The sequence below is a fragment of the Bacillus sp. FSL W8-0116 genome, assembly GCF_038003825.1.
GTDB lineage: Bacteria > Bacillota > Bacilli > Bacillales > DSM-4216 > Bacillus_O > Bacillus_O smithii.
The window spans coordinates 115,344-230,686 of record NZ_JBBOPY010000001.1 but is presented as its reverse complement, the minus strand read 5'-3'; the positions used below and the strand labels follow the sequence as shown (position 1 = coordinate 230,686).

Genomic DNA, 115,343 nt, shown 5'->3' with positions numbered 1-115,343 from the left:
ATGAAAACTACCTGTCCGTTTTTGATATTCAACTGCTTTTGTTAGAAGTAGGGTATTCCAGATACTGATGGCATTGATAATTATGTTTAAAGTACTGGCTCTTTGCAATTGATGCTGTATGGTTCGTTCCCTAAGCTCTCCTTGTTTATAGCTCTTGCAAGTCCATTCATGGCTTCTCCTTTATTTAATCCTTTTTGTATTTTTCTTCTTAAAGATTCATCCGAAATGTAATTAAGAATAAAGATTGTTTTTTCGATTCTTCCCATCTCACTTAAGGCTGTAGCTAAACTGTTTTGCCTTGAATAAGAGCCTAGTTTCCCCATAATAAGGGATGTTTAGACTGTTCCTTCTCTTATAGAGTGAGCGAGTCGCAAAACATCCTCATCATTTTTTTCATGACCTTTGTATTTATTTGTCCACGTAAAATAGCTTCTAGTTTTGTTGAGGATAAAGACTAAGATGAAGTGGTACCGATTTGTTTCGATATATAATATATGACTGAATCTGGATGCTTTTGATATGAGTGTATGGTCAACCGGGATACCGAAGAACGGCTAATTGAACGGCGAACCCTAAACGGTTTTCTTCTCTCCTTTGCTTATTTATAATTTCTAAATCTGGTTTGGAAAAAGTGTGGTAGGTTCCCAGCACCCACTCATCTTTATTAACAAGAGTGTACTCTATTGATACAAGTGTAGTAGACTGATAAAATCATAAGTTAAGAGTGTCTCATAAACTTGAGAAATTTCCAAACCAGGAGCCGCAAATCAAGTGGAATACGCCAATGTTTACCGATCACGGTACATACATCATTATGTTGGCCGCAGCAAAGAATCATTTGAGCATTTTACCCGAAGAAAAGACAATGGTGCATTTTTCCAATGAAATCGCCCAAGCTGGCTACAGTGCTACCAAAGGCTTGTTTCGAATTCCGTGGAATGAGCCGGTAAATTACGAATTGCTAGAGAAGATCATCGAATTTAATATCCAGGATAAAGCAGAATATACGAATTTTTGGCGGAAATAATACATCATGCCTTATCAAAAACGCATGGCACGAAAAAATGTCATGCGTTTTTGCAACATAAACGATATGAGAAAGTATCATATCCTTAATGATGAGATTACCGTTTTCTTCTAAATTCAAGATGAATAGTCTATCTAAAAGCAAGGAGATTTCCTTTTCTTTTAGATAGGCTTTTTTGGCATCGGTAAAAAATTGATTTGGTAATTGTGAAATAATTATGAGCAGGGGGGGATATGAAACGAAAGGGGATGAAAAATGTCCCAATTTTGAAGATTGAACAAATGAGAGTAAAAAATAAAAATGTTATAATACAATACTGAAATACAATATAGAGGAGAGCATGACCATGTTTAAAAAGATACTTGCGAGTTTTGGAAAAGGTTCAGCTACCGTTGACTTGCGTTTATATACGAATTCCTATCAAGTTGGCGAAAATGTGCAGGGTGACGTCGTCATATTTGGAGGAGAAGTAGATCAAAAAATCCGTTCCATTGATGTTGGGTTGTTTATGGAAATTCGAAATGAACATGGTATGGCCAAACATCATATTGCCACTGTCCCTGCCAGCGGGCCGTTTATTATTCATGCCCATGAAGAAAAATACATTCCATTTCACTATCAGCTCCCCTTTACATTGCCTGTCTCCTGCCCAACCGTTTCCTTTTACTTTGATACATACTTAGACATTGAAGGTGGAGCGGATAAAAAAGATGTGGATTATGTAGAAATTCGACCTATTCCGCCAATCATGAATGTTTTTGCAGCACTGGAACGGCTGGGATTTCGTCAAACATCAACATCAGGAAAATTGGATCGCTTTGGTCAAGAATTTTCATTTTTCCCAATGAGTCATTTTGCTCAAGATATACATGAAATAGAAATGCGTCTTGCATTGGAAGAACAAGGAATTCGCGTTTGGATGGAAGTAGAGGTTCGGCAAGGTTATCATGAAGTTGAAGTCAAAAGAGAATTCTTTTTGACACAAGAAGTTTTGAATGATATGCCGGCATTAGTAAACGTGTTGGAAAGATATATTGTGGAAGCCATTCAGCAGCCGGGTTTTTATCACCAACCGCATTCCTATCATACCTATTCTTATGAACCATATGATTATGACGAACACCCATTCCGTCAACTTGGAAACTCTGCGGCAGGAATGATTGGAGGATTTGTGGCAGGAGCACTAGGAGGCATGCTCTTAGATGAAGTGATGGAAGATTTAATCCATGAAGACCATGATCACGACTACGATCATGATCATGATGGATTTGGTTTTGATGATTTCTTTGGAGATGATGAGTAAAGATTTTCCTTTGATTGATGAAGAAAAGATGCTTTAGGTTCTGCCAGTTAGTATGCGGCAACAAGCAAAAGCAGAACACATTGGTTTTAATAAATTAATGTTTAAAGAAGAACCATCATTTTATGGTGCGAATGTAAAGCGCACATAAAATCACCGAAACATTCGCACCTGAATCCGACCCTTTTATTCGAAAATTATGGTATTCATTTAAAAAATTTCTTTGTTTTGTTAAAAGAAAATAGTGAGTTTTTGATCAAAAAGACGGGAATTTTCGGTTTTTTTGATCAAAAACCGCTGTCGCACTCTACATGAGTGCGTGGATTTAAATTTTATCCATATTCCGATAGTAAAGGACTGCTAATCGTCGCACTCTATATGAGTGCGTGGATTGAAATCCATATTTAGAAACAAATCGATTTCTTGGCAATAATATCAGCGCCACAACAAATATTTCAAGCTAGATGAAAAACAACTGTGATATGCTATTCTAATTAAAATTCACTAATTTATTTGCAAGGTAAGTTTAATAATAACACAGACAAAAATTAACCCTCTTTTGTTATTAAAGCCATCCCCGCTCAAGGGATGGCTTTGTTCATGGCAAAACTTAGCGTTGTCTCTTGATTTTCCCTCGTCATAAAGAAATTTTTTCAATAGAGGCTGCTGCCAAAATAGATTGTTCAAGAATTTCCAGCCCTTCTTGCAATTGTTCATCAGTAATGGTAATCGGCATCAGCAAACGTATAACATTGCCGAATATGCCTGCGCTTAAAAGAAGTAAACCACGCTTATTGGCTTCAGCGATGATTCGATTGGTTAAATCTTTGTTAGGCTCTTTTGTCTCTCTGTCTTTTACAAGCTCTATTGCACACATTGCTCCCAGCCCCCGAATATCGCCGATAAACTCGAATCGATCGTACCAATTTTTAAACTTGTTCATGACGGTTTTACCGATTTGTTCTCCGCGAGCGTTTAAATTCTCGGATTCAATGATGTCCAATACGGCTAATGCAGCCGCACAACCGAGTGGGCTTCCGCTATAAGTTCCGCCTAATTCACCTGGCGAAGCAGCATCCATAATGTCGCTTCTGCCAATCACGCCGCTTAACGGTACTCCCGCAGCAAGTGATTTAGAAACGGTGATCAAATCAGGAACAATGTCGAAATGCTCAATGGCAAAATAACGGCCAGTCCGGCAAAAACCTGTTTGGATTTCATCCGCCACGAATAAAATGCCGTATTCATGACAAATGTCATAAACCGCTTGAACAAATTTTTTACTGGGAACGATGAAACCACCTTCGCCTTGTACAGGTTCCATAACAACAGCCGCTACCATTTCTGGAGCAACGTCATTTTTGAAAAAGCTTTTAAATTCTTCAATGATGAAATTTTCATATTCTTCGTCTGAAATGTTGCCTGGTTTTCTATAAAAATATGGATAAGGTGCTTTATAGACCTCTGAAGCAAAGGGGCCGAATTCAAATTTATAAGGCTTTACTTTGCTTGTCATCGACATCGTCATTAATGTCCTTCCATGGAAACCTCGTGTAAAGCTAATGATGCCCGGTCTTTTTGTGTATTTTCTAGCAATTTTCACGGCGTTTTCAACTGCTTCTGCGCCGCTGTTGAGGAGAATCACTTTTTTATCCTCATTCCCCGGGGCGATGGCCGCTAGTTTTTCAGCCAACTCAATATACGGTTCATACATCATGACATTAAATCCTGTATGAATATATTGATCAATTTGAGCTTTTAAAGCATCTACCACTTTTGGATGGCGGTGTCCTACGTTGATCGTCCCTATGGCTCCTGCAAAATCTATAAACGTATTGCCATCCACGTCTGTTACGAGTGCACCAGCTGCTTCTTTGGCGAAAGTAGGTATTCCATAGCTAACTCCACGGGGGATCGCTTTTTCTCTTCTTTCCAACAAGCTTTTAGAGATGCTTCCTGGTAAACTGCTTTTAACATTTGCGTATTTCATTTGGATCCATCCTTTCCATTTTAAATAGATTTTTGATCAAGAGGCAATTCTGTCGGACTTTCAACGCTTTGAAAATCCATTTCGGGTGGTGCTATTTTAAAGCCTTTTGTTAAAAAGGCTAGATAAACGATTCCGATGAAGGTCCATATCGAACCGAGAATTTTTGCATTTTTATCCAAATTCAAAAATAGTCCAAAGTCTAAAACGGCTCCTACTAAAGGAATGAGAAAATAGAAAAAAATGTCCTTGCTTGAACGATTTTTTTGTTTTATATAGTAGTGAAAAATCACATCCACATTGACAAATATGAATGTCAAAAACGCTCCGAAATTAATAAAGGATGTGGATGTCGTAACGTCCATATTCACCGCTAGTAAAGAAATGGCTCCAATTATCACAATATTGAGAATGGGTGTTTTGGTTTTTGCATTTAAATAGCCAAATAATTTTGTCGGCAATACGTTGTCTCTGCCCATTGCATATAAAAGGCGTGCACCGCTTGCCTGGGCAGCGATTCCCGATGCAAATTGGGCAATGATCATACCGGCAAGGAAAATGGAGCTTAACAATGTTCCGCCAATTTGTTTAGCAATTTCAAATGCAGCTGAATCAAGATTTTGAAAATCAGTGTAGTTTGGATGAACAAGATATAGAAAACAAGAGGAAATGACAAAGATGATTCCACCGATGAAAGTAACAAGCAAAATAGCTCGCGGCAGCGTTTTTTCCGGCTGCAGCGTTTCTTCAGACATGGTTGTGACAGCGTCAAATCCTAAAAATGAATAACATGCGATGGAAGCTCCTGCAAGTATAGATGAAAGAGAGGAGTGACTGTTGAAAAACGGGTTGTGATCGAATGAGTTGCCTCCGGTATTCGAAGTTATGTTCATGATGGATAATATGAGAAAAAAAGCAATCACTAGCAGTTGAAAAACCATCATGAAAAAATTTACATTTGTCGTCATTTTAACGCTAATGACATTAATGATGGATGTGATGACAATAAAGGTGATGATCCATATCCATAGAGGAACGGACGGAAAGGCAGAATGAAGATATACGGATCCGATCAGCCAGATGACCATGGGAAGAAATAAATAATCTAACAATATAGCCCAGCCAATAATAAACCCCAAATGTGAACTGATCGACTTTCGAGTATAAGTATAGGCTGAACCTGAGGTGGGGAAGGCTTTTACCATTTTTCCATAGCTGTAGGCGGTAAATAGCATGGCGATCAACGCAACGACATAGGCGGTTGGAACAGAACCGTGGGTGGTCTCGGCTAAAATGCCATAGGTTCCGAAAACAATCATAGGTGCCATATAAGCAAGGCCAAAAATAATCACTTGCGGCAGCTTTAATGTTCGTTTCAGATGAAGCTGTTTCTTCATATCCATATCATCTCCTTTGTTCGGTTTTGTTTTCTGATTTATCAGTCAATTCATTAAATAGCTCTACGTATAAGTCGGTTCTCCGATCTGCCATATAATTTAAATGTTCATCTAATGGTTCATTTAGCGGAACATGAATGGTGATTAGTTGTTCTTCATCATTTAGTTTGACGATTACAGTGCCGTTTCCGTCGACGGCAGCGCTTTCACCAAAGAAAGTAGTATCATATTCTGTTCCGGTACGATTGCACAATACGATTGGAATTTGATTTTCCATGGCCCGGCTTTGTAAAAAAATGAATTGATGCTTTTCATAAGGCTTCATGTTTGCCAGCGGTACGAGTAGAAGCTCTGCTCCCTTAAGCCGGAATATTCTTGCGACTTCTGGGAATTCCAGATCATAGCAAATCATTAATGCTATTTTTCCAAGCTCGGTATCAAAAACAGGCAGCTCTGTTCCTTCTTTAAATACATTTCTTTCGTTAGCAAAGAGATGGGATTTTCGATAGATGCCTCTTATCGTACCTTTGTCGTCAATCAGAATGGCAGTGATAGAGAAGGTGGAGTCCTTATTTTTTTCCGGAAAAGAGATAACAGCAAAGATTTCATGTTCTCTACAAGCACTTTGGAAAATTTGAATGCTATTGCCTGAAAGCGGCTCGGCCAACTCACTTAAAGATTCCCAAACAAAATATCCAGTTAAACATAATTCCGGAAACAGAATGAGCTGTGATTGCTGCTTTTTTGCTGTTTTTATCATTTCGATCATTTTTTGAATGTTATCGCTTTTATTGCCCTGTTTTGGTGAAAATTGAGCGATTGTCACTCGAACCATTTGGATTGCCTCCCAGTATGGCGAATTTATCTTATGTATACAAAAATTGTATACAATTTATGCCGTGGCTTTATACGTAACGATGAATGACTTGTGTAATCGAGACGGGATCTGTAAATTCTTTTGAAAAATCAATATCATTTTGAATCGATTCGATATGTTTAAAAGCTAGTTCTTTTGCTGCTTTAGGCTGGTGATTTTTAATCGCCTCTAATAATTCATCATGCTCACAGATGGCATTTGCTTCTTTATGTTCAGATACATCATAGAAGCTTAATATGATATGGGATAAAGTAATAATTTTTTTAAGAAATTCGATTAAATACGAATTTCTGGATGCTTCAATGATACTCAAATGCAAATTCTTTGTTGCCACTAATGACTGGTGAAACAACTGATCTTTCATTAATTTTCGTTCTTCTTCTAAAAAATGATACATACGATCGATTTCTGCTGGTGTTGCATAGTGAGCCGCCAGTTCTGTCGCTTGGGGTTCTAACATTTTCCGGACGCTGAATATTTGTTCTGCTTCAGCTGGGGTGGGGCAGTACACAAAGGCACCTCTTTTTGGCTTTAATTCGATTAATGAATCGTATTTCAATCGCTGAAAAACCGTTCGAATAGGTGTACGGCTGACCCCGAAGGCTTCTGCTAATACATTTTCTTTTAATTGTTGCCCGGGAGGAAAATCTGCATTTACAATGGCGTCACGGAGAACACGATATATTTTCTCCTCAGTCATTTTAGGTGCAGTCTTCATTGCATCATTCCTTTCTAATGAATGGTTTCTTATAAAATAACACGAATTTTCAGAAATATCAAATTTATTGTCAGATTATCTCTCATACTTTTTGCTATTGAAATAGGCAAACAATTGATTGGGATGCAAATGACAGACTTATTTCATCCAACTATGTATACGACGAAAGAAAGCATATTCGTAATGCGTTCATCTATCAGTCAGCTATTGAATTTTTCTATAAATGATGATCAATAGGCTGCCAGTAATCGTCTGGAGAAATAGCAGCGAAAGTTGGGAGAGAGGGGATCGATACTGAAAAATGATTAATCAAGGAAGAAGTTTCCAAAAGGTATTTTTTAGTTCGAGCAAAGTGAAGTTCGTCATGATTTGGATCATTCATTTGCGAAAAAAGTACGTCATACAAAGTTAAAAACACCCTTTCATCCAGTCCATAAGCTAATTTTTTATGTTAATTTTTGATTTAACAACGAACTTTATTTCTTCATAATTTTTTAGGATTCATCGTCACTATATAAGTTGAATTAAAGATTTACAACTGAACACACAAACGATCGATCGTTTGTTCTGGTTTCTGGTTGATTCGCTGAATAAAGGCTTGGACATTCTTTCTAATTTCTTGCACACTCGAATAGAACACGTTGTAAATCACGTCTGATTTCAGCCATTTCCATAGCCCTTCAATCAAGTTCAATTGCGGACTGTATGGTGGCAAAAAGACGAGCTCTAACCGATCTTCGTGTTCTTTTAAAAATGGCTGAATGAGTTTGGCATGGTGAATTCGAGCGTTATCTAAAATCATCACTATTTTGCCTGTGGGATAGCGTTCTAACACAAGTTGAAGAAATCGAAGAAATGTTTCCGCGTCATAGCATTCTTCTTCGATGCAAAACACTTCCCCTGTTTCGTAGTTCAACGTGCCAATCAGCTTCAGCCCTTGATGTTTTCCAAACGTCGGAATGATTCGTTGTTTTCCTTTGACAAACCATGTTTTTTGAATCGCTTGGTAATCACGAATCATCGACTCATCTTGAAAGAGGACATGGGCGATGTTCCCATCTACCAGTTTTTTTTTACTTCAGGGAAGGTGATTTCGACGAATTCTTTTTGTTTCTCTTCATCGGCATTGGCTAGTGTATAGGTCGGTTTCGTATAGCTTAGCCCTAACCGATGCAGAATGTCACTTGTTCCGCGAAGCGTGTATGTTGGCCCATACCCGTCAAGTTAGCGGTATAAAATTTTTTAGGATGATACGCATGTTCGAAAAATCAATCAAAGGATGAAGAGAAAACCAAATGCTGGGCATGCCAAATAACCCTCAAGAAGAGGGTTATTTGGCAATTATATCCATGACCCACACTACCATATCCCCAATTTCTTTAAAAGATCCGATACCGTTTCCTCTCCTTTCCTTCGGTCTTTCCTCGCGTGTTTCCTTAACAGAGACAGGAGAGATGGAAGGGCGGTTTCCATCGCTTGGGGATGCAAAAGAAACCGATGCCAATACGATTGGAGGATATTAAGCGCTTTCCATTCACTGATCTCGATTCCCTCCCGTTGATGCCAATACCTTCGGGCTTGGAACAGAAGAGTCTGCGTGACTAAAATGGCAATCAATGTCCCATATAAGTGGCATTCGAATCGTTCCTTCTTCATCTTTTTGACACGGTCAAGATCAAATAAGGATTTCCAGCCCTTAAATAACAGCTCCACTTGCCAGCGCAGCGAATACAGCTCATAAACTTGTTGCGCATCAAACGATTCTTGTGGTAAATTGGTCAGTAAGATGTGATATTTCTTTTGTTCAAGGGTTTGGCGTGACAGCGCCTTCCCTTTCTTTTTTTCCTTTTTCCGCACGTACGCCAGCCGTTTTTCCCATTCTTCCGCCGTGAGACGGCGAAAAATCAGACGCGGAACATACAGGCGTTGGTGTCCGATATACACGTGTTCCACTTCCACGGCTTCCCCCTCGCCCAATCGATTTCCTATCGATTCCCAATCCCATTCGTGCCACTCCCCGTCCTGCTTGATATAGACTTTGATATCGGAACGCAACCGGGTAATATAATAAGCACCTCGAGCATCAATCTCCGCCAGCGTGGCGAGTGAAAAAAACCCCAGATCCCGAATGCAAAGGTCATTCGGTAAAATCGTGTGCTGGGTATGATAAGCAAAACGGGCATCGGAATCATTGGCCTGTTGGACGCACAGCTGAAGACAGGTTCCCGATAACAGCTCATACTCAAATTGGATTTTGGCGCCAGATGAAACCGAACCTTGATAGTCCTCACCATAGTCGGTCGGAAGTAAAAAACTGGTAGAGTCTAAGATCCGCAGACGGGTGAAACAAGCGCGATACGTTTCGGTGATGGAAGAGAGTGCCGGACGTTGATGCATCAGGAGAGTAAAAAAGACCTCTTTTAAAAACGCCACGGCACGAGGCGTAAACCGCTGATTCAGTCCTTCATTCGAGAGAGAGCAATCATGCCAGAGCGCCAAATCGGCACACAACCGCTGAAGCGACTGACAGGCGAGCGATCCGTCTCCCCAAGCACATAGCGTCAGAAAGGCTTCCGCTGTTAATGAACGCTGCCGCTGAATGAATCCGACTTTCCGTGCCAGACGAGTCAGTTCTTCATAGGAGAAGAGTTGACGAATCGTTTTTATCCATGCCTTCATCTTTTTTTCCATCAAAAAATAATCCTTTCCAACGATGATTTTCGTTAGAAAGGATACCATGTTTTTGGCGCTGAAAAAAGATCAAATTCTTAACTTGATGGCTATGGTATGTTGGCCCCCACTTTTGTTGAATGAGTTCAGCGATTATCGCAAGCGTCCAATTATATTTTGCTTCGAATCCCACATCTACGGGGAGCTGATGTTCAATGATCAAAGCCAGCTCTTTTTCCTGCTCAGGGGTCAATCGACGTGGGGCGCCAGGTGAGTATTTCATCTCCAGTCCATCAAGACCGCGCTGGGCGTAGGCATGAATATAGTTATAAATAGTTTTCTTGGATCGACCAATAATCGTTGCGATTTCTCCTTTGGTATATCCCTGCAAATGAAGATAAATCGCTTGGTAGCGTTCATATGCTCGTTTACTTTTTGCTTCTTTCATGGCAGTGGACAACTTTTCGATCTCGTCTTTGTGATTTGGCATCATATTTTCTCTCCGTTCCCCTATTTTCTCTTTGTATTTATTCGCCGTGGAACGGGAGAAAACCTTTATTTCAATTTATATATGAAGCTTGCTGGAATCATATAAATATGGGAAAATAAGATTGACTGAATACCAAAATTTTCAAAACAAAATGTAAGGGGTTACATATTATCTGAAGAAAAATATTTTTTTAGACGTGAACCATAGCATACCCAATCATTCATGCTGTTAGTCATTTGTTGAGCGGAATATCATTTTATTTTATAGGATATTCATAACTATAAAACCTCGAAAATACAATAGGGGGCTAAACGATGAAAAAGATATTAAATGATCCAAAAAATGTATTAGACGAAATGCTGAACGGTTTTGTTTATGCAAATGAAGGACTAGTAAAGAGGTTAGAAGGAACAGGTGTCATTTATCGAACTTTTAAAGACGAGGGAAAAGTGGGACTAGTCAGCGGAGGAGGGAGCGGTCATGAACCTAGCCATGCAGGTTTTGTCGGACAAGGCATACTGTCGGCTGCCGTCTGTGGCGAAGTCTTTACTTCTCCAACACCTGACCAAATAGTTGAAGCCATTAAGATAGCGGATCAAGGTGCGGGTGTTTTATTGATTGTGAAAAACTACACTGGTGATGTGATGAATTTTGAGATGGCTCAAGAGATGGCTGAAATGGAAAATATACAAGTCGAAAAATTAATTGTTGATGATGACATCGCCGTTGAAGATAGTACTTTTACAGCCGGAAGAAGGGGAATAGCGGGAACTGTTCTGGTACATAAAATTTTAGGTGCTGCGGCAGCGTCCGGTTTATCCCTTGAAGAGATAAAAACATTGGGGGATCAGTTAGTACCGAATATCAAAACGATAGGGGTATCTATTTCTCCGGCGACCGTTCCGGAAGTAGTCAAACCGGGATTTCAACTAGCAGAGGATGAAATGGAGTACGGTGTTGGAATTCATGGGGAACCGGGATACCGGCGTGAAAAAATAAAAACATCAAGAGAAATCGCAAAAGAACTAGTCAACCAATTGAAAAAAGCATTCAACTGGAAAAAAGGGGATCATTATGCCGTATTAGTAAATGGACTAGGTGCTACGCCGTTAATGGAACAATTTGTGTTCATGAATGATGTCCATGCTTTATTAAAGGAAGAAGAGTTGGTGATTGATTATAAAAAAGTTGGTTCCTTTATGACTTCTATTGATATGGCAGGGGTCTCTTTAACCCTTGTAAAACTGGCAGATGATACTTGGACCCGCTATTTGAAACTTCCAGTTAAGACACCTGCATGGGTATAGAAGGAGGAATGATGGATGTTAACGACTGAAAATACTGTCAAATGGCTCATTTTATTTGCTGGTAAAGTGAATGAAAAAAAGGTTTATTTAAGTGAATTAGACAGCGCTATAGGCGACGGCGATCATGGCACGAATATGGCGCGCGGAACAAAGGACATGGAAGAAAAATTAAAAGAGGAGGAATATGCGACGGTACAAGATGTTTTTAAAAAAGCTTCCATGTCGCTTCTGAGTAAAATCGGAGGCGCCTCCGGACCTCTTTATGGATCTGCCCTTATGGCGATGGCCAAACAAGCCGGCAAGGATGAAAAAGATATAGCGGCGATTCTAAAAGCAGGGCTTGAAGGGATTCAAAAGAGGGGAAAGGCAGTACCGGGCGAAAAAACCATGGTGGATGTTTGGGTCCCTGTGATTGAAGCGCTGGAATCCGGAAATTTAACAAAAGAAACGATACAGGAAGCTGTGAATCAAACAAAAGATATGAAAGCAACGAAGGGACGCGCCTCTTATCTTGGAGAACGTTCCATCGGGCATCTGGATCCTGGCGCCGTTTCAAGCGGATACTTTTTTGAAGCGATGTTAGAGGGAGGCATTCTGAATGAATAAAAAAGAATATGGGATTGTCATTGTCTCCCACATCGAAGAACTGGCGGAAGGTGTGGTGCGATTATTAAAAGAGGCAGCCCGAGACGTTTCAATCACTTGTGCGGGAGGAACAGATGAAGGGGAAGTAGGGACAAGTTTTGAGAAGATCAGTTCCGCTATCTCCGAGAATAGTGCTGATAAACTGTTGGCTTTTTATGATCTAGGCAGTGCGAAAATGAACTTAGAAATGGCGATGGAAATAACCGAAAAGCAAGTTCATCTTATGGATACCGCGTTAGTTGAGAGCGCTTATACTGCAGCCGCATTGATACAAGCCGATGCACCCTTCGAAGAAATTATAGATCAACTCAAACCATTGAAAATAAAATAAAAACAAGCTTCCAATTTGCAAGATAGTCTTGCAGATTGGAAGTTTTTTATTTGATCCAAAATTTTTATCTTACACCATATCGAAGTATGATAGATGGAATGAAGCCAAAATATCATGGATCGAATGGGGCTGATTCGTCTGTTGTCGATAGGTTGTTTAGAGCATATGAAAAAAGGCCAAAAACCTAACGAATCCAGGTTCTTGGCCTTTTTAACAAGTCTTTTATCTTTTTGATTTGACAGTAAAAGAAAGAAGAATAAGTACAGCGACAATGACCAGACAGACAATCGTTCCAATGATATTTTGTTTATTAAAAATAAAAGCTAAAAAGATGAAAGATAAACAAATGGCAGCGATAATCGTCGTATAAGGAAACCCTTTTACCTGAAAAACAGGTTTTTCCGAGTATTGAGGCCGGAGCTTTAATTGGGCTAAACATATCCCGATCCAAATTAATAAAACGGTAAATCCCGGAATGGTCATAAGATAGCTGATGACTTGATCAGGGGTCATATAAGCTAGAAATACACCCACTAATATACAAATGGTTGTTAATAATATTCCGTTTAATGGAACGCCTTGTTTGGACGTTTTCAAAAAGGCCTTAGGAGCTTCACCTGTTTGAGACATCGTAAACAATGTTCTGGATGTAGCGTATATTCCTGAATTAGCAGCTGACAGAACAGCCGTTAAAAGCACAAAATTCATTACATGAGCAGCGCCTGGAAGTCCTGAGAAGCCGAAAACTTGCACGAAAGTACTTTCTTTAGAGGATACTTGATCCCAAGGAACGATTCCGCAAATGATGAGAATGGGCAGGACGTAAAAAATAATGACTCTCCAAACGGTTCCTTTAATAATTTTCGGCAAAACACGCTGGCTGTCTTTTGTCTCCGTGACACTGACTCCAATTAACTCAGCTCCGCCGTATGAAAACATCACCACTAAAAAGGCACTGAACGTTCCACCTAAACCATGGGGGAAGAAACCGCCATGGGCCGTGTAATTTGATAAGGAGGACGTGGTACCGGGAAAAATCCCTAGCAAGATTAAAGAACCTAAAAGAATAAAAGCCATTAACGTAACAATTTTAATGCCGGCAATCCAATATTCAAGTTCGCCGTAGTATTTTACTTGAAATAAATTGATTCCCACGATAAAGGCAGCACAGATGAAACTTAACAACCATAATGGCATAGAAGGAAACCAGTATTGCAAAAAACTTCCGGCTGCCAGCAATTCAACGACAGTTACAATAATCCAATTAATCCAATAGAGCCATCCGACGATAAAGGATATCCGATTGCCAAAAGCTTTATTGATCAGATGCTGCACATTGAGTTTAGGATAAACAATCGCCATTTCTCCTAATGCGACCATGACAATAAAAAGAAATAGTCCTCCAATTAAATAGGCAAGCACAACACTGGGACCGGCCATATTGACAGTGTCCGAGCTTCCTTTAAATATCCCTGTTCCAATCATGCCTGCCAAAGCAATAAATTGGACATGTCTTGGCAACAGTCCCTTACGTAAACCTTGATTTTTTTCTTCCATGTTTTCTCATTCCTACTATTCTTATTTTTTTACTTTTGCACTAAAGCATTTTAATCATATAACGTTTTGATGTTTAAATGCTTTTAAGCACTAAAGTTTTTGATATTACTATATCATAATGAAGCACTGTGTCAATGTAAGTTTAAAAGATCGGGAAATTACGAATAAACTGATTTTTGAAGATGTAGGTATAATCCAAATTGAAAAAACAAATGGGGACTTATAAAAGAATGTCATATTTATCATTATCTGAACAGAAGGTTTCTATTATCGTAAAATAGTATAGGAAAGTGATTTAAGTCATAAAAATGGATGGAGGAAAAACGCTCAATCGATCTTAAGGGATTTACTATAAAAAATTTCGTTTTCCTTTTAAAAAAAGCGAACTTGACCTATTCACTCGTCACAGCAGATCGTAAGGGGATAGTGTATTTACAATCCTAATAAAATGTAGGACTAGTAAAGAAAGATAACGGTTAAACATCTCTTCATGAAGCGTTGATCAATAATGAGGGGGTTACTCTTTCGGATGGCAGGTACACAGAAAGTGTGTTTTGGAATCGTTGCCTAAACATCCTTTTATTTATATCCTAAAAAGCATATTGTTGTGAACGGACTGAAATTCAAAATTCATCGTAAATGATCTTCTTAAATGTATTTTTGTTTTTCCGGAGCGGTCCAAAGGAAGTAGCCGAAAACAAGAGCAATAATACAGCCGACAAAAGTGTACACCAGCCGACCGATCATTAAATCAAAAGAAATGTGTTTTCCTTTGCCAAGCAAAATAAAAAGCTACCATTGCCATTGAATAATATACATAATTTTGGGTCTTTAAATAACTGCGAATTCCACCGATGAACGCCACTATGACGACGATCCACAGAATGGACAACGGAAATATTAATATGGCGCCACCAATCAGAACGCCGAAAAAAGTTCCAAGAGCGCGTTGATAAATTCTAGAAGGACTGATAGACGTTTTTCTTTGGAGCACCAAAACAACAGTCAGACTGATCCAATAGGCATGTGGATTCTTTAAATATAATTGAATCACTTGTGCTACGCTCAAACACAAAACGACACGGATCGTATAGAGCCAAGCACGAAATGTTTTCAATCTGATTAGCCAGTATTTACATTGCGTAAAAAAATCAACATTGGAGGGATTGTTGGATAAGGATTTGCTAAACGGTTTCTTTTTTATAAAAAACCGATAAGAAACAGAAAAACAGAGAAATAGAAATACAGCCCATATTGAACCTAAAGAAAAAAACAAACCTATCAGCAATGGGCTGATCTGTGTGGGCGGGGATATACCTGCACCGATCATCGATAAAATAGTAAAACGCATGCTGTTCACAGCGAACGTACGATTCAGGCCGCCTACTAGAGAAACTAATCCGTTCACAAACACCAAAAAGATACTAGCTGATAGCGAATGATGATTTCCAATAAATTCTCCTAAACCAATGGCAATAAATCCTGCGACGATGGTCTGCTCATAGTTTAAAACTTCTTCCTTTAACGAATGATCCACATTTGGAGGGTTCATAAAAAGACTGCCTAGAGCAACGATGAATCCCGTTTCTACATGGCCGATTAACGCACCGACAATAATCGGCAAAGCCATTCCTAAAGCACTTGAAAAAATTTGCAATTTCGGGACAGGAATAGAAGGATCCCATTGCAAAAAGTATTTCAAAAAATTCAGCGGTTTATGATTCATTTCTTTCCTCCTGTTTCATTCTCTACCATTCATATTATGGAATAACCTAAGAATAATGAACAACCTTACCCCGATAAAAGTACCGGAATAAGGTTGCTGAAATAAATGATCTTTATTTAATGGACAAGTGGAACTTTAAGTAAAGAATCTGGCTTTGTATAGATTCTATTTGATACTTTGGTTCGTTCTATTTTGTTTCAGGAATGGCGCAGCTTCCATCAGCACAGCTTACATTATCTTCCGTTGAAAGGTCTTCAAAGGCAGGGGAAGCGGATTCTTCTTGCCATACTTTTTGCAGAGCACCAACAAAGGTTTCCAATGGTTGAGCACCAGAAATGGCATATTTTTGGTTGATGAGAAAGAATGGAACACCTCTAATGCCATATTGCTGCGCTATGGCTTCGTCTATGCGGACATCATTGGCATAAGCATTTTGATCGTGAAGAACGTCTAAAGCTTGCTTGCGATCTAGCCCGGCTGCTTCGGCGATATCGGCTAATGTTTCGTGATCCCCAATATGCTTGCCTTCCGTGAAGTAAGCCCGAAAGAGTTTTTCGGAAATGTCCGCTTCTTTCCCTTGAGTTTTTGCAAATTTTACTAAACGATGAGCGTCGAAAGTATTCGTCGGCTTCATTCGATCAAAATCGAAAGAAAGTCCAACGCTGGCGGCTTGTTGGCCTATACCTTGATTGGTTTGTTTCGCTTGTTCGATACTCATTCCATATTTTTCTGCAATGGCTTCATGTATGCTTTTTCCACTGTTTTTTGGTGCATTCGGATCCAACTCAAAGCTTTTGAATTCAATTTCTACTTGATCTTTATGCGGAAATTGCGATAAGGCCATTTCTAATCGATGTTTTCCTATATAGCAAAATGGACAAACGTAGTCAGACCATACTTCAATTTTCATATGGAACACCTCATATTATTGGATTCCACCATATAGTAACACAAAGCTGATTAAATCCCACGTATCTTGCTCAATGTGTTGTTATTCCTTATGCTCTATGTAAAAAGTGAAGAGGATTGGATGAAAAAGCCAAGCTTGCTAATTGCGGCTTTTTCCTGTCAAAACAAAATAATTTATGAAATAAGAAGAAATATAATATGATATAGGAGGAAATATCTTACAGACCGATAAGAATTAAACCCATACTTATCAATTTAGCGAAAATCTAAACTAACTAAATGGTTTGGAGGCATTATGGCACAAAATAAACCTAGAGTTTTTATTGGATCTGCAAGAGAGTCAATTGATTATGTAAATGCTGTACATGAAGCACTTAGTTATGTTGCAGAAGTTACTCCTTGGTCTGCTGGAGCTTTCAATCCTTTAAATTACACAATGGAAGATCTCGAAGCGCAATTATATAAGTTGAATTAAAGATTTACAACTGAACACACAAACGATCGATCGTTTGTTCTGGTTTCTGGTTGATTCGCTGAATAAAGGCTTGGACATTCTTTCTAATTTCTTGCACACTCGAATAGAACACGTTGTAAATCACGTCTGATTTCAGCCATTTCCATAGCCCTTCAATCAAGTTCAATTGCGGACTGTATGGTGGCAAAAAGACGAGCTCTAACCGATCTTCGTGTTCTTTTAAAAATGGCTGAATGAGTTTGGCATGGTGAATTCGAGCGTTATCTAAAATCATCACTATTTTGCCTGTGGGATAGCGTTCTAACACAAGTTGAAGAAATCGAAGAAATGTTTCCGCGTCATAGCATTCTTCTTCGATGCAAAACACTTCCCCTGTTTCGTAGTTCAACGTGCCAATCAGCTTCAGCCCTTGATGTTTTCCAAACGTCGGAATGATTCGTTGTTTTCCTTTGACAAACCATGTTTTTTGAATCGCTTGGTAATCACGAATCATCGACTCATCTTGAAAGAGGACATGGGCGATGTTCCCATCTACCAGTTTTTTTTTACTTCAGGGAAGGTGATTTCGACGAATTCTTTTTGTTTCTCTTCATCGGCATTGGCTAGTGTATAGGTCGGTTTCGTATAGCTTAGCCCTAACCGATGCAGAATGTCACTTGTTCCGCGAAGCGTGTATGTTGGCCCCCACTTTTGTTGAATGAGTTCAGCGATTATCGCAAGCGTCCAATTATATTTTGCTTCGAATCCCACATCTACGGGGAGCTGATGTTCAATGATCAAAGCCAGCTCTTTTTCCTGCTCAGGGGTCAATCGACGTGGGGCGCCAGGTGAGTATTTCATCTCCAGTCCATCAAGACCGCGCTGGGCGTAGGCATGAATATAGTTATAAATAGTTTTCTTGGATCGACCAATAATCGTTGCGATTTCTCCTTTGGTATATCCCTGCAAATGAAGATAAATCGCTTGGTAGCGTTCATATGCTCGTTTACTTTTTGCTTCTTTCATGGCAGTGGACAACTTTTCGATCTCGTCTTTGTGATTTGGCATCATATTTTCTCTCCGTTCCCCTATTTTCTCTTTGTATTTATTCGCCGTGGAACGGGAGAAAACCTTTATTTCAATTTATATAGATCAAAATGACTTTGCTGTTTTCATATTCTCCCCAGACGATATCGTAAATATACGGGGTACAACGTCTGTCATGACACGAGATAATACATTGTTTGAAATGGGTCTTTTTTGGGGAAGGTTAAGAAGAGGACGGGTTTTTTACTTGATTCCGAATACAGTACCTAAAGTTTTAAACGAAACAGAAATCGAAGGTTATCGCCTGCCTACAGATTTAATTGGAATTTCTCCTTTGAAATATGAAGTGCGAGAAAAACAAAATTTTGCTGCTGCAGTAAATGTAGCTTGCAGTCATATAAAACGAAAAATTCAAGAACAGGGACCTTATGAAGACCCGGCTATACTTTTAGAAGAAGCAAAATTAAGACAAAAAGAGCGGGACGCAGTGGCTCTTTTTACCCTTAAATTAACCAAAGAACTTATTCATTCTGATGAGACCAAAATCTACGATTACTTGTCTGATGCACTTCGAAGTGTATATGCTATTCATCCACTATTCAGTATAGACGGAGTAGGCGTGTGGAAAAAAGAAGGTAATGATGGATTAAGACATGTTGCAGGAAAAGTAGGACGAGTCGATTTTTATCCTTTTACAATAAACGATGGGAAAAAAGAAGAGGACGAAGATAGGATTCTGGTTATCGATAGCTTTTTAAAAGGGGAAGAATTGGTCCTCTTAACAAAAGATCACTTGTTTAAAACTTATTTAATATGCTATCCTATAGGTAATGAATTGGTTATAACTGTAACTATTTCCGGGTCAACCTTTTTAACTGATGATGAAATAGGATCCCAATTTCTTGCAAACTATGAATTGATGAAAACAATCCATTATCTTTTTGGAGGTGCTTCTGAATGACAAGGTTTATTAATCCGGCAGTGAAAAGAAAGGTTTCTGCCAAGGATTCATATAAACTTGGCGAGCCTGTTGTTGGAGTAAAGGCAGTGGCACCCGTTAAAGGTAAGGAACAAGTCGGAGCCGTAGTGTATAAACGCAAAGCAAAATACGGTGACCTTTTTGAAAATTGGGCATAAGAAACTTATTAAGTTTTTTTAAAACACTTCAATCTTTATGGTGAAGTGTTTTTACTTTTATGGAGGAATAGTTCTTTAGGCGTTTCTCGAAGATTCGTCATACCAATTCCATCGACATGACCTGAATCGATATACTGCTTGTTGCCTTCTCAACGATTTCCCCTTTTTGATGAAAAAATGACACCAGAAGTAGTAGCTTGGTGTGTCGTAATAACTTTTGATCAAAAATAATTCCTTCTTAAAGACGTTCTTCTCACTTGTTGTGAAAAAAACATCCTTATTCCATTTCAGCCATCCGTTACTAAAAAACAAAACCCTCCCTTCAAACCTATTTTTATATTTTTTTACAATTTAAGCAATCCTTTATTTAAATGGATAAAACCATATTTTTTTCACAAAAAATTGATCATGGAAGGATGATGGCTAGTCAAGAGGTAAGTGTAGTATTCAATCATTTGACAAGTAATTTTTTACTATAGATAACGATTTATTATACCTTAATTTGCTACTAAGAAAACCAGACAATCGATTTCCATTTTCATTCGTTTTTGTCATTTTGATACAATCATGGTAGGGAAAAAGGGGGGTTTTCATGTTTAAAATATTGATTGTAGAAGATGACATCCAACTGGTTCGTCTACTTGAAAAGCATCTACATAAATTCAACTTTGATACAAAATCAATAGAAAATTTTGAAACAGTCAAAGCTCAATTTGAACAATATGATCCACATCTTGTTCTTTTAGATGTGAACCTTCCTAAATTTGACGGGTATTATTGGTGCCGTCAAATTCGCACCATTTCCACTTGTCCCATCTTATTTATTTCTGCACGCGACAGCAAGATGGACCAAGTCATGGCACTGGAAAATGGAGCGGATGATTATATTACAAAGCCCTTTGATTATGAAATTGTGACGGCTAAAATCAATAGTCAATTAAGACGCGCCTATGGGCCGTATGCCCATTCTAACAATGAACGAATGGTGATTGTGTCGGGTTTAAAGCTGGATCTGGAACGTTTGTTGCTTTCTTTAGAGGATCAAACCATTGATCTAAGTCTCACGGAAGCCAAAATATTGGATGAATTGATGAAAAAAGCAGAGAAAGTCGTGAGCCGTGATCGACTATTAGAAAAAATTTGGGATGATCAAGCGTTTGTGGACGACAACACTTTAAATGTGTATGTCACACGGGTCCGGAAAAAATTAGCTTTATTACAGATTCATGATGCGATCGAAACCATTCGTGGCCAAGGATATCGATTCATGCCAAACTGGGAGACGAAAAAATGAAGCTTTTTATACGAGATCAACTGCCGCTCTTTTTTCTTTACTTCGTTCAATTGTTCGTGGTGACGTCCATTTACTGGCTGGATGGTTATCATCATTTGACGATTAGTTTATATGCGATCTTTCTCAGTACTTGTCTTTTGATCGCCTATCTTTGCTACAGATATTGGACGAATCGTTCTTTTTATCAACGATTAGAAAAGCCGTTGACTTCAATAGAAGATTTTACGAGCGAATGGCAGCGATCCCCTCTATCTGAAAGTTTACATCAACTTCTCATCAGTCAATTCGATCATTATAAAAGAGATTTACATAACTATAAATATAAGCTGGAAGATCATGTACAATTTATTCATCAATGGGTACATCAAATGAAGACTCCCATATCCGTTATTCATTTAATTATTCAAGATGAGGATGATGTTCGTTTTCGGGCCATTGGTGATGAGCTTGATCGTTTAAAAAAAGGATTAGAAATGGTTTTATATACGGCTCGTTTAGATTTATTTGAACACGATTTTTATGTAGAAACGATTCAATTGGAAAAAATGGTCCGTTCAGTTACATCCAGTCAAAAACGTCTTTTTATTCGAAAACACGTTTTTCCATCGATAGAAATCCCTGAAAACTTGACTATAGCCACTGATGAAAAATGGTTGTCTTTTGTTTTGACACAACTGATCACAAATGCTGTAAAATATACGATTCATGAAAACCGAAAAGTATATTTTCGCGGATTGAAACAGGGCCGTCATATCATTTTGGAAATACAAGATGAAGGGGTGGGAATACCCGAAAGCGATTTGCCCCGTGTTTTCGAACCATATTTCACTGGCGAAAATGGTCGTCATTTCCAAGAATCCACGGGAATGGGTCTACATTTAGCGAAACAAATTTGTGAAAAATTGGGCCACCGTATTGAAATAGAATCGAAAGTGGGTCAAGGTACGACGGTTCGAATTCTCTTCTAGCAATCAGAAACCTTACAAAATTGTAAGTCAACTGTAATCTTACGAAATGGTGAGGAAGCGGGTTTCTCGATAAAATGAAGATACCAATGATCAGGGAGTGAATTCGAAATGTCGATTTTAGAAGTGAAACATTTGGAAAAAATTTATGAGGGCAAAGTGGCCTATAAAGCGTTAAATAATATCCATTTTTCTGTTGAAAAAGGCGAATTTGTTGGCATTATGGGGCCATCTGGAAGCGGGAAAACCACTCTTTTAAATGTGATCGCCACCATTGATCGACCTACAGCGGGTGAAATTTTCATCAATGGGAAAAACCCCCACACTTTAAGTCGAAAGGAGACGGCGCTGTTTCGAAGACATGAGCTTGGTTTTGTGTTCCAACACTTTAACTTGCTCGATACTTTAACTGTGGAGGAAAACATAGTATTGCCGCTAACCCTTGACGGCGTCAGTGTACGTGAAATGAAAAAAAGACTTGAGGTCGTTAGTGAGAAACTAGGAATCCAATCTATTTTAAAGAAGAGAACGTATGAAATATCAGGTGGTCAACAACAGCGAACAGCGATTGCCCGTGCCATCATTCACAAACCTTCTTTGATTTTGGCTGATGAACCGACAGGAAACTTAGATTCGAAGTCTTCCCAAGATGTAATGGAAATGCTGACAAAGATCAATGAACAGGATGGCGCTACTTGTTTGATGGTGACGCATGATGCTGTGGCCGCCAGCTATTGTCATCGCGTGATTTTTATTAAAGATGGACAACTTTATAATGAAATTTACCGCGGCGATAACCGCCAAACTTTTTTCCAAAAAATTATCGATATGCTTTCTTTATTAGGGGGGGACAGTCGTGAACTTTCCACAGTTCGTCTATAGAAATGTCACCCGAAACAAAAGAACGTATGCCGCTTATTTTTTCAGCAGCGCCTTTTCTGTTTTGATCTTCTTTGTGTATGCTTTGTTTATTTTTCATCCTGGAATCAAAAAAGGCGTCACTGCCATTACGGCGGTGGAATTAATGAAAGCAGCGGAAATGATCATGTACGTATTTTCTTTCTTATTTGTACTTTATTCTGTCAGTACCTTTCTAAAATCCCGTAAAAAAGAATTTGGAATTTTGATGATGCACGGGATGACAAAGGGACAATTGGTTTCTATGGTTTTTCTGGAAAATATGCTGATTGGAATCGGCGCGATCATTACAGGAATTATTATTGGCCTCATTACTGGAAAATTGTTTTTAATGATTGGATCGAATATGTTTGGACTGGAATCTTTGCCGTTTTACGTTTCTCCAAAAGCATTGTTCTTGACGATTGGAGCCTTTTTCGTTTTATTTTTCTGCATTTCCTTATTCACTACCATACTCGTTCAAGTCAACAAACTGATTGATCTTTTCCAAGCAGGAGAAAAGCCGAAAAAAGAACCAAAAGTATCCAAACTTTTATCGCTATTCGCAGCTATTCTTTTAACGGTTAGTTATTACTTGGCCGCAACGACAACGATAGGAAACATGATGTCTCGAATATTGCCGGTCATTGGAATGACTATTGTCGGAACTTATTTTTTCTACACACAACTTTCTGTTTTTATTACAAAATTATTGCAAAAGAATCGATCTTTCTTTTGGAAAAAAACGAATATTATTACGATTTCAAGTTTAGCTTATCGTTTAAAAGACAATGCCCGCATGTTTTTTATGGTCACCATCGTTTCCACTGTGGCATTTTGCGCAATTGGGACACTCGCATCCATGAATGTAATGAATCGCCAATTTCAAAAAGATAATCCCGTTGCCGTCAGCTATCTTGCATTGGATCGATCACCAGTGCATCAACAGCATTTACAGCAGATCGAAAAGGATTTTCAAAAGAAGCATCTACACTACAAAAAATTTCAATTGCCAGTCAAAATCGTAAAAATGAAGACTTTTGATCAAACATCGTCTTCACGTTCAACGGAGCAGCTGTTACCGGTTCTTTCTTTTTCACAATATAAAAAATTGTCTAAGTTGGCAGGGCTGGATGTTCGAGAAAAACCGCTGGCTGGGAACAAAGCACGCTCTTTGTCATCATCAACTTCTTTTCGAATCAAGCCGAAAACGAAAACATATGCGATCCCGCAGCAAAATTTAACATGGAAAGATTTAACGTACACGAAAAATGCGGTTTTTCCTTTTCAGTTTTTTCATGAAGGCTTGGTTGTCAGCGATGAGTTATATCCTAAAATCAAACCTGTTAAGTGGGAAACTTTCACAGGCTATTACACAAAGCGGTTTGAAAAAACGGAAGGAATTGCCGATCGTTTAGTAAACAACGGTTTCGCCATTCCTGATGAAAAAGGGCCTTACTCCATGATGGTCAGCGGTACTATTTATGCCAACCAGATGAGTATGTACAAAACGATGCTATTTGTAGCTTTATTGATTGGAACAGTCTTTTTCGTCGCGGCAGGAAGCTTTTTATATTTCCGTTTGTACAGTGATTTGGACTATGACAGACGACAATATTTAACCATTAAAAAAGTCGGTTTGACCGACCAAGAATTGAATCAAATCGTCACTCGTCAAATGGCGCTGCTGTTCTTTGTCCCCATTGTCGTCGCCTGTATTCATAGCGCCTTCGCTTTTATGGCTTTGCAAAGTTTTTATATCTTATCCATTGCTAGAGAAATGATCATCGTATTAGCTTGTTTTTTCATCGCCCAAGTCATCTATTTCTTAATCATTCGCTCGCGTTATTTGCGAAACCTCAAAAAATCGCTGATTTAATCATAAGTGTGCGGAAGCCTCCATTTGAATGGGGGCTGTTTGTATGTCTATATGAAATATGCATTTCTTAAAGCAGTTAAGATTCCATTTATTTTGCCATCTAAATTCTTTATTTTTCTAGCCGATAAAAAGAATGTGGCGCCATACGGTTTAAAGGACAGCTTCGAATCTAATTTTAAATCTAAAACTCCCCTCTTTTTCATTCAAACCCTTTCTTAAAAAATTAAGGATTGGGCTATCTAAAAGCAAAAGGATAATGAAGAAAAGGGGAGATTAAAACCGGCTGTCAGCTCTTAGATTGAGACATATTCAGGCAAGCAGCTGGTAACAAGAGCGGGAGAGCGTTTTTGAATCGAGGTTATTCGCCATAGATCGCTGATACTAACATTATGAATGGACAATCGGAGGATTTGCAAATGACTAACATGAATCAACTGCAACAATTATTTCCTAGTGCTGATGGAAATGAGGAACAACGAAAAAAAATTTTAGAATATATCAATACTATTTTTACTAAAATCGATGAATTAAAAGATCCTTCCAAATTAACTTTAGGAGAAATGCCCAATTACACAAAAGATTATTATAATCGTGTGATCAAAGAGGCCAATGTACCGAAAAAAGGATTGCCAATGGAAGTAACGATTACGGAACTGATTGATCTGGCAAAAGGTCACCGTTTTGTGAATAGCAATTATGTAGCAAATGTATCACCACTGCCGAATATAGCCAGTATTTTAGGAAACTTAGTCATGGTTCTGTTAAATGGGAATGCCCTTTGGGATGTAGAGGGGTCAGGTGCAGCTAAAGCGGAAGTCATGGTGACGAGCATGCTGTCCAAAATGGTCGGGTATGACGAAAATACAAGTGCCGGATATGCAACGTGGGGAGGACAAGGAGCCGTCTTTCATTCATTACGAATCGCGATTTCTCGTCAATTCCCGGATTCGAATAAAGAGGGGGTTCCTAAAAACATATTTTGTTTCTGCTCCGAATTATCTCATTACAGTCTTTATAAAGCAGCAGAAGCAACAGGTATAGGTGTCAACAACATGATACGTGTGAAGGTTAATGATGACCATTCCATGAATTTAGAAGATCTGAAACTCAAAATGGAACAAGTGATCTCTGAAGGTGGAATACCGGTTTACGTCCTCGCGACTATGGGAACAACAGACACCTTTGGTATAGATGATATTGAAGGTATAAAGGCTATCACTAGCGAATTAGAGCAAAAATACAGCTTAAAACCCATTTATATCCATGCCGACTCTGCTATGGGGGCAATGTACACATTCTTTAATGAATATGATTTTGTGAAGAATCCATTAAAATTCGAAGATCGTGTTTCTTTAGTTTTAAAAAGATACCAACAAAAATTAAAAAGTATACATTTAGCGGACAGTATGGTCTTTGATTTTCATAAAATGGGCCAAACCCCTTACATATCAAGTTTATTTCTGTTAAAAAACAGGGAAGATTTAAGGTTTGTAGACTTAGATGCTTCTGAAACGCCTTATGTCGGCAATAGAGGGTATGGAAGTTATCATACAAGCTACACGCTGGAATGTTCTCGTATGGGTAGTGCCATTACTATATATGCTTCACTGTTATCGATGGGGATTGAAGGCTACCAGTCACTGTTGGCCAACTATATTCGTGTGAACATAGCTTTTAGAGAATCTTTGCTAAGAGAGTTTGCCAATGTAGCTGTGACAAACGAAATAGCGCCAGTGACAACTTTTAGATTTTATCCGAACGAAGTTCTTTGGAAAGAAGAACTAGGAGGGAAATTAACAAAAGACGAAGTAGTGGCCATTAATGAATATAATAGTGGATTTGCTGAATTAATCGGAGCCGACAGAGACAGGATCTATTTTGGCAATACATCCAAACAAAGATTAATTCCTGTTCGTGATAAGACCAAAAGGCTACCTGTTTATGCACACAAATTCTTCTCCATTTCACCATATACGACAATGGAAGAAGTAGACAAATATATAACCTTTTTGAAGGAACACATGAATATTTATCAGAAATCTCTATTTCTAGTATGATATTGTAGAGATAATGAATGGAAAAGAATCCAAATGAAGCGAAAAACCGATAGGGGATATGCCTATCGGTTTTTTATTATGCTTTAAATTTAGTAATCATGGATTGCAAATCGTGTGCTAACTCATTTAATTCTCTGGAAGCTTCGTATAATTGGTTGATGGATTCTAATTGTTGTCCAGTGCTTTCTTCTATTTCACGAGTGAAGTTTGAGTTATTTTGTGCAATTGCTTCAAGGTCTTTGACAGATGCCGTAACTTCTTCTGTTCCGGCAGAAATCTCTTGAGATGCGGCTGAAACACCTTCGATTTGACTAGAAATTTGGTCTGCAATCTCTTTAATTTTAAAGAAAAGTTCTCCGGTTGTTTGAGCAATTTTGGTTCCTTTTTCTGCTTCAGCTGTTCCATGCTCCATAGCGGAAACAGCGTTGTTGGTTTCATTTTGGATCTCTTCAATGATTTTGGCAATCTTCTCAGTAGAATGGTTAGACTCTTCCGCCAACTTTCTGACCTCTTCCGCTACGACCGCAAACCCTTTACCGTGTTCGCCTGCGCGAGCCGCTTCAATCGCAGCGTTAAGAGCTAATAAATTCGTTTGGCTTGAAATGTTGGTAATGACTTCGAGAATACCGGTAATTTCGTTTGAACGTTTTTGTAGCGAAGTGATCACATGACTGGATTGTTTTACAGTGTCATTAATGATTCTCATTTGTGAAATGACTTCATTGATTGCGTCTAGACCATTTATTGCGTAATCTTCCATACGTTTAGATACGGTAGAAACTTCTTGAGCTGATTGTGCGATCGTGTTGATTTCAGTCGCGATTTGTTCGATAGCTCCTGCTGATTCTGTCACTGATACTTCTTGTACTTGGATCCCATCGATCATTTGTTTAATGTTATTACTGATGATGACAGAGTGATCTTTCGATTGTTCCGTAACTTTTGATGCTAATTCGGATGATTGTAATAAGGTATCAGAGGTTTGTCTCATTTTCCCAATCATTGATTTTAATTCGGACGCCATTTCATTGAATGCTTCATTCATTTTCCCTAAATCATCTTCTCTGGTAGGAAGTTGAATATCAAGATTTCCGTTTCTCATTTCGTTAATCCCCGTTAATAACTGTTTTAAGGGTTTGAAGCTTCTGCGACTAACCCATACTTGAATAAGAATGATCACGATAATGGCAGGTATCAGAATCAACAATGAGTTAAGCAAAAATTTTTCCGTTCCATCCTTCACCATGCTCGCATCCACGTCTACTCCAAAGAACGCCCATACGTTGCCTGTACTGTCTTTAATGGGATAAAGCACGGTCACCCAAGTTCCGAATTGGTCTTCATACACATCCGAAACGGTCATTTTTTTTGTTTTATTTAATTCTTTAATCGATTTAGCGATCGTTTTCGGTTGTTCATATAAATCACCGACGTTGATTCCGTTTTTTTGTAAACCTTCTTTTATATTTGTGGGTGTCGCAATAATAGCGGATTGATTTTTTTGATTCAGTTTGGTTCCCATTATATATGCTTGGGCAACATTTGGATTGGCACTCGAAATTTTGTCAAAAAAAGCGGTTAATTTTCTTTGGGTTTTACCATTGAAATCTTTTTCGTATGCAGCTTTCTCAACTAGAGAGGGATTAATTTCTTTTCCCCAACGTTGTGCAATATTCGTCGCTTGCTTCTCCATTTCTTTTGTCAATACTTCGTTTTGAATGGATAAACTTGAAAGGATAAGTACGGTTCCGACTAATAGAATGAGTGCTGTGGTTGCAACGATGGATTTTGTTGCAAATGAAAGTTTTTTAAATTTGTTTAAAGATAACTTTCTAAAAATATTCATGTTGAAATCTCCTTTTCTTTTTCTATAGCTTATATCGGTCATTTCAATGAAAGTTATAGGGATAGAACAATAAAACGCGTTTTTCGTCTGCCAATGAGAATTTGAAAAAATAGGGGGAATAAAGAAATTCATAATCGTAAGAGATAATGCGAAGAATGCCGATAAGTTATTTTGCAGCCTACATTCGTTGTGATAAAGCTATTGTTCTAAAATAATCAATTGTAAGTGGGGATAATTGATAAATCTGAAGGCACCTACAATATGTACTGGACCTTCCTCAATCTTGTATCGATTAAAAGGAGATGCATGCAGAAAAACTAAAAACGTTCTTTGTATGCGACAGTTTTTTTATTATTAAGAAAGCGAAAGTGAAGAAATCGATAGTAAAATTGTAAAATATAAAAAATTCTGATAACATACTATCTAGCTAATTATCAAATCACTAGAAATGAGAATGAGGTGGCTATCATCATGTTATTTATCGAAAAAATTAGTTCTTTTGCAGGGAAAACCTTTACGTTTTGGGTTATTCTTTTTTCCATTATTGCTTATATTTTCCCAGATCATTTCAAATGGATCGGAGCCTATGTCGTTCCGTTGTTAGGAATTGTCATGTTCGGGATGGGACTCACATTATCCGCAGCCGATTTTAAAGAAGTATTTCGTCGGCCAAAATATGTAGCTCTAGGTGTTATGTGCCACTACATTATCATGCCGGGGTTGGCTTTCTTATTGGCCTGGGGATTAAATCTGCCGCCGGAAGTGGCTGTTGGCGTCATCTTGGTAGGATGCTGTCCAAGTGGAACGGCATCGAATGTGATGGTGTTTCTAGCAAGAGGGGATGTGGCCCTCGCTGTGTCGATCGCATCGGTTTCAACCATTCTAGCACCGATTGTTACTCCGTTACTTATTTTGCTACTGGCAAGCAAGTGGGTAGACATCAATATGTGGTCATTATTCGTCTCTATTATTCAAGTGGTGATTATTCCATTGGCACTCGGATTTGTCATTAGGAAATTCTTTGGCAAGCAGGCGGAAGCAAGTGCAAAGGCGCTGCCGCTAGTATCTACCATTGCGATCGTTATGATTGTAGCAGGTGTAGTGGCAGGCAGTCACGATAAGCTGGCTACCACAGGTCCGCTTATTTTTGCTGTCGTTATCTTGCATAATGTCCTCGGCTTTTTGCTGGGATTTTTGCTTGCTCGTCTATTCGGAATGGATTTAGCCAAACAAAAAGCAGTGGCAATGGAAGTAGGAATGCAAAATTCGGGATTGGGTGTCGCCATTGCAACCGTTAATTTTTCGCCAATAGCAGCTGTGCCTAGTGCGATTTTTAGCGTTTGGCATAACATCTCCGGTTCCATTCTCGCAACGATTTTCAGACGCATGGGAGAGAAAAAAGAACAAATATCAGAATTAACAATAAGTAAGTAAACATTTTTTCTATTCATTTGCGAATGAACGTCAACCCGGGAGATCTTATTGTAGGAGATGACGATGGTCTCATAGTGGTCCCAGCAGAGGAGGCAGCAGAGATTTTATATAAAGCCAAAAAAAGTCCCAAAAAGAGAAAGAGATTTTTCAATCCATAGAAGATGGAACCGTAGACAGAAGCTGGATTGATATTGCCTTAAAAGAAAAAGGCTGTGAAATTTACGACACTTCTTTATGAAATGATGGAGGTAGTCAATGAAACCAAAAGTTTATATCACGAGGAAAATTCCTGAACCATTCATAAACCGGTTAAGTCTTATTTGCGATGTGCGAATGTGGGAAAAAGAAGACACCCCTGTACCGTATGAGATTTTAAAAAATGAAATAGAAGATATTGACGGTTTATTGTGCATGTTAACAGACAATATAGATGATTCGCTCATAAGAAAAGCAAAAAGGCTTAAAATCATTGCTAATATGGCCGTCGGTTATAATAATATCGATATTAACAGCGCAACCAATCATGGTATTATGGTCACTAATACACCGGACGTTTTAACAGAGACGACGGCTGATTTAACGTTTGGACTATTGATCGCAGCAGCACGTCGTCTAATCGAAGCATCTGATTATTTAAAAAATGGAGATTGGAAATCATGGTCTCTCATGCAATTAACGGGGCAAGATGTATATGGATCCACTTTAGGCATCATCGGATTAGGACGGATTGGCGAAGCTTTAGCAAAAAGAGCAAAAGGTTTTGACATGGAAATTTATTATTTTAACAGAAGGCGTAAATACGAAAAAGAAGAGGAATTAGGGGTTCAATATGCTCCGCTTGAAGAGCTTCTGAAAATATCGGATTTCGTTTGTATTATGACCCCTTATACCCCGGAAACGAAAAATTTAATCGACTATGAACAACTTTCTTTGATGAAAAAGAATGCGATCCTCATCAATACGGCAAGGGGAGGCATTGTGAATGAAACAGCTTTGTACCACGTTTTAAAAAATGGGGGAATTGCGGGAGCAGGGTTAGATGTCTTTGAAGAGGAGCCCGTATCTTTAGATAATCCTCTATTAACTTTACCGAATGTCGTCGCCCTTCCGCATATAGGCAGCGCCAGTACTGCGACCAGAATGAAAATGGCTGATCTTGCCGTAACGAATTTAATAGCCGGTGTTCAAAACGAAAAACCTAAAAATCTGGTAAATTGTATACGGTAAAAAATGAATCGCCACTTACGATGAAAGTGGTGATTCATACATAATTTTATTCCTATTGTTTTTCCTGATTATTAAACGGAAACGTATTTCCAAATACAGGGTGAGTGAATTCCTGAAAACAAGGCAACTTCATTGTTAGCCAAGCTCGACAACTCTGAATAGTTTATAGAAGCATGAAAATAGTTTTAAGATGAAAGATCGGCGGCATCGATGGACGATCGAAAATAACCACTAAATACGGAGTAAGAAAATTTCTAAGTGAACGTGATGACGCTTCTTTTAAGTAAAATATATAGGCTTCCAATCGAACACAAACAATATTAATGTATATTGACTAAGAAACGATCATCCTATATGATCATGACAAATTTAGTAAATGCTATGAAAAGGACATGAGTTTTTCTTAACGGTTTACAGAGAGGGAAGGGTAGCTGAAAACTTCCTAACGCTGCAGTAAAACTTACCCCCTTGGAGCAGTATTGGTGAAATCATAGTAATCAATACCGTCGTTGCTACGTTACAGCAAAATGAGCCGTCACTTTTGAATGGTGATGGGAAGTTGGGTGGAACCACGGGTATAGAACGCACGCTCGTCCCTTCGGAAAATCTTGAGATTCAACGTGTAGAAATATCACGCGAAGAGGCTAAAAAAATTTTTGCTGACGATCCTTTAAAACTAGAACTGCTAGAAGATATTCCACTAGATGGCGTTGAGACAGTCTATCGTCAAGGGGAATTCGTTGATTTGTGCCGGGGACCACATTTGCCATCTACTCGATTCATTAAAGCATTTAAATTAACTCATGTATCAGGTGCTTATTGGCGTGGTGATAAAAACAATAAAATGATTCAACGTATTTATGGTGTAGCTTTTGCTTCAAAAAAAGAATTAGATGATTATTTTCATTTTGTCGATGAAGCACAAAAAAGAAATCATCGTAAATTAGGCAATGAATTGGAATTATTTATGTTTTCTGAGGAAGCACCTGGAATGCCATTTTATTTGCCAAATGGTCAAATCATTCGAAATGAATTAGAGTCCTTTTTAAGAGAGCTGCAACATTCATATGATTATAAGGAAGTCCGTACGCCCATTATGATGAATCGGCGATTATGGGAGCGCTCCGGACATTGGGATCACTATAAAGAAAATATGTATTTTTCCGAAGTAGACAATCAAAGTTTTGCTTTAAAACCAATGAATTGCCCCGGACATATGCTTATTTTTAAAGATAAGCTTCACTCCTATCGAGACCTGCCGATTCGAATGGCAGAGTTTGGGCAAGTCCATCGCCACGAATTCAGTGGTTCACTAAACGGCATGTTAAGGGTTCGCTCATTCTGCCAAGATGATGCCCACATATTTACCACACCGGAACAAATAGAGGAAGAAATGACATCTGTACTAAAATTAATTGATTATGTTTACAGCACTTTTGGTTTTGAATATGACATTGAGCTTTCTACAAGACCAGATGATTACATGGGCAGTGATGAATTATGGGATAAAGCAGAAGATGCTTTAAAGAATGTTTTGAAGAAACTTGATTATGAATATAAGATCAACGAAGGAGATGGCGCATTTTATGGGCCAAAAATTGATATTCATATTAAAGATGCCCTGAAAAGGAGTCATCAATGTGCCACAGTCCAGCTGGATTTTCAATTGCCTGAAAAATTTGATTTAACTTATGTAGATGAGCAGCAGAAAAAAATCCGCCCAGTTGTGATTCATCGTGCTGTCTTTGGATCCATCGACCGTTTCCTCGGTATTCTAATTGAACATTTTGGAGGTGCCTTCCCTACTTGGCTGGCACCAGTTCAAGTAAAAGTCATCACTGTATCCAACATTCATAAAGCGTATGCAGAAGAAATTACACTGCGATTAAAACAGGAAGGAATAAGAGTTGAACTTGATTTGCGTGATGAGAAACTCGGCTATAAAATGAGAAAAGCCCAAATGAAGAAAATTCCATATATTTTAGTCTTGGGCGATCATGAACGTAAAAATCAATCCGTTCATGTTAGAAAATATGGAAAAGAGGAATCAAAGGAAATGAAGCTGGAGGATTTTATCTCTCGTTTAAAAAATGCCATCGAAAATAGATGCCTTGATAATAGAAAGGGAAATAGTGAAATGTAAGTTCTATTGCAAGATTTTCGAATCATTGCTTATTATAAAATATTCTGTGATATTTTATGTAAACTTAAATAAGGATTTATTCCTGCGTTGTTCTTCATCCAAAATATCGGCTGACAAAGATGATTTCTGTAGTAAATGAATAACATTAGGGAGAAAGGGAAGCAAACGTATTTTTTTCCTTTCTCTCAAATTATAGGTTGCTATTGTGGAGGGGTTGAAAAAGGAATGGATGTTCTTTTGTAGAAAATAAAGGTGTGGAGAATAGTTTTTTTAGAAAGGAAGCAATTAAGATGCGACAAATCATTGCCCTTGGCGGCGGAGGCTTCTCAATAGAACCGGATAACCCATTATTAGATTTATACATATTGAAACAAGCCGAGAAAACTGCTCCAAAGATTTGTTTTATCCCCACTGCCAGTGGAGATTCAGATCATTATATCTCCAGGTTTTATAACTTTTTTAATAAACAAAAGTGCAAACCGTCTCATCTGTTTTTATTTAAACCGCCTACAAGAGATTTAGAAGCGTTTATTCTGGAAAAGGATATTATTTATGTCGGAGGGGGAAATACAAGAAACTTATTAGTTTTATGGAAAGAGTGGGGGGTGGATCATATTTTGAGAAAAGCTTGGAACGAGGGATCGTTTTAGCCGGCATAAGTGCTGGTTCAATATGTTGGTTCGAAGAAGGCGTCACAGATTCTTTTGGAGAGAAATTAGAACCAATCAAATGCTTAGATTTTCTCAAAGGTAGTCATTGTCCTCATTCTGATGGAGAGTTAGACAGAAGACTTTTGTGGTGAAACCTTTTTCACGGTGGCTAACGAGAGCATTACTTCAACAAACAAAGCAGGAAATCATTCTCTTTGTTGAAATGAAGAGGAGTTTAGCGAAATAATAAATATCAGAAAAATATAAATAATGCTATAATTAATAAAATCATTCAAAGTGCAGGAAAAATTGAGTAATAACTATTAATGAGCCAGCTCTATTGAGATGATGTATAAAATTTTGTGTCAAGCATTTAGTTAGACCAAAAGAAAAAGGTAGGGTATTCTCTGATTTGGCAAAAATCTTAGAGAAAGGAGTACCCTACCTATGTCTAAAAGTATATCGAATATAGATTGGATGAATCAACTGGAAAACGTTATTCGTGAGTTTGTAAAGGAAAAATTAGAGCTGATCATGAAGGAAGAAATCCAGACTTTCCTCGAAATGGAACAAGAGGGAACGTCGAATAGAAGAAACGGCTATTACCATCGAAACCTAGACACGCAGTATGGTCGTATCGAAGGACTTTCTGTTCCAAGAGACCGAAACGGGGAATTTCAAACGCAGCTGTTTGCCCCTTACCAACGCCATACGGGCTGGCTCGAGGAAGCCATCATCAGGATGTATCAAAGTGGCATGAGTACGCGTGAAATTGGCAAGTTTATTGAACGAATTTTAGGCAATGCCTATTCTCCTGCAACGATCAGCCGTATGACCGATGTAGTGAAGGAAGACATCGAGAAATGGCACCATCGTCCACTATCCAAACGTTATTCTGTCTTATATTTGGACGGCTTGTACGTGAAACTTCGCCGCGATACGGTAGAGAAAGAAGTCATTTATGTGGTGTTAGGAGTGAATGAAGAAGGGTATCGAGAAATTCTGGATTTCTTCGTGGGAGGACAAGAAAGCGCCTATGGATGGCGGGAGATTCTCCAACAGCTCTACAAAAGAGGCGTCAAGGAAGTGCTTCTGGGCGTATTCGATGGACTACCGGGGCTGGAGGAAGCCTTTAAGGCGGTGTATCCGAAAGCCGATGTGCAGCGCTGTGTCGTTCACAAAGTCCGCAACACCCTAAATCGTGTTCGGAAAAAAGACCAATTCGAAGTGGCCGAGGATCTCAAGCTGATTTATCGTGCGCCGAATAAGGAGATGGCGTTACAAATGTTTCAACAGTTTGAGTCGAAATGGTCCAGCAAATATCCAAGAGAAGTTCAATCTTGGGCCAATGAGTTGGATGTCCTCCTTACATTTATGGATTATCCAAGCAGTATTCGAAGTGTGATTTACACGACCAATGCCATTGAACGAACGATCAAAGAGATTCGGAAACGTCTAAAGCCGATGAACAGTTTGAGTAGTTTAGAAGCCGCTGAAAAAGTCGTGTATTTGACCATCCAAGATTTTAATGAGAAATGGGCAGGACGAAAATTACGAGGATTTGCTGAAGCCTATGAAACCCTTCAACAAATGTTTGAAAAACGTTATAACTAACCAAATATTGTAAACGAACAAAATAAAGGGATTCTCCCTTTCCACACAGGAGACTGAATATTCAGTCTCCTGTGTGGAGGAAATCGAACCCCTATCCATTCCAAATCCATTTCAGAGATATCCTATCTATCTTACATAACACAAAATTCTTGACGGTACCTCTATTGATGATCTTTGAAATAAGGTGATAATGATGAATATTGATTTTCTCCCTGATAACGCTTTTATTGATCCAAGCGGTCAAAATATAAACGAAGTTGCTAGCCTAATTAAGAAGTTTATAGATTTAGCTGTGGAGAATTCTGCTAGTGCGGATCAACGTTCACCTTTATCTCGAATGAAAAAATATACTTTTGGCGAGTTTTCCGTACAAGGGATGTCATCTGAAGGTATTTTTCTGCAATTACATGAGATTTTAAAAAATTCGCTGAATCCTCTAACTCCTAACTATATCGGTCATATGGACTCTATACCTACTCTCATTTCCTGCTTAGGTGAATTTATAACAACTACTCTAAATAACAATATGTTGAGCCTTGAAATGTCTCCTTTATTTTCTCAAATGGAAGTACAGGTGTTGCGGAACATTGCTCGAATGTTTGGTTACGATGAGAAGAGCGGGGGAGTAATGGTAAGCGGCGGAAGTCTTGCGAACTTACAAGCACTTGCAGTGGCGCGCAATCACTATTTTTCAGTTAAAGAGGAGGGGCTAATTGGGTTAAAAGAACAGCCAGTGATCTTGGCTTCAGAAGCCAGCCACACTTCCCTACATAAAGCGGCAATGTTGCTGGGGTTAGGAACATCTAGTGTAATCGCGGTTAAAACAAATCAAAATTCTCAAATGGATACCTTAGATTTAGAGAAAAAAATTCATAAAATGAGGGAAAAAGGTAAAAAACCGTTTGCAGTTGTGGCAACGGCCGGGACCACGGTGACGGGGAATATTGATCCTATCTTATCCATCGCTGAAATAACAAAGAAGTATGGACTATGGTTACATGTTGATGCTGCTTATGGCGGGGCATTGGTTTTTTCTGACAAACACCGCAAACGACTTTCTGGCATTGAAAAAGCTGATTCTATAACTTTTAATCCTCAAAAATGGATGTATGTAGCAAAGACATGTGCTATGGTCTTATTTAAGAACCGCGACTTGTTGGAAACAGATTTTCGTATTTCAGCACCATATATGAATCATACAGATTTTACAAATTTGGGTGAAATTTGTGTACAAGGTACCCGTCATGCTGATATTTTAAAATTATATTTGTCTCTTCAACATATTGGATTGAAGGGTTATGACCAGCTAATAAATGAAGGTTATTTAAGAGTCGATGAATTTGTCAAACAAGTGAAAAAACGTCCCTATTTGGAATTAGCAAGCGAACCTGATACCAATATATGTTGTTTTAGGTGGAGGCCCAAAAATCTCGATGCAAAGCAATGCGACCAATGGAACTTGGAGTTACAACAATGTCTATTACAAAAAGAAGGGGTGTTTTTCTCTTTGCCGACTTATAAGGGAAAACGTTGGTTAAGAGCTGTTTTATTAAATCCTTTTACCCCAATCTCCACTATCCAAAAAATTTTTAAAACGATAGATGATTTTTATATCCATTATCACAGTTACAAATCTTAATGGAGCTATTCCGTGAAAATTAGTGCTGGAACTATCTAACCATCACCTGTTGTGAAGCCAGCTTCAAAGTGAGCTAAACTTGATTTTTCATAATCTTTCATTGGTTGTCTGCGAACGTTTGTTTCTGTAAAGTCGTTAAACTTAACAGATTGACCATGTTGAACAATGTTTTGAAAAAGTGGTTTCATATAGACAAACACGAATTGAATTTATAAAAAGGCTTTTTATTACACTTGCCATTTGACAATTCTAAATGTATCGTTTAGATTGTAATCAAAATAAAAGATCGGAAGGGTGAACCAACTAAATGATTTTCTAATCCTATTCACGAAAGTCAACAATTAAAGGCTATATTGGCAGAAAAATCTCCGCTTCATTTTCATTTATGAGGCCTTTAATTGTCGTTTTTCAGAATAGGATTGGACTTTCATAGGTTGGATCTAAAGGATCGTTTCTTTTGGTGTGCCCTATGATTTGTGCCTCCTATTCTGAATGGATATAGGAGGCATTTTTTTGTCTCCTAAACTCGGGTACAAGGAGATGTTGATATGCTTTTATTAAAAGCTCATCATGTAAAGCACTATGTACAGGATCGTTTATTGATAGATGCGGATCCATTGCAAATTCATCAAAATGATCGAATTGGATTAGTTGGTCGAAATGGCAGCGGGAAAACGACGTTGCTTCAAATTCTGGCTAAAAAGATTTCTCCAGAAGAAGGGGTCGTTATTCAACATATTCGATGCGAACTTTTACCGCAGTTTAAACGAACAGATACAACCATGTAACCGATAAAATAGAATTAACAGTTTTAGATAAATAAGATTTTACACTTCTTATTTGGGGAAGGGAGATTGTTTCAACCCCTTGCCCTAGGGCAAGGGGTTGAAATTCCGCCCTTTAAAACCAACCAACTCTATTAAAAAACATCTCCATCACTGGTATATTTTTATACAGAACAACTAGTATAGCGGTGATGGAGGTTTAGGAAAGGTGGACAAGTTTGAAGTGTATATTCAGATTCGTCAATTGTTAGAACAAGGATTTACTAAAACTGCTATAGCAAAAAAATTAGGAATATCAAGACCTACTCTGTATCGCTATTTGGAAAAGAGTCCAAAAGAAATGGCTGAATGGATTGATTCTACTAAAACTAGAAAGAAAAAACTTGATCCTTATAAAAACCTAATACTTTCTTGGCTCCGGGAACATCCAGAAATGAAGGCATCTCAAGTTGAAGATTGGTTGAAAGAGAGATTTCCAGAATTAAAAGTGTCTGAAAGTACCGTTAGGTCCTATGTAAGAAATCTTCGTAAGGAATATAACATTCCAAAAGAGAGTAGTAACATGCGAGATTATGAGGCTATTCCTGATCCGGAGATGGGGAAACAAATTCAAGTTGATTTTGGTGAAACACGTCAAAAAACACCTGAAAATAAAACCGTTAAATTGTATTTCATCGCTTTCGTGCTATCTAATTCACGTTATAAATATGCAGAGTTTCTTGACCGACCATTCACGACACGGGATGTGATTCGTGCACATGAAAATGCATTTCGATGGTTTGAAGGTATTCCACATGAAATAGTATACGACCAAGATTCGCTTATTGTGGTAAGTGAAAATGGTGGAGATTTAATTTTAACAAAGGAGTTTGAACAATATCGTCAAGAGCGAAGATTCAATTTACATGTTTGCCGAAAAGGTGATCCCGAAAGTAAAGGACGAATTGAAAATGTCGTTGGCTATATCAAACGCAATTTTGCCGCACATCGAATATTTACAAATATCGATCGCTGGAATGAAAATGCCATAAAATGGTTAAATCGAACTGGAAATTATAAAATTATAAAATCCATAATACGACGAAAAAAAGACCGGTCGAAGTGTTTCAGGAAGAAAAGAAACATCTAAGACCGATCACCAAAGAATTAACTAACCAATATTCAATACCTGTCTCTAGTATAACAAGAAGAGTAAGACAGGACAACACCATTATATACAAATCAAATCGTTATTCAGTACCTCTCGGTACATATAACAAACAAAGGGATGTTTATATTTCTGAAAGAGATGGATACTTGTACATTTATGCATCTGAAAATGGCCTATTAATCGCAAAACATAAAATAAGTAATGGAAAAGGTCAATTAATTCAAGACACGCAGCATACTCGGGATCGTTCTAAAGGAATCGATGCTTTTTTAGAAACCGTAGCAAGTTATTTTGAGGATTATGAATTAGCCAAATTATATCTAGAAGAAATCCGAACAAAATACCCAAGGTATGTTAGAGATCAATTACATATGATATTCAGAACGATTAAGCGTGCTGAACAACAAGAAGTTATAGATAGATCATTAACAGCTTGTTTTCAGCGAAAGCTTTTTAGTGCAACAGATTTTGTCGATATGGTTAAGTATATTGAACAGCAACGGCAAGTTTACATTACAAAAAATGATAAGCAACGTAATGTGCCAATTAAACCATTGGATGTAGAAACTGAATCTATTTTCTATATAACAACGCCACAAAGGGATCTAAAAGAATACTTAACTGTATTGGAGGCTGAAACGAATGAGTGAGTTAGACTTAGCACAAGAGCGTTTAAAAACATTACGCATGTCAGAATCAGCACAATATTTACCTAAATTAATTACAGAAGCAGAAAAATATGACAAAACTTATCTTGGATTTTTAAATAGTCTTTTAGAATATGAACAAAAACGAAGAGAAGAAAAGCTACTCGAAAGAAGATTAAAATGGGCTGCTTTTCCAAGTCATAAAACATTAGATGAATTTAACTTAGATGAACAACAGTCTTTAAGTAGAAAGCAATTAAATCAATTACGAGAATTAACCTGGATAGAGCAACTTTACAATATAATTTTTTTGGGGCCGCCTGGAGTGGGGAAAACTCATTTGGCCGTAGGTTTAGGTTTAGAAGCAATTCATCAAGGCTATAAGGTTATGTTTATATCAATGGGTGAGTTGGTTCATACTCTAAAAACGGAAGAAATTTCAAGAAAATCGCAGACAAGAATGAAAAGAATACGTGATGCAAATTTGTTAATTATTGATGATTTAATGTTTATGGCGATGGATCAGCATGAGGCCAATCTGTTTTTCCATTTAATAAATGACTTATATAATAAATCTTCAATTATTTGTGCGCCCGGCATGTACATGAACTATAGGGTGTAAGTCCCGAACCCCGAAGACAGAAGTAGAGGTTAGCCAAGAGCAAGGGTGTCCGTGGTGACGCGGAATCTGAAGGAAGCTGGAGGCAAAACACCGGTCCGAGGAACACGAACCTCATATAAGGCTAGGTATGATTGAGTGAGTTTGCATAACAAAACAAAGCTCTTTCTGTCGAAGGTCATATCGAGTAAATGAGGCGGATAGATGGTGTGAAAGTGCATGTACTTACCCGGGGAGGTCTGGCGGATAGGTGAAGTACTCTTCATAACCTACTTAGTGATAAGTAGCTGAACCGTCAGAAGTCAGCAGAGGTCATAGTATTAGTTGGTCTAGAACAACTAAGAAGGACCGAACAATTAAGAGAGAATAGCCCTTGGCATTCAGTGAGTCATGATGAAAACAGAAAACGTAGTACCTCACTTGAGGAAGGAAACGGTGAATCCCGTGGGGGACCTCTTGGAGGGTGGAGTGACCACTGGCATAAAGAGAACAGCTATTCACGGAAGGAGAATAACGATGCTTTTGAATCAAATCCTGTCACGGGAGAACATGCTTCAAGCACTAAAACGTGTAGAACAGAATAAAGGAAGCCACGGAGTAGATATGATGCCCGTACAAAACCTACGACAGCACATAGTCGAAAACTGGCTATCTATTAAGGAGGCAATTCTCAAGGGAACTTATGAACCAATGCCAGTCCGCAGAGTCGAAATCCCGAAACCTGACGGCGGTGTTCGTTTACTAGGAATCCCTACCGTAACAGACCGTTTGATTTAACAAGCAATCGCCCAAGTACTTTCAAAAGTGTATGACCCTACATTCTCTGAAAACAGCTACGGATTTCGACCAAACCGAAGTGCCCATGATGCGGTGAGGAAAGCGAAAGAATATATAAGAGATGGACATCGATGGGTTGTAGATATGGACTTGGAGAAATTCTTTGATAAGGTCAACCATGACAGACTAATGGGTACACTCGCGAAGAGAATCCAAGATAAACCATTACTGAAATTGATTCGTAAGTATTTACAATCGGGCGTCATGATTAATGGTGTGGTGTCAAGCACATTAGAAGGAACTCCACAAGGAGGACCATTAAGTCCGCTACTATCTAACATTGTACTAGATGAACTAGATAAAGAATTATTGGAAAGAAGAGGACACAAATTCGTTCGATATGCGGATGACTGTAACATTTACGTGAAAAGTAAACGAGCAGGACTTCGCACAATGGCAAGTATCCAGCTATTCATTGAAGGAAAACTACGACTGAAAGTAAATGAAAAGAAATCAGCGGTCGACCGTCCATGGAAACGTAAGTTTCTAGGATTTAGCTTTACCTATCATAAAGAGCCAAAGGTTCGTATCGCAAAAGAAAGCCTTAAACGAATGAAGAATAAAGTTCGTGAAATCACATCACGCAAGATGCCCTACCCGATGGAATACCGCATTCAGAAACTGAATCAATATCTAATGGGATGGTGTGGATATTTTGCGTTAGCAGACACCAAATCTATATTCCTTGGATTAGATAAATGGACTCGTAGAAGACTTCGAATGTGCCTATGGAAGAACTGGAAGAAACCGAAAACAAAGATACGCAACCTTATTCAACTTGGCATACCACAAGGGCAAGCGTATGAATGGGGAAATACTCGGAAGAGTTATTGGCGTATTTCAAATAGTCCAATATTACACAGAACCCTTGGTAACTCCTATTGGAGAAACCAAGGGCTGAAAAGTCTTGAAGCTCGTTATGAAAACTTGCGTCAATTATCTTAATTGAACCGCCGTATACGGAACCGTACGTACGGTGGTGTGAGAGGACGGGAGTTAATCGCTCCCTCCTACTCGATTAACCTCCAATAAGGCTCCCAAAGATTGGGGAGAATTATTGGGGGACCCTGCGATAACAGCAGCAATATTGGATAGAATCGTTCATCGAGCAGAGATTATTCACATAAATGGTGACAGTTACCGGATGAAACATAGAGCTTCTATTTTCGAATCATCAAAAGTGTAAAAGATAATTTGGCTAGTTGTATAATCAAATGCAACAAGCATAAAAAATGAAAAACCATAGATAAACCACGTATGATTAAGTCGACTAAAACAATATCGATACGGAGGATTTATCTATGGCAATTACTAATTCTACCATAGGAGCTCGGCATTTCAAACACTTAACGGCTTATGACCGTGGGAAAATTGCGGCCTTACACGCTGCTGGTAAGACTCAACAGGAGATTGCAGATTATGTTGGTTGTCACAAAAGCACCATCTCCCGTGAGTTAAGAAGAGGTACAGTGCCACAAAGAAAAAGCAACGGGAAAATTGTTCATGTCTATTTTCCAGACACAGGTCAACTTCTCTATGAGAGAAACAGGAAAGCCTGTGGCCGCAAGCTAAAACTAGACGATGCCATCGAGTTTATTAAGTATGCCGAAACTCAGATCCTTGATAAGAAATGGTCTCCTGATGCGGTATGTGGGAGAGCCAAACGTGATGGGAAATTCAAAGACAAAATGGTTTGCACCAAGACCCTTTATAACTATATTGATCTAGGACTTATAGGCGTTAAAAACATTGACCTACCTATGAAAATTACCCTGAACACCAAGAAAAAACGTAACCGGAAGAATAAGAAGATCTTAGGACGCAGTATCGATGAGCGACCAATTGAAGTCAATGAACGCCAAGAGTTTGGTCACTGGGAAATTGATACGGTTATAGGCAAGAAGACTAAAGATCAGGCCTTATTGACTCTTACTGAGCGCAAAACCCGTAAAGAAATAATTTTGAGAGTGACAGCCAAGGATAGTCTATCCGTTTCAGAAGTCATATCTCAGTTGAAAGTGTCTTATGGTAATCGGTTCTCTAAAGTGTTTAAAACCATTACGGCTGATAACGGTTCTGAATTTGCTGACCTCGGCCTTAGTGTTGAAAAAGATCTAACAGAGGTTTATTTTACACACCCTTACACATCCTGTGAACGAGGAACCAACGAGCGTCATAATGGCCTTATTAGGCGCTTCATACCAAAGGGGAGACCCATTTCCTCTGTGGCAGACGAAACCATTACCTATGTTGAAAATTGGTGTAACCATCTTCCAAGGAAGATCCTCAATTATCGTACACCTGAGGAGTGTTTCCAAATAGAGTTAGCTGGCTTAGCTTCTTAACCTTAAGCCAGCTAACCCAAAGGGTTGGTTTTTAGCAACTTGACAAAGAGCCTCTGCGGGCATGGCTACCAGCCATGAAGCCAGGTATACGGTACTGGCTGGGCCAACCAGGCTACCATGCCCACCACTCCACGTCAAGTCGCGCAGAGTGTCCCGATTCTACTTAATCATGGGTTATCTGGTCTTTCAATACTTGTTGCATTTAATATTGCAATTTAAGTAAAAGATAATTTATCAAAAACTGTAACATTTCACTTGACGCTCACAAACCAAAAGTGGTGGTGAAGTGACGCAAGAATATATTCAAAAAGCTCTTGTTAAAGATCCGGGACTTTTACTTGCAGACGAACCAACAACAAATCTTGATACAAACCATATTGAATGGTTAGAAAAGAAGCTGAGAGAGTGGCAGGGGGCATTTATCATTGTTTCGCATGATCGTGAATTTTTGGATGATCTTTGTACAACCATATGGGAAATCAATGAAGGAAAGATAAAAGAGTATGCAGGCAACTACAGCGATTACGTAAAACAAAAAGAAGCAGAGAAACATCAAGAACAATTAGCTTATGAAAAATATGTGAAAAAGAAAAAGCAGTTGGAAGAAGCATTAAAATTAAAAGAGAAAAAAGCGGAAAGAGCAACGAAGACGCCAAAAAGAGTCAGTGAATCGGAAGTAAGAGGGACAAAGCCATACTTTGCCAAAAAGCAAAAAAAACTGCAAAAAACAGCGAAAGCCATTCAAACGAGATTAGAAAAACTTGAAAAGGCAGAAAAAGTGAAAGAACTCCCACCAATTAAGATGAACTTGCCGAATGAAGAAACGATTAAAAATCGGATTATCTTTCGTGTAGAAGATGTAACGGGTATGATTGGAGAACGTATGCTTTGGAGCCATGCAAATTTTCAGGTTCGAGGTGGTGACAAATTAGCGATTATCGGTCCAAATGGAAGCGGGAAAACGACGCTAGTAAAAAAGATCGTCAACCAAGAGCCAGGCATCATGGTTTCTCCGTCTGTTAAAATGGGCTATTTTATCCAAAATTTAAATATATTGGATGTGGAAAAATCTATTATAGAGAATGTCCAATCCTCTTCAAAGCAGGATGAAACGCTTATTCGGACGGTCCTTGCAAGAATGCATTTTTTCAATGAAGATGTTTATAAGCCTGTAAGGGTTTTGAGTGGCGGAGAGCGAGTAAAAGTGGCACTATATAAGTTGAATTAAAGATTTACAACTGAACACACAAACGATCGATCGTTTGTTCTGGTTTCTGGTTGATTCGCTGAATAAAGGCTTGGACATTCTTTCTAATTTCTTGCACACTCGAATAGAACACGTTGTAAATCACGTCTGATTTCAGCCATTTCCATAGCCCTTCAATCAAGTTCAATTGCGGACTGTATGGTGGCAAAAAGACGAGCTCTAACCGATCTTCGTGTTCTTTTAAAAATGGCTGAATGAGTTTGGCATGGTGAATTCGAGCGTTATCTAAAATCATCACTATTTTGCCTGTGGGATAGCGTTCTAACACAAGTTGAAGAAATCGAAGAAATGTTTCCGCGTCATAGCATTCTTCTTCGATGCAAAACACTTCCCCTGTTTCGTAGTTCAACGTGCCAATCAGCTTCAGCCCTTGATGTTTTCCAAACGTCGGAATGATTCGTTGTTTTCCTTTGACAAACCATGTTTTTTGAATCGCTTGGTAATCACGAATCATCGACTCATCTTGAAAGAGGACATGGGCGATGTTCCCATCTACCAGTTTTTTTTTACTTCAGGGAAGGTGATTTCGACGAATTCTTTTTGTTTCTCTTCATCGGCATTGGCTAGTGTATAGGTCGGTTTCGTATAGCTTAGCCCTAACCGATGCAGAATGTCACTTGTTCCGCGAAGCGTGTATGTTGGCCCCCACTTTTGTTGAATGAGTTCAGCGATTATCGCAAGCGTCCAATTATATTTTGCTTCGAATCCCACATCTACGGGGAGCTGATGTTCAATGATCAAAGCCAGCTCTTTTTCCTGCTCAGGGGTCAATCGACGTGGGGCGCCAGGTGAGTATTTCATCTCCAGTCCATCAAGACCGCGCTGGGCGTAGGCATGAATATAGTTATAAATAGTTTTCTTGGATCGACCAATAATCGTTGCGATTTCTCCTTTGGTATATCCCTGCAAATGAAGATAAATCGCTTGGTAGCGTTCATATGCTCGTTTACTTTTTGCTTCTTTCATGGCAGTGGACAACTTTTCGATCTCGTCTTTGTGATTTGGCATCATATTTTCTCTCCGTTCCCCTATTTTCTCTTTGTATTTATTCGCCGTGGAACGGGAGAAAACCTTTATTTCAATTTATATAGCAAAACTATTTTTAAGTGATATCAATACGTTGATTTTAGATGAACCGACGAATTTTCTTGATACAGAATCTGTTGAAGCATTAGAGTCACTTCTAAAAGAATATGAAGGAAGCGTGATCTTCGTCTCACACGATCGCCGATTCATTGAAAATATCGCAACACGAATATTGATCATTCGTAATCAAAAGATAGAATTATTTGAAGGAACCTTTCAGCAATATAAACATGTTCAACCACAAAAAACTCGAGACAGCAAAAAAGATCAACGTCTCTTACTCGAAACGAAAATTTCAGAAGTGCTAAGCCGCTTAAGTATTGAACCGTCTAAAGAATTAGAAATAGAATTTCAAAAACTTTTAAAAGAAAAAAGGGAATTGGACATAAATAAATAATTTTGAATATTGATTTTATAATAAAATTTTGTAATAGTTAAATTTACATCAACTGTTAAGCCCCCATAAGCTAATGAAGGGGGCTTTGTTTTTGATATAAAAAACATTTAGACCGTGCAGAAACGGTGATCTATTCCTGAGGTAAAAATGCGCTATTTAAGTTTGAAATGACGGTTTTAATCCATTATTCCAAAAACAAACCATCTTAGCTTTTATAATGCAAGAAATTCTCCAAATGTAATTAGATATTGAACGAAGCATCGAACATGTATTATGGTCATTCCCCTAAGCTTCATTTAAATACATTGAAAAGAAGGGTAGGAAAGAGGAAGTTGAAAAAAGCAATTATTTTTGATATGGATGGTACATTATTTCAGAATTCGTCATCCGATCTTGCACATAATAGAGCCTCTTAGATTATGTGTACAAGCAAAAAATCAAAATTCCAAAATCATATTCTTTCTTTAACAATCTATTAAAGTTCTTGGTTCTTCTTTTGGTCCGAAGAAGATTATTCATGCAAGAATAAGGTAAATAGCAACTTTCCTATTGCAGGATTTCGTGCAATGAGTGAGATCTGTCTCTTGATGTTGAAATCGGCAATCGGAAGAACCTTAATAACGGATCGATCAATATTATAGGTAAAAATTTCCGGTAGAATAGATATGCCTAAATTGGCTGAAATAAACCCGATAATACTTTGACCAAAGTCAATTTCAAAAGAAATATTCGGTTGAGAATGATGAAGTCTATAGGCTTCTTCTATTAACATACGAACATCGCATGAAGAAGGGAGAACAACAAGGGGTTCATCCTTGAAATCTTTAAAATAAATGACATCTTCATGCTTAGCCAGTGGATGAAGATGATTGACAAACAAATAAAAAGGTTCTTTAAAAAGAGGTTTAGACCAATATGAATGTTGAATTGCTCGATCATCTAACAGCGCTGCATCGATGTCCCCGGTATGTAGGTAATTGAAAATATCATAATAATGATAAAAAATTTTAATATTCACTTCCCGGTCGTTTTCTTTAGCAGTAGCTAATTTATATGGGAGATAAAAGCTGGAAATACTCGGCCACGTACCAATTTTAATTTCTGAAGTTTTTTGTGTTGATAGAATCTTTTTTTGTATAGAACGAATTTTATGTAAGACAGGTTCAATTTCTCCAAATAAAATATCTCCGGCTTCTGTTAGTTCTACTCCTTTGGCAGAACGTGTAAATAATGTTGCTCCTAAATCTTCTTCCAGTTTTCTTATTTGCTTGCTTAATGCTGGTTGTGTCATATGAAGTTGTTCACTAGCTTTTGTTAAACTTTTTGTCTTCGCTGTAACCAAGAAAGCCTCTAGCCACTCTGTTCTCATTTTGATCCCTCATAACTTTTTGTTATATCCCTAGTATATAAAGGAAGTACTCCTAATGCAAAAATCATGATAGTCTTTGGATGAGTTCAAAACAACATCTAAGGAGGACAATCCTATGTATCCAAACAAAATGTATATAGATGGACAGTGGGTGGATGCAAAAGAAACCATTGATGTCATCAATCCAGCTACAAAGGAGATCATCGGCACTATTCCCAACGGCGGTAAAAAAGAAGCAAAAATGGCAGTAGATGCGGCATACTCTGCCTTCAAGGAGTGGTCTAAAAAGACTGCCGAAGAGCGCAGTCAACTTTTATTAAAATGGCATTGCTTAATTGAAGAACATACGGACGAACTAGCGGAAATCATAACAACTGAACTAGGAAAACCTCTTTCCGAAGCAAAAGGAGAAATTTTTTATGCGAATAGCTATATCTCTTGGTTTGCTGAAGAAGCAAAACGAATTTATGGCGAAACGATTCCAGCATCTTCTCCCCATAAACGTATTATAGTCAAAAAACAGCCTGTAGGTGTTGTTGCAGCCATCACTCCATGGAATTTTCCGGCAGCCATGATTACACGAAAAATTGCACCAGCTCTTGCTGCTGGTTGTACAACCGTTTTGAAACCATCTGAAGAGACGCCTTTCACTGCTTTGAAATTGGCAGAACTCGCTGAGCAAGCCGGGATTCCAAAGGGTGTCATAAATATTGTAACAGGCGATGCAGAACCGATTGTGGATGTTTGGCAAAAAGATGAACGTGTACGCAAGCTCACTTTTACCGGTTCTACACGCGTAGGGAAAATTTTAATGCGCGGGGCCGCTGACACTGTGAAAAAAATATCTCTCGAATTAGGAGGGCATGCTCCGTTCATCGTAACAGCTAATGCAGATATAGAGAAAGCTTTAGAGGGGGTTATGGCGTCTAAATTTAGAAATGCCGGCCAAACCTGTGTATGTGCAAACCGTATTTTTGTTGAAGAAGGAATCGCTGAAGAATTTTCTAATAAACTAGCAGAAAAAGTGTCAAAATTGAAAGTGGGTAATGGATTTGAAGAGGGTGTAGATATAGGTCCACTCATTAATGAAGCAGCCATTCGGAAAGTAAAGGCACAAATTGAAGATGCAAAACAAAAAGGAGCTAAAATCCTTGTAGGAGGTAACTCCATAAAAGAAGAAGGCTTTTTTATGGAACCAACTGTTATTATGAATGCTACTGACGATATGTACTGCATGCATGAGGAAACATTCGGGCCGCTTGCTCCTATCACAACATTTAAAACAGTAGAAGAAGCTATTGAACGTGCTAATCATAGTCCTTATGGATTGGCTGCTTACGTATTTACAGAGAATATTCAAGAAGCAGTTTATATAACAGAGGCATTAGAATATGGAATTATTGGTTTAAATGATGGTTCTCCTTCGGCCGCCCAAGCACCATTCGGTGGATTTAAAGAGAGTGGGATCGGTCGTGAAGGAAGCCATTATGGAATTGAAGACTATCTAGAAATTAAGTATATTTCACTTGGATTGTAATTGTGCCTCATAATAACAAAAAGGATCATAACGGGGAAATATCGATGAACACCAAAGTGTTTATAAAGCATCTTAGCAGAGAACTAAATCGTGCAGGCATCACCTTACAGACTTTTAAAATATCACTAGCAGCAGGAATTTCATGGTGGCTGGCGACTTTCATTACTCCCCATTTCTATCCTTATATCGCTCCGTTAACAGCCGTTTTAATTACCAATACGACTTTTGAAAAGGCTGTAACCAAAGCGATTCATCGTTTCTTAGGGGTTGTAGGTGGAGTGGCATGCAGTCTGATTGTCTCTCAGTGGATCATGCCTTCAGGAATGGCCGCTTTTCTAAGTATTTTTATAGGGATGGCAATGGCAAAAACTCTTAAACTTCATCAAGACAGCATCTCACAAATAGGCGTAACTGTCGTAATGGTTTTGGCTTTTTTGCATTCGGGAGGTTATGAATGGGCCCGCATCATCGAGACAGTCATAGGATCAGTCGTTGCCATTTTTGTCACTATACTTTTACCTAACAGGAGAGCAGGTCATGATGATACCCTTGACCTCGGCAAAGCAACGTAATATGTTGTTTTTTATGTTTATTATGTCTGTATTTCATTCAATTACTCGAAAAAGTACGGTTGGTTCATTTTCCTAGAGTAAACATATTGATTAAGGTATGCCAATTCGGCATACCTTCAGACTGTTGACAAATAGGTTTTATACCCTAGAATACTAGCTCACTGTCTTAATATTCTTATTATACGTTGAATGTCTGTTTCTACAGCAATACACGTTTGTTTAAAGCATCGGTTTTATCGTTCACATATTCTTGTAAAATAGTATTGATCCAACCTTCATATTTTTAACTGAATTTGTTTTTAAATCAATACTGTACATTTGTATTTGATTAATAAGCCATTCGGCTGCTTGAAACTTCATTGAAGACGTTTGTGCAATTCCTCCTTGGTACATACTGCTGGGATTTACGCTATAGATCTGTATAAAAACTCCTTCATATAAGCAAAAAGACCCACCTTGAGACATGGTCAGTGGTAATCATAATCCTCATACAAAATTTTATCAATTCATCAATGTTTCCCCACATAGAATATATAATCTTTTCTATACCAATGTTCAAAATCAAAATAATTGTATAACTATATTCCTGCGCCAATCTCACTACAAAAAGAAGGATTTTAGCAAATTTTGGCGAAAAAAAGAAGAAGAACTTCTAAAACACTTGTTAAAACTGGGGTAGTTTTTATGAAGAATTTTGAAATCGGTACTTTTCTTAAAGAAATAAGTGAGGTAATAGAAGAACAAAAATCTGTTCACCACAATAAGGCAAAAAATCGAATTGATGATATTTATAAATTTAGATCTTCCCTCATTGATCGTATTATTCAATTATCTGAAGGGTATGGTTTACTCGTCATAAGAAATGAAATTGTTTATTATCATAACGAACAACATACGATTGATATCGCTCTTTATAATGATGACGACTGTGTACTTGCGATTGAAATTACATCTTCGAGGTTGAAAAGAGCCATTATGAATCTTCTTCATCATTGTTCATTGTACCGATTACTTATTACGTATTATCGAGAAGCAAGTTTTTGTAAAAATTTATTACTTCGATATGATGAGCAGCGGAAAATTACACTTTTACATATAAAGAATTTAAAGTACGATACACCAGAAATAAACAAAATTCCCTCTAAGCTTGGCATCAAGAATGTAAACTCACCTTTAGAAGTAAAGATTGAAAACGCGTTAAAAGAGTACGGAATCAAATTTGAAAGCCAATATGCAGTTTATCAAAAGATGGGCAGTAGAAACAGTTGGATCCCTAAATATATCATTGATTTTGTGATATATGGTGAACATTGCAAAATTGCCGTTGAATGCGATGGGCTCCGTTACCATTTAACCGATCAAGCAAAAGTGTACGATACAGAAAGAGATTTATGGCTGCTGAAAAACGGATTTGATGAGGTCATTCGGCTTCCAGGAGATAAAATAAAGGAAAATTTATCCGAATGCATGAATATGATTCGATCAAAAATATCTGCGTGGGATCAATTTTACGAAATGAGGAATCGAAAAGCGAAAATTCTTAACACAAATCTCGATGTTTCATGTATCGGTGATTATGTTCAAATCGTATTAAGAGAGTTACTTCCTGTCTTCCATAATATTACTCTTAAAAAGAAGGAAACGACAAAAGAAAAAATAAAACAGTTTGTAAACACCATTTTTATGGCAGGTTATTCTCCTAACATTCAGACCTTTTATTACCAACTACCCCAATTAAGTGAGTTAATCACAAAAGGAAACGTCCATTGTGCATTTGTCGGCTATAATATCCCGTTTGTTTTATATTATGTTGAATCGTTATCGCAATGCCAGATTCCCAGTTGGTTAAGAAATGAAAAGAGAGTCGTGAAATTAATTATATATAAAAGGAAGTACCAAAAACGCCTTGCCATTGGTCGAAATACTCGCTCTTATGTATTAATTAACGGAAGTAATGGGATTGTTGAGGATTCCGATATTGTTAATAACGTCATCCTAAAGCAAGGAACAAAGCCAATCAAAAAGGAAAATACGGAAACGTTACGGAGCGTTCATACAAAGGAGAGTCAGTTAACTCCTGAAGTTCAAGGAAGTGGAATGATGGAGAAAAAGAAAACAAAATATTACGTGGTCTGGATAGGTAAACAGACAGGTATTTTTTCTTCATGGGATGAATGCAAACAATATGTATTAGGGGTAGCCAGTGCAAAGTATAAGTCATTTTCATCCATCGAAGAGGCTAAACAAGCTTATCATGATGGTTGGACGAAATACTATAGGACTGCAGAGAAGGCCAAAACATCCCAACAGATATCCCTTAATTTAAATAAAGATATGACATATATAGAAGAGAGCATATGCGTAGATGCGGCATGTAGCGGCAATCCCGGACAAATGGAATACAAAGGAGTGTACACGAAAACTGGAAAAGTATTGTTTCACTTTGGCCCTATTCTTGGAACAAATAACGTCGGAGAATTTTTAGCTATCGTTCATGCTTTAGCCTTCCTAAAGCAGTATGGAAAAGATTATCCTATTTATTCAGACTCCCTAACCGCTATCAAATGGGTGAAAACTAAAAAGGTTAATACTGCGCTAATAAGAAATAAAGACACCGAACGAGTTTGGCGGCTCATTGAAAGAGCGAAGCAATGGCTCAAAAAAAACGATTACAATAACCCTATTCTCAAATGGGAAACAGACATATGGGGTGAGATTAAAGCAGATTTCGGACGGAAATAGCCGGTTGTCTACAATTTCTATGTAATATGAAGATGTCGATGAAGTTTATAGTTTTCGATTGTAGTAGTATTGTTTTGTTTTATTTGGACTCTAAAACAGATTTAACACAATTATTCTTTTATGTAAATGAAGCATCAAAGCTAATTTGCTGTATTCTCTCTGAGAAGCATGTCAGTCAATAGTATAATTTTTAAAAATACAAAATTTAGCTTTTATTGAATTGATGGGTGTAATTATTAGTGAAGAGGGGGTACCTCGATTTGGGGCTAAAAGTTTTTGCGCGTATAAAGTTACCTTATATTATCAGAGCAAAAGATACAGTAGATGAAGAAGGATTGGTTTATTTGGTTCGTATAGCCGGGGAGAACAAAGATAGTCCAGTGATATTGATGTGTTAGTGGAATTTATGGATGATGCCATGACATTCGATGATTATATGGATTTAAAATTCAATCTGGAAGATCATTTTCAAAAGCCGGTAGATTTAGACATTTTAGATGATATCAAACCAGCATTAAAGCCTAGTATTTTAAGGAGTGCTAATTATGCAGAGAGAGCCTAAAGTTTTTTTACAAGATATTCTCTGCAGAAAAATTGAGAAATACACCAAGGGCTTATCTTATGATGATTTTCTAGACAAAGACTTAGTGTCGGACGCGGTAATTAAAAATATATTAGTGATTGGCTAAGCAACGAAAAACATTCCAAATGAAATCCGACAAGCACACCCACATATCGAATAGAGAAAGATGGCTGGCATGAGAGATATGATGATTCACGGTTATTTCTCCATTAATTATCGAATTGTCTGGGATGTTGTTCAGAAATAAGATTCCTAAGTTAAAAAAACATGTTGAGTAGTTACTAAATGAAAATTAGAGTGGATATTTTTTTAAAGACCAAATCTTTTTGAGTTGGCATAGAAGATGATAATCGATAATAATTTACTGTCGTTAAAAATCCATACTATCTATTTTCAACCGGCGTTCTCTTAAAATCTCTAGTTTCTCATCAAATGTAGTTGGGCGTTTAACATTTGCTGTATTTTCTAACCCCATAAATAAATGAAAAAGCCCCACCTTGGTACACATTGTTAAGAGTCGAGGTGGGTTCTGCTAATTTAATCGTAATCTTGTGTAAGTGAAGTGAAATGAAACATATGCCCATTTCTATAACTAAGATTAAAACAACTTCATCTGTTCGTTGTACGAAGTGTTTTTTTCATCCATAACATATCCCATTGCGCGATACCCCTCTAATCTTTTTTCAAACATCTTTTGCATAATCGGGATTTTTTTATCCACGTAGTCATATACACGTACTTCTTGTTTATTTGCATGAATTCGATGCAAGCGTCCGACATATTGTTGCAGGGTGCCTTTCCATGAAATTGGCATTGCTAAGAATAGAGTATCTAATCGGGCATTGTCAAATCCTTCGCCGATATATTTTCCTGTTGCAATCACTAATCTTTCCATGTCATCAGGAATGGAAGCAAGTCGTTGCAATTGTTCCATTCGTTCTTTTTTCGTCATATTCCCGGAGAGTACAATAATATTTTTGGCAAATCCTTTAAATAATTGCTTCAAAATTTCAATATGCTCAATTCGTTCCGTTAAGATTAACGGACAGCGGCCTTCTTCAAGTGCAGACAACACATCATCAAATAATTGCTGATTTCGCCGTTCATTGAGTGCTATTTCTGTATAAAGTTGCTGAATATCTTTGTGTGAGGACGTAAAGTTCGTGTACCTTGGAATTAAACGATGAACAAATGGCCTTACTTTTGCTTGTATTTTCCCGTCAATTTTATAACGAATAGGACCACACTGCATGTGAATAATAGGATGTAAACCATCTTTACGAATCGGTGTAGCTGTTAGACCATACACATACTTGGCGCGAACTTGTTTTAACACTTGTTCAAAGCTAAAGGCGGAAATATGATGGCATTCATCGACAATGATTTGGCCATATTGAGTAATAAATGACTTCAACTGACCCTTGTAATTTAAGCTTTGAATGGTTGCTATATCGATATTTCCTGTTATTTTGTTTTTTCCGCCTCCAATTTGTCCGATTTCTTTTGATGAAATATTAAGAAACGTTGATAATTGCTCTAACCATTGTTGCATCAACTGTGTACGATGAACGATGACTAACGTATTGGTTTTTCGTTCCGCAATAAGAGCTGCCGCTATAACCGTTTTGCCAAAACCAGTGGTTGCTGAAAGAACACCAGTATTGTGTTTCAATAATTGTGATATTGCATCGTGTTGCTGGAAAGTTAACTCACCTTGAAATTCCACATCAATCGTCTTGCCATCGAATTGATCATCAATGATTCCAGTTTGAATGGATAATGACGATAAAAGGTTGATAACCTCCTCCAAACAGCCACGAGGTAAGACCAAATATCCTTCCTTATCCCATGAGCAATTAATCACTCGCGGTATTCCGTATGTAGACATGCGATTTTTCTGGGCTCTATAAAATTCAGGATTCGCTAACGTTGCTAGTTTCGTCAACTTAGTTAAAAGAGAAGAGGGGGCTCTATCTTTTAGAATGTATAGACCATTCTTTAATTCAATAGTAATTTCCTCTGGATACACTTCGTTTACAGTAATAGATTTATTTTCGTAAAGCTGTACCACATCTTGTACTTCTTTTTTTGTCATCGTTTGAACAGAAGATAAATACATCCATTGGTCTGGATAAGGAGTAAAGGATTCATCTACAAATACACTATTGCCGTTTGTCCTTGGCTTTCGCTGAAGCGGCAATGCAATTAAATTTCCGAATCCGCCTTTTGGAAGCGTATCTTGATTCGGGAATAATCGATCATAGGAGTCTAAACCTATTTCATATCTTTTTTCCATTGTTTTAGCGAGCAATGTCATTCCCATTTTGCGAGCTAATGAAGCAGGAATCGCTTCGGAGAAGAAAATCCATAAGTGTGCACCATTCCCAGATCTTGAGCGTTCAATACTATACGGTACGGAAAACTCTTTACATACACGAACAAACGCCAACACATCCTCTTGCCAATTCTTTTTGTCAAAATCAATCGCCAAAAAGAAACACGTTTCATCTTTTTGCATTGGATAAATTCCAACCGTATGCTTCCCGCTTAAATGATCGTAAAGCACTTGATCATTTAGCGGTAGCAATGTTCGATGCTGACACTCACTGCATTTTATCTCCGGTTTTCGACAAATAGGCGGTTGCCACTCATAGGCGCAAGCAGGCGTATATCCCGCGCGACCGTTTTTTGATTCCCAGCGAACCGCATATACATCTGTTCGTCCTCTAAAAAGTTGCTTGAATAATCGTATCTTTTCTTCCGGTGACGATTGGTTGTTCACTATAGAACTAGCCATAGTTACAGAATGATTGTTTTCTTTCTTTTGCATCATCATTGAAAGAATGTGTTTTAAATATTCATTTTCTTTCCTTAAACGTTCACATTCCGCAAGAGCTTGTTGTAACTGAATCCGGATGTCCATGACTTTACCTCTAAAACATTTATTTAACTGTAATGATATTGTAAAGCATTGAGTTAGAAGTGTAAAAGTGATCATCCAAAATTAAACAACTCTTTATACTAGTATTTAATTAAATTACTTACTTTCAATCAAACCACTTTAAGGAAGAAGATGTTATCAGTAATCTCAAAGAAGGCATTAGTGAATTAGAAATAGCAAACATGTTTAATACATCTATAGCCAGTCAAGGAGCTATCGCTGCTTTACCAATGATCAAAATAGGTAGACACGCGGTTGGAGGACAACGTAGACAAAAATCGGAAATTAAGCTCCAACCTGGGGACTTAATATGGTTTGATTGCGATGTAGTCTGTAATGGGTATTGGGCAGATAATGCACGGGTGTTCTCATATAAATATATGAAACCCGAGTATGATAAATTTAATGCATTGTACAAGGGACAGCTTGTGGCAATTAATGAAGTAAAGATCGGTATGAAGGGAAAAGATGTATTTAAATTAACAATGAGTGCGGGTCTGAAAAAATTTCCATAAAGTCTTGACTTACTCTCCAATGCCGCTTAATATGCAGAGTGTTCCTGTAAGTAATTGGAATAATAATCAACGGGGAAGGTGAGAAAGATGAAATCCATTTGTGTATTTTGTGGTTCAAACTATGGGAATGACATGGAGTTTAGGCAAGCAGCCAGAGAGCTTGGAAAGTTCCTTGCCAATAAAAAAATATCCCTGATTTACGGTGGAGGGAAGGCGGGGCTAATGGGGGAAATTGCAGATGCTGTCTTAAGCCATAAAGGCCATGTTATTGGGATCATACCTAAGTTTTTAAAAGATAAGGAACTAGCACATGAAAATATAAGTGAACTCTTTATTGTAGACACAATGCATACACGCAAAGCGAAAATGTATGAGTTAGCAGATGGATTTATTGTCATGCCTGGAGGTTATGGAACTTATGAAGAACTTTTTGAAGTGCTCTCTTGGTTGCAAATAGGCATACATAATAAGCCAATTGCTCTGCTTAATGTCAATGGTTTCTTCGATCCTCTCATAAAAATGTTAGAACATACTGTCGATAAAGGTTTTGCAAAGCCTGAAAATCTAAAGTTAATTATAAGTGCTGGCAATGTGGATACTCTTTATCAATTGATGGAGAATTTCAAACCTAATTTAGTAAATAAATGGACATGATACCTCTGGTTCCTGATGGCAAATCGACCTGTATCATTTTCAAGATAGCGAAAGAGTTTTTGCAACTCCTGCAAGTTCATATATACAGGTAGTTTATTATCAATCTTCGGGGTTTCGATACCAACCATGAAATCATTCATCAACAGGTTTTCGCGTGTACAGTACTTCGTAAACGATTTTAAACAAGAGATTTTTCGGTGAATCGTTCTAGGTTTCATATTTTCTTTTGTAACTTGTTCTTGGATAAAACGTCGCACGAGAGTTTTATGAATGTCATCCAATTCAAGGGATCGATGATGCTTTACCAAAAAATCTTCAAAGGTCTTAAGATCAAAAGAATAACCAGCAACAGTGTTTTTCGAATAGTTTTTTTCAATTTCTAGATACAGTAAAAATTCATCAATAGCTTCTTGCAGCAACATCTAAATAACACCTCCAGTGATAATAAACGAATATTGATAACAAGTTCAAAAGATGATGATTATCGTCTAAAAAATAGATAATTCGTTTAACAAAAAACTGACGAAAAATTATGAGGAACCTGAATCCGTGATGAATTGAAATCGACTTTGATTTTGTTGTAATTTTGATGGATTGATAATCCATAAAACCCTTTTTATGCTTATGACCTATGTCATCTCCTATTTCCGAAAATGGAACAAATCTCTTTTTTAGGTATACGAACCAAAAAAATAGACAAAAAAGCACAGGGAGTGACGTTGGACATCAGTGCCCGAACATTCGTTCGTTATCTTACCTCTCTCCATTTCTGATAGACGTTCAGTAGGGGCTCGCTATAGCCACTCCTTCGCGTCAGTTTCATCCAGATCTGTCGTGATCGACGGACGAGTCGCCCTGCCATCGTGATCACCGTCTGAATAATCGTCTTGATGCGGCGGCGTTTCACTTTGTGGTGCAACGGATGTCTCGGATCGCTTAATAGATCTTGTCCAATCAGACGAAGAAGATTGTAAACGAAGGCTCCCATGACCAACACGAGCGCATTCGTTTTCATCTTCCCAGATGGAAGCCGCTCTAAATCTAAGTCGCTCTTCAGTTCGCTATGAAACTGTTCGCATGTCGCATGGTCATGATACAACGCGAGCACATCGCTCATTCGAACATGCTCGTATCCTTTGAGCCGCACCCAATAGCTTTCCACTTCATAATCAGGAACGAGCATCAGCTGTCCATTGCGTTCCATCGTCCGTTCCGTCACTTGGGTGACTTGAACGTACGTATACGTGTTTCCATCGATCGCTGCCTTCTGTGGAAGGCATAGCTCATAGGTTTGTACTCCTTCGCTTTGTCCATCATCGACACGTTTGCCCTTTTGCGAAGCGATCTGGAACCAAAGCGCTTTCGATTCTCGGCGTAAGTTTCGCTTGATGACAAAGTCCACGTCTTCCTTTAGGCATACGTGCACATTCGCTTCTGCATCGTTTCCTGCATCCATGCGAACAAGCAGACGAGATGAAGTCAGTTGACGAGCTCGACGGATAGCGGTGACTAAAAACGAGGGCATGTTGTCTTGCACATGTTGTTTCCCTGGACGCAACTCGGCATGAACGAGATACCCTTCCTTCCCTGCATACGCAAACAACGGTGTAAAACCGTCAAATCCTTTATACGTTCGACTGACTCCTTCTTTTTTCGTATCGGAGTTGTCAAATGGGGAACCATCTATATCAAGGGGAAGCCATGTCGTCTTTCCTTTGGTCCAACAAGGGGACAAAGTGGCATGTCGTTGAATCAACAGACGTATGGACTCCTCCCAAAGAATCGTTTCGGTCATCGGAAGACAAGCGAGCTGATCGAGTCGTTGTCGCAAGGTTGGAGAGGAAGGCACGTGCTGAATCCCCATCGATGCCGAAAAGATATCGTCCTGACGATACGCTTCGATATGATCGAAATCCGTTTTTCCTGTGGCAAGCAAGCCAATCATCGAGCGAATGACATCGCTATGGGAAATGTGCACTTCTCGACGAACCGTTGGAAGCCGAAGTGCGTTTACCCGTTTATCCAGTTTCGTTCGATGGAGTAAGTAGCCAACGAGAGCAAGCCCAGCACTTGGGGTAATCGCTTCATCTGTCAATACAAACCGAATCGGGAAATCTTTCATCACATCACCTACTTGATGAAGAATCGTCAACGTCGTTTTTCCTTATCGTATCAACGGTTTGCGACCATTGTAAAGATGTTTTGTCACGGATTCAGGATGAGGAACTTAAGAGAGAAAGTACCTAATAATTGTTTTTATAGGAACTTGAAGGGAAGGACCCCTAACATTACGAAGAAATAAGTTAGTTTACATAATATATATTATAGGAAGTTAAGGGTAAATTGTCTCATAATATAAGTATACTTTTTACATTGAGACAAAATAAAAATTTTGAAACGCTGATCTTAATTTTCATTTCAACCAATTATAAATCTTTCGGTATTCATTTTGAACGTCTGATCGAAATGAATTCTATATGATCCTGTAAAGTCATTCATCGTGTAATGTTTTCATTCTGCATCGATCGATTATGATAATAATTTTATAATGTTGCTTTTTGGCTTAAACATCTCACAAATTAAATCGATCTATTTTCGCATCCGTCATTCTGTTTTATAAACCTATATTTACCATTTAGAATGAAAGAATTGTAAGAAATTATTTTAGTCTATTCCATTCAATATTTCAGTGCAAACGCTATTTCTACAATTTATAATTCATTTTTCATTTATCCTCCTCCCTATTTTCCACCTAAAAGTCGTTCTGATGCTGCTGTTGCAGAGGACTCACCACTTGGTATTAGTTATATAAGATGGATATTTGAGATCATGCGGAGATATTCACTGGAATGATCCCCTTCTACTTTCGCACAGCATGAAACGCTTAAATTTCAATTTAACTGCTTCAAAACAGTTGCCTAACTATCCTTCTTTCTTTTTGCTTCGACCTTCCATCTTGTCAGTGTTTTTTCATATCCTTTTTTGAAACCATTTGGCCTTTCGTTCGTAAAGAAAGTAAGGAGGCGATTGGATGCTAAAAAAATTTTTAAAAAGAATTTTAGACTCCTCTGCTTACCGTCACCATTCCCATTATAACAGCGACGACAGCAGGAAATGGGAAAGAAGACACTCTTCCCACTACGGTCACCATTACTATAAGAAAAAATGGAAATCGAGCGGATTTTTCTTCCGTTCACATAGCAGCTAATAAAGTCGGATGCGTATGAAGAAGTGGATAGACTTATTCGAAAGGGCCTTAAAAGTCGGAACCGTTCTCAACAATCGTTATGAAATCGTTCGATTGTTGGGTAAAGGAGGATATGGGCTGGTGTATGAAGCTCTTGACAACTCACTTGGCCAAAAAGTGGTTGTCAAACAATTAAGGAAGCGAAGAGCAAAATCCCAAAAGGATTGTCTCGCTTTTGAAAATGAAGCTGCCATATTGAAGTCTCTTTCCCATCCGGCTTTTCCTTCCTACATCGATTCTTTTCAAGATCAGACCGGAAAATTTATAGTGATGGAAAAATTGGACGGATACTCATTTGAAGAACTTATTTTTCAACAAAAAAAGGAATTTGATCATGACGATTCTTTGCTGATCTTATTAGAAGTGTTAAAACTTGTTCATTTTTTGCATTGCCAAGGGATTATACACCGCGATTTGCGGATCTCCAATATCCTGATGAACAACGATCAGCTGTTGATTATTGATTTTGGTTTAGCACGTCGAATAGGAGATCGTGATGATTTCAATGAGAAAAATTTCAAACATGTCGCACGATGTTCCTTCTCGTTTCAAGAAGATCTAATGGCACTTGGCCATTTTGTTCTTTTTTTGCTGTATTCAACCTATAAGCCTGTTTCCATCAGGGAAAAGAGCTGGGAAGAAGAGTTGAAGTTGCCTAGAAAAACTAAAGAGGTCATTCGAAAAATGCTTCATATCAGCCCTCCTTATGATTCTGTGGAACAAGTGATAGAAGATGTCCAAAACATCCTGTTTTCAAGTCCAAATCAGCGAGAAATAAAACCCATAATCGTTGCTCAAAATGGATAACGTGTAGCTGATTGTGGTTTCGATTGTTTGTTCCAATTCATGTTATGAACCATGATAAAAGAATGAAAGAAAAGAGCGTGTTTAAATCATCTTTTTTATAACACGCTCTTATAATATTAGAACTATATCACCCTATGTATAACATCTTCTCCTAAGCGTTCATTTATTAGTTAAAGGGACTCTTCAATTCTATCCAACCATTCCTTTACTAGTTCCATACAACCACTCATTAAACGATGGTCAGGAGAATAACCATGCATCATGATAATCGGTTTACCTTCCCCTAAATCTTCATAATAGATTTCAGCTTGCCGAACTTTACAATAGGTCATATCTCATCCTTCTTTCTTCCATTTTGAAAAATCGCTTAATTGACATAATATTTATTCGCTTTTTTCGTCTTAAACTCCTGGTTCCTTTACTATTGCTTAAAAAACATCCGATTTTTTTCATTTTCGCGATGATGAATACTATTTTTGTATTCTTAACCAATCATTTTTTCAAATAAAATGAACAACACGCCTGCTGATAACAGGCGTGTATGATAGTTTTGAAGGTTTTCTATTCGACATGAATCTTTTTAAGGTTTTTAGTGAAACGGCTGTTTTGGGCCGCTAAATTTCGATGTTTTTTCATCACAAACAGTACGCTTAAAGCCCATACAAGGAAAACGGCGATATTAGCAAAAGTAATCCACGAATCAGATAAATTTCCTGATTTTAATAATGTTTGCAAATTCGAATAAATGATCATTCCACCAACAAGGACACCTAGCAAATGGGAAGGAATGATTTTTATTAAAAATGCGGCGATCGGTGCGGCAATCAGGCCTCCAATCATTAAGGCCAATGTCCAGATCCAGTTGATTTCATTCGCTCCTAGCGAAAGAAGAAATCCTATGCTTGAAGCAAGTGATACAGCGAATTCGCTTGTATCCACTGAACCGATCACTTTCCTCGGTTCCAGATCCTTTTTAGATAACAATGTCGGGGTTGCTATCGGTCCCCAGCCTCCGCCGCCAGTTGCATCGAAAAATCCGGCGATAAACCCTAAAGGAATGAACAGTTTCTTGGACACTTTTTTTCCTTCAGCCTTTTCATTCTGACTGGATCGGAAAATAAAGCGAAATATAATATACACCCCTAAAAGTAGAAGAAAAATGGAGATGTACGGCTTTAACACGTCTCCCGGAAGATTACTTAATACGGTAGCACCTAGGAAAGCCCCGATGGATCCAGGGATAATTAATTTCAAGACGATTTCTTTGTCGATGTTTCCGAAACGTATATGAGAAATGCCGGACGCTGCCGTTGTCACCACTTCTGCCAAATGAACAGAAGCGGAGGCTGCAGCCGGAGCGATGCCATACAATAACAGCAAGGAAGTGGATGTTAAACCATAACCCATTCCAAGCGATCCGTCTACTAATTGTGCCGCTAAACCTACTAATGCAAGTACGATTAATTTTTGCATTATTGTTCCTCCATTCAAACACAAACAAACCAATCATAATAGATCGTGATTCCATACAGATTCCAGTTGCTCTCTAAACCGTTGCTGTTCTTTGGTTGAAGATAGATAAATGGGGTCTACCGCTTTTTTCAGCCATTTTCTTTTTTCTTGCGGATCTGATATATGCTGTTTGATTGTTTCCCTGATTTCAAATAAAAATTCTAAGTAAGATTCATAGCGCTCATCATATTGCTCGGCTATTTGGTTTTTAATCTGTTTAGCCAAAGTGGGACTGGCTCCTCCTGTTGATACACCGATGACTAATTTTCCACGATTGAATGATGCCGGGATCGTGCAATTTCCTTTTTGGGGATCCGTTGTATTGACCACAAGCTGATGAGGTTTGGCCGAATTGGCTATTTGATCATTTACGATTTTGGAATTGGTAGCAGCAATGACGAAAAAAGCGTCTTTATAATCCTCATATTCAATCGACTTTTGAATAAGCGTCACCTTTTTTTCATTTGCCAGCTCCACGATCCTATGGTGAAAAGTAGGGCTCACAACATGAACATGAACGTGATATTTTAGCAAATGTTGAATCTTGTGGTAGGCGACATGACCGCCGCCCGCTACAACGATTTTTTTATCCGATAAATCAACCATAATAGGAAACATGGATTTCCCCCATTTTCAACGCATTTTTCACTCGATCTTGGACAGCTTCTTTCAGCAAAGGATCATATCCTAAATAACGGCATAAGATGACATCCTTTTCTGTATCGAGATCACGAATTTTCTTTTCCATCCCTTTCATTAAGAGTCCGGTAAATAACAAATATGGGAGTACAAAAATTTGTTTAAGTTGAGATTCATTGACCATCTCTTCCAAAGCTTCTTCAAAGCTTGGAGACGCCCCAGTTAGATAAGAAGTTTTCACATAAAAATACTCAGTTTTTTGTTTGAATCGACGAGCAAGTTCGTTAAAATCAAGCTGCATATCCTTGTCTTTGCTGCCGCGTGCTACAAGCAATACTCCTGCATGGTCCTTAATCGGAACTCCTGTTTCTTTGATTCTATTTTTTAATATTTCAGACACACTTTTATGTACGCCAATCGGTTCTCCATACAGGATCGTCACAGAAGGATAAGAAACTTGCAGCTGCAGCAAGATTTTAGGAATATCGGTTTTCACGTGTCCTGCCGCAAAGAGGAGAATGGGAATGATATATACTTCGTCAGCCCCTTTTTCAATGCAGCGTAAAAAAGCGTCTTTGATGGTAGGCCGGGCCAATTCAAGAAATGCAATTTCTTGAATTGGGATGGATATCTCTTTTTGAACTTGTCGAACAAATTCAATCGCTTGTTCGCATCCTTTTTTGACCCGGCTTCCATGGCAAATATATAGGACGGCTTTCATACGGATTCCCCCATTAAAATGAACGGCTCGGTTTTTTCAAACCAACTCAGCTTCTCCTGCAGCTTTACCACTTCCCCAATCACAATCATGCTTGGATTTTCCACCTTTTCTCGACGAACTACATCAACGATGGTTTCCAACGTACCTGTTACAGTCCGCTGCTGGGAGGTAGTTCCCCAATGAACTAGAGCAACTGGGGTATTTTTCGGTTTGCCGAATTTCAGCAATTGTTCTTGAATGTACGGAAGATTGCTGACTCCCATATATATGGCCAGTGTATCGATTCCTTTTGCCAGAGCTTCCCATTTCAAGTCTTCATGGGTTCCTTCCTTGCGATGTCCAGCCACAAAAGCAAAACTGCCGCTATACTCCCGATGGGTGACAGGAATTCCGGCATAAGCCGGGGCAGCGATTCCTGATGTTATGCCAGGCACTACTTCAAATGGAATTCCATTATTTACCAAAAATTCTGCTTCCTCCCCGCCTCTTCCAAACACAAAGGGATCGCCTCCTTTTAACCGCGTCACTGTTTTCCCTGCTTTTGCATGTTTTACTAGAATGTGATTAATCGTTTCTTGCTGGAGATGGTGATGTTTCGGCAATTTGCCGCAGAAAATCAGAGTAGCTCCCTGTTTGGCATGATCCAACAATGCGGGATTTATAAGGCGGTCGTATAAAATCACGTCCGCCTCTTGAATGGCTTTTAGACCTTTTAATGTAATTAATTCTGGATCGCCTGGGCCGGCTCCCACCAGGAACACTTTTCCCAACGTTCTCAACTCCTATCAATATTTTGCGTATTGATCATGATCGGTTCCAATGACAAATCCGCCGTCATTTCTCAGTTTCTTTTTTTCATATAACACAATTTCTTCAATGGGTGGTAAGGTTAAATAAAATTTTTCCAATTCTATTTCAACTAATTCAAATGCCCGTTCGTCATTGTCAGCCGCAATGATGACAGGTATCATTTGCTGATCCTCCGTGATGACTTCAAAACGATATAGAGTCATAGTTTTCCTCTTTCTTCTCAAGCTGTTAAGGCCAAATTGCTTAATATACGATCCAACTCTTCTTGGAGTGGTTCTATCCCCACTCGTTTGAAGTATTCAAAAAACGTTTCGCCTTCCAATTTGGTCTTGCTGAAATAGGTTAAGAATTCTTTTAATACAAACGGCAGATGTTCGCCGTCGATTCTTCCTTTTAATTTTTGGTTAAATTGGCCGCCATTCAACAATGTTCCGCCCACATTGATTTCAAATGCTTGCACCATTTTCTTTTCTTTATTTTTCATTAAAACTCCTTGCAAGCCGATATCAGCAATTTGCCGCTGGCCGCAAGAGTTAGGGCAGCCCACCATATTGATGCGAACCGGAACATCCACATCCACTTCCTTGTCAAGAAATGCGGCAAGCCGTCTCATTCTTTCTTTTGTCTCAGTCAAAGCTAAATTACAAAATTCAATGCCTGTGCATGAAATGGCATAAGCGGTGAAACGCGGTGGACGTATCGAGAATTTCTCCAGAATAGGTTCTTTAAGCAAAGCATCTACATTTTCAGTCGGAACATTGGCAATAATCAAATTTTGCGAACCACATGTCCGGACTTCTCCGTTTCCATATTTTTTCGCCAGCCGAGCCAATTCTAATGCATCTTCTACTTGCAGTCTTCCCACTGGAATATTCAAACCGACGTAATGCAGTCCTTCTTGTTTTTGTGGATGAACTCCGTAAAAATAGCTAGCATTCCATCCTTTTGTCAGATCAGTTCCTGCTTCTGGAAGCGGACCGGTAAGTTCTAACAATTTTTCTTTGAATTTTTCCGGACCCCAATCCGCCACTAAAAATTTCAAGCGTGCATGATTTCGTCTTTCCCGATAACCGTAATCACGGAAAATGGTCAGAACGCCTTTTACAACATCTTTTACTTTTTCAGGCAGTACAAAGATATCGAGTGGAACAGCTAGTTTTGGCACCGCGGACAACCCGCCGCCAACTTTTAGATGGAACCCTATCTTTTCCTCTCCGTCGATGACTTTTTTGGCTGGAACGAATGCACAGTCATTGATTTCTGCTTGTCCGGAATTATAAACATTAGCGTTGATTGAAATTTTAAACTTTCGAGGCAGGTTGGAAAAATCTTCGTTGCCGGTCAGAAATTCATGTACTTCTTGAACGATCGGACGAGTATCCAATACTTCGTCTTTATCAATGCCTGCCAACGGATTTCCGAGAATATTCCGAGGAACATCACCGCAGGCGAAAGTGCTGGTCAATCCCACTTTATTCAAGCGATCAAAAATTTCCGGAATGTTTTCAATTCTCAACCAATGAAATTGGACGGCTTGGCGAGTTGTAATATCAAAAAAGTTTCGTCCAAAATCTTTTGCAATGCCCGCCAAAGTTTCTAACTGTTCATTGTTTAGTATTCCAGTCGGCACTTTTACCCTCATCATAAAATAGCCGTCTTCTTTCGGACGTTGCAAATAAAGCCCCGCCCATTTAAATGCACCCCATTCTTCTTTTGGAATGGATGAGAAACCGTGTTCCGCATAGTATGGAATATCATTAAAAATTTCCAAACCGTCTTTTTCCAGTTTCCGAAGTTCATCCTTATTCAATTTGGGATTATCCTTCCACACTTTTTCATAACTCATAGAAATTCCTCCTCCTTTAGATCCAATTTCTTTCTTTTATATAGGACAAAAGCTGTTCCGCGCATTCTTCGATTGAAAACCGATCGGTCTCCAATACGATTTCAGGCGATTCAGGCTCTTCATAGGGAGAAGAGATACCTGTGAAATCTGAAATCTCTCCTTTACGCGCCTTTTTATAAAGTCCTTTTGGATCACGTTCTTCGCATTGGCTGAGGGGACATTTGACATACACTTCAATAAATTCATCTTCTTCGAGCAATTTTCTGACCGTTTCACGATCTTCACGAAATGGGGAAATAAAAGCAGTAAATACCATTTGCCCACTATCTACAAATAATTTGGCGACTTCTCCAATTCGGCGAATGTTTTCTTTGCGATCTTGTTCCGAAAATCCGAGGTCTTTGTTTAAACCGTGGCGGATATTGTCCCCATCTAACACATAAGTCTGCACCCCTAATTCATGAAGTTTTTTGGCGACGCGGTTGGCGATCGTGGATTTTCCTGATCCCGACAGCCCTGTAAACCAGAATACAGCGCTGTGATGCCCATTCCGTTTCCGGCGTTCCTCTTTTTGCAAAGATGGTTCATGCCATACAATATTTTGTGCCATTCTATATTCCCCTTTTTGCTGACTCATTTATAATAGCTTTATACAAGTAGTGTTGAGATCTATTAATACTTTTTGATTGAACCCGCCGCCAACTCCCTATTTAAGAAGTCAACGGCTGGTTTTAGAAGCACTAGCGCTTTTTTATTGATGAACCGGCGCTTTTTCTTTTAAGCCTTTAATTAAAACTTCCACCACTTCCTTACGGCTAAAAGTGCTAGGCGGCACTTCTCCATTGCGGAGCATTTCCCTTACTTTTGTTCCTGATAATATGACATGGTGTTCTTTTCCATGCGGGCAAGTTTTCGTAGACGCCATGCTTTCACATTTCGTACAGTAAAAACTATGTTCAAAGAATAAGAGAGTAATATCAATTTCCTCCCGAGTAAATTGGTCAAATATTTTTTGAGCGTCATACGTACCGTAATAATTTCCGACTCCTGCATGGTCTCTCCCGACGATAAAATGCGTGCAGCCATAATTTTTTCGCACCATCGCGTGGAATACAGCTTCCCTTGGGCCGGCGTAGCGCATGGCTGCCGGGAATACGGCTAAAAACACACGGTCTTCAGGGTAATAATTTTTCAAAAGTACTTGGTAGCTTTCCATCCGGACATCAGCAGGGATGTCGTCTGCTTTTGTTTCCCCGACAAGCGGATTTAAAAAGAGGCCGTCCACAATTTCAAGAGCTGATTTCTGAATATATTCATGCGCCCGATGAACCGGATTTCTGGTTTGAAAGCCGACAACTTTTTTCCAGCCTTTTTCTGCGAAAATTCTTCTCGTTTCTGCCGGATCAAAATAAAATTCGCTAAATTGCGTTCTTTTAATTCTTTTGACTAGAACAATAGGACCTCCTACATAAACATTTCCGCGGCTGAACATTTTTTTCACACCCGGATGGGCTAGTTCCGTTGTTTTGTAAACCAATTCCGCCTCTTTTTGTTGATCTGGTTCATAAATATCTTTAATGGTGATCACACCATATGTAGCACCGTCAAAAGTAAGCCGAACCTGTTCCCCGATTTGTAGATCGGCTGCTTTTTCTTTTGTGACCGGCAGTGTAATGGGGATGCTCCAAACAATGCCGTTGGAGAGCCTCATCGTTTCGACTACGCTGTTGTAATCTTTTTCTTCTAGGAATCCTGTTAAAGGACTATAGGCTCCTGTCGCGATTAATTCAAGATCGCTTAAAGCAGTGGCATCCAGCTCAATTTCTTTTTCAATGCCTTCGAATGGATATTCTGGATTGTACGCTTGAATTAGAACTCCTCCGTGCGGTTTTATTTCGGTCATGTAGAGGATCCTCCTTATTTTATATATTTAATCAGTCTACTTGGTTTAGTGATTTTAAGAGGGCAGATGTAAACCGCATTCCGTTTTTCCGGTGCCTTTCCATCTTCCGGCCCGTAAATCCTCTAAATCAAATACAGGAGAGGTGCAAGGCTGGCATCCGATGCTTGGATATCCTTGATCGTGCAAAGGATGGTAAGGCAGCTCTTCATTATACGCATACCGCCAAATTTCTTTCCAAGTCCAATGAATCAATGGGCAAATCTTAATTTTGCCAAATTTTTTATCAAGGTTTATGTAATTCGTGTGTTTTCTTGTTTCTGATTGTTCCCTTCTCAAGCCTGAGATCCATGCTTCCACAGGTTCGAGAACACTTTTTAGCGGAACAATTTTGCGGAGATGGCAGCACAAATTCGGATCTTTTTTCCATAATTCTTCGCCGTATTGTTCACTTTGCTGCTGTAGCGTTAATTCCGGCTTTTGCATGACGATGTTCAGTTCCGGATAACGTTCTCTCGCTTTATCAATGGTTTCGTATGTTTCTTGAAAGTGCAGTCCTGTGTCTAAGAAAACGACGGTCGCTTTTGGATTGATTTTATAGATCAAGTCCACAAGTACACTTCCTTCTATTCCAAAACTGCACGAATAGACAATTTTTTCTCCATAATGGTCATAGGCCCATTCCAGAACTTCTAATGCCCCTTTTGTTTCACTCTTTTCATCAAATTCCGGTAGTTGAAAATGATCCCACGTGTCAAACGTTAATAATTCGCTCAAAATACCCCTTCTTTCTATACCACTCATTGGTGTTCCTGTTTAGAGGCTGATGGTAAAATGAAAAAATCTTTCCATTTCAGGAAAGAATCAATAGGTACCATATCATTCATACCTTATCTCCCAAAATGGATACCATTTTGCTGGAATTGGCACCTTGCCTTCTTTTCAAGGCAGGTTGCCAGACTTCATTGGGCCAGGTCCCTCCGTCGTTCTTGATAAGTTTAATTGCTTTTTATTTTATCAGAAAGTTACTAAAAGTCAACGAATTTTTCCACAGTTTTTTGATAGGAATTTATAAATTTTGTAGAATCAGTTTGCCTTTTCGTTTAAATAAACTCATAGGCAGCAAGAAAAAAATTTAAAGAGAACAACTCTTTGCTGAAATGAAATTTTTCTTCCTTCTTAAATTGGGGGCATTGTATTTCCTGCATTGGAGTCATTGTTTTGCCACATCCATTGCTTGAAAGGATTAACTTCTTGATGGGGCGTTTGAAGATTTTACGGTGGAAAACGGTTTGGCATTAAAAAGTAGTACCTTCATGGAAGTAATCCGAAAAAGAGCGACATGTTTTAAAAAATGGATATAAATACCCATATTGTTTGTCTGATGATTTGTTCAAAACAATACAAATGAATTATTGTGCAAAAAAATCTCCCATCAAAATCTATTGATGGGAGATCCTTCTACTTTTGTTTTACAGCATTGATTTTACATATATTTCGCCATAGAAAAATCCATTATTCTGTACCGGACGGTTTTTCTGTCCATCCTTCTATGACTGTACCGCTTTCTGATTCGTCAATGGCAAAATTGCCATTTGAGTAGCGGTCATTCTCTCTTAATCCGGAAAGGGAAACCGTTTCTACGACTCCTTTTTCCGTTCGCAAATGAACGATGGAGTCATTTTCGGTGAGATCTAAATACGCAATTCGGTGCGGATGGGATTTTAATTCTCTTAATAAAACAAGGCCCCGTTTGGCTCTGGACATTTTTTCCATTTCATTCAATTTCATTTTTTTCACAGCTCCGCGCTGGGTTGCCACAAAAATATAAGGCTGTTCTCCGCGGACGAATACTTTTCCTCTGACCACATAATCATCTTCTTTTAAATTGATGCCTTTTACTCCGGCCGCTCTTGGTCCTACGGTATTAATTTCTTCTTCTTCAAACCATAGCCCATATCCCAACCTTGTAGCAATGAACACATCCATTTGGCCGTTTGTTAAAAACACATCGATTACTTCATCATTATCTTTTAAATTAATGGCCACAAGCGGACGTGAATAGCGCTGTGCTTTATACTGAGACAGTTCAGATTTTTTGGTCATGCCGTTTTTCGTGAAAAAGAGAAGATAGCCCTTTTCCTCAAAATTTTGGACCGCAATGGCTTGAATGATCTTTTCGTCTTTTCCTATGGCGATCAGGTTGGCAATATGCTGCCCCATTTCTTTCCAGCGAATATCAGGCAATTCGTGTACAGGAATATACAAATAATTCCCTTTGTTAGTGAACAAAAGCAGCACATCGGTGGTGCTCAATTCCGCTTGGAACAGCAATCGATCTGAATCTTTCATCGCCAAATCGGCACCGCTTGAAGCCGAGTAGGAACGAAGACTTGTTCTCTTAATATACCCTTCTTTCGTAACGGTTACCATGACGTCTTCAATAGCAACGGTCACTTCAGGATTGATTTTTATTTCTTCTATTTCTTTTTCAATGGTCGTCCGTCTTTCATCCCCATACCGCTTTTTCATTTCGATTAATTCCTTTTTAATAACGGACAATAGTTTCTTTTCGCTTTCCAATGTGGCCGTCAATTCGGTGATTTTCTTTTTCAAATCTTCCGCTTCTTTTTGCAAAGCAGTGACATCCGTATTGGTAAGGCGGTACAGTTGAAGGGAAACGATCGCTTCTGCTTGCGGTTCAGAGAATTCAAATCGATTCATTAAATTCAGCTTTGCGTCTTTTTTGTCTTTGGATTCTCTAATCACCGCAATCACTTCATCGAGTATGGACAGCGCTTTGATTAATCCTTCTACAATATGTTGTCTTTCCTTCGCTTTTTGCAAATCGTATTTTGAACGGTTCGTGACCACTTCTTTTTGATGGGCGATATAAGCGTCCAACAGGGCAGGCAAACTCATCAGTTTCGGCCGGCGCTCATGAATCGCCACCATGTTGAAGTGGTACGCAATTTGCAGATCGCTATTTTTATACAAATAGTTCAGAATTCCTTCTGCATTTGCTTCTTTTTTCAATTCAATGACGATCCGCATGCCCGTTCGATCGGTTTCATCCCGGACTTCGGCGATTCCTTCCACTTTTTTGTCAATACGAAACTCTTCAATCCGTTTGACAAGATTCGCTTTATTGACATCAAACGGAATTTCAGTTACCACAATTTGTTTGCGCCCGCCGCGAATCGTTTCTATTTCCGTTTTACCGCGTATCACAATTTTTCCTTTTCCTGTTTCATATGCTTTTTTGATTCCGTCAATTCCTTGTATAATGCCCCCGGTCGGGAAATCAGGACCCTTAATGACCTTCATCAAATCGTCTACGGTGCAATCAGGTTGATCCATTCGCATAATGACACCGTCAATAATTTCTCCTAAATGATGAGGCGGTATTTCTGTCGCATATCCAGCCGAAATACCCGTAGAACCGTTCACAAGCAAATTTGGAAATCTTGCCGGGAGGACGGTCGGTTCATATGCGGTATCATCAAAATTAGGCACAAAATCAACTGTTTTTTTATCAATGTCCCTCAGCAGCTCTGATGCGATCGCGGACAGTCTCGCTTCTGTATAACGCATTGCAGCCGGAGGGTCGCCGTCGATGCTTCCGTTGTTTCCTTGCATTTCGATCAGCAGGTTCCGTAATTTCCAGTCTTGGCTCATCCTGACCATGGCTTCGTAAACGGAGGAATCACCGTGCGGGTGGTAATTGCCAATGACATTACCTACCGTTTTAGCAGATTTTCGAAAAGCTTTGTCATGAGTATTCCCGTCGATCAGCATCGCGTACAATATACGCCTTTGTACAGGCTTTAAACCATCGCGGGCATCCGGCAGCGCCCGATCCTGAATAATGTATTTGCTATACCGGCCAAAACGGTCGCCCAACACTTCCTCAAGTGGTAAATCTTGAAAACGTTCTTCCATTGCCATCGACTATTCAACCTCCTCTCGATGGGACAGATTTTCATTTTCAAGCAGACTCACATCTTCTTCGAGGCCAAATGCCACATGATTTTCAATCCATTTGCGACGCGGCTCTACTTTATCTCCCATCAAGGTCGTCACTCGCCGTTCCGCCCGGGCGGCATCATCGATTCGAACCCGGACGAGCGTTCTTGTTTCGGGATTCATAGTCGTTTCCCACAGCTGGTCCGCATTCATTTCGCCAAGCCCTTTGTAGCGCTGAATCATATAACCTTTGCCGATTTTTTTAATGGCCGCTTGCAATTCCTTTTCCGTCCATGCGTATTCCACTATCTCTTTTTTCCCCGTTCCTTTGCTGACCTTGTACAAAGGAGGAAGCGCTATAAAAACTTTTCCCGCTTCAATTAATGGTCTCATATAGCGATAAAAGAACGTGAGAAGAAGTACTTGAATATGCGCTCCGTCCGTATCGGCATCCGTCATAATAATGACTTTGTCATAATTGGAGTCTTCTACCGAAAAATCAGGACCGACGCCGGCTCCAATGGCATGGATGATCGTATTGATTTCTTCATTTTTAAAAATATCCTGAAGCTTTGCCTTTTCCGTGTTGATCACTTTTCCCCGCAACGGAAGCACAGCCTGGAATCTCCGGTCGCGTCCTTGTTTTGCAGAGCCGCCCGCGGAATCCCCTTCCACCAAATACAATTCATTACGATTAGGATTTCGCGATTGGGCAGGTGTCAATTTTCCGGAAAGCATAGAATCTGATTTTTTTCGTTTTTTCCCGTTTCTCGCTTCTTCTCGCGCTTTTCTTGCTGCTTCTCTAGCCTGAGACGCTTTGATGGCTTTTTTGATCAACAAAGAACTGATATCAGGGTTTTCTTCTAAAAAGTAGGATAACTGTTCGGAAACAACGGCATCTACAGCGGAGCGAGCTTCGCTTGTTCCAAGTTTTCCTTTTGTTTGGCCTTCGAACTGAAGCAATTCTTCCGGGATCCGGACGGAAATGATAGCGGATAATCCTTCACGAACGTCAGAGCCTTCTAAATTTTTATCTTTTTCTTTTAATAAATTGACTTTTCTGGCGTAATCATTAAACACCCGCGTCATCGCCGTTTTTGCTCCGGCTTCGTGAGTTCCCCCGTCTTTTGTACGGACATTGTTGACGAAGGAAAGAACATTTTCCGAAAATCCGTCATGAAATTGAAAAGCAAACTCCACTTCGATTCCGTTTTGTTTTCCTTCAAAAAACGCGACAGGATGCAAAGGTTCTTTATCTTCGTTCAAATATTCTACAAATGCTTCAATGCCGTTTTCAAAATAGAACGTATCATGTTGATTATAACGTTCATCCCGTATATCGATCTTTAGCCCTTTTAGTAAAAAGGCACTTTCTCTTAGTCGTTCACATAAGATTTCATAATTGAACACAACCGTACTAAATATAGTCGGATCCGGTTTAAAGTGGATTTTTGTTCCTGTTTTCGTCGTTTTTCCGATTTTTTCTAAAGTCGTTTCCGGTTTTCCGCCATTTCGAAAGCGTTGTTCATAAATGAATCCGTCTCGCTGAATAGTCACAATCAGCCATTCCGATAAGGCATTGACCACGGAAGCGCCAACCCCATGCAAACCGCCGCTTGTTTTGTAGCCGCCTTGTCCGAATTTCCCCCCGGCGTGAAGTACCGTGAGAATGACTTCGGGAGTCGGCTTTCCAAGTTTATGCATTCCAGTCGGCATTCCACGACCGAAATCTTCCACACTAACCGAATTGTCTTTATGTATAACGACTCTAATTTCATCACCATAGCCAGACAATGCTTCATCCACCGCATTGTCGACAATTTCATACACCAAGTGATGCAATCCTTTCGAATCGGTTGATCCGATGTACATTCCTGGCCTTTTTCGAACCGCTTCCAAACCTTCTAATACTTGAATCGCATCCTCGTTATATTCCATTTGGTTCTTCTTATTTGCCACGAACATTCCCCTTTCAAAACAAAAACAAACAAACGTTCGCATTTTATTATAACATACATAATGGTAAATGAAAAATCCGTCCAAATAACCAAAACATCTTTTATTTGGTTTTGTACAGGTTCATTTTAACCATCCAAAAGCGTTCTCCATTCACGTTCAAAAGACACCTATGCACTATTTTACCTTTTCATGAAAAAAGCGCAAGAAAGGAAATGAAAAACTGTTTCACAGATACAGGGCCAGGCCTCATTATATGAGGACTGGCCCTTGCCCAGGTAGGTATGTTGTTTATTTTGTCATGGCATGCTCGATTTTAATACAGCGATTCATAATAACGGTGTAGCCTTTTTCTTTTAAATATCGGTACACTTCTTCATTTTCGATCCCTAATTGAGCCCAAAAAACAGGACAATCAATCTTTGTAAATTCTTCCGCAATTTCCGGCAATGCCTCCGATCGACGGAAAACATTCACAATGTCAACCGGCCCTTCAATATCCGTTAAAGAGTCGACCGCTTGAACACCCAACACTTCATCTACAGCTGGGTTTACGGGAATGATTTCATATCCTGCTTGTTGCATCGCTTCCGCTACTTCATAAGAGGGGCGATTCGGATTATTGCTTAGACCCACAACGGCAATTCTTTTGGCTTTTTTTAAAATTTCTCCAATTTCTTCTCGTGATGGATTCTCGATCATACTGTTTCCTCCTTTTTTAGCCTGCATGCAGCTTTTTATTCTATTCTATCTCTTCAATCTAAATCCTGCTCATCTGAAGCTTTTGCTTTTCATAAAAAAATCTTTTTTTATTGATCCCGACCATGATAAAATAGAGTGAAACTTCCAATTGGGGCGTCCTGTTCAGCGGGAAAAGGCATTGTTCAAAAATTTTTAGGCGTTCATCAACGATTGTATAGGAATTGGATATAAAGAAAATAAAAACCGATAACAACATAGTTCGGAAAAAGGGGCAATGACCAGAATGGAATATGTAGTCTTTATTTTAATAGCTTATCTGCTTGGTTCCATTCCATCTGGCTTGATTGTGGGAAAGATATTTTATGGTGTGGATATCCGCGAACATGGAAGCGGAAATTTAGGAGCAACCAACGCTTTCCGCACACTTGGAATAAAAGCAGGATCTGTCGTGATTATCGCTGATATCCTAAAAGGCACGCTCGCCACTTTGCTTCCAATCTGGTTCGGTGCAGACTTGCATCCTCTGATCGCAGGTATGGCAGCTGCCGTTGGGCACAGCTTTCCCGTTTTTGCCGGATTTCGAGGAGGAAAAGCAGTGGCTACATCAGGGGGAGTACTGCTGGCGTACGAGCCGGTCTTATTCCTATTATTAGTCGTAGCCTTTTTGATTAGCTTATACATATCCAAATATGTATCGCTTTCCTCCATCATCGTTTCCATAATCGCTGTGATCTATACTTTCTTTAAAGGGGATATCCCCTTGATCATTGTCGTATTGTTCTTGGCATCCTTTGTTATTTTCCGCCACCGAGCCAACGTCAAAAGAATTCTGAATAAAACCGAGCCAAAAATTAAATGGATGTGAAAAAAGAGGCTGGGACAAAACCCCCTCTAAAATGGAAACAGCCCATGAAATTTTGGAATGAAATTTCATGGGCTGTTCTTCATTTTTCAATAAAAAATAAGGACCTCTTCTGTTAAAATTAAGTTACCACCAAAACTAACAGAAAGAAGGGTCCTTATGTTTAAATATTATAACATGAATCAATTAGTTTTGCCTCTAGATTTAGAAATAAAATTACAAGAAAATGATATTGCCTTCCACATTCACCATTTAGTTGAAAGTATTCCAGATGAAGCCTTCCAGCCGTTTCTTCGAAATACAGGTTGTCCTGCTTATCATCCACGCATGATGCTAAAAATTATTTTGTGTGCCTATTCGCAGTCTGTCTTTTCAGGTCGAAAAATTGAAGCGCTATTAAAGGACAGTATACGAATGATGTGGTTGGCACAAGGATATGAACCAAGTTATCGGACGATCAATCGTTTTCGTGTGCATCCGGAAGTAAAAGAATTAATTCGTCAATGTTTTGTCCAATTCCGTTGCCAACTGGTGGAAGAAAAGTTAATCGATCAAGAAGCCATTTTTATCGATGGTACGAAGATTGAAGCGAATGCCAATAAATTTACTTTCGTATGGAAGAAATCCATTGAAAAATACAACCAAAACTTAATTGAAAAGTCCAATCAGTTATACAACGAACTATTAGAAAAAGAAATCATCCCTGAAATGGAGCGGGAAAATGAGGGAGAACTGTCCGTTGAAGAACTCGCTCAAATGGTGCAACAAGTCGATGAAGTCATTAAGGAATATGACCAAAAGATAGAAACATCGCCCGATGCCACAGAACGAAAAGCATTAAGAAGCGAACGAAAATATCCAAAACAAGCGTACAAACAATTAATAGACTTCATTCTACGAAAACAAAAATACCAAAAAGACTTGGACATCTTGGGGGAACGGAACAGTTATTCCAAAACAGATCAAGATGCAACGTTCATGCGAATGAAAGACGACTATATGAAAAACGGTCAATTGAAAGCTGGATACAATGTACAAATCGCAACAGAAGGTCAATACGCACTAGCTTATAGCATCTTTCCAAATCCTACTGATACACGCACATTAATTCCGTTCTTGAATAAGATAGAAAAGGATTATTTTCCGTTGCCAAAGTATATTGTCGCAGATGCTGGTTATGGTAGTGAACAAAACTATGAAGACATCCTTTCGAATCGAAAATGTGAGGCACTCATTCCATATACCATGTATGAGAAAGAACAAAAGAAGAAATATAAACAAAATCCATTTCATCCAGACAATTGGATGTACGACGAAGAAAGTGATACCTACATTTGTCCAAATCAGCAGCGAGTAACCTTCCGTTATCGTTCTGTACGTACAGATAAGACCGGTTTCAAACGAGAATTGAAAATCTATGAATGTGAAAACTGTTCAGGATGTCCATTTCGTTCATCATGTACAAAAGCAAAGGAAGGCAATCACCGAAAGGTCATGGTGAATGAAAAATGGGAACAACAAAAAGAATATGTAAGAGCGAAGCTTTCAGAAGAAAAAGCTGGTTCTATTTTCCATCAACGTAAAATAGACGTAGAACCAGTTTTTGGATTCTTGAAGGCTAATTTGCGTTTCACTCGATTTTCCGTTCGAGGAAAATCGAAAGTGGAAAATGAAATGGGCATTGCCTTAATGGCCGTGAATTTACGAAAATACACGGCCAACAAAGATCAACTAACCAAAAATAATGGGGATAAATGGAAAAAGGAGAATTTGAGTTGGCTCAAATTCTCCTTTTTCCTATCTAGAAGCTAGTTTTGTCCCAGCCTCTTTTTTTCTGGGAGTGCCATTACGACATTATATATCTACACAGAGGTAGAAGGAAACGGGTCAGCTTCGACGTGCTTATTGGTTGTTCTTTTTTGGACAAGGAAGGTAAACTAACTATGAGATAAGTATTGGATCTAATCCAAAACAAAACGAGGTGTATGAAAAATGAATATTCAGATATCCAAAAAGGCGATTGAGTGGTTTGAGGATGAAATTGGCGTGAAAAAAGGAGAATTCGTACGATTCTTTGCCCGTTACGGCGGGTCCAGTCCGCTTCATCAAGGATTTTCACTGGGAGTTTCAAAAGAAGAACCCATCCAGATTGGAGCCAAAGCAGAATATAATGGGGTTATATATTATGTAGATGAAAAAGACCTCTGGTTTTTCGACGAATATGATCTTTATGTGGATTATAGCGAAAAATTGGATGAACCGATTTATCAATACACGCCTCAATCGTAAAAAATTATGGGGCGGCCCCAAAAGAATTTTTTTAGAGACCGCCTTGGAAGAATTAACGGAAAACGTTGAACCTAAAGGCGAAAATGTCGAATATGGTCTGTCAATCCTTCTGATTGAAGGATTTCTTTTTGTTTTTCTCCAAGAAGATCAAAATGGGAGTAACCGTCTCGTCGAATGTGAATCCATTCTTTTTTCAACCCGTATTTATTCCCCCATTTGGCTAACTTTTCAAGGTCATTACACCCTACTTTCGTCACACTGTGACAATCAGGAAAGCGGCTGTCCAACCAAAAATGTGTTAAAAAAGCAATTTCGCCATTTTCAATTCGATGTTTCCAATTTAACAGTTCTTCCCTTTTGATTCCAAAAGCCATAACCGTCCCTCCTTGCCTACGGATATTGCTTGGACAGGCATTTTAGATCGTTCTCATGCTTCGTGTCGTTCGGGAATGTTCATTTTACAGCGAAATCGAAAGAACCTAATCTTTACAGAAACAGCATTCCATCGTAAAAGGAGACGTTTCCCCTTTTTCCGTTTCCGCGGTGTACCCGTATGTAATCATTTCGATTCATTTTTTTCCGAAATAAGCATGAACACTCTTACTTCAAGCCATTGATATTGTATCACATTACTCAATCATTCGCTTTTAAACAGCATCTGATGGCATAAGAAAAGGGCGACTCAAGTGAGTCAGCCCTAAATTTGTTATTCTGTTTGCTGATTGGAAGCTTCGTCTTTTATTTCATTCCGGAATCCCTCGATGCTTTGACGACGGCGTTCATTTTTTTCTTTAATTTTTTCTAATTGTTCTTCGGAATCTGTATAGGCCATTGATTCCTCTGCTCTTTCCATGTTTTCAATCGTATGATGAATCATGTTTTGCAATTTTTCTACATTGTCACTGCGGTCGTCTGGATTTGGACGATGATTGGTCATGAAACATCCTCCTTGTCGTCATATATTGAGAGCTGGATTTACTCGCCTTTCGTCTGGATCACTTGTGCGTGGTGTCCTGATTTGTCTTGCATTTTTTTGCCTTTGTTGCCTCCTGCTGCACGAGGCTGGGTGCCTAAATGATCCGGCACAAAATATTTGCTTTTTTTATGTGGATTGCTCATAAAAAAATTCCCCCTTGACATAAAGTTTCTCCTGTTCCGGGGGATTATAACGCAAAAATTTATTCCACTTTTTCCATTCGTCTCATTTCCAGTCGTGCCTCAAGCCTCTCCTCGATCTTATCCAATGCTTGTTGATCATGAAGAAGCGCCTGACGATTCTCTCTTACTAATTCATGAAAGGATCTTTTTCTGATTTTTCTCATTGTTTTCCCTCCGTTGTTAGAGCTATTGATTTTTAGTATGGCCAAGTGGAAGAAAGAGTATAAACAAATTTGCGAAATTTTTTATTATTTTAGCCAATTGATCATTTGCTGAAGCTGTAAATTTCCAATATGTTTATGGATGATCACTCCATTTTCATCAATGACATAAGTGGTCGGAATAGCCGCTACTTTATATGTTTCATTCACCTTGCTGTCTTGATCTAAAAGAATAGGGTACGATATGCCATATTTCCGGGCAAACTGTGAAATATTTGATTCAGGATCCATATTGACTGCCAACAATTCCACTGATCCTTTATTTTGTTCATAAAATCTCTGCAAAACCGGAATTTCTTCTTTACAAGGTGGACACCACGTAGCCCAAAAGTTGATGATAATCTTTTGTCCTTTTCGCTCTTTTAAGCGTATCCGATCACCCTTTAAAGTCGGCAGCGTAAAATCCGGTGCGTTTTCACCTATTTTTAAACCAGGAAGACGATCCCCTTTCTTTTCACGATGATCTTGTCTGCCTGTCTTTTCCATTAGATTGGATTGATTATTTCCTTCTCTCTTTGCATTTTGCGGAAATGGATCGGCTTTCAATTGCTGGCTCGCAACCATCAGCAGAAGACAAGCAATCAATAGGACTCCCCATTTTATTTTGATCATGCTGACACATTCCTTTCGAATATGCTTTGTCCTATTATATGCCTGTCCATAAATGTTAGAAGACAAAGAAAAAGAGGCTGACAAAATTTTGTCAACCTCTTTTTAAGAAGGATTACGCATGTTTTAATTGTTCAAATTTGCGACGAAGAACCATTTGTAAAATTCCGCCGTGACGGTAATAGTCAAGTTCTACTTCTGAATCAAAACGAACCATCACTTCGAATTCTTTCTTATTGCCGTTTTCGTCCGTTGCCGTTACTTTAATAATGTCATGAGGTTTGACATTATCGTCGATATGAACATCGATCGTTTCTTTACCGGTTAAGCCAAGAACTTCCGCATTTTCACCTTGTTTGAATTGAAGAGGGAGAACACCCATCATCACAAGGTTAGAACGGTGAATACGTTCATAGCTTTCAGCGATAACGGTTTTAATTCCTAAAAGTTTCGTACCTTTTGCTGCCCAGTCACGGGAAGAACCCATTCCATAGTCTTTTCCGGCGAGAACGACTAGACCCGTTCCGTCTTGTTGATATTTCATGCATGCATCATAAATTGGCATTACTTCTCCTGTCGGCCAATAAGTCGTAAATCCGCCTTCCGTTCCAGGAGCGATTTGGTTGCGGATGCGGATATTGGCAAATGTTCCACGCATCATGACTTCATGGTTGCCACGTCTGGAGCCGTACGAGTTGAAATTGCGCGGTTCTACGCCTTTGGAGCGTAAATATTTTCCTGCCGGAGTATTCACGCCAATGGCTCCTGCAGGCGAAATATGGTCTGTTGTAACGGAGTCGCCGAATTTTCCGACTACACGCAAACCTGTAAGCTGTTTAATTTCTTCAGGATTTTCAGAAAGCCCTTCAAAGAATGGAGGGTTTTGAATGTAAGTCGAATTTGGATCCCAATTATAAAGTGGTTCATTGCTGGTTTTAATCGCATTCCATTTGGCGTTGTCATCGAAAACACGTTCATATTCTTTACGGAACAATTCTGGAGTTACCGTACGTTGAACGACTTCTTTAATTTCATCGGAAGAAGGCCAGATATCCTTAAAGAATACATCGTTTCCATCTTTGTCTTTTCCGATTGGGTCGTTTTGCAAGTCGATATCCACTGTTCCGGCAAGTGCGTAAGCCACAACTAATGGAGGCGAAGCAAGATAGTTTGCTTTTACAAGCGGATGAATACGACCTTCAAAGTTGCGGTTTCCGGACAATACAGATGTCACGAAGAGGTCAGAATCCGTAATTGCTTTTTCAATTTCCGGAAGAAGCGGTCCGGAGTTGCCGATACACGTTGTACATCCGTAACCAACAAGGTTAAATCCGATTTTTTCAAGATAGCTTAGCAAGCCGGAGTCGCGTAAATAACCAGTTACCACTTTAGATCCAGGAGCTAAAGAAGTTTTGACATATTTCGGTACATTCAGCCCTTTTTCAACGGCTTTTTTTGCCACCAATCCGGCACCGATCAATACATAAGGGTTAGATGTATTGGTACAGGAAGTGATAGCTGCAATCGCCACTGCTCCCGTTTTCATAGTCACTTCTTCGCCGTTTTCGAACTTCACCACGGCTTCTTTATCAAATTCTTTTTCCGTCAACCCGAAACCTTGAGTGCCTTGTGGTGCTGTAACGGCTTGACGGAAAGAAGATTGCATTTTTGAAAGCGGAATTAAGTCTTGTGGGCGTTTTGGACCCGACAAATTCGACTCAATTTCAGAAAGATTGATTTCTACTACGTCTGTGTAGATTGGATCTTCTTTAGGATTAAAGAACATATCATTTTCTTTTAAGTATTTTTCAACAATTTGGACATGTTCTTCTTCGCGTCCAGTCAAGCGAAGATAGCTTAACGATTCGTCATCTACCGGGAAGAATCCGCATGTTGCCCCATATTCAGGCGCCATATTGGCAATGGTAGCACGGTCGGCAAGCGGCAGCTTAGAAACACCCGGACCGAAGAATTCAACAAATTTTCCTACCACGCCTTTTTGACGAAGTACTTGAGTCACTTTTAACGCCAAGTCTGTCGCAGTCGAACCGTTTGGCAGTTCTCCTGTTAATTTGACACCAATGACTTCAGGAATTGGGAAATAAGAAGGTTGTCCAAGCATACCAGCTTCTGCTTCGATACCACCTACGCCCCATCCCAATACACCAAGTCCGTTGATCATGGTTGTATGGGAATCCGTACCTACTAGAGTATCTGGATAAGTTTCATATTCGTTCGGGCTTGTTTCTTTTACGTGAACCACACTTGCAAGATATTCAAGGTTTACTTGGTGGACAATCCCGGTTGCCGGCGGAACTGCACGATAGTTTTTAAAGGCCTTTTGTGCCCAGTTTAAGAATTGGTATCGTTCAGCATTTCGTTCAAATTCCAATTCCATGTTTTTTTCCAAAGCGTCAGAAGTTCCATATTTGTCGACTTGAACAGAATGGTCAACGACAAGATCCACCGGAATTTCCGGATTGATCATTTCTGGTTTTCCACCCATATCGCTCATCGCTTTACGCAATGAAGCCAGGTCTACAACCGCTGGTACACCTGTAAAATCTTGCAAAATAACGCGGGATGGTTTGAACGGAACTTCTCCGCCCTCTACGTCTTTTGAACCCCATTTCGCCAAATTTTCAATATGTTCTTTTTTAATGACTCTGCCATCATATTGGCGGAGAACAGATTCTAATAATACTTTGATCGAATATGGCAAGCGGCTGACATCTGCCACATTGGCATCCTTTAAAGCCGCTAGACGATAATAATGATATCGTTTACCATTCACTTCGAATGATGAACGAGCGTTAAAAACGTCGTTTGTCATCCCAATTCCCCCTCTTCTGTTATGTAAGACTATGCAGCGAAAAGTTTGAATGGAAATTCAAACTTTTCTTATATGTTCATCTTAATACAAGCGCTAACATAAGTAAATAACAAGAATGTTATTGTTTTTCATAAGTTTTCCTTATATCGACAAATTGTGTCGATATGAATGCCCATCATAGGCATCATTTTTTTCTCTTCATTTTTCAAATTTCTCTTGAAACTTTAACGGTCATTGCCCGTATTTTAATTAGTTAACCATAAACATCGGAGGCGATCAAAATGGAAATTCGAAAGCGTCCTGCATTAAAATTAAAAAAGAAGCCATTAGAAAACGTTCTAAACATCATTTCATTATTAGTGTACATCGGAAGTGTTATACACTTATTCATGCACTGGTCTTCCTTGCCGAATCGAGTTCCAATTCATTATAACTTGGTCGGAGAAATAGACAAATGGGGCAGCAAAGAGGCCATTTTTTTCCTCCCGATTACAGGCGCCGTTTTATGGATGGGGCTTACGATTCCCGAAAAATTCCCACATCTTTATAATTACTTGGTTGTTTTAACGGAAGAAAATATAAAAAGGCAATACAAAAATGCAAGTACTATGATCAACGTTGTAAAAAATGAAATACTCCTTTATATCGCTTATTGCAGTTGGAAAGATGTGAACATTGCCTATGGACGGGATGTCGTTTTAGAAACTTGGGATTTACCTATATTTCTTATCATCCTTTTCGGTTCGATCGGATTTTTTATCATAAGGTCATTCCGTTTACAATAATGGTCTAAGATTGGATGGTTTGATCTTTTTCTTTTCAAATATAATTATTTTTTTGAACCCGTCTTGGTTTTCTTCGCCACTGGATTATGATCGAAACATGGCTTAAAGGAAGCATCAAAAATGGAAATTGGATACGATCATCAATTCCCACAAGACATATATTAAAACGATGTTTATTCTGCAAATAAGAAACTTGCCATGGAAAAGATTACACGGTCATCTACTTTTCTCCTTATTCTCCAACTTATTTTGATAAAGTTATTGACCTTCGTTCTAATTCACCTTATAATTTTTATCAGTGTCCCGGTAGCTCAGCAGGATAGAGCGGCAGCCTCCTAAGCTGTAGGTCGCGAGTTCGAATCTCGCCCGGGACGTTTTTTCATGATTCATATTCACAATTGTATGAAAGGAATAGAGACAGGGAGGTTGTCAAAAATCGAGACAGCCTCCCTGTTTCGCTTAATGATTTGCAGTAGTCTAAAACGGTCCTATCTTGTTAAGCAACAATCATTCAATGGATGACATGATCTTTAATACGTGCTGCTAAGCGCTTTATCGGCCATAGCCGATTAACCAGCAGAATCCTTTGGTGTTATAGGTTTTAAGTTGGCGATCTTTACAATCCCCTGAACATGACCTTTTGCTATTTTTTCAATAAAGCTGGGATCTTTCAGCTTTGTCGCATCTTCAGTATTATCAATAAAGCCGTTTTCCGTTAAAAGCGCCGGCATTCGGCTTTCGCGAAGAACATGAAAGTCCCCCTGCTTTTTCCCTCGATCATAGAACCCTGTTGCTTTTATAATTTCTTGATGAATGGTATTTTGATACGAAGTGGTAGGTTGTCCGACGCCCGGATAGATAAAAGATTCGAATCCTGTTGCTCCTCCGGAATTAACGTGAACAGATAAATAAAAGTCTGCCCCCCAAGCGTTGGCTTTCTCTGTTCTGGCAGTCAATGTCGGATAAGAATCCCCTGAACGGCTCATGAGAATGGCAATTCCTTCATAATCGTTCTGCAGTCTGTCTCGAATCAGTTGACAAATTTTTAGTGTAATATTTTTTTCCATAAGGCCGTTTCCCGTTGCTCCAGAGTCTTTTCCCCCATGTCCTGGATCTAAAAAAAGTTTAAACATGCTTCATCCCCTCCTTTAGATATTCAACCTTTCCAGCTATCTCTCAAGGTTGTTTAGGATATATAACTCGTCAGTGAAGGACTTTAAAAAGCTGACCAATGCGTTCTGCTATATAAATACGGAATTTCTCAACGTAACGTTACGGTCATCATCAAAAAATGAATGCCGATAAAAAACAGAACATTCTGATATCAAACATTAAAATATTCCAATTATATCTTGCAGCAAGGGTCCACAAGCTAGTTATAAGGAGGTGCACCATATGACCAAAAGAAAAGCAAACCATGTCATTCCCGGAATGAATGCATCCAAATCACAAGGAGATGGAGCTGGATACAACGAAGGGTCCTCCAACGAACCACTGACGGAACAACAAAGACAAAACAATAAAAAAAGAAAGAAAAACCAATAAAATTTCACACTGACGACGATATCTTCTCAATCAAACCAAAAGGGATGGTCGAGACAAACAAACATCGCCTATGTTGGCGATGTTTGTTTATTCATATTCATTTACTTTTTCCACAATATCCGTTAAAACTGCATGGTATTTTTCCAATTGCCTTCTTTGAGTTTCCGTTGCGGTTTCTAAAGCATTTTCAACTTGCTGATAAGCTTTGTTTACCTCATTTTTTAAATGAGATAATTGGGAACCAAAATCAGCGGAATCGATTTCAAGTTCCAGAGATGCTTTTTCGACTTCAGAAACTCTCTGTTCTGCATCTTGAAACGCTCTCTGCTTACTTTTTTGATAAGGCATGATGGAGCAACTCCTTCATTGAAGAATCATTTTTATTCTGTGTCAAAAACAACTAATTATTCGGTGTTTGTTTTGAATAATCGCACACAATAAGGTATAGCAAGGAGGGATATAAAAATGAACAAAAACGATGGGAAAGATATGAGAAAAAACGCTCCAAAAGGGCACCACACTGGTCAGCCTGAACCATTAAGCGGTTCCCATAAAGTCAAAAACAGAAACCATACCCGTCAAAAACATAATCCCGGCCACGGAATGTAAGTAAACACGCCGGTGACCCCGGCGTGTTTTTAAAACTTATTGTTCATTCTATTTGAATGAGTACTTTTTTCGGGTATTTAGTTTACATAATAATTTTATCGATAACTTTTTATCCACATCCATCTTTTCAAGAAAGATTCCGGAAGGTCCGTTGGCTGTACATCGGAATTTTTTATGAGTTCTTTTTATAGTTCTTTTTATAAGAATCAGAATGTTTTCTTTTTCAAAAAAGCCTATTTTTTCTATTTTGCATTTTTTTCATACTATATAAAGAATTCGATTACCTGCTGTTCTTTTGACGTTGAAAATGCTATTGGGTGATCAGGTATATCGTGCAGAAGTAAACTAAGCGCTTATGTCAAAAGCATAGGGGGAGAGCTGTTCGCATAAGAACTCGCGATGGTAGGATACACGAAGGAATCATTCATCGCGTTCATCGTGAGAGAGTATTCATCCATCCTTTTTCTAGAGGTCGTTTTATTCGTTTCGGAGGTTATGGTTACGGTTGGGGATATGGCTATGGTGGAGGATGGGGTGGTTTCGGCGTTGGAATTGCATTAGGTGCAATCGTTGGACTCGCTCTTCTTCCTTTCTTTTTCTGGTAAACTAGATGAATTTAGGAAAATGGCATAGTTTTGCCTCATTCGTTTGGATCGCCATTTATTATTTTAGCTGTTGTGAATCTCGTCATTTAATCTCTAAGAATGAAGAATTAGCTCATCGATAAAAATCTCAAACCATCTTGCTAAAAGAATTTCTTTGCATCTATTTTTTTCTTTAGACGAATCACGGAACACGGTTCAATCATCCCCTTATATCTTATCCGTCTATCTTTCTAATCGTTCTACGTTGTTTGAAAAATAAATTCCTAAAAGATTCAATACTTCAGAAACAAGAGATACAGATGTAGAAGGAAAAGAGAAATCACAAACAATATTTCAATCGAGTAGGAGGGAGCGATTAACTCCCGTCCTCTCACACCACCGTACGTACGGTTCCGTATACGGCGGTTCAATTAAGATCATTGACGCAAGTCTTTATAACTTCCGTGAATAGCTGTTCTCTTTATGCCAGTGGTCACTCCACCCTCCAAGAGGTCTCCCACGGGATTCACCGCTTCCTCCCTCAAGTGAGGTACTACGTTTTCTGTGTTCATCATGACTCACTGAATACCAAGGGCTATTCTCTCTTAATTGTTCGGTCCTTCTTAGTTGTTCTAGACCAACTAATACTATGACCTCTGCTGACTTCTGACGGTTCAGCTACTTATCACTAAGTAGGTTATGAAGAGTACTTCACCTATCCGCCAGACCTCCCCGGGTAAGTACATGCACTTTCACACCATCTATCCGCCTCATTTACTCGATATGACCTTCGACAGAAAGAGCTTTGTTTTGTTATGCAAACTCACTCCATCATACCTAGCCTTATATGAGGTTCGTGTTCCTCGGACCGGTGTTTTGCCTCCAGCTTCCTTCAGATTCCGCGTCACCACGGACACCCTTGCTCTTGGCTAACCTCTACTTCTGTCTTCGGGGTTCGGGACTTACACCCTATAGTTCATGTACATGCCGGGCGCACATATAAGAAAGCTGCACCCTCAAATGGGCGCAGCTTTCTTATATCCAAGTTGATGACGTTGGACGTTACCGCTGAGAAGGACGAAATCCTGCAGCTTCCGCTTCTTCACGGGAACAGAACATTTTTTCCGGTTTCGTTTCATCATAATATTCATCGCCAGGCATATGGTATATTTTTTTACCGGAACTGGAGATGTTCCCTTTAATATTGCAGCTTCCTTTGGAATGGTCTTGTGTTAACGATTTCTCTGTACCTGTTAATGAATTTTGTTCCTTTCCATTCGAATTATATCCATGGTCCGTTACATAATTTTCAATAGACCAGATTCCTTTCTTCTCTCTTTGCGCGACTGCTTGTGCAGCTCTAAATTCATCGACATATTTTGTATTAGGCGGAAAGACTGCCACGCGGGCGAGGCCCTTTTCAATCAGCAGTTTATTGTAATTTTGATGATTTAACCACACGTAAGCCAGAAGCCTGCCGTACTTGTCCCTTTCTTGAACATCAAACTCCAGCGTAACGGTTTTACCGGTCAATTGTGATTTTGTAAAGGCGGAGGCTTCCGGGCCAAACGGTTGAACCCCTAGTCTAGGATGTTTCGTTTCCGGTGTATCAACTAAAATCATCCGTACCCGTTCTTCTTTTCCGTTTGCCATCCGAGCCACAAATGTATCACCGTCTACTACACGCACTACAACAGCACGTATCCCTTTTACATCAGATTTATTTGTTCCGGCATAGGCTTTTTTCGACTGCTGATCGGATGCTGCTTCATTAGAAGCAGATTCGTTTGTTGTTGTTGATGAATGCTTATTTTGCTGACCGCCGGTTGACGAACAGCCAGACAAAATAAGTACGCACATACTAAAGATAGCGAACCACTTTTTCATATTCTTCTCTCCCTAATCTATTGATGAAACTCTCTCTGTTGATGGCAAAATGAAAAGGGGAACGGCAAAACAGTATCATCTTACCAAATAAAAAAGTTATGTAAACTCAAAAGCTTGTAGATTCAGTCATTTTATATTTATTCGTGTAAAAAAGTACTTCTTCTACATATTGCTCACTATGGTTATAAGCGTAGACCGCTTTCTTCCAATGTCCATTAGCCGCCCCGTTTCGTGCTAAATAATTGGCTGCGCTAAATACTGCATCTTCAAGATCAAAAGGATCCGCCTTGCCGTCTCCGTTGGCATCCACACCATAGCCGCCGTATTTTTTTATGACAGCCGGGTTGGTTTTATCTTTTTCAGGAATTTTGCCTTTTCCTTTCCCTTCGCAGCCAGGATATTTCCACCCCACAAACGTGCATGGCATGAATTGCATTGGGCCTTCAGCACCTGCAGGAGAAACTAACGGACCTTTAGAAAACTTCGTTTCCACTCGATGGTGTGCAGCTAAAAGCTCCCAAGGCACCCCGTATTTTTGTGCCGCAGCTTTATATATCGGAATATATTCCTTCGGTATGCTCACATTTTCCTCAATCTTTCCATTTGTCCATTTATAAGTCACGAAACCGACCAAAATAATAAATGGAAAAAGAAACCAAATGAACGCTTTTTTCATCACTGTACTTGTCACCCAATTCAAAAGTGATATCCATGTCTATATTATGGATAAATTGGAATGGATGCAAGTGAGTTTTTTTAAAACATTAGAAAGTAATGGGCTGATAGTCTTTGTACAAGTTAAAGGTAAGGTGGAAATTTTGCCAATAAAAAGCAAAACTTTTCTCCAATCCTTTCCAAGAGTAAATTGATTTTTCTTGTTGTTTCCATGTATACTGCTCATGGGAAGAATTTCGCCTTCTTTTTGAGCACAAGGCATATAAACCTCTTTTCTCTTTCGGAAAACCAACGGTGATCTTATGAATAGAAATACAGCGCGTAATGAAAAGGATTGATAAGGATGGAAAAAGGGAACATATTTTCATTTATACACACAATGGAACTATTGAACAACCGATTATTAATTTATTGGAATCAAATGTTTCCAAAAAACATCAGCATTTCTCAAATCCTCGTTTTAGCGGAGCTGTGGGAAAAAGGGCCAAGAAAACAATCGGACCTTGCTACGCGGCTTGGATTTACACCAGGAGCCATGACCAATATCGCCAATAAATTAATCGAAGCCGGAGTAGCGGAACGAATTTCAGATGAAAAAGATAGGAGAATTGTTTATTTAGCGATCAACCAATCTGGAGAAGATTTACTTTTGGAAGCCATGAAAATGGGACAAAAAATGTATTTGCAACTTTTTCAACAGCTGACAAAAGAAGAGCATAAAGTATTAAACTCTGTCTATGGAAAATTACTGTCATTTTTGGAAAAACAAAAATAATCGGTTGTTCAAACGGAGCGGTTCCCGCGATCACCATTTTTGGTAGTTATGCAGGAACCGCTTTATCGTTTTCGAGAAAGTGCAAGATTAGGATTCCTGTCCTTTCCTAGCTGTTTAAGGCCATACGTCTCTTTTTCGGCTTCTTCTTTTCGCGCCAACAATTCTCGTTCTTCTTTCTTTAATTGGGAAATGCGCTGCTCTACTTCTGTCAATTTCTTTTCAGCCTCTGTCAGCTGTTTTTCACATTCATCCCTCTTTAAGGCAGAGTGTTCAATTTCTTGTGTTAGAACTGGATCATAGTCGGGATATTTCGAAATAGTCAACTCTGTCATTTCATCAAATATTTTATTTAACTTCTTCTCCCACTGTGCCTTTTCAGTTAAATAAAAACTTGATTGGAGAAAAGAAGCTACGGACTTGACCACTCCTTTTGCACCCGCTTTCTTTTGCTCCAGCTTCTTGTCGATGTTTTCCATTTTTTCTTTGATTCGATAGTATTCAACAGTCGTATCGCCAAAATAAGGACGATTTTCATCAGCAATTAGTTGGTTTTTTAGTTTTTCTTTTGCGATCGAAAGATAGGTTTCACTTTCTTTTTTCATCGTTAAGATGGTTGAACGCTCACTCTCCAAATCGTTCCGTTCTTTCTTATACTGTTCCTGCTCACTCCGATTTTTTTCCAATTGTAAAAGCAAAGAAATGTAATTTCTGTATCGTTTGCTCCAAACATCGGCTGTATTCTGAACATCAGCCAATTGAGAATATGGGGCTTCTAAACCATGCAACATTATTTCCAACAGGACAAAAGGAACCAATTCGTTTGAAAACAATAAATGCTGATAACGAAACGGAACAAGTTTAGGTCCAAAGAGAAGCGAATATAAAAAGTCCGGACTAAGCAAAAAGAATAGAAGCGGATCCGTTGTCAATTGGCTAAAAGCCGTGTTGGAAAATGATCGCAGCTCCCGAAATCTTTGCAAAAACTCCCCAAAATATGAATAGCCGGATACGGAAGTTAAAGCGTTGACCAACTGAACAATCCCTTCATTCTCTATCCATCGGCGTATCTGTTCTGAATCGAACTGATCGATCATCATGACAGACTTTAACTGCTGCCTTTCGTTTATGGGCAAAGAATTCAGTGTATCTGCAATCGTTTGATGCCATTCGGTTGAGTCTTCATTCAACCTCCTGTGAAAATCTTTTAACAGCTGACTAAATTGCCAACTCACGATCATCCCAAGCTGGCTTTCCAAGTGATGCTGTTTGGCAAACGCAGAAAAATCCCGGTTCTTCTTGGAAAGGAGTTGGAACGTCTCTTCAATCACTTGGTCGAATCCTTTTGTAATTTCAAAGACCGTGTGAAATCGTCCACCTTTAATCTTTAACACTTTTAATAACTGCAAAAAAATAGCAAGACGCAACTCATCCTCGCTTAGAGGAGCGCAATTCTTTGTTTCCGTTTCTATATATTTGAAAAAATGATCTTGATGATCTCTTGATAACCAATCTTTTGTTTTATTGGATACAATGTCCCAAATATTCGTTTTGCAAAAAAGAATATAAAGATAACGCAACTCATCGCCTTTTAAAGAGCTGAGCGAACGCGCCAGAAATGATCCGTCCATAGTCTCCCCCTCTTTACTGCGGCTGTTCTTTTTGTAGTTCTATTATAAACGATCTTCCTGATCATGAATAAGGAAATCTCTTTCTCCATTTTCCATCCGGCTTTGTTACTTGATAATAAATGATTCCACTGTAGCTTATTCTATACGTTTTAAGAGAAGCACGATAAGCTTCATTTCCTCATGCGATTGAAATGGAAAAATCCTTATGGCTTATTATATATGTTAGATACAGCCATAAGGATTTTACCCCTTTTTTTCCTACTGAACAATAGATATCTTGCATAAAAGATCTTTAGAATCAGTCGTGTTTACGAAATCTTACCTAAAATGCCTGATTTTTTCATCCTTTTCGTTTCAATTTCTACCTATTTATTTTCGATTTTACCGATTCGGATTCTTTGTCATCTCTTAACGGGTACGTATGTTGTCGGCCATCATGCTCGCACATTAGTTTCTAATTTGGCCGTTTCCATAAATCAAGTATTTCGTTGTCGTTAAAGCCTTTAGTCCCATTGGTCCCCTTGCGTGCAATTTTTGCGTGCTGATGCCAATTTCAGCACCAAACCCGAATTCAAATCCATCTGTAAATCGAGTGGAAGCATTGTGATAAAGAGCTGCTGCATCCACTTCATTGAAAAATTTCGCTACATTTTGATCGTCAGCTGTAATGATGGCTTCTGAATGTTTCGTTCCATATTGGTTAATGTGTTCAATGGCTTCCTCTACCGAAGAAACGATTTTGGCAGCTATAATTTTATCCAAATACTCGGTCGACCAATCTTCCTCAGTTGCAGGCTTCAGTCCGACGGCCAGTTGTTGGGCTTTTTGATCTCCTCGTACTTCGACTTCATGATCTTGAAGACGTTTGGCAAGTTCCGCAAAATACTTTGCAGCCCAGTTTTCATGGACGAGAACCTTCTCCGCCGCATTGCAGACGGAAGGTCGTTGAGTTTTGGCGTTAATGACGATATCAATGGCCATTTCTTTATCAGCTGATTCATCAATGTAAATGTGGCAATTTCCGACACCTGTTTCTAGCACTGGAACAGAAGCTTGTTCCACGACGGATTGGATCAAATTTTTTCCGCCGCGAGGAATCAACACATCTAAATATTCCGTGAGTGTAAATAATTGCTGAGCGGTTTCTCTTGAAGTATCTTCCAACAATTGAACAGCATCCGCAGGAATTTCCGTTCCTTCAAGGGCTCGTCTAATGCAATCACTAATCGCTATGTTGGAATGTTGAGCGGATGAACTGCCTCGCAGTATCACCGCATTTCCTGTCTTTAAGCATAGTGTGGCCGCATCCACGGTCACATTTGGACGTGCCTCATAAATCATCCCCACCACACCAAGTGGAACTCTCACTGTTTTGATTTGCAGTCCATTGGGCCGTTCCCAACTATCCAAAATTTCCCCTACAGGATCTTTTAAATCAATGAGTTGACGGATGCCGTCCGCCATATCTTGAATCCTTTTCTCATTGAGAGTCAAGCGATCAATCAATGCCTCTGTCATACCTTTGGCATGAGCGCTCTCAACGTCTTTTTTATTTTCCTCAAGAATAAAGGATATTTCTTCTATTAGTTGTTTCGAAATAGCAGCTAACGCTTCATTTTTTTGTTTTGTTGTTTTACTGGCTAGCTCAGCAGAAGCTTGCTTGGCCTTTTTCGCTTTTTCCAGCAACTCCGTCATCGTTTCGTACTCCTCCTTACCCTTTTTTACCAAATTTTTCAACGTGATCGGTTCGAATGAGCTAGAGACACCCAGTTATCACGGTGAATGACCTCACAATGATCGCGGTTATACTTTTGTTTGATTTCGTCGCTATGTTTTCCTTTTATTTCTTGCAATTCTGAGGAATCATAATTCACTTGTCCTTTTCCAAGCACTTCACCGCGAGGATTCACCACTTCAATCACATCGCCCGCGCGAAAGCTTCCGTTCACTGCCGTCACTCCGGCAGGCAATAGACTTTTCCCTTGATCCAAAAGAGCTTCAGCCGCTCCTTGATCAATTTCGACTTGCCCTTTTACGAAAGAATGAATGGCAATCCATTGCTTATTTGCTGTCATTCCTTTTCGTGGAGTATAGCCGATATACGTCCCGTCTCCCTTGCCTTCTAATATATCCACTAGTTTGTTTTCTCCTGTTCCTGTACCGATAAATAAACTGACTCCGAGAGAAAGAGCTGTTTTCGCCGCATCGATTTTCGACTTCATTCCCCCGGTACCGAACTTGGATCCGGAGGTATCGGCTAAATCAAGAATCTCATCGGTAATGGCTGGCAAGTAGTAATATTTTTTGGCTGTTGGATCTTCGCGCGGATTTTTATCATATAATCCGTTAATGTCCGTCAAGATAATGAGAAAATCAGCATGTATCAAACCGCTGACTAGAGCAGACAACATATCATTGTCCCCAAAAGTCAACTCTTCAATGGAAACCGAATCATTTTCATTGATAATCGGCAAAACCGAGCGGTCGAGTAGTTCCGTCAATGTTTCATAAGCATTGCTGTACTGCTGTTTTCTGGAAAAATCACTTCTCGTTAACAGCATCTGGGCGGCCACCATGTGATATTTTTTGAATTCCTCTGTATAAGCCTGCATAAGCAGTCCTTGCCCGACAGCCGCCGCTGCTTGTTTTCCTTTTATTGAAACCGGCCGGGTGGGATAGTTCAACGCAGTAAAACCGGCTGCAACCGCACCGGACGAAATCAGCACCACTTCATGGCCTTGTTGTTTTAATTTTGCTAATGCCCTAACATGGTCCGCCAGTTTTTCCCGGCAAATACCGCCCATAGCGTTCGTTAATGAACTGCTTCCGATTTTCACCACAATCCGTTTTTTTCGCACGAGTTCTCCCTCCAATCCGCAAAAATCAAAAAGCCATTCTGTCCTTTAAAAGGACGGAATGGCTCGATTCCGCGGTACCACCTTTATTGGCAGGATCAAAATGATCAATGCCCGCTTTGAAACCTGTAACGAAGGTTAACGCTTGGTTTTATAACAAGAGCTCCCGGGTAGGTTCAACAGCCTCTAAGACGAGGAATCTTCCAGCCTGCGGATTCCACTCTCTATCGCCTGAGCATCTGTTTACTAGTCCCTTTCATCGCCGTTGACATTTGTTTTTTTAAAATTATGCACCACATTTAAACGGGCTGTCAAGAAGATCTTTTCTAATCATAATGAGGGCGCTAAAACCGATGATGACCAATGCAACTGTAAATCCTTAAAAAGTGAGGCAATCTTAGCAATTCTCCGTCTTTAATTCGGTTTTAACCAAGTTCACTACTTTATACGGATATGGCGATCCGCATCCGGACTCACTCATTGCCATAAACTTGTCTTTTTCGTAAAACCGTTCATTCTCAGAACGGTAGATTAAAGCAAGTCATCTACAGAAACATATTTATAATTTAAATCGCGCGCTACGGACGCATAAGTCACTTGCCCTTTAAATGTATTCACTCCAGCCTTTAAAGCGGGATTGTCCAAAATTGCTTGTTTAAAACCTTTATTGGCCAATTGCAATGCGTAAGGGATCGTAACGTTCGTTAAAGCGATTGTCGAAGTTCGAGGAACAGCACCCGGCATATTGGCAACAGCGTAATGAACAACTCCAAATTTTTCATAAGTTGGGTTGTCATGTGTCGTGACTCGATCCACTGTTTCAAAAATTCCACCTTGATCGACGGCGACATCGACCACTACCGCTCCGTTGGACATTTCCTTGACCATTTCTTCTGTGACAAGTTTTGGTGCTTTGGCTCCCGGAATAAGTACCGCTCCTATCACTAAATCAGATTCTTTTACAGATTCCGCAATATTATAAGAATTCGACATTAACGTTTGAATATTGCCGCCAAACATCACTTCCAATTCCCGTAAACGATCCGGATTCAAATCAATCACGGTTACATCCGCACCGAGACCTATCGCAATTTTTGCAGCATTCGATCCTACCATCCCCCCGCCAATAATCGTGACTTTGCTTTTCTTGACTCCCGGAACTCCCCCAAGCAGCACTCCTTTTCCACCATATTGTTTTTCAAGAAACTGTGCTCCGATCTGCGCTGCCATTCGTCCTGCCACTTCGCTCATAGGAGAAAGAAGCGGCAAAGTCTTATTGACAGAGACCGTTTCATACGCAATTCCCGTTACGCCGCTTTTCACCAGTTCTTTTGTCAGTTTTGGTTCCGCAGCTAAATGAAGATATGTAAAAAGAAGCAAATCTTTTCGAAAATACTGATATTCACTTTCGACAGGTTCTTTGACTTTGAGAATGAGTTCGGAATTTTCCCAAACTTCGGATGCGTTTTTCACGATATTTGCCCCTACATTTTTATATTCTTCATCAGTAAAGCCGCTTCCAAAACCGGCGTTTGTTTCAACCAACACTTTGTGGCCGGCTTTTACCAATTGAAGAACACCCGCAGGAGTAATCGCCACTCGATTTTCATTGTTTTTGACTTCTTTTGGTACGCCTATGATCATCATTACATCTCCCATCCATTATTTTGTCATAATTCACGCTGTAGATGTGAACGATTGAAATGAAGGAAAAATGAACCTGAAAATACTTTTTCTGTAATTCAATAGTATCAATTGTATAAAAAAGGTGCAAGCAAAGAAAAAAGCAGGCATTTCTGATAGGTACTTACTCAGAATCAGCCTGCGATACAAGATGGGAATATTTATTCTCTATGTGTGGCATCCATTTACATGGGGATCTTCAAACGAAATGAACAAACAATGGGATAGATTTGAAAAGACAGGAAAATATCGCAGAACATGGGAAAAGGGATCTAGCAAACTGAATTTAATACTTTCTGGTGGAGCAGTTTGGACAAACATAAATATCTTCCGCATCCAAAACATCGCCGCGTTTCGTTTGTTCCAAGATTACAATTTGCTGACGAAGGTCTGCCCGTAAACCTTCCCAACCACAATCGCACTTAATGACGTTAAAAGATCCAAACTTATAAACACCATACTTCAATAAAACCACCCCTTTTAAATTTTTTGAAAAATTACTACAATTGTATTTTACTATATTTTCAGTAAATTGCCCATAACAAAATTGTGAATTCTCACCATTTACCTATAAAAAAACAGAAATTGCTGCCCATTTCCCCATTAAAAGCGCCTTTTTCCACATTCATTTTTTGACCCCGCGAATACGATGATGAAAAGGCAAGTTGACGATCGCGATTCGTTCAAACGATAGTCTGCTTGTTTGAAAGCCGATCTGCCTTTTTCCTACATTTTATTTAACGTCTTTATATCCTTTATAATTTCATCAAAAGGAACGTCTTGATTTCCGCTATAACTTTTTACCACAGTCCCTTTCTTATCCACAAGATAAAAGCTGGTCCCATGCATGATTTGATCACTATTCGGCTGAGGAACAGCAATGGTTTTAAACGACTTTTCCGCTAATTTTTGAATTTCTTTTTGGCTATAACCTGTCAAAAGCTGCCAATGAGATTCATCCGCATCAAACTTATGAATATATTCTTTTAATTTTTGAGGAGTGTCTTTTGTAGGATCCACACTGAAAGAGACAATCAAATAATCTTGAACACCTGCTTTTTTTAATTTTTTTTGCAGCTGCGTCAAATTATAGGTCATAGGAGGACAGACCGTTTTGCAGTTCGTAAAAATAAAATCTGCTATCCATACTTTTCCTTTTAAATCTTTTAAATTTACTTTTTGATTATTTTGGTTCACATAAGAAAAATTTTGTACTTTATCATTCATGTTCCCTTTAAAATCATTATTGCTGCAGCCGGTCATAGTAAAGAAAAGAATGAAAAAAATAACGGCAAACTGTTTTTTGGTGTACAAGTTGTATCCTCCTCTTTTAACATCATTTCGATATTTTATCCAAAAAATTCTGGTAATGAAGCGCTTATTTTTCAATCTGTTTTTAGGCAAACATCTGCAGAAGCAATTTTCAATATCATGGATCTTTTCAATGCTGCTGGTTCTCTAAAACGATGATGCCTTTATGTGGAATGAATGAACCGGAAGGATCATTTTTTCGTGTTGTGTGGAGATAAAGTTCCGCGAAGCAGATCTTTCCATTGGATTTAAGTTATGTTTCTTATTTAATGTAACAGATGGGGGATCTAAAGGAATCCCCATCAGCTAATTTCTAGTTGTTTTTCTTTCTTTGTTTCCATTAAGATGCTTAAACTTATGAGGGTAATGATGATGGTAGCTCCCATGTCGGACATGATGGCAATCCACAGTGTCAGCCAGCCGGGAATCGTAAGCAGCAGTGCCAACAATTTTAAGCCGAGCGCCAATCCAATATTCAATTGAATGGTTCGGTTGACTCTTTTGGAAATTGCAATCGCAGACGGCAACTTTCCGAGATGATCTTGCATTAAGACGACATCTGCCGTTTCAATGGCACTATCAGAACCTTTTCCCATCGCAATACCGAGATCCGCAGCTGCCAGAGCAGGAGCATCATTGATTCCGTCTCCAATCATAGCTGTTTTTTCATGTTTAGATAGTTCTTGGATCACGGCTAGTTTCTCGTCCGGCAAAAGCCCGGCGTAAACTTCTTGAATTCCAGTTTGTTTTGCGACTTTTTCTGCAGTTCCTTTATGGTCCCCTGTTAACATCACAACCTGTTTGATGCCGGCTTGGTGCAGTTTGGAAACAAGAGTGTGACTTTCAGGACGAATTTGGTCGGTAACACCCATCATCCCAAATACTTTGGATTCATCAGAGACCATGACGATGGTATAACCATGTTTTTTCAAATCCTCAAGATCTTTTTGGATAGATTCTGATAGCTGAAGGTGACCGACGCTTTTTTCATTGCCGACAAAATAAGATTTTCCGGTTATGACCGCTTTCACGCCTTTTCCAGGCAGCGTAACGACTTGTTCAGGCTGTGCCTTTTGAGTTGTTTGTTTGCACGCCGCTTCGTAAACAGCTTTAGCTAAAGGGTGTCCAGATAATGATTCTACGGATGCCGCAATGAAGTAAAATTGGTCATCATATACTATTGTTTTTTCGACAACCGGTTTTCCTGCTGTCAATGTCCCCGTTTTATCCAATGCAATCGTTTTGATTTTACCTAGTTGTTCTAGAAACACGCCGCCTTTCATTAAAATTCCGTTTCGAGCATTTCTCGTAATCCCTGAGATTAATGCGATTGGAGAAGCCAACAAAAGAGCACATGGGCATCCTACAATTAAGACGGCTAATCCTTGATATAGCGAGAATTTCCATTCCCAATTCAAAAAGAGAGGAGGAAAAAGGATCACGAACAAAGAAATGAGCAAAATCAGCGGAGTATAATATTGAGCAAAACGATCCATAAATGTTTCAATCGGCGTTTTCTTAGACTGAGCCTCTTCTACTAAACGGAGGATTTTCGCTATAGAGGAATCGTTATATAACTTAGTCACTTTTACTTTTAATACGCCCTCGTTGTTGATGCTTCCTCCAAATACTGGGTCGTTTGTTGATTTTTCAATTGGCAGAGACTCTCCTGTAACAGCAGCTTCATTCACCGAGCTTTTTCCTTCAATGACCACTCCATCGGAAGGAATCTTTTCTCCCGATTTCACCAAAACGATATCTCCAATCTTCAGTTGATCGATCGGGATCACCCGTTCTTCTCCGTTCACCAACAATACGGCTTCTTTTGGAGCGGCACGCAGCAGCGATTCCATGGAGCGGCGTGCCTTTTCCATTCCCAGCCCTTCCAAATATTCATTTAATCCAAATAAAATAGCGACAAATGCAGCTTCTTTCCACTGACCAATACAAAAGGCACCGATCAAGGCAATGGTCATGAAAGTATTCATGTTAAATTTGAAATGGAATAAATTTTTCATCCCTTTTATAAACGTCTCATGTCCACTAACGGCAGCTGCGGCTAAATAAAACAGTACAGGCATGTAGCTGGGAGATTTGTTTTCTGCTAACAACGCCAAAACATACAGGACAGTTGAAATAAAAAGGAGAAGCTTCCAATTAGAATCGATGTCCTGATGATCATGTTCTTTTTCTTTATCATTTTGAACGATGGAAGCCCCATCTGAGGCCAAAATTTTTTCCACTTTGGATATATCGATTTGGTCCGATATCTGTAGTTTTCCAGTATGATATAAAATTTTTGCATCTTCCCCATGGGGGAGTTTTTGAATTTCTTCTTCCAATTCTTGTGCACAGTTGGCGCAAGAAAGGCCCTTTATTCGGTACTCCGCCATTATGCGGCACCCCCATCTATTCGTTCCAAATTTTTCTTTTATTTTAGCATACCATGATATGCTCATATAGAATGATATGCTTCTATCTTAGAATCATTTTTTAAACTTTCTCCTGATCAAAATGGGCTGAATACACCCAAATCAAAATGTAAAACAGCAACTCAAACTCGGTTATTTTGAATGGATGAACGGTGTTGATCCATTCATTCTAAACAGGAATGATCGTTCTATCAATGGAGCCTTACTGAAAAGAACTTCAATTCAACAGTAAGGCTCTTTTTGGAGATTTTAATAGAAAATATGAAACTTTGTATGACTTCCGTTTTGTGTTGAAATCACTTCTAATCTTGCATCGATTCGTTCTTTTAATTCAGGCACATGGGAAATAATTCCGACCAGACGTCCACTGTCTTGAATATCCATCAAAGCTTCGATCGCTTGATCTAAAGATTCAGGATCCAGTGTTCCAAATCCTTCGTCAATAAACATCGTTTCAAGAGAAATTCCGCCGGCATAGCTTTGAACAACATCCGCCATGCCTAATGCAAGTGATAAAGACGCTTTAAAACTTTCACCGCCTGATAGCGTCTTTACATGGCGCGTCTGCCCTGTATATTGATCGTAAATCAATAATTCCAATCCACTTTGGACATTGCCTTTTGATCGATCTCTTTTCCGCAGCATCCGGTACCTTCCACCCGTCATTTTTGCCAGTCTTTCATTGGCTGACAGCAAAATATCATCAAGAAATGCAGCTAATACATACCGTTCAAATGTGAGCCTGTGCGGATTTTGTCCCTTTGTTATTTCATAAAGATGGCCAAATGTTTTGTATTGTTCTTCCAGTTGCTCCAGTTCTTTGTTAATGTCCGTCACGTTTTGATAAATCATCTCATTATTTTGGATCGTTAAAAGAGTGGAAGTTCTTTTTTCATCCAGTTGGGCTAGTTCTTCCATTATTTCGTTTAATTTTTGATTGAAACGATTCAAATCGGGAATTTGGATACCTGCTAACACTCGTTCAAGTTCATCCATACGAGAAGAGACATAGCGATATCGTTCCCAAAATTCCTGGATGGTATTTTCCAGCATTTTGATTTCCTCTTCTGTTCGTTTGGCCTTTTCGTAATGCCGATAATCGGGAAATCCTTTTTCTTTCAGCATCTGTTTAAATGTATTTCTTTCCAAGTCCAACTGTTTCGTTTTTTCTAATAATGTATTGGTAACTTCCTCCACACGGGATTGTAATTTTACCATACTCATGTTCAGTTCTTGATATCGTTTTTGAGCCTCGTCATAAGACTTTTGCAAAGATTCCTGATACTGGATCCGCTCTTGCAAAGCTTTTTGAAACGCCGACTTTGAACGCAAATTCTCTGGTATTTGTGTGTTCATTCGTTCAATATTGGCTCGTTTCATCATCATTTGCTTTTCGATTTCATCTACAGTTTCCAAGCATTTTTCCAGAGCATTTTCCACTTGTTGTTTTTCGACTGTCAATTGCTCTGCTTCGGTTTTCAGCTCTTGTTCTTTTAGTAGAGCTTTTTTATCCTGCTGCTGCCGAAGTTTCAACTCTTGTAAACTAGATTGCTGCGAACGGATATCGGATGATAAAGACTCCTCCGAGAAATTCGGAAAAAGGTTTTCTAGTTCCTTTTGAATTTCTTCTTTTGAGTTTTCGATCGTTTTCATTTCGAGTTGTAGTTGAAAGAATCTTCTTTCCGCTTCTTGTTTGCGCTGTTCTACCTCAGCAGCCTTTTCTTTCGCGGAGTTCAGATCTTCTTCGGAAGGTAATTCCTGTTTATATTGCGCCGGAGCAGGGTGGTGAACAGATCCGCAAACAGGGCAAGGCTCATGTTCTTGCAGGTTTTGAGCCAATATTCCCGCTTGTCCATCAAACCACTCTTTTTCTAAATGCCGAACGGTCGCTTTTGCATCAAGAAGCGCTCTTTCGGTTGCCTGAAGCTGCTCATTAGCCACCGTTAATGCTGAAAGGATACGCTCTTTTCGATGTTGTTCATCTTGATACTTTAACAGCCGATTGACAATCCTTTCTGTTTTTTCGATCAAACGTTCACGCTGTAATAGGGCTAATTTCGTTTGTTCGAGTTCACTCAGCAAAGTATTTTTTTGTTCTAACCTTTCTTCGATTTTTTCCAATTGATCTGAATAGGTTTGTTTCTCTTGTTGCAGCTCTTTCCATTGGGCCTCCATCTTATCGAGAGCAATCGTTTCTTCTTCATACGATTGGATATCGTTTTCAAGGGCTTTTAAACGACTCACTGCTTCTACCGCTCTTTTTCTCTCTTCTTCTTTCGCTTGTTCTTCTTCCCAATTCTTTTGAGCTGCTGCCAGCTGAGGCTCTATTTCCGCTAGTTGGTTCTGAAATATTTGTTTTCGCTTTTCTAATTCTTGAATTTCAGCATGCAAGCGTCGACACTGATTTTCTTGTTGATCCAATTTGGCCGCTTTTTTCGCTCTTTCGACTTCCAATTGCTGTTTTTCCACTTCTTCGATTTGACGTTCAAGCTTTGTTTTTTCTTCTTCCAACTGGCGCTTTAAAGTAAATTGATCAAGGATCGCTTTTCCTTGCGTGATTTGTTCTTTCAGCTGATCACATTGCACTTGCTTGTCCGAAATTTCACTTTTAATCGACTCATATTGGCTTCTCCACTCTTTTAACTCCGATGAAAGTAGGTCTAATATGCGTTGTGGATCCACTATTTCCTGATGAAGTGCTTCAAGAAGTTCGCTGTTTTGAGTGCGAATGCTTTTTAACAGCCGTTCTTGTTCCTGTTTTCTCTGCTGAACGATTGATTTTAGCTGGTCCGCTTCTTCTTTTAATTTTTCTTCAATTTTTTTATACATTTCTGTATGAAACAATTTCTGCAAAATCGCTTCTTTCTCTTTGCTGTCCGAAACAAGCAGCTTGCGAAATTCTCCTTGGGGAATCATCAAAATTTGTCGAAACTGATGGGCATCCAGCTGGATTAATTCTTTGATCTTCTCCTCCGTTTCCCGAACATTGGAAGCAATGATTTGTTTCTCCCCTTGATCTGTTATACGGTAAAGCTCTGCCTTAGCATTTACCGTCGTCATACCGTCTCCTCTTGCTTTCTTCTTTTCTTGCTGAGGCGATCGGACTATGTAATAAGTTTGTCCACGCAGCGAAAACAATAAAGAAACTTCCGTCAAAGTCTCTGGATCGGCAAAATGGCTGCGAAGATCGGTTCCGCTCCGATCTTCTCCGCTCGCCTTTCCATAAATAGCAAAACAAATGCCGTCAAAAATCGTTGTTTTCCCTGCTCCTGTTTTCCCGGTTATCACAAACATGGTTCTGTTTCCCAATTTCGTGAAATCAATCACTTCTTTTCCCGCGTACGGTCCAAACGCTTGTAAAGTGAGCCGAAGAGGCCTCATGGTCACAGCACCTCCTTTTTGACGCTTTCTATAATGGTTTTCATTATGGATCTTTTCTCATCTGTAAACGGTCTAGTAGTCATCTGTTCATAAAAGCGCTGAAACAACTCTAATTCTGATACTTCTTTTTCTTTCATAATAAAATATTGTTCTTTCCTTCTTTCGTCCAAAAAATCTACTTTTCTCTCTAAATGGAGAACATTAGGATATACTTTTCGCAATTTCCCAATTGGGTCAATTAATGCTCCTTCATCCAACAGGGTAATTTTTAAGTAATCATCCGTTTTTTGCTGTTGATAAAAAGCAGGATCAAGCAGTTCATCAAGATATCCTTCCAATTCTCTTAAATCGAGTTTTGGAGTCAGTTTTTCTTCTCTGATCTCAAACTGTCCGTTGTCATCCAATTCGATGATCGTTACACTTTTCTTTTGATTCGCTTCTGAAAACGAATATTTCAACAATGATCCAGAATAGCGAATGGTTTGATGAGAAAGAGCGTTTGGACTGTGCAAATGTCCAAGAGCGGTATAATGGAACGGAGAAAATACATCTGCAGAAATACAACCAGAGCCGCCGACAGCTAACGTCCTTTCTGAGTCCGTCGTTTTCCCTCCAAGAACGAAAGCATGACCTATTAAAATATTGATCTCATTCGGATTTAATTGTTTTTCAATTTCTCCGATGATCGCTTTCATGGCGTCTTCATGCGTATGTATCGAATCATCACCCAATAATTCCCTCACGATTCCAGGTTCGCTGTAAGGAATTAAATAAAAATTAACCCCTTCTATCCGAACAGGCGTAAAATCCGTTGTGAGTTTTCCCTTTAAATAAAACTGACTGCGCCGGAACCAAGATGAACCAAATGAAAGACGTTCAGCGCTGTCATGATTACCGGAAATAGCGAGTACCGGCACTTTTAATTCAACATTGAGTTGGTATAACACTTCGTTTAACAGTTCGACCGCCTCTGTCGGCGGAACGGATCGGTCATATAAATCGCCAGCGATCAATACGGCATCCGGCTGTTCTCTTTCTACTAATTGAACAAATTGCCTTAACACTTCTCTCTGCTGTTCTGTCATATAAATTCCGTGAACAAGCTTTCCTAAGTGCCAATCGGCAGTATGAATCAATTTCATGATATCGATCACCTTTTCCTCGTTATAACTCCAAAGAAATAAAAACGTCCGCTCTTAATTGTGTTTGATAGCGGGTAAAAATGTTTCTTTCTCACAGTCGTTTTTGCCTCTAATATTCATACGAGTTTCATTGATTTCATTATAACAAAATTTCTTTCCGCCATTCTCTCAGAAGGAGTGAACGAACTCTCTTAATGGAGGAGAAAAGTTGTAGTTTTTCCATTCTTTGTCTATAATGATATCAATCAATGTTCGAATGACGGAGGTAGTCTATGCTTGTCGGCTGGTTTTCTTATTTTATTTTGCTGTGGGGAATCTTTTTGATTATAACCATTTCCATCGGCGGTTTTTTCATGTTTCGCAAATTTTTGAAACGGCTTCCGAAAGCGGACGGTAAATCCGACATGGACTGGGAAGAATATTATGTAGAGAAGACACGCCATTTATGGGATGACACCCATAAAGCCATTTTGGAAGAGCTTGTCAGTCCGGTTCCTGAACTGTTTCGTGATGTCGCCCGTCATAAAATTGCCGGCAAAATCGGAGAACTTGCTTTAAATGAACAAGCCGAACGGATGAACATGGACTTAATTATTCGGGGTTATATCATGGCCACTCCAAAAAGAGATCACAAATTTTTAAGAAAAAAGCTGACGGCAATGAATGTGGATTTATCAAAGTACGAACATTTCTTTTGAACATAGAGGAAAGGCTGGCTCTATCAGGATTGAATAGAGCCAGCCTCTTTTTTGTATAAACTTTAACAGAAAAATTCATCGAACAAAATTCTCTTTTTACAGGCTATTCGTTTGAATGGGGCCATCGTTTAATTGATTCAGCATCTTTTTATACTGAATGTACATCGCAATTCTCCAAGGAACAATCATCGAAAATGCCAGCAAGAAGAACATTCCGCTCAGCTGACCTACATGAATAGTAGTACTTAAAATGGCTTTTACGATCAATCGCACAATTAAAAGCGTCACTAAAATATAAACGAAAGCTTTTGATCGTTTTAAATAAATTTCATTATCACGAATTTCAAATCTCGACGTTTTAATTAAAATAATGGAACAAAGCATTCCAAGCATAATGGATTCCAGCATTTCCATTGGTGTTATCCGAAATTGCGGAAACAAATACATCAAACTGCCAGTGCTCATAAAAATCGGCGGCAAAATGATTTTCTTAACGGATGTTGGCTTTTTAGCTGCTTTTAATCGAATCATGATGACGGAAACACCCATCACTACAGCAAAGATAGATGAAGCGATTAACCACATCTGAATCACCTTTTTTCAAATTTTTAAAACGTTTTTTTCGTACAAACTATATGAACAATGATCGGTTTTGATTCACACGCTCCATTTCTTTCAGTTTGTCGATAAGAAATTTTTTTATGAATGGAGATTTGCACGAACTATTATATAACATTTTGATGATGAAAACAAAAAATTACCTTATTTTTCAATTCATTCTTTTTTAATACCTCTTTTCAAGAACGATGAATCGTTTTCGAAATGATATTTATTAAAACGGCACCATTTTGGGGCTAAAATCCTTGAAACGTACCAAATAGCTGATTAAACACCATGATGATTTTCGTCAACCAGTCAAAAAACAAGAGCACTCCCATCAAAATCATCAAATATCCACCCACTTTGACGATCCATCCACTATGTGTCCGCATCCATTTCAATCTGCCGATAAAGAATGACAAAATAAAAAACGGAATAGCGAAACCAAGCGTATAGGCAGACATATAAAGGAATCCAGATTCCGGATTGGAGGCTGCTAAAGCGATGACAGACATTAAAATGGGGCCCGTACATGGCGTCCAGCCGGCGGCAAAAGCCATCCCTATCAAGATGGAGCCTAAGTAGCCAGAAGGACGGTTTTTAAATTGAAAGCGCCGCTCCTTCATGAAAAATTCGGGTTTCAATAGGCCGGCTACGATCAAACCCAAAAAAATAATGCATAAAGCGCCAATTTGTCGGATGAGATCTTGATAGTTGCGAAAAAAGGATCCAACAAAGGAAGTGGCAAATCCAAGTGAAATAAAAATAGCAGAAAATCCGACTAAAAAAAAGAAAGTATGGAGCAAACTTCTCTTTTGCAACATCGCGTTTTCTGTTTTTAACTCATTGACACTCATTCCTGTTATATAGGATAAAAAAGCAGGATATAAAGGCAGACAGCAGGGAGAAATAAAACTTAAAAACCCCGCTCCAAAAGCCAGCAGCCCATTTACATCGGTCAATCGTTCCACTCCCTTTCTTTCGTTCTTCCATTTTAGCAGAGACGCAGACGAAATTTCCGCCTGAAAATTTGAACATTTTGTGGCAAGCTGATCGAGTTTCAAGAAACTATTAAGAAAACTTTTCGCATCCTAACATCCATTTTTTTCTTTCTTCCGGATTATATCATCAGCAAAATGTTTGCTTAAACAAAAAGAAATTATTCACAATCACACTGATTCATTAGCGGGATGATAGATTTTTTCACTAGTTCAATAAAGGCACGTACTGTCGGGGATAGATTGCCGCTTTTCCAAGCAAGAGCGGTCGTAGTATATGGATGATTCCGAATGTTATGATAAATGACTTTATTTTTAAAAATGCTTTGTATGGAAGCTGGTACAAGAGCAACGCCCATTCCCGATGAAACAAGCGATAGAACCGTAGATAATTCTTTTGTTTCTTGCACTACCTTTGGACTAAATCCTGCCTGATAACATAATTTTATCAATGTATCATAATGTCTCTGATTTGCCTTTCTTCCCGTCACTATGAATGGATCATTGGATAAATCGTTAAGATTGATCGAAGATGTTTCGCGTGCTAGTGGATGATCCTTTGGTAAAGCGATCACCATAGGCTCTTGTCGAATGACTTCAAAAAGTACGTTGTCATTTTCAATAGGATGACATAGTATGCCCACATCAATACGTCCTTCGTGTAAAGCTTTCACTTGTTCTTCTGTCGTTAACTGTTGTAAATCAATATGAATATTAGGGTATTTTTTTCGATAATGCTGAATAATGGCTGGAAGAATATCATAGGATGCGGATGAGATGAAACCGATTGCTATTTCTCCGATCTCACCACGGTTCACCATTCTGACTGTTTCAATTGCGTCCTCTAAATTCTTCAAAATCAGATAAACTTTTTCTAAAAACACCTGCCCTTCTTTTGTTAACTCTACCTTCCTTTTCGTTCTATGGAAAAGCGGCACTCCTATTTCTTCTTCTAATTGGCGAATTTGAGAACTTAGCGGGGGCTGTGCCATATTTAAACGAGCAGCAGCTTTTCCAAAATGTAATTCTTCAGCTACTGTTACGAAATATTTTAAATGTCGTAGTTCCAACACTTTCCTCTCCTTATTAATACTTATTATGTATTAATGTATCTTTAAATATATATTAGACGTATAAAAATGATTCTTGTAAAGTGAAATTACGAAGGTTCCATTCAAAAAGAATGATTCAATGAAAATGGAGGTTAGTATGCGACAAATTCTTCTCCTCACAATAGGTATGTTCACTCTTGGATTTGACGCCTATGTAATAGCTGGTTTGTTGCCGGATATCGGGAAAACGCTTAGAATAAGCGCATCACAAACGGGACAAGCGGTAAGTGTCTTCACACTTTGTTATGCATTAGCTGCACCCATTTTTGCAACATTGTTGTCCGGAAAATCAATACGCAGAATCTTAGTATGGGCACTAGCAGTTTTCTCATTAGGAAATGGGGCTAGTGCAATAGCTTCGAGTTTCTCCATGCTGCTTATAGCTCGTGCAGTTGCAGGAATTGGAGCTGGTCTTTATTCCCCTTTGGCCGCAACTGCTGCTGCTTCCCTCGTTTCCAAAAAGAAACGCGGTCGAGCTCTGGGTATGATGCTAGGCGGCATGAGCACAGGAACCGTTGTAGGAGTTCCGCTTGGATTGATCATTGCTGAACATCTCGATTGGCATGCAACTCTTTGGTTTATTACTATTTTAGGTCTTGTTGCCATGTTTGGAATCATGATATGGTTTCCAAGTTTTCCAGCTTCGTCTCCACCATCACTTCGTCAACGTGTTGCCATGATAGCAAATGGACGGATTGCGGCAATTATTAGTATCACTTTTTTGACCAGCACTGCCAGCTTAGGTCTCTACACGTATACTGCATCCATATTGCAAAATGTGGCAGACATTCAATTCATCACACCCTATCTTTGGGCATGGGGGATCGGTGGCGTTGTTGGGAGCTTTTCCATTGGTGCTCTAATCGATCGAACAGGACGGCCAGACATACTTATGACCGGTATTCTAGCCACTATGGCTTTCGCCATGTTCAGTCTGCCATTTGGTCTGAAACTTCCTTCACTTTCTTACCTTCCTTTCATTCTTTGGGGAGCGATGGGGTGGGCTTCACAAACGCCACAGCAACATGCATTACTTCAATTGCATCCGAATCATGGTGCCGCTTCTGTTGCATTAAATAGTTCCGCCAATTATTTAGGTAGCGCTGTAGGTTCCGCTCTTTTTGGATTTGCAATGCTATCAGGATTGACACCTTCTCAACTTCCGTTTGCTGCCGGTTGTCTTGTGTTAGTCACTTTACTAGGGCAATGGGGAATTATATCAAGTAATAAAAAATATAGGAAATATGCGAAAAGAAAGAATAACCACCTGGATTTGTAACAAATATGGATTAATAAAAAAGAATCTCTGTTTGCACTTTTCAGGAAACGGAAAAAATATTCTTATAGCAAGATGTCGTAAAATCAAAGTATAGAAGGAAGCTTTTCAAATCAAACGAATAGCCACCGGATGTTCCTGGGTGGCTTACTTTGAATGTTTTCAACTATTCATTTCCGATTGTGTTCCACAAAAATGATGCTTGTTTGAACATTCTGCCGCTCGAACGTCTTAGGCAATCGGTGTACCATTTTTAACAGGCTCATCCGGTTTTAAGAGTACCACATCCCCTTCTTCCGGAATACCACCAAGCACCAAAACCTCCGATTTAAAACCTGCAATTCGTCTGGCGGGAAAGTTTACTACTGCGACTACTTGACGTCCAATAAGCTGTTCCGGTTCATATCTCTTTGTAATTTGGGCTGATGAACGTTTAATACCCAATTCACCAAAATCAATTTCTAATTTTATAGCGGGTTTTCGTGCCTCTGGAAAAGATTCTGCCTCAATGATCGTACCAATACGAATATCTAACTTCAAAAAATCCTCTATTGTCGCCATGATAAGACCTCCCATTTTTTATAAAAAAGAGTGATTAGAGACTTTACTTAAATAGGAACGATCAAAACCCAAAGGTCGAAGGAAAAACGAGGGAGTTAAGTCGAAATAATCTGATAACAAAAAGAGTAGCATAGCTGTCTCGCCCTGTCTAGGAAAACACGTAAAATCTGCGGTAAAGACCCGAACGAATCTAAACACCATTCACATTTGAAAGAATCATGATTTATCCGGAAATGCGACCGATTGCAGCTTGCTAGACAGTTTACAATCTATGGGTTTGCTTATACCAAATAAATAAAAAAGACTACTCCTTTCTTTGGTCACGTTTCCATAGAAAAGAATAGTCTTTACTTAAACAGGAAAAATTAACCAATTGATGCTCTTAAATTTTGAAATTCACTTGAACGTGAACTCAATAATACAGAAATCCTTTAGATGTTCAAAGCATTTATTGTTTAAACTGTTTGTTCATCGCGTTCATCATTTGATTAATTTTCTTTTGAGATGGTTTCATCCCCATTTGCATCATCATCATTCGAAGCATTTGTTCATTGATAGGTGGGTTTTTCTTTAAATAATCCATCATGTATTTGCGTGCAATAAAAAATCCTAGCGCAACTCCGGCGAGCAACGCCAGAACTCCAACTAGCACATACCACATAGTACTTCCTCCTTCATGTTGTCTAATAAGAGTGTACTAAAGGATACCCGATTATACAATATTTTCTTTCACTTTTTCTTTTTTAAACATATTTTCTTTCTTTTAATGGCTTCACCCATCCAAAGCGCCCATTATTAAAATCTAAAGCAAGCAACCGACCATTAAAATTTTTCAAAGATTCAAAAAATAACATTTCTGAATCATAGCTGCCGGAGGCCTTTAAAAGCATTTTGGTCGATTGAATTTCAAGTGTACTCCCATTCTTTTCTGTAGATTCTATCCGATACGTGTTGCCTTCGACGGTAAATCCTTTTTGCCGTGAAAGATTTTGGCGAATCAACCGATACAATTGCATGACGGGAAGTTCTTCCGTAATATATTGAACTTGCAAATCTAATATTCCCTTATATTCTCCATTTGAATGCATCCAATCATAAAACAAGTGGTAAAATACTTTTTCCCGTCCATAAAAATAAAAGGCAAATTCATCTTTTATCCAATAAATATGATAGAAGCGCAAACCCATCCCCCCGTTTGTCCAATTTTGATCCGTTTTAGTTGGTTATGGCTCATTATAACAAAATGGAGCGGCATGTCCTGTAGAATTCTCGTAAAAGGATTTTCTTTTTTTGTCGCTTCCTGTTTATTTCCAAAACGGCTCACGAAAACCAACGTTGTTTTATCTACGAAACAGTCACACCAGCTTTTTACAAAAACAGCATAAAAAAGCTGCCAGCTTAATGCCAGCAGCTTAAACAAGCTTATTTATTTAATAACTGTTTTACGCGATTTACCACATTTTCTGCCGTAAAACCGTACTCTTTCATTACAATTTCTCCTGGGGCTGATGCTCCAAAACGGTCAATTGCCAAAATTTCTCCTTCGTCTCCAACATATCGTTCCCAGCCGAAAGAGGAAGCCATTTCGATCGCAAGCCGTTTTTTAACGGCTGACGGAATGACTGATTCTTTGTATTCATCTGATTGTTTTTCAAAACGATCCCAAGAAGGCAAGCTGACAACGGAAACGTCAATTCCATCTTCCAAAAGCTGTTTTTGGGCTTCAACTGCTAGATGGACTTCAGAACCGGACGCTAACAAGAGGGCATCTGGAGTTTCTTTATTAGAAGGAGAAACGACATATCCTCCCTTTTCTACTCCTTCTTGAGCTGTTTCTGCGGTTCCTTTTAACGTCGGTAAATTTTGACGCGATAATACTAATGCAGTTGGTTTATCTTTTGAAGTAAGCGCCATTCTCCACGCAGCTGCGGTTTCATTAGCATCTGCAGGACGGATAACCGATAAATTAGGCATTGCCCGTAAAGACGCCAGCTGTTCAACCGGTTCATGCGTTGGGCCATCTTCACCAACAGCGATGCTGTCATGGGTAAGCACATAAGTAACAGGCAGTCCCATTAGAGCGGCCAAACGAATAGCCGGACGCAAATAATCGGAGAATACGAAGAATGTACCACCAAATACTTTTACTCCACCATGTAGGGCCATTCCATTCATAGCGGCACCCATTGCAAATTCGCGAACACCGAACCAAATGTTACGGCCATCATAAGAATTTGGTCCAAAATCTTTTTCTTCTTTAATGGTCGTTTTGTTAGAACCAGCTAAATCAGCAGATCCGCCGATAAAAGTTGGAACGCGTTTTGCGATCGCATTCAGCACTTCTCCAGAAGATGATCTGCTAGCGATGCTTTTTCCTTCTTCATAAACCGGTATTTCTGCATCCCAATCTTCAGGCAGGTCTCCGTTAATAGCTTGTTCCAATTGTTTTCCTAATTCTGGGTAATCCTTTTTATATTGTGCAAAAAGGTTCAGCCATTCTTTTTCTTTTTCGCTTCCTTTTTCAACCGTTAATTGATGGAAACGTTCATAAACTTCATCCGGAACATAGAAGTCTTCTTCAAAAGTCCATTTGTATGCTTCTTTCGTTTTCTTTAATTCATCTGCTCCAAGAGGTGAGCCATGAACAGACGATGTACCTGCTTTATTAGGAGATCCATAACCGATTACTGTTTTGACTTCGATGATTGTTGGACGCGTTTCATCGTTTCGGGCTTCTTTAATGGCTTTGGCAATTTCTTCTAAATTATTGCCGTCTTCTACACGAAGATATTGCCATCCATATGCTTTAAAGCGTTGTTCTACACTTTCTGAAAACGCTTTGTTCAATTCACCGTCCAACGAAATGTCATTGGAGTCATACAGCACGATTAAACGACCAAGTTTTAGATGACCAGCTAAAGAAGCAGCTTCTGCAGAAACCCCTTCCATTAAGTCACCGTCACCGCAAATTGCGTATGTATAATGGTCGACAATTGGATAGTTTTCTTTATTATAAACTGATGCTAAATGACGCTCAGCCATTGCCATTCCGACTGCCATGGCGATTCCTTGTCCGAGTGGTCCGGTTGTAGCTTCAACACCTGGAGTATGGCCATATTCCGGATGTCCAGGAGTTTTGCTTCCCCATTGACGGAAGTTTTTAATATCATCCATTGTCACTCCGTAACCGGAAAGATGAAGCAAACTATAAAGAAGCATCGATCCATGTCCGGCGGAAAGAACAAATCGGTCTCGATTAAACCAATCTGGGTTCTTCGGATTATGATTCATAAAACGGGTCCAGAGGGCATAGGCCATCGGAGCTGTTCCCATTGGCATACCTGGATGTCCGGATTTTGCTTTTTCAATTGCATCAATCGACAATGTTCGAATTGTCGTAATTGCAAGCTGGTCTGTATGGTCAAACATGACTAGCACCCTTTCCAATTCATTTTCTTACATATTTTATATTATATGTCTGTGAGCAATTATACAACAAAATGATATGGTTTGTGAAAAATTACTCAGATTTTCAAACTACCTGATTGAATTTCCCAATTTGAATACTTAAAAGTTGCCATTCGATTGAAACGAAAAAAGCTTCCCATCAACATGATGTTAAGGGAAGCAATAATTGGTTGTCAATGAAGCTTTTTCCTCATTTGGATATTTCTTAATTTCTTTGGTGTGACTTCTTGACCAGTTGAATCGAAAACCCGGACCTTTTCAATGGTTTCTTTCATAGAAGAACGAAATGCAGTTAAATATTCAGCGCGCAAACGAGATTGCTCTTTCGCTTCTTCTTGAGTTAATCCAACTGTTTTAGATTTTTTTGCCAGTTCATTGATTCTAGCAATCTTATCACTTGAAAGCATACCGTTGCTCCTTTTCATTTGATATCCCTATTTTAATGGAAATCATACTAGAAATAGAACAAAAAAACAAGAATTCAGTCTTGTTCATTCAACTGTTTCGATTCATTCTTCTGTCTGTCCATATATTCTTGGTAGCGGCGATGGACGGTTGCTTTGGAGACATCGTAGCCGAATCCTCTTAATGTAGCTGCAATTTCCGCAAATGTAAGATCGTTGTTGCGCAATCGAATGATTTCTTCTATTGGGAGTGTTTTGCGTTCTCTGCCTAAAGGATTTCCGGATCCTTTTAAATTCTTTTCAGGCCGATATCCCTTTTCAACTGCTCTTATCATTCCTCTTTTGATTTTTAGATTATGTATTTTTCGCTGATATTCTTCCACCATGCTTACGATTTTAAGAACCATCGAATCCGACTCTGAAAGCTGCAGTTCTCCTTTGTCAGATATGCTAAAAACTTTAGCCCCTTCTTTATAAATGCAATGCAAAAGAGCAATTTTGGCATTGCCTCTTCCAATTCTAGTTTCATCTTGAATCAATACTGCGCCAGCTTTTTTGTCTTTTAACATATCTAACATCTCCAGCACGCCGGGACGATCCAAATCATAACCGCTTGCTTGGTCACGAATAACAGCTGCCAGTTCAAATCCAAACTCTGAAGCGAGCCGTCGAAGTTCCTCTTCTTGCCTTTCCAATGATGTTTCCTGAGTTTCTTTTGTCGTGCTCACTCGGCAATAGATGATGGCCTTCGTGTTTCATCACTCCTCTTTATAAGCAACTTGATGTTTTTTATTCACGGCTGTAACCGGAATAATAATTTTATCACCTGGCTTAATGACAGGGCTGGCAAGATGATTCTTCTGTTCCACCCATTTGACAAATTCATTATAATCCATGTTGTGATGGTCCCCATATTTCATGGCGATCGACCATAACGAATCTCCTTCATGCACTACGATTTTCTGATAATTTGGCTCCTTTGTCATTTGACCGATGATAAATAAACCGGACAGAACGGAAACAATTACTAAAATGATGGCGAAACGGTAGTTTTTCCACACCCATTTTATCATAAAAATTACCTCCGAACGAATGTTTGTTCTTTTACGAAAGATTGTAATACGAACATTTGTTTGAGTCAACTCTTTTTTCGAACTTATGTTTGTATTCCAACTCTTGGCATGCTATAATACCTTTAACAGAAAGAGATACGGGGGGCTGCCTTAAAATGACTAAGTTATCAAAGAGGCAACAAGAAATCCTTGATTTTATTAAGAACGAAGTGAAAACGAAAGGATATCCACCATCTGTGCGTGAAATTGGCGAAGCAGTAGGGCTAGCTTCCAGTTCGACTGTCCATGGCCATTTGGCGCGTCTTGAGAAAAAAGGGTTGATTAGAAGAGACCCTACAAAGCCTAGAGCGATTGAAATACTCGACGCCGAAGATGATATCATTCCGCGCCAAAATGTGATCAATGTACCAATTGTTGGGAAAGTAACAGCCGGGATTCCCATTACGGCCATTGAAAATATTGAAGAATATTTTCCTCTTCCAGAGAGGCTGGCACCCAGCGATGAACAGATAT

Annotated in this window: 94 protein-coding genes, 1 tRNA gene, 15 pseudogenes, 1 riboswitch and 2 other annotated features (2 of these 113 cut by a window edge); of the genes and pseudogenes, 49 read left to right on the top strand and 61 right to left on the bottom strand. The window is 39.0% G+C overall.

Features of this window, described 5'->3' with window-relative positions:
• A pseudogene (locus N1I86_RS01025) lies at positions 1-439 on the bottom strand (Tn3 family transposase); its annotated part reaches 123 nt to the left of the window's first position; the annotation flags it as partial.
• A gap of 92 nt (positions 440-531) precedes the next feature.
• On the bottom strand, positions 532-684 hold the full coding sequence (locus N1I86_RS16655) for a DUF4158 domain-containing protein (RefSeq protein ID WP_429770850.1): 153 nt from the start codon (positions 682-684) through the stop codon (positions 532-534).
• A 40-nt stretch (positions 685-724) separates the two neighbouring features.
• Between N1I86_RS16655 and N1I86_RS01020 the strand changes: the two genes are divergently transcribed.
• On the top strand, positions 725-1,027 hold the full coding sequence (locus N1I86_RS01020; RefSeq protein WP_429772409.1) for an iron chaperone: 303 nt from the start codon (positions 725-727) through the stop codon (positions 1,025-1,027).
• 346 nt (positions 1,028-1,373) lie between these two features.
• On the top strand, positions 1,374-2,330 hold the full coding sequence (locus N1I86_RS01015) for a sporulation protein (protein WP_341094496.1): 957 nt from the start codon (positions 1,374-1,376) through the stop codon (positions 2,328-2,330).
• A 634-nt stretch (positions 2,331-2,964) separates the two neighbouring features.
• Here the strand turns inward: N1I86_RS01015 and gabT are convergent.
• From gabT to N1I86_RS00980, 7 genes and pseudogenes are all read right to left on the bottom strand, one after another.
• Positions 2,965-4,317, bottom strand: coding sequence for a 4-aminobutyrate--2-oxoglutarate transaminase (gene gabT / locus N1I86_RS01010; protein WP_341094494.1), 1,353 nt, complete (start codon positions 4,315-4,317; stop codon positions 2,965-2,967).
• A 20-nt stretch (positions 4,318-4,337) separates the two neighbouring features.
• The gene (locus N1I86_RS01005) at positions 4,338-5,711 is read right to left on the bottom strand and encodes an APC family permease (protein WP_341094492.1); all 1,374 of its coding nucleotides are present in this window, start codon (positions 5,709-5,711) and stop codon (positions 4,338-4,340) included.
• A gap of 7 nt (positions 5,712-5,718) precedes the next feature.
• Positions 5,719-6,546 carry a carbon-nitrogen hydrolase family protein gene (locus N1I86_RS01000; protein ID WP_341094490.1) on the bottom strand — a complete coding sequence of 276 codons (828 nt, stop codon included), beginning with the start codon at positions 6,544-6,546 and terminating at the stop codon, positions 5,719-5,721.
• A 70-nt stretch (positions 6,547-6,616) separates the two neighbouring features.
• Positions 6,617-7,306, bottom strand: coding sequence for a GntR family transcriptional regulator (locus N1I86_RS00995; RefSeq protein ID WP_341094488.1), 690 nt, complete (start codon positions 7,304-7,306; stop codon positions 6,617-6,619).
• Positions 7,307-7,838: 532 nt separating this feature from the next.
• Positions 7,839-8,521 (bottom strand): annotated as a pseudogene (locus N1I86_RS00990) (IS630-like element ISBs2 family transposase); the annotation flags it as partial.
• Positions 8,522-8,665: 144 nt separating this feature from the next.
• Positions 8,666-9,997 (bottom strand): IS4 family transposase, encoded by a 1,332-nt coding sequence (locus tag N1I86_RS00985; RefSeq protein ID WP_341094487.1) that lies wholly within the window; start codon positions 9,995-9,997, stop codon positions 8,666-8,668.
• Positions 9,942-10,469, bottom strand: a complete 528-nt coding sequence (locus N1I86_RS00980) for a helix-turn-helix domain-containing protein (protein ID WP_341094485.1) — start codon at positions 10,467-10,469, stop codon at positions 9,942-9,944. The genes N1I86_RS00985 and N1I86_RS00980 overlap by 56 nt, the downstream gene beginning before the upstream one ends.
• Positions 10,470-10,780: 311 nt before the next feature.
• Between N1I86_RS00980 and dhaK the strand changes: the two genes are divergently transcribed.
• The 3 genes from dhaK to dhaM are packed head-to-tail and all read left to right on the top strand — an operon-like array spanning position 10,781 to position 12,749.
• Entirely contained in the window at positions 10,781-11,773 is a 993-nt protein-coding gene (gene dhaK, locus N1I86_RS00975; protein WP_341094483.1) for a dihydroxyacetone kinase subunit DhaK, read from the top strand.
• A gap of 15 nt (positions 11,774-11,788) precedes the next feature.
• A complete protein-coding gene (gene dhaL / locus N1I86_RS00970; RefSeq protein WP_003352869.1) occupies positions 11,789-12,379 on the top strand; it encodes a dihydroxyacetone kinase subunit DhaL in 591 nt (196 codons plus the stop codon).
• Positions 12,372-12,749 carry a dihydroxyacetone kinase phosphoryl donor subunit DhaM gene (gene dhaM, locus N1I86_RS00965; protein ID WP_003352870.1) on the top strand — a complete coding sequence of 126 codons (378 nt, stop codon included), beginning with the start codon at positions 12,372-12,374 and terminating at the stop codon, positions 12,747-12,749. The genes dhaL and dhaM overlap by 8 nt, the downstream gene beginning before the upstream one ends.
• Before the next feature lie 222 nt (positions 12,750-12,971).
• On the opposite strand, the gene N1I86_RS00960 is transcribed toward dhaM, so the two are convergent.
• The 3 genes from N1I86_RS00960 to N1I86_RS00950 all read right to left on the bottom strand — a co-directional run bounded on the left by N1I86_RS00960 (position 12,972) and on the right by N1I86_RS00950 (position 16,942).
• Positions 12,972-14,306, bottom strand: coding sequence for an amino acid permease (locus N1I86_RS00960; protein ID WP_341094481.1), 1,335 nt, complete (start codon positions 14,304-14,306; stop codon positions 12,972-12,974).
• 751 nt (positions 14,307-15,057) lie between these two features.
• Positions 15,058-16,032, bottom strand: a complete 975-nt coding sequence (locus N1I86_RS00955; RefSeq protein WP_341094480.1) for an FUSC family protein — start codon at positions 16,030-16,032, stop codon at positions 15,058-15,060.
• Positions 16,033-16,219: 187 nt separating this feature from the next.
• Positions 16,220-16,942 (bottom strand): DsbA family oxidoreductase, encoded by a 723-nt coding sequence (locus N1I86_RS00950; RefSeq protein WP_003352875.1) that lies wholly within the window; start codon positions 16,940-16,942, stop codon positions 16,220-16,222.
• 294 nt (positions 16,943-17,236) lie between these two features.
• Here N1I86_RS00950 and N1I86_RS00945 point away from each other — a divergent pair, with 294 nt between their 5' ends.
• Positions 17,237-17,416, top strand: a complete 180-nt coding sequence (locus N1I86_RS00945; RefSeq protein WP_341094478.1) for a hypothetical protein — start codon at positions 17,237-17,239, stop codon at positions 17,414-17,416.
• A gap of 4 nt (positions 17,417-17,420) precedes the next feature.
• Here N1I86_RS00945 and N1I86_RS00940 read toward each other — a convergent pair.
• Positions 17,421-18,466 (bottom strand): IS630-like element ISBs2 family transposase gene (locus tag N1I86_RS00940; protein WP_076611651.1). Its coding sequence is split into 2 segments (ribosomal slippage): positions 17,421-17,960 and positions 17,963-18,466, totalling 1,044 coding nucleotides; the frame shifts between segments, so codons are not numbered across the junction.
• A 43-nt stretch (positions 18,467-18,509) separates the two neighbouring features.
• Here N1I86_RS00940 and N1I86_RS00935 point away from each other — a divergent pair.
• The 7 genes from N1I86_RS00935 to N1I86_RS00905 all read left to right on the top strand — a co-directional run bounded on the left by N1I86_RS00935 (position 18,510) and on the right by N1I86_RS00905 (position 26,671).
• Positions 18,510-19,403: a TIR domain-containing protein gene (locus N1I86_RS00935; protein WP_341094476.1), complete on the top strand. Its 894-nt coding sequence runs from the start codon at positions 18,510-18,512 to the stop codon at positions 19,401-19,403.
• A complete protein-coding gene (locus N1I86_RS00930) occupies positions 19,400-19,579 on the top strand; it encodes a hypothetical protein (RefSeq protein WP_003352877.1) in 180 nt (59 codons plus the stop codon). The genes N1I86_RS00935 and N1I86_RS00930 overlap by 4 nt, the downstream gene beginning before the upstream one ends.
• 592 nt (positions 19,580-20,171) lie before the next feature.
• Positions 20,172-20,873: a response regulator transcription factor gene (locus N1I86_RS00925; RefSeq protein WP_270583792.1), complete on the top strand. Its 702-nt coding sequence runs from the start codon at positions 20,172-20,174 to the stop codon at positions 20,871-20,873.
• Complete coding sequence (locus tag N1I86_RS00920; protein ID WP_327798339.1) at positions 20,870-21,841, top strand: sensor histidine kinase; 972 nt, start codon at positions 20,870-20,872, stop codon at positions 21,839-21,841. The genes N1I86_RS00925 and N1I86_RS00920 overlap by 4 nt, the downstream gene beginning before the upstream one ends.
• Before the next feature lie 108 nt (positions 21,842-21,949).
• A complete protein-coding gene (locus N1I86_RS00915) occupies positions 21,950-22,720 on the top strand; it encodes an ABC transporter ATP-binding protein (protein ID WP_341094474.1) in 771 nt (256 codons plus the stop codon).
• On the top strand, positions 22,695-24,614 hold the full coding sequence (locus N1I86_RS00910) for an ABC transporter permease (protein WP_048623344.1): 1,920 nt from the start codon (positions 22,695-22,697) through the stop codon (positions 24,612-24,614). The genes N1I86_RS00915 and N1I86_RS00910 overlap by 26 nt, the downstream gene beginning before the upstream one ends.
• 425 nt (positions 24,615-25,039) lie before the next feature.
• Positions 25,040-26,671: a pyridoxal phosphate-dependent decarboxylase family protein gene (locus N1I86_RS00905; protein WP_341097208.1), complete on the top strand. Its 1,632-nt coding sequence runs from the start codon at positions 25,040-25,042 to the stop codon at positions 26,669-26,671.
• Positions 26,672-26,747: 76 nt separating this feature from the next.
• Here the strand turns inward: N1I86_RS00905 and N1I86_RS16650 are convergent, their stop codons facing one another.
• Both N1I86_RS16650 and N1I86_RS16645 read right to left on the bottom strand, forming a co-directional pair.
• A complete protein-coding gene (locus tag N1I86_RS16650; RefSeq protein WP_422677778.1) occupies positions 26,748-27,557 on the bottom strand; it encodes a methyl-accepting chemotaxis protein in 810 nt (269 codons plus the stop codon).
• A gap of 132 nt (positions 27,558-27,689) precedes the next feature.
• Positions 27,690-27,917 (bottom strand): annotated as a pseudogene (locus tag N1I86_RS16645) (HAMP domain-containing protein); the annotation flags it as partial.
• A 1,071-nt stretch (positions 27,918-28,988) separates the two neighbouring features.
• Here N1I86_RS16645 and N1I86_RS00895 point away from each other — a divergent pair.
• The 14 genes and pseudogenes from N1I86_RS00895 to N1I86_RS00830 all read left to right on the top strand — a co-directional run.
• Complete coding sequence (locus N1I86_RS00895; protein ID WP_003352878.1) at positions 28,989-29,951, top strand: bile acid:sodium symporter family protein; 963 nt, start codon at positions 28,989-28,991, stop codon at positions 29,949-29,951.
• A gap of 255 nt (positions 29,952-30,206) precedes the next feature.
• Positions 30,207-31,178, top strand: a complete 972-nt coding sequence (locus N1I86_RS00890; protein WP_341094469.1) for a 2-hydroxyacid dehydrogenase — start codon at positions 30,207-30,209, stop codon at positions 31,176-31,178.
• A gap of 372 nt (positions 31,179-31,550) precedes the next feature.
• Positions 31,551-31,779, top strand: a binding site (T-box leader).
• Positions 31,780-33,321, top strand: a pseudogene (gene thrS / locus N1I86_RS00885) (threonine--tRNA ligase); the annotation flags it as partial.
• Positions 33,322-33,611: 290 nt separating this feature from the next.
• Positions 33,612-34,111: pseudogene (locus N1I86_RS00880) on the top strand (Type 1 glutamine amidotransferase-like domain-containing protein); the annotation flags it as partial.
• Positions 34,112-34,418: 307 nt separating this feature from the next.
• Complete coding sequence (locus N1I86_RS00875) at positions 34,419-35,585, top strand: IS256 family transposase (RefSeq protein ID WP_341094467.1); 1,167 nt, start codon at positions 34,419-34,421, stop codon at positions 35,583-35,585.
• Between the two features lie 193 nt (positions 35,586-35,778).
• Positions 35,779-37,224 (top strand): pyridoxal phosphate-dependent decarboxylase family protein, encoded by a 1,446-nt coding sequence (locus tag N1I86_RS00870; RefSeq protein ID WP_341094465.1) that lies wholly within the window; start codon positions 35,779-35,781, stop codon positions 37,222-37,224.
• 548 nt (positions 37,225-37,772) lie between these two features.
• A pseudogene (locus N1I86_RS00865) lies at positions 37,773-38,006 on the top strand (ATP-binding cassette domain-containing protein); the annotation flags it as partial.
• Positions 38,007-38,217: 211 nt separating this feature from the next.
• The gene (istA, locus tag N1I86_RS00860; protein WP_341094463.1) at positions 38,218-39,138 is read left to right on the top strand and encodes an IS21 family transposase; all 921 of its coding nucleotides are present in this window, start codon (positions 38,218-38,220) and stop codon (positions 39,136-39,138) included.
• Positions 39,111-39,809, top strand: coding sequence for a Mu transposase domain-containing protein (locus N1I86_RS00855; RefSeq protein ID WP_341097403.1), 699 nt, complete (start codon positions 39,111-39,113; stop codon positions 39,807-39,809). Before istA ends, N1I86_RS00855 begins: the two co-directional genes overlap by 28 nt.
• A pseudogene (locus N1I86_RS00850) lies at positions 39,802-40,392 on the top strand (ATP-binding protein); the annotation flags it as partial. The gene N1I86_RS00855 and the pseudogene N1I86_RS00850, both read left to right, overlap by 8 nt.
• Positions 40,393-40,941: 549 nt before the next feature.
• Positions 40,942-42,207 (top strand): annotated as a pseudogene (gene ltrA / locus N1I86_RS00845) (group II intron reverse transcriptase/maturase).
• A 73-nt stretch (positions 42,208-42,280) separates the two neighbouring features.
• Positions 42,281-42,448 (top strand): annotated as a pseudogene (locus tag N1I86_RS00840) (ATP-binding protein); the annotation flags it as partial.
• A 115-nt stretch (positions 42,449-42,563) separates the two neighbouring features.
• On the top strand, positions 42,564-43,607 hold the full coding sequence (locus N1I86_RS00835) for an IS30 family transposase (protein ID WP_048622401.1): 1,044 nt from the start codon (positions 42,564-42,566) through the stop codon (positions 43,605-43,607).
• A gap of 271 nt (positions 43,608-43,878) precedes the next feature.
• Positions 43,879-44,829: pseudogene (locus N1I86_RS00830) on the top strand (ATP-binding cassette domain-containing protein); the annotation flags it as partial.
• Between the two features lie 10 nt (positions 44,830-44,839).
• Here N1I86_RS00830 and N1I86_RS00825 read toward each other — a convergent pair.
• A protein-coding gene (locus N1I86_RS00825; RefSeq protein ID WP_076611651.1) for an IS630-like element ISBs2 family transposase occupies positions 44,840-45,885 on the bottom strand; the annotation gives its coding sequence in 2 pieces (ribosomal slippage) (positions 44,840-45,379 and positions 45,382-45,885; 1,044 coding nt in all).
• A gap of 64 nt (positions 45,886-45,949) precedes the next feature.
• Here N1I86_RS00825 and N1I86_RS00820 point away from each other — a divergent pair.
• Positions 45,950-46,357: pseudogene (locus tag N1I86_RS00820) on the top strand (ABC transporter); the annotation flags it as partial.
• A gap of 511 nt (positions 46,358-46,868) precedes the next feature.
• Here N1I86_RS00820 and N1I86_RS00815 read toward each other — a convergent pair.
• Entirely contained in the window at positions 46,869-47,726 is an 858-nt protein-coding gene (locus tag N1I86_RS00815) for a LysR family transcriptional regulator (protein WP_341094457.1), read from the bottom strand.
• A gap of 115 nt (positions 47,727-47,841) precedes the next feature.
• Between N1I86_RS00815 and N1I86_RS00810 the strand changes: the two genes are divergently transcribed.
• The 6 genes and pseudogenes from N1I86_RS00810 (at position 47,842) to N1I86_RS00785 (ending at position 53,407) form a co-directional block, all read left to right on the top strand.
• Positions 47,842-49,263, top strand: a complete 1,422-nt coding sequence (locus tag N1I86_RS00810; protein WP_341094454.1) for an NAD-dependent succinate-semialdehyde dehydrogenase — start codon at positions 47,842-47,844, stop codon at positions 49,261-49,263.
• A gap of 44 nt (positions 49,264-49,307) precedes the next feature.
• Complete coding sequence (locus N1I86_RS00805; protein WP_341094452.1) at positions 49,308-49,835, top strand: FUSC family protein; 528 nt, start codon at positions 49,308-49,310, stop codon at positions 49,833-49,835.
• A 684-nt stretch (positions 49,836-50,519) separates the two neighbouring features.
• Positions 50,520-51,311, top strand: a pseudogene (locus tag N1I86_RS00800) (endonuclease domain-containing protein); the annotation flags it as partial.
• Positions 51,312-51,935: 624 nt separating this feature from the next.
• A complete protein-coding gene (locus N1I86_RS00795; protein ID WP_390895364.1) occupies positions 51,936-52,577 on the top strand; it encodes a ribonuclease H1 domain-containing protein in 642 nt (213 codons plus the stop codon).
• A 334-nt stretch (positions 52,578-52,911) separates the two neighbouring features.
• A pseudogene (locus tag N1I86_RS00790) lies at positions 52,912-53,139 on the top strand (nucleotidyltransferase family protein).
• Positions 53,140-53,326: 187 nt separating this feature from the next.
• Positions 53,327-53,407 carry a HepT-like ribonuclease domain-containing protein gene (locus tag N1I86_RS00785; RefSeq protein WP_328205159.1) on the top strand — a complete coding sequence of 27 codons (81 nt, stop codon included), beginning with the start codon at positions 53,327-53,329 and terminating at the stop codon, positions 53,405-53,407.
• A gap of 351 nt (positions 53,408-53,758) precedes the next feature.
• Here N1I86_RS00785 and N1I86_RS00780 read toward each other — a convergent pair whose 3' ends face one another.
• Positions 53,759-56,083 carry a TOTE conflict system archaeo-eukaryotic primase domain-containing protein gene (locus N1I86_RS00780; protein WP_341094450.1) on the bottom strand — a complete coding sequence of 775 codons (2,325 nt, stop codon included), beginning with the start codon at positions 56,081-56,083 and terminating at the stop codon, positions 53,759-53,761.
• A gap of 113 nt (positions 56,084-56,196) precedes the next feature.
• Here N1I86_RS00780 and N1I86_RS00775 point away from each other — a divergent pair, with 113 nt between their 5' ends.
• Positions 56,197-56,616: a M24 family metallopeptidase gene (locus tag N1I86_RS00775; protein WP_333560051.1), complete on the top strand. Its 420-nt coding sequence runs from the start codon at positions 56,197-56,199 to the stop codon at positions 56,614-56,616.
• An 87-nt stretch (positions 56,617-56,703) separates the two neighbouring features.
• A complete protein-coding gene (locus N1I86_RS00770; protein ID WP_341094449.1) occupies positions 56,704-57,270 on the top strand; it encodes an LOG family protein in 567 nt (188 codons plus the stop codon).
• Here the strand turns inward: N1I86_RS00770 and N1I86_RS00765 are convergent.
• Together N1I86_RS00765 and N1I86_RS00760 are read right to left on the bottom strand one after the other, a co-directional pair.
• The gene (locus N1I86_RS00765; protein WP_341094446.1) at positions 57,222-57,692 is read right to left on the bottom strand and encodes a site-specific integrase; all 471 of its coding nucleotides are present in this window, start codon (positions 57,690-57,692) and stop codon (positions 57,222-57,224) included. The genes N1I86_RS00770 and N1I86_RS00765 overlap by 49 nt on opposite strands.
• 326 nt (positions 57,693-58,018) lie before the next feature.
• Positions 58,019-59,392 (bottom strand): IS1380-like element ISGsp2 family transposase, encoded by a 1,374-nt coding sequence (locus N1I86_RS00760; protein ID WP_339195758.1) that lies wholly within the window; start codon positions 59,390-59,392, stop codon positions 58,019-58,021.
• A gap of 909 nt (positions 59,393-60,301) precedes the next feature.
• Here N1I86_RS00760 and N1I86_RS00755 point away from each other — a divergent pair.
• On the top strand, positions 60,302-60,478 hold the full coding sequence (locus N1I86_RS00755; protein ID WP_341094444.1) for a hypothetical protein: 177 nt from the start codon (positions 60,302-60,304) through the stop codon (positions 60,476-60,478).
• 15 nt (positions 60,479-60,493) lie between these two features.
• Positions 60,494-61,324: a serine/threonine-protein kinase gene (locus tag N1I86_RS00750; RefSeq protein WP_341094442.1), complete on the top strand. Its 831-nt coding sequence runs from the start codon at positions 60,494-60,496 to the stop codon at positions 61,322-61,324.
• Between the two features lie 206 nt (positions 61,325-61,530).
• On the opposite strand, the pseudogene N1I86_RS00745 reads toward N1I86_RS00750, so the two are convergent.
• The 13 genes and pseudogenes from N1I86_RS00745 to N1I86_RS00685 form a co-directional block, all read right to left on the bottom strand.
• Positions 61,531-61,656: pseudogene (locus N1I86_RS00745) on the bottom strand (alpha/beta hydrolase); the annotation flags it as partial.
• Positions 61,657-61,885: 229 nt separating this feature from the next.
• A complete protein-coding gene (locus N1I86_RS00740; protein ID WP_341094440.1) occupies positions 61,886-62,797 on the bottom strand; it encodes a sulfite exporter TauE/SafE family protein in 912 nt (303 codons plus the stop codon).
• 33 nt (positions 62,798-62,830) lie between these two features.
• On the bottom strand, positions 62,831-63,454 hold the full coding sequence (locus N1I86_RS00735) for an NAD(P)-binding protein (protein ID WP_341029471.1): 624 nt from the start codon (positions 63,452-63,454) through the stop codon (positions 62,831-62,833).
• Positions 63,435-64,196 (bottom strand): sirohydrochlorin chelatase, encoded by a 762-nt coding sequence (locus N1I86_RS00730; RefSeq protein ID WP_003352908.1) that lies wholly within the window; start codon positions 64,194-64,196, stop codon positions 63,435-63,437. Before N1I86_RS00730 ends, N1I86_RS00735 begins: the two co-directional genes overlap by 20 nt.
• The gene (gene cobA, locus N1I86_RS00725) at positions 64,193-64,966 is read right to left on the bottom strand and encodes a uroporphyrinogen-III C-methyltransferase (protein WP_341094437.1); all 774 of its coding nucleotides are present in this window, start codon (positions 64,964-64,966) and stop codon (positions 64,193-64,195) included. The genes N1I86_RS00730 and cobA overlap by 4 nt, the downstream gene beginning before the upstream one ends.
• 15 nt (positions 64,967-64,981) lie before the next feature.
• A complete protein-coding gene (locus N1I86_RS00720; RefSeq protein WP_003352910.1) occupies positions 64,982-65,209 on the bottom strand; it encodes a DUF3906 family protein in 228 nt (75 codons plus the stop codon).
• Between the two features lie 17 nt (positions 65,210-65,226).
• The gene (locus N1I86_RS00715) at positions 65,227-66,852 is read right to left on the bottom strand and encodes a nitrite/sulfite reductase (protein ID WP_341094434.1); all 1,626 of its coding nucleotides are present in this window, start codon (positions 66,850-66,852) and stop codon (positions 65,227-65,229) included.
• Between the two features lie 16 nt (positions 66,853-66,868).
• Positions 66,869-67,462 (bottom strand): adenylyl-sulfate kinase, encoded by a 594-nt coding sequence (gene cysC / locus N1I86_RS00710; protein WP_003352912.1) that lies wholly within the window; start codon positions 67,460-67,462, stop codon positions 66,869-66,871.
• A gap of 141 nt (positions 67,463-67,603) precedes the next feature.
• Positions 67,604-68,755 (bottom strand): sulfate adenylyltransferase, encoded by a 1,152-nt coding sequence (sat, locus tag N1I86_RS00705; RefSeq protein ID WP_270583807.1) that lies wholly within the window; start codon positions 68,753-68,755, stop codon positions 67,604-67,606.
• A gap of 54 nt (positions 68,756-68,809) precedes the next feature.
• Complete coding sequence (locus tag N1I86_RS00700; RefSeq protein ID WP_003352914.1) at positions 68,810-69,556, bottom strand: phosphoadenylyl-sulfate reductase; 747 nt, start codon at positions 69,554-69,556, stop codon at positions 68,810-68,812.
• Positions 69,557-69,639: 83 nt separating this feature from the next.
• Positions 69,640-69,751, bottom strand: a riboswitch (SAM riboswitch).
• A gap of 516 nt (positions 69,752-70,267) precedes the next feature.
• Positions 70,268-72,700: a DNA topoisomerase IV subunit A gene (gene parC / locus N1I86_RS00695; protein WP_341094429.1), complete on the bottom strand. Its 2,433-nt coding sequence runs from the start codon at positions 72,698-72,700 to the stop codon at positions 70,268-70,270.
• 3 nt (positions 72,701-72,703) lie between these two features.
• Positions 72,704-74,683: a DNA topoisomerase IV subunit B gene (gene parE, locus N1I86_RS00690; protein WP_341094427.1), complete on the bottom strand. Its 1,980-nt coding sequence runs from the start codon at positions 74,681-74,683 to the stop codon at positions 72,704-72,706.
• A 282-nt stretch (positions 74,684-74,965) separates the two neighbouring features.
• Positions 74,966-75,376 (bottom strand): CoA-binding protein, encoded by a 411-nt coding sequence (locus N1I86_RS00685; protein WP_048623364.1) that lies wholly within the window; start codon positions 75,374-75,376, stop codon positions 74,966-74,968.
• Positions 75,377-75,659: 283 nt separating this feature from the next.
• Here N1I86_RS00685 and plsY point away from each other — a divergent pair, with 283 nt between their 5' ends.
• From plsY to N1I86_RS00670, 3 genes are all read left to right on the top strand, one after another.
• Positions 75,660-76,241 carry a glycerol-3-phosphate 1-O-acyltransferase PlsY gene (plsY, locus tag N1I86_RS00680; protein WP_040340886.1) on the top strand — a complete coding sequence of 194 codons (582 nt, stop codon included), beginning with the start codon at positions 75,660-75,662 and terminating at the stop codon, positions 76,239-76,241.
• Positions 76,242-76,397: 156 nt separating this feature from the next.
• Entirely contained in the window at positions 76,398-78,050 is a 1,653-nt protein-coding gene (locus tag N1I86_RS00675; protein WP_341094424.1) for an IS1182 family transposase, read from the top strand.
• Positions 78,051-78,230: 180 nt separating this feature from the next.
• Positions 78,231-78,527: a HesB/YadR/YfhF family protein gene (locus N1I86_RS00670; RefSeq protein WP_341094422.1), complete on the top strand. Its 297-nt coding sequence runs from the start codon at positions 78,231-78,233 to the stop codon at positions 78,525-78,527.
• Positions 78,528-78,598: 71 nt separating this feature from the next.
• Here N1I86_RS00670 and N1I86_RS00665 read toward each other — a convergent pair whose 3' ends face one another.
• The 6 genes from N1I86_RS00665 to acnA all read right to left on the bottom strand — a co-directional run bounded on the left by N1I86_RS00665 (position 78,599) and on the right by acnA (position 83,348).
• The gene (locus N1I86_RS00665; RefSeq protein ID WP_003352921.1) at positions 78,599-78,901 is read right to left on the bottom strand and encodes a hypothetical protein; all 303 of its coding nucleotides are present in this window, start codon (positions 78,899-78,901) and stop codon (positions 78,599-78,601) included.
• A gap of 332 nt (positions 78,902-79,233) precedes the next feature.
• Positions 79,234-79,464: a small acid-soluble spore protein Tlp gene (gene tlp / locus N1I86_RS00660; RefSeq protein WP_003352922.1), complete on the bottom strand. Its 231-nt coding sequence runs from the start codon at positions 79,462-79,464 to the stop codon at positions 79,234-79,236.
• A gap of 38 nt (positions 79,465-79,502) precedes the next feature.
• Complete coding sequence (locus tag N1I86_RS00655; protein WP_040340887.1) at positions 79,503-79,646, bottom strand: acid-soluble spore protein N; 144 nt, start codon at positions 79,644-79,646, stop codon at positions 79,503-79,505.
• 59 nt (positions 79,647-79,705) lie between these two features.
• Positions 79,706-79,849, bottom strand: a complete 144-nt coding sequence (locus N1I86_RS00650) for an FbpB family small basic protein (protein WP_003352924.1) — start codon at positions 79,847-79,849, stop codon at positions 79,706-79,708.
• Positions 79,850-79,933: 84 nt separating this feature from the next.
• On the bottom strand, positions 79,934-80,518 hold the full coding sequence (locus N1I86_RS00645; RefSeq protein WP_341094418.1) for a peroxiredoxin family protein: 585 nt from the start codon (positions 80,516-80,518) through the stop codon (positions 79,934-79,936).
• A 112-nt stretch (positions 80,519-80,630) separates the two neighbouring features.
• Complete coding sequence (gene acnA, locus N1I86_RS00640; RefSeq protein ID WP_003352926.1) at positions 80,631-83,348, bottom strand: aconitate hydratase AcnA; 2,718 nt, start codon at positions 83,346-83,348, stop codon at positions 80,631-80,633.
• A gap of 281 nt (positions 83,349-83,629) precedes the next feature.
• Here acnA and N1I86_RS00635 point away from each other — a divergent pair, with 281 nt between their 5' ends.
• Complete coding sequence (locus N1I86_RS00635; RefSeq protein ID WP_003352927.1) at positions 83,630-84,133, top strand: DUF1648 domain-containing protein; 504 nt, start codon at positions 83,630-83,632, stop codon at positions 84,131-84,133.
• 300 nt (positions 84,134-84,433) lie between these two features.
• A tRNA-Arg gene (locus N1I86_RS00630) sits at positions 84,434-84,507 on the top strand.
• A gap of 225 nt (positions 84,508-84,732) precedes the next feature.
• Here N1I86_RS00630 and N1I86_RS00625 read toward each other — a convergent pair.
• A pseudogene (locus N1I86_RS00625) lies at positions 84,733-85,266 on the bottom strand (N-acetylmuramoyl-L-alanine amidase family protein); the annotation flags it as partial.
• Positions 85,267-85,528: 262 nt separating this feature from the next.
• Here N1I86_RS00625 and sspO point away from each other — a divergent pair.
• Positions 85,529-85,678, top strand: a complete 150-nt coding sequence (sspO, locus tag N1I86_RS00620) for a small acid-soluble spore protein O (RefSeq protein ID WP_048623370.1) — start codon at positions 85,529-85,531, stop codon at positions 85,676-85,678.
• Positions 85,679-85,765: 87 nt separating this feature from the next.
• Here sspO and N1I86_RS00615 read toward each other — a convergent pair whose 3' ends face one another.
• Positions 85,766-86,026 carry a hypothetical protein gene (locus N1I86_RS00615; protein WP_003352930.1) on the bottom strand — a complete coding sequence of 87 codons (261 nt, stop codon included), beginning with the start codon at positions 86,024-86,026 and terminating at the stop codon, positions 85,766-85,768.
• Positions 86,027-86,143: 117 nt separating this feature from the next.
• Here N1I86_RS00615 and N1I86_RS00610 point away from each other — a divergent pair, with 117 nt between their 5' ends.
• Positions 86,144-86,287, top strand: coding sequence for a small acid-soluble spore protein P (locus N1I86_RS00610; RefSeq protein WP_003352931.1), 144 nt, complete (start codon positions 86,144-86,146; stop codon positions 86,285-86,287).
• Between the two features lie 1,646 nt (positions 86,288-87,933).
• On the opposite strand, the gene N1I86_RS00600 is transcribed toward N1I86_RS00610, so the two are convergent.
• A complete protein-coding gene (locus N1I86_RS00600) occupies positions 87,934-88,758 on the bottom strand; it encodes a thermonuclease family protein (RefSeq protein ID WP_341094414.1) in 825 nt (274 codons plus the stop codon).
• 106 nt (positions 88,759-88,864) lie between these two features.
• Positions 88,865-89,434, bottom strand: coding sequence for a lytic transglycosylase domain-containing protein (locus N1I86_RS00595; RefSeq protein WP_040340921.1), 570 nt, complete (start codon positions 89,432-89,434; stop codon positions 88,865-88,867).
• A gap of 342 nt (positions 89,435-89,776) precedes the next feature.
• On the opposite strand from N1I86_RS00595, the gene N1I86_RS00590 reads away from it, so the two are divergent.
• Positions 89,777-90,208 (top strand): MarR family winged helix-turn-helix transcriptional regulator, encoded by a 432-nt coding sequence (locus N1I86_RS00590; RefSeq protein WP_003352937.1) that lies wholly within the window; start codon positions 89,777-89,779, stop codon positions 90,206-90,208.
• Between the two features lie 62 nt (positions 90,209-90,270).
• On the opposite strand, the gene N1I86_RS00585 is transcribed toward N1I86_RS00590, so the two are convergent.
• From N1I86_RS00585 to N1I86_RS00550, 8 genes are all read right to left on the bottom strand, one after another.
• The gene (locus tag N1I86_RS00585) at positions 90,271-91,836 is read right to left on the bottom strand and encodes a hypothetical protein (protein WP_003352938.1); all 1,566 of its coding nucleotides are present in this window, start codon (positions 91,834-91,836) and stop codon (positions 90,271-90,273) included.
• A 447-nt stretch (positions 91,837-92,283) separates the two neighbouring features.
• The gene (locus N1I86_RS00580; RefSeq protein WP_341094411.1) at positions 92,284-93,531 is read right to left on the bottom strand and encodes a glutamate-5-semialdehyde dehydrogenase; all 1,248 of its coding nucleotides are present in this window, start codon (positions 93,529-93,531) and stop codon (positions 92,284-92,286) included.
• A gap of 38 nt (positions 93,532-93,569) precedes the next feature.
• Positions 93,570-94,694, bottom strand: a complete 1,125-nt coding sequence (gene proB / locus N1I86_RS00575; protein WP_270583644.1) for a glutamate 5-kinase — start codon at positions 94,692-94,694, stop codon at positions 93,570-93,572.
• A 46-nt stretch (positions 94,695-94,740) separates the two neighbouring features.
• Positions 94,741-94,960: a binding site (T-box leader), on the bottom strand.
• A 262-nt stretch (positions 94,961-95,222) separates the two neighbouring features.
• Positions 95,223-96,335, bottom strand: a complete 1,113-nt coding sequence (gene ald, locus N1I86_RS00570) for an alanine dehydrogenase (protein ID WP_003352941.1) — start codon at positions 96,333-96,335, stop codon at positions 95,223-95,225.
• 765 nt (positions 96,336-97,100) lie between these two features.
• The gene (locus tag N1I86_RS00565; RefSeq protein ID WP_003352942.1) at positions 97,101-97,688 is read right to left on the bottom strand and encodes an SCO family protein; all 588 of its coding nucleotides are present in this window, start codon (positions 97,686-97,688) and stop codon (positions 97,101-97,103) included.
• A gap of 299 nt (positions 97,689-97,987) precedes the next feature.
• Positions 97,988-100,078 (bottom strand): heavy metal translocating P-type ATPase, encoded by a 2,091-nt coding sequence (locus N1I86_RS00560; RefSeq protein WP_341094408.1) that lies wholly within the window; start codon positions 100,076-100,078, stop codon positions 97,988-97,990.
• Between the two features lie 288 nt (positions 100,079-100,366).
• On the bottom strand, positions 100,367-103,498 hold the full coding sequence (locus N1I86_RS00555) for an SMC family ATPase (RefSeq protein WP_341094406.1): 3,132 nt from the start codon (positions 103,496-103,498) through the stop codon (positions 100,367-100,369).
• Positions 103,499-103,500: 2 nt separating this feature from the next.
• Entirely contained in the window at positions 103,501-104,640 is a 1,140-nt protein-coding gene (locus N1I86_RS00550; RefSeq protein ID WP_341094404.1) for an exonuclease SbcCD subunit D, read from the bottom strand.
• A gap of 272 nt (positions 104,641-104,912) precedes the next feature.
• On the opposite strand from N1I86_RS00550, the gene N1I86_RS00545 reads away from it, so the two are divergent.
• Positions 104,913-105,338, top strand: a complete 426-nt coding sequence (locus tag N1I86_RS00545; RefSeq protein WP_003352947.1) for a DUF2621 domain-containing protein — start codon at positions 104,913-104,915, stop codon at positions 105,336-105,338.
• A gap of 96 nt (positions 105,339-105,434) precedes the next feature.
• On the opposite strand, the gene N1I86_RS00540 is transcribed toward N1I86_RS00545, so the two are convergent.
• From N1I86_RS00540 to N1I86_RS00530, 3 genes are all read right to left on the bottom strand, one after another.
• Entirely contained in the window at positions 105,435-105,923 is a 489-nt protein-coding gene (locus tag N1I86_RS00540; RefSeq protein WP_003352948.1) for a CcdC family protein, read from the bottom strand.
• A gap of 269 nt (positions 105,924-106,192) precedes the next feature.
• The gene (locus N1I86_RS00535; RefSeq protein WP_341094402.1) at positions 106,193-106,900 is read right to left on the bottom strand and encodes a cytochrome c biogenesis protein CcdA; all 708 of its coding nucleotides are present in this window, start codon (positions 106,898-106,900) and stop codon (positions 106,193-106,195) included.
• Between the two features lie 197 nt (positions 106,901-107,097).
• Positions 107,098-108,009, bottom strand: coding sequence for a LysR substrate-binding domain-containing protein (locus N1I86_RS00530; RefSeq protein ID WP_341094400.1), 912 nt, complete (start codon positions 108,007-108,009; stop codon positions 107,098-107,100).
• A gap of 136 nt (positions 108,010-108,145) precedes the next feature.
• Here N1I86_RS00530 and N1I86_RS00525 point away from each other — a divergent pair, with 136 nt between their 5' ends.
• Positions 108,146-109,327 carry an MFS transporter gene (locus N1I86_RS00525; RefSeq protein WP_341094397.1) on the top strand — a complete coding sequence of 394 codons (1,182 nt, stop codon included), beginning with the start codon at positions 108,146-108,148 and terminating at the stop codon, positions 109,325-109,327.
• Between the two features lie 228 nt (positions 109,328-109,555).
• Here N1I86_RS00525 and csaA read toward each other — a convergent pair whose 3' ends face one another.
• From csaA to yneA, 7 genes are all read right to left on the bottom strand, one after another.
• Complete coding sequence (gene csaA / locus N1I86_RS00520; RefSeq protein ID WP_003352952.1) at positions 109,556-109,885, bottom strand: chaperone CsaA; 330 nt, start codon at positions 109,883-109,885, stop codon at positions 109,556-109,558.
• 448 nt (positions 109,886-110,333) lie between these two features.
• Positions 110,334-110,546 (bottom strand): YneF family protein, encoded by a 213-nt coding sequence (locus tag N1I86_RS00515; protein ID WP_003352953.1) that lies wholly within the window; start codon positions 110,544-110,546, stop codon positions 110,334-110,336.
• An 82-nt stretch (positions 110,547-110,628) separates the two neighbouring features.
• Positions 110,629-111,066, bottom strand: coding sequence for a sporulation inhibitor of replication protein SirA (gene sirA, locus N1I86_RS00510; protein WP_341094396.1), 438 nt, complete (start codon positions 111,064-111,066; stop codon positions 110,629-110,631).
• A gap of 241 nt (positions 111,067-111,307) precedes the next feature.
• Positions 111,308-113,314 (bottom strand): transketolase, encoded by a 2,007-nt coding sequence (gene tkt / locus N1I86_RS00505; protein WP_341094394.1) that lies wholly within the window; start codon positions 113,312-113,314, stop codon positions 111,308-111,310.
• Positions 113,315-113,526: 212 nt separating this feature from the next.
• The gene (locus N1I86_RS00500) at positions 113,527-113,760 is read right to left on the bottom strand and encodes a DUF896 domain-containing protein (RefSeq protein WP_003352957.1); all 234 of its coding nucleotides are present in this window, start codon (positions 113,758-113,760) and stop codon (positions 113,527-113,529) included.
• Between the two features lie 74 nt (positions 113,761-113,834).
• Positions 113,835-114,500: a YneB family resolvase-like protein gene (locus N1I86_RS00495; protein WP_040340893.1), complete on the bottom strand. Its 666-nt coding sequence runs from the start codon at positions 114,498-114,500 to the stop codon at positions 113,835-113,837.
• Between the two features lie 15 nt (positions 114,501-114,515).
• The gene (gene yneA / locus N1I86_RS00490) at positions 114,516-114,830 is read right to left on the bottom strand and encodes a cell division suppressor protein YneA (RefSeq protein WP_003352959.1); all 315 of its coding nucleotides are present in this window, start codon (positions 114,828-114,830) and stop codon (positions 114,516-114,518) included.
• A 155-nt stretch (positions 114,831-114,985) separates the two neighbouring features.
• Between yneA and lexA the strand changes: the two genes are divergently transcribed.
• Positions 114,986-115,343, top strand: the 5' portion of a protein-coding gene (lexA, locus tag N1I86_RS00485) for a transcriptional repressor LexA (protein ID WP_003352960.1). The gene runs 263 nt beyond the window's last position; only the first 358 of its 621 coding nucleotides appear in the window; it begins with the start codon at positions 114,986-114,988; its stop codon lies beyond the right edge, outside the window.

Excerpts from the sequence above, each read along its gene's own strand:
- N1I86_RS01015 (WP_341094496.1), top strand. The coding sequence starts at position 1,374 with ATGTTTAAAAAGATACTTGCGAGTTTTGGAAAAGGTTCAGCTACCGTT.
- gabT (WP_341094494.1), bottom strand. The coding sequence starts at position 4,317 with ATGAAATACGCAAATGTTAAAAGCAGTTTACCAGGAAGCATCTCTAAA.
- N1I86_RS01005 (WP_341094492.1), bottom strand. The coding sequence starts at position 5,711 with ATGAAGAAACAGCTTCATCTGAAACGAACATTAAAGCTGCCGCAAGTG.
- N1I86_RS01000 (WP_341094490.1), bottom strand. The coding sequence starts at position 6,546 with ATGGTTCGAGTGACAATCGCTCAATTTTCACCAAAACAGGGCAATAAA.
- N1I86_RS00995 (WP_341094488.1), bottom strand. The coding sequence starts at position 7,306 with ATGAAGACTGCACCTAAAATGACTGAGGAGAAAATATATCGTGTTCTC.
- N1I86_RS00985 (WP_341094487.1), bottom strand. The coding sequence starts at position 9,997 with ATGGAAAAAAAGATGAAGGCATGGATAAAAACGATTCGTCAACTCTTC.
- N1I86_RS00980 (WP_341094485.1), bottom strand. The coding sequence starts at position 10,469 with ATGATGCCAAATCACAAAGACGAGATCGAAAAGTTGTCCACTGCCATG.
- dhaK (WP_341094483.1), top strand. The coding sequence starts at position 10,781 with ATGAAAAAGATATTAAATGATCCAAAAAATGTATTAGACGAAATGCTG.
- dhaL (WP_003352869.1), top strand. The coding sequence starts at position 11,789 with ATGTTAACGACTGAAAATACTGTCAAATGGCTCATTTTATTTGCTGGT.
- dhaM (WP_003352870.1), top strand. The coding sequence starts at position 12,372 with ATGAATAAAAAAGAATATGGGATTGTCATTGTCTCCCACATCGAAGAA.
- N1I86_RS00960 (WP_341094481.1), bottom strand. The coding sequence starts at position 14,306 with ATGGAAGAAAAAAATCAAGGTTTACGTAAGGGACTGTTGCCAAGACAT.
- N1I86_RS00955 (WP_341094480.1), bottom strand. The coding sequence starts at position 16,032 with ATGAATCATAAACCGCTGAATTTTTTGAAATACTTTTTGCAATGGGAT.
- N1I86_RS00950 (WP_003352875.1), bottom strand. The coding sequence starts at position 16,942 with ATGAAAATTGAAGTATGGTCTGACTACGTTTGTCCATTTTGCTATATA.
- N1I86_RS00945 (WP_341094478.1), top strand. The coding sequence starts at position 17,237 with ATGGCACAAAATAAACCTAGAGTTTTTATTGGATCTGCAAGAGAGTCA.
- N1I86_RS00930 (WP_003352877.1), top strand. The coding sequence starts at position 19,400 with ATGACAAGGTTTATTAATCCGGCAGTGAAAAGAAAGGTTTCTGCCAAG.
- N1I86_RS00925 (WP_270583792.1), top strand. The coding sequence starts at position 20,172 with ATGTTTAAAATATTGATTGTAGAAGATGACATCCAACTGGTTCGTCTA.
- N1I86_RS00920 (WP_327798339.1), top strand. The coding sequence starts at position 20,870 with ATGAAGCTTTTTATACGAGATCAACTGCCGCTCTTTTTTCTTTACTTC.
- N1I86_RS00915 (WP_341094474.1), top strand. The coding sequence starts at position 21,950 with ATGTCGATTTTAGAAGTGAAACATTTGGAAAAAATTTATGAGGGCAAA.
- N1I86_RS00905 (WP_341097208.1), top strand. The coding sequence starts at position 25,040 with ATGAATCAACTGCAACAATTATTTCCTAGTGCTGATGGAAATGAGGAA.
- N1I86_RS16650 (WP_422677778.1), bottom strand. The coding sequence starts at position 27,557 with ATGATCGATGGGATCCAAGTACAAGAAGTATCAGTGACAGAATCAGCA.
- N1I86_RS00895 (WP_003352878.1), top strand. The coding sequence starts at position 28,989 with ATGTTATTTATCGAAAAAATTAGTTCTTTTGCAGGGAAAACCTTTACG.
- N1I86_RS00890 (WP_341094469.1), top strand. The coding sequence starts at position 30,207 with ATGAAACCAAAAGTTTATATCACGAGGAAAATTCCTGAACCATTCATA.
- N1I86_RS00875 (WP_341094467.1), top strand. The coding sequence starts at position 34,419 with ATGTCTAAAAGTATATCGAATATAGATTGGATGAATCAACTGGAAAAC.
- N1I86_RS00870 (WP_341094465.1), top strand. The coding sequence starts at position 35,779 with ATGAATATTGATTTTCTCCCTGATAACGCTTTTATTGATCCAAGCGGT.
- N1I86_RS00835 (WP_048622401.1), top strand. The coding sequence starts at position 42,564 with ATGGCAATTACTAATTCTACCATAGGAGCTCGGCATTTCAAACACTTA.
- N1I86_RS00815 (WP_341094457.1), bottom strand. The coding sequence starts at position 47,726 with ATGAGAACAGAGTGGCTAGAGGCTTTCTTGGTTACAGCGAAGACAAAA.
- N1I86_RS00810 (WP_341094454.1), top strand. The coding sequence starts at position 47,842 with ATGTATCCAAACAAAATGTATATAGATGGACAGTGGGTGGATGCAAAA.
- N1I86_RS00805 (WP_341094452.1), top strand. The coding sequence starts at position 49,308 with ATGAACACCAAAGTGTTTATAAAGCATCTTAGCAGAGAACTAAATCGT.
- N1I86_RS00795 (WP_390895364.1), top strand. The coding sequence starts at position 51,936 with ATGGAGAAAAAGAAAACAAAATATTACGTGGTCTGGATAGGTAAACAG.
- N1I86_RS00785 (WP_328205159.1), top strand. The coding sequence starts at position 53,327 with ATGGCTGGCATGAGAGATATGATGATTCACGGTTATTTCTCCATTAAT.
- N1I86_RS00780 (WP_341094450.1), bottom strand. The coding sequence starts at position 56,083 with ATGGACATCCGGATTCAGTTACAACAAGCTCTTGCGGAATGTGAACGT.
- N1I86_RS00770 (WP_341094449.1), top strand. The coding sequence starts at position 56,704 with ATGAAATCCATTTGTGTATTTTGTGGTTCAAACTATGGGAATGACATG.
- N1I86_RS00765 (WP_341094446.1), bottom strand. The coding sequence starts at position 57,692 with ATGTTGCTGCAAGAAGCTATTGATGAATTTTTACTGTATCTAGAAATT.
- N1I86_RS00760 (WP_339195758.1), bottom strand. The coding sequence starts at position 59,392 with ATGAAAGATTTCCCGATTCGGTTTGTATTGACAGATGAAGCGATTACC.
- N1I86_RS00755 (WP_341094444.1), top strand. The coding sequence starts at position 60,302 with ATGCTAAAAAAATTTTTAAAAAGAATTTTAGACTCCTCTGCTTACCGT.
- N1I86_RS00750 (WP_341094442.1), top strand. The coding sequence starts at position 60,494 with ATGAAGAAGTGGATAGACTTATTCGAAAGGGCCTTAAAAGTCGGAACC.
- N1I86_RS00740 (WP_341094440.1), bottom strand. The coding sequence starts at position 62,797 with ATGCAAAAATTAATCGTACTTGCATTAGTAGGTTTAGCGGCACAATTA.
- N1I86_RS00735 (WP_341029471.1), bottom strand. The coding sequence starts at position 63,454 with ATGTTTCCTATTATGGTTGATTTATCGGATAAAAAAATCGTTGTAGCG.
- N1I86_RS00730 (WP_003352908.1), bottom strand. The coding sequence starts at position 64,196 with ATGAAAGCCGTCCTATATATTTGCCATGGAAGCCGGGTCAAAAAAGGA.
- N1I86_RS00720 (WP_003352910.1), bottom strand. The coding sequence starts at position 65,209 with ATGACTCTATATCGTTTTGAAGTCATCACGGAGGATCAGCAAATGATA.
- N1I86_RS00715 (WP_341094434.1), bottom strand. The coding sequence starts at position 66,852 with ATGAGTTATGAAAAAGTGTGGAAGGATAATCCCAAATTGAATAAGGAT.
- cysC (WP_003352912.1), bottom strand. The coding sequence starts at position 67,462 with ATGGCACAAAATATTGTATGGCATGAACCATCTTTGCAAAAAGAGGAA.
- sat (WP_270583807.1), bottom strand. The coding sequence starts at position 68,755 with ATGACCGAAATAAAACCGCACGGAGGAGTTCTAATTCAAGCGTACAAT.
- N1I86_RS00700 (WP_003352914.1), bottom strand. The coding sequence starts at position 69,556 with ATGAGTGGTATAGAAAGAAGGGGTATTTTGAGCGAATTATTAACGTTT.
- parC (WP_341094429.1), bottom strand. The coding sequence starts at position 72,700 with ATGGCAATGGAAGAACGTTTTCAAGATTTACCACTTGAGGAAGTGTTG.
- parE (WP_341094427.1), bottom strand. The coding sequence starts at position 74,683 with ATGTTCGTGGCAAATAAGAAGAACCAAATGGAATATAACGAGGATGCG.
- N1I86_RS00685 (WP_048623364.1), bottom strand. The coding sequence starts at position 75,376 with ATGATCGAGAATCCATCACGAGAAGAAATTGGAGAAATTTTAAAAAAA.
- plsY (WP_040340886.1), top strand. The coding sequence starts at position 75,660 with ATGGAATATGTAGTCTTTATTTTAATAGCTTATCTGCTTGGTTCCATT.
- N1I86_RS00675 (WP_341094424.1), top strand. The coding sequence starts at position 76,398 with ATGTTTAAATATTATAACATGAATCAATTAGTTTTGCCTCTAGATTTA.
- N1I86_RS00670 (WP_341094422.1), top strand. The coding sequence starts at position 78,231 with ATGAATATTCAGATATCCAAAAAGGCGATTGAGTGGTTTGAGGATGAA.
- N1I86_RS00665 (WP_003352921.1), bottom strand. The coding sequence starts at position 78,901 with ATGGCTTTTGGAATCAAAAGGGAAGAACTGTTAAATTGGAAACATCGA.
- tlp (WP_003352922.1), bottom strand. The coding sequence starts at position 79,464 with ATGACCAATCATCGTCCAAATCCAGACGACCGCAGTGACAATGTAGAA.
- N1I86_RS00655 (WP_040340887.1), bottom strand. The coding sequence starts at position 79,646 with ATGAGCAATCCACATAAAAAAAGCAAATATTTTGTGCCGGATCATTTA.
- N1I86_RS00650 (WP_003352924.1), bottom strand. The coding sequence starts at position 79,849 with ATGAGAAAAATCAGAAAAAGATCCTTTCATGAATTAGTAAGAGAGAAT.
- N1I86_RS00645 (WP_341094418.1), bottom strand. The coding sequence starts at position 80,518 with ATGATCAAAATAAAATGGGGAGTCCTATTGATTGCTTGTCTTCTGCTG.
- acnA (WP_003352926.1), bottom strand. The coding sequence starts at position 83,348 with ATGACAAACGACGTTTTTAACGCTCGTTCATCATTCGAAGTGAATGGT.
- N1I86_RS00635 (WP_003352927.1), top strand. The coding sequence starts at position 83,630 with ATGGAAATTCGAAAGCGTCCTGCATTAAAATTAAAAAAGAAGCCATTA.
- sspO (WP_048623370.1), top strand. The coding sequence starts at position 85,529 with ATGACCAAAAGAAAAGCAAACCATGTCATTCCCGGAATGAATGCATCC.
- N1I86_RS00615 (WP_003352930.1), bottom strand. The coding sequence starts at position 86,026 with ATGCCTTATCAAAAAAGTAAGCAGAGAGCGTTTCAAGATGCAGAACAG.
- N1I86_RS00610 (WP_003352931.1), top strand. The coding sequence starts at position 86,144 with ATGAACAAAAACGATGGGAAAGATATGAGAAAAAACGCTCCAAAAGGG.
- N1I86_RS00600 (WP_341094414.1), bottom strand. The coding sequence starts at position 88,758 with ATGAAAAAGTGGTTCGCTATCTTTAGTATGTGCGTACTTATTTTGTCT.
- N1I86_RS00595 (WP_040340921.1), bottom strand. The coding sequence starts at position 89,434 with ATGAAAAAAGCGTTCATTTGGTTTCTTTTTCCATTTATTATTTTGGTC.
- N1I86_RS00590 (WP_003352937.1), top strand. The coding sequence starts at position 89,777 with ATGGAAAAAGGGAACATATTTTCATTTATACACACAATGGAACTATTG.
- N1I86_RS00585 (WP_003352938.1), bottom strand. The coding sequence starts at position 91,836 with ATGGACGGATCATTTCTGGCGCGTTCGCTCAGCTCTTTAAAAGGCGAT.
- N1I86_RS00580 (WP_341094411.1), bottom strand. The coding sequence starts at position 93,531 with ATGACGGAGTTGCTGGAAAAAGCGAAAAAGGCCAAGCAAGCTTCTGCT.
- ald (WP_003352941.1), bottom strand. The coding sequence starts at position 96,335 with ATGATCATAGGCGTACCAAAAGAAGTCAAAAACAATGAAAATCGAGTG.
- N1I86_RS00560 (WP_341094408.1), bottom strand. The coding sequence starts at position 100,078 with ATGGCGGAGTACCGAATAAAGGGCCTTTCTTGCGCCAACTGTGCACAA.
- N1I86_RS00555 (WP_341094406.1), bottom strand. The coding sequence starts at position 103,498 with ATGAGGCCTCTTCGGCTCACTTTACAAGCGTTTGGACCGTACGCGGGA.
- N1I86_RS00550 (WP_341094404.1), bottom strand. The coding sequence starts at position 104,640 with ATGAAATTGATTCATACTGCCGATTGGCACTTAGGAAAGCTTGTTCAC.
- N1I86_RS00545 (WP_003352947.1), top strand. The coding sequence starts at position 104,913 with ATGCTTGTCGGCTGGTTTTCTTATTTTATTTTGCTGTGGGGAATCTTT.
- N1I86_RS00540 (WP_003352948.1), bottom strand. The coding sequence starts at position 105,923 with ATGTGGTTAATCGCTTCATCTATCTTTGCTGTAGTGATGGGTGTTTCC.
- N1I86_RS00525 (WP_341094397.1), top strand. The coding sequence starts at position 108,146 with ATGCGACAAATTCTTCTCCTCACAATAGGTATGTTCACTCTTGGATTT.
- csaA (WP_003352952.1), bottom strand. The coding sequence starts at position 109,885 with ATGGCGACAATAGAGGATTTTTTGAAGTTAGATATTCGTATTGGTACG.
- N1I86_RS00515 (WP_003352953.1), bottom strand. The coding sequence starts at position 110,546 with ATGTGGTATGTGCTAGTTGGAGTTCTGGCGTTGCTCGCCGGAGTTGCG.
- tkt (WP_341094394.1), bottom strand. The coding sequence starts at position 113,314 with ATGTTTGACCATACAGACCAGCTTGCAATTACGACAATTCGAACATTG.
- N1I86_RS00500 (WP_003352957.1), bottom strand. The coding sequence starts at position 113,760 with ATGCTTTCAAGTGATAAGATTGCTAGAATCAATGAACTGGCAAAAAAA.
- yneA (WP_003352959.1), bottom strand. The coding sequence starts at position 114,830 with ATGATAAAATGGGTGTGGAAAAACTACCGTTTCGCCATCATTTTAGTA.